Annotated in this window: 101 protein-coding genes, 1 tRNA gene and 5 pseudogenes (1 of these 107 only partly in view); 40 read left to right on the top strand and 67 right to left on the bottom strand. The window is 39.2% G+C overall.

Translation table 11 applies throughout. The features are described 5' to 3' along the window. Positions 1 to 287: 287 nt before the first annotated feature. Positions 288 to 1,265, top strand: coding sequence for a DUF1852 domain-containing protein (locus CXF64_RS14455; protein WP_024599076.1), 978 nt, complete (start codon positions 288 to 290; stop codon positions 1,263 to 1,265). A gap of 75 nt (positions 1,266 to 1,340) precedes the next feature. Further along, positions 1,341 to 2,375: a methionine synthase gene (locus tag CXF64_RS14450; RefSeq protein WP_101217347.1), complete on the top strand. Its 1,035-nt coding sequence runs from the start codon at positions 1,341 to 1,343 to the stop codon at positions 2,373 to 2,375. Between the two features lie 113 nt (positions 2,376 to 2,488). Here the strand turns inward: CXF64_RS14450 and CXF64_RS14445 are convergent, their stop codons facing one another. The 7 genes and pseudogenes from CXF64_RS14445 to CXF64_RS14415 form a co-directional block, all read right to left on the bottom strand. Beyond that, positions 2,489 to 2,914, bottom strand: coding sequence for a retropepsin-like aspartic protease (locus CXF64_RS14445; RefSeq protein ID WP_033029637.1), 426 nt, complete (start codon positions 2,912 to 2,914; stop codon positions 2,489 to 2,491). 455 nt (positions 2,915 to 3,369) lie between these two features. Further along, positions 3,370 to 4,344, bottom strand: a complete 975-nt coding sequence (locus CXF64_RS14440; protein ID WP_101217346.1) for a transposase — start codon at positions 4,342 to 4,344, stop codon at positions 3,370 to 3,372. A gap of 95 nt (positions 4,345 to 4,439) precedes the next feature. Further along, on the bottom strand, positions 4,440 to 5,183 hold the full coding sequence (locus CXF64_RS14435; RefSeq protein WP_101217345.1) for a hypothetical protein: 744 nt from the start codon (positions 5,181 to 5,183) through the stop codon (positions 4,440 to 4,442). 218 nt (positions 5,184 to 5,401) lie between these two features. Further along, positions 5,402 to 5,675, bottom strand: a pseudogene (locus tag CXF64_RS21115) (transposase); the annotation flags it as partial. A gap of 146 nt (positions 5,676 to 5,821) precedes the next feature. Further along, positions 5,822 to 6,382: a hypothetical protein gene (locus CXF64_RS14425; RefSeq protein ID WP_101217344.1), complete on the bottom strand. Its 561-nt coding sequence runs from the start codon at positions 6,380 to 6,382 to the stop codon at positions 5,822 to 5,824. Then, on the bottom strand, positions 6,382 to 7,074 hold the full coding sequence (locus tag CXF64_RS14420; protein WP_101217343.1) for a hypothetical protein: 693 nt from the start codon (positions 7,072 to 7,074) through the stop codon (positions 6,382 to 6,384). The genes CXF64_RS14425 and CXF64_RS14420 overlap by 1 nt, the downstream gene beginning before the upstream one ends. A 107-nt stretch (positions 7,075 to 7,181) precedes the next feature. After that, positions 7,182 to 8,291: a toll/interleukin-1 receptor domain-containing protein gene (locus CXF64_RS14415; protein ID WP_101217342.1), complete on the bottom strand. Its 1,110-nt coding sequence runs from the start codon at positions 8,289 to 8,291 to the stop codon at positions 7,182 to 7,184. 678 nt (positions 8,292 to 8,969) lie between these two features. Here CXF64_RS14415 and CXF64_RS20990 point away from each other — a divergent pair. Continuing rightward, a pseudogene (locus tag CXF64_RS20990) lies at positions 8,970 to 9,251 on the top strand (phage integrase N-terminal SAM-like domain-containing protein); the annotation flags it as partial. Positions 9,252 to 9,375: 124 nt separating this feature from the next. Here CXF64_RS20990 and CXF64_RS14405 read toward each other — a convergent pair. The 7 genes from CXF64_RS14405 to CXF64_RS14375 all read right to left on the bottom strand — a co-directional run bounded on the left by CXF64_RS14405 (position 9,376) and on the right by CXF64_RS14375 (position 17,143). Beyond that, positions 9,376 to 10,146 carry an SDR family oxidoreductase gene (locus CXF64_RS14405; RefSeq protein ID WP_101217341.1) on the bottom strand — a complete coding sequence of 257 codons (771 nt, stop codon included), beginning with the start codon at positions 10,144 to 10,146 and terminating at the stop codon, positions 9,376 to 9,378. Between the two features lie 9 nt (positions 10,147 to 10,155). Further along, positions 10,156 to 11,055, bottom strand: coding sequence for a 3-hydroxyisobutyrate dehydrogenase (gene mmsB / locus CXF64_RS14400; RefSeq protein WP_101217340.1), 900 nt, complete (start codon positions 11,053 to 11,055; stop codon positions 10,156 to 10,158). 10 nt (positions 11,056 to 11,065) lie between these two features. Then, positions 11,066 to 12,217 (bottom strand): enoyl-CoA hydratase/isomerase family protein, encoded by a 1,152-nt coding sequence (locus tag CXF64_RS14395; RefSeq protein WP_101217339.1) that lies wholly within the window; start codon positions 12,215 to 12,217, stop codon positions 11,066 to 11,068. Next, positions 12,217 to 13,008, bottom strand: coding sequence for an enoyl-CoA hydratase (locus CXF64_RS14390; RefSeq protein WP_101217338.1), 792 nt, complete (start codon positions 13,006 to 13,008; stop codon positions 12,217 to 12,219). Before CXF64_RS14390 ends, CXF64_RS14395 begins: the two co-directional genes overlap by 1 nt. Positions 13,009 to 13,018: 10 nt before the next feature. Further along, positions 13,019 to 14,176, bottom strand: coding sequence for an acyl-CoA dehydrogenase family protein (locus CXF64_RS14385; protein ID WP_101217337.1), 1,158 nt, complete (start codon positions 14,174 to 14,176; stop codon positions 13,019 to 13,021). 169 nt (positions 14,177 to 14,345) lie between these two features. Then, positions 14,346 to 15,836 (bottom strand): CoA-acylating methylmalonate-semialdehyde dehydrogenase, encoded by a 1,491-nt coding sequence (locus CXF64_RS14380; RefSeq protein WP_007376568.1) that lies wholly within the window; start codon positions 15,834 to 15,836, stop codon positions 14,346 to 14,348. A 125-nt stretch (positions 15,837 to 15,961) separates the two neighbouring features. Next, positions 15,962 to 17,143, bottom strand: coding sequence for a thiolase family protein (locus tag CXF64_RS14375; RefSeq protein WP_024590172.1), 1,182 nt, complete (start codon positions 17,141 to 17,143; stop codon positions 15,962 to 15,964). A gap of 330 nt (positions 17,144 to 17,473) precedes the next feature. Between CXF64_RS14375 and CXF64_RS14370 the strand changes: the two genes are divergently transcribed. The 9 genes from CXF64_RS14370 to CXF64_RS14330 all read left to right on the top strand — a co-directional run bounded on the left by CXF64_RS14370 (position 17,474) and on the right by CXF64_RS14330 (position 27,103). After that, entirely contained in the window at positions 17,474 to 17,908 is a 435-nt protein-coding gene (locus CXF64_RS14370) for a MerR family transcriptional regulator (RefSeq protein WP_007580242.1), read from the top strand. Positions 17,909 to 17,954: 46 nt separating this feature from the next. After that, positions 17,955 to 19,130: an isovaleryl-CoA dehydrogenase gene (locus CXF64_RS14365; protein ID WP_101217336.1), complete on the top strand. Its 1,176-nt coding sequence runs from the start codon at positions 17,955 to 17,957 to the stop codon at positions 19,128 to 19,130. Positions 19,131 to 19,140: 10 nt separating this feature from the next. Beyond that, positions 19,141 to 20,748: a carboxyl transferase domain-containing protein gene (locus CXF64_RS14360; protein ID WP_101217335.1), complete on the top strand. Its 1,608-nt coding sequence runs from the start codon at positions 19,141 to 19,143 to the stop codon at positions 20,746 to 20,748. 12 nt (positions 20,749 to 20,760) lie between these two features. Continuing rightward, positions 20,761 to 21,531, top strand: a complete 771-nt coding sequence (locus CXF64_RS14355) for an enoyl-CoA hydratase/isomerase family protein (protein ID WP_024590169.1) — start codon at positions 20,761 to 20,763, stop codon at positions 21,529 to 21,531. Between the two features lie 8 nt (positions 21,532 to 21,539). Then, entirely contained in the window at positions 21,540 to 23,558 is a 2,019-nt protein-coding gene (locus CXF64_RS14350; protein WP_101217334.1) for an acetyl/propionyl/methylcrotonyl-CoA carboxylase subunit alpha, read from the top strand. Continuing rightward, entirely contained in the window at positions 23,558 to 24,454 is an 897-nt protein-coding gene (locus CXF64_RS14345; RefSeq protein ID WP_024607467.1) for a hydroxymethylglutaryl-CoA lyase, read from the top strand. Before CXF64_RS14350 ends, CXF64_RS14345 begins: the two co-directional genes overlap by 1 nt. Positions 24,455 to 24,517: 63 nt before the next feature. Next, a complete protein-coding gene (locus tag CXF64_RS14340; RefSeq protein WP_077537941.1) occupies positions 24,518 to 25,216 on the top strand; it encodes a CoA transferase subunit A in 699 nt (232 codons plus the stop codon). 14 nt (positions 25,217 to 25,230) lie between these two features. Next, entirely contained in the window at positions 25,231 to 25,887 is a 657-nt protein-coding gene (locus tag CXF64_RS14335) for a CoA transferase subunit B (RefSeq protein WP_007580251.1), read from the top strand. A gap of 334 nt (positions 25,888 to 26,221) precedes the next feature. After that, complete coding sequence (locus CXF64_RS14330; RefSeq protein ID WP_101217333.1) at positions 26,222 to 27,103, top strand: LysR family transcriptional regulator; 882 nt, start codon at positions 26,222 to 26,224, stop codon at positions 27,101 to 27,103. A 740-nt stretch (positions 27,104 to 27,843) separates the two neighbouring features. Here CXF64_RS14330 and CXF64_RS14325 read toward each other — a convergent pair. Both CXF64_RS14325 and msrA read right to left on the bottom strand, forming a co-directional pair. Beyond that, positions 27,844 to 28,620, bottom strand: coding sequence for an amino acid ABC transporter substrate-binding protein (locus tag CXF64_RS14325; RefSeq protein WP_101162953.1), 777 nt, complete (start codon positions 28,618 to 28,620; stop codon positions 27,844 to 27,846). A gap of 134 nt (positions 28,621 to 28,754) precedes the next feature. Beyond that, positions 28,755 to 30,044, bottom strand: a complete 1,290-nt coding sequence (gene msrA / locus CXF64_RS14320) for a peptide-methionine (S)-S-oxide reductase MsrA (protein ID WP_007583093.1) — start codon at positions 30,042 to 30,044, stop codon at positions 28,755 to 28,757. Between the two features lie 256 nt (positions 30,045 to 30,300). Here msrA and pxpB point away from each other — a divergent pair, with 256 nt between their 5' ends. The 6 genes and pseudogenes from pxpB (at position 30,301) to CXF64_RS14290 (ending at position 35,374) form a co-directional block, all read left to right on the top strand. After that, entirely contained in the window at positions 30,301 to 30,966 is a 666-nt protein-coding gene (gene pxpB, locus CXF64_RS14315) for a 5-oxoprolinase subunit PxpB (RefSeq protein ID WP_101217332.1), read from the top strand. Beyond that, positions 30,959 to 31,885 carry a biotin-dependent carboxyltransferase family protein gene (locus CXF64_RS14310; RefSeq protein ID WP_101217331.1) on the top strand — a complete coding sequence of 309 codons (927 nt, stop codon included), beginning with the start codon at positions 30,959 to 30,961 and terminating at the stop codon, positions 31,883 to 31,885. The genes pxpB and CXF64_RS14310 overlap by 8 nt, the downstream gene beginning before the upstream one ends. A gap of 19 nt (positions 31,886 to 31,904) precedes the next feature. After that, positions 31,905 to 32,015 (top strand): annotated as a pseudogene (locus CXF64_RS20985) (5-oxoproline transporter, DUF979 family subunit); the annotation flags it as partial. Further along, on the top strand, positions 32,008 to 32,676 hold the full coding sequence (gene pcp, locus CXF64_RS14300) for a pyroglutamyl-peptidase I (protein ID WP_080670012.1): 669 nt from the start codon (positions 32,008 to 32,010) through the stop codon (positions 32,674 to 32,676). The pseudogene CXF64_RS20985 and the gene pcp, both read left to right, overlap by 8 nt. A 153-nt stretch (positions 32,677 to 32,829) precedes the next feature. Continuing rightward, entirely contained in the window at positions 32,830 to 34,503 is a 1,674-nt protein-coding gene (gene asnB / locus CXF64_RS14295) for an asparagine synthase B (protein ID WP_101217330.1), read from the top strand. After that, positions 34,487 to 35,374, top strand: a complete 888-nt coding sequence (locus CXF64_RS14290; protein WP_101217329.1) for a PhzF family phenazine biosynthesis protein — start codon at positions 34,487 to 34,489, stop codon at positions 35,372 to 35,374. Before asnB ends, CXF64_RS14290 begins: the two co-directional genes overlap by 17 nt. A gap of 279 nt (positions 35,375 to 35,653) precedes the next feature. On the opposite strand, the gene egtD is transcribed toward CXF64_RS14290, so the two are convergent. After that, positions 35,654 to 36,628 carry an L-histidine N(alpha)-methyltransferase gene (egtD, locus tag CXF64_RS14285; RefSeq protein WP_101217328.1) on the bottom strand — a complete coding sequence of 325 codons (975 nt, stop codon included), beginning with the start codon at positions 36,626 to 36,628 and terminating at the stop codon, positions 35,654 to 35,656. Beyond that, positions 36,625 to 37,896, bottom strand: coding sequence for an ergothioneine biosynthesis protein EgtB (gene egtB, locus CXF64_RS14280; protein ID WP_101217327.1), 1,272 nt, complete (start codon positions 37,894 to 37,896; stop codon positions 36,625 to 36,627). The genes egtD and egtB overlap by 4 nt, the downstream gene beginning before the upstream one ends. A gap of 895 nt (positions 37,897 to 38,791) precedes the next feature. On the opposite strand from egtB, the gene CXF64_RS14275 reads away from it, so the two are divergent. Then, the gene (locus CXF64_RS14275) at positions 38,792 to 40,372 is read left to right on the top strand and encodes a BCCT family transporter (protein WP_024590156.1); all 1,581 of its coding nucleotides are present in this window, start codon (positions 38,792 to 38,794) and stop codon (positions 40,370 to 40,372) included. A 242-nt stretch (positions 40,373 to 40,614) separates the two neighbouring features. Here CXF64_RS14275 and CXF64_RS14270 read toward each other — a convergent pair whose 3' ends face one another. The 3 genes from CXF64_RS14270 to trhO form a co-directional block, all read right to left on the bottom strand. Next, on the bottom strand, positions 40,615 to 41,325 hold the full coding sequence (locus CXF64_RS14270; RefSeq protein WP_101217326.1) for a 3'-5' exonuclease: 711 nt from the start codon (positions 41,323 to 41,325) through the stop codon (positions 40,615 to 40,617). A 3-nt stretch (positions 41,326 to 41,328) separates the two neighbouring features. After that, positions 41,329 to 43,224 (bottom strand): DUF294 nucleotidyltransferase-like domain-containing protein, encoded by a 1,896-nt coding sequence (locus CXF64_RS14265; RefSeq protein WP_101217325.1) that lies wholly within the window; start codon positions 43,222 to 43,224, stop codon positions 41,329 to 41,331. Positions 43,225 to 43,372: 148 nt separating this feature from the next. Beyond that, on the bottom strand, positions 43,373 to 44,380 hold the full coding sequence (gene trhO, locus CXF64_RS14260; RefSeq protein WP_007583069.1) for an oxygen-dependent tRNA uridine(34) hydroxylase TrhO: 1,008 nt from the start codon (positions 44,378 to 44,380) through the stop codon (positions 43,373 to 43,375). 208 nt (positions 44,381 to 44,588) lie between these two features. Between trhO and CXF64_RS14255 the strand changes: the two genes are divergently transcribed. Both CXF64_RS14255 and CXF64_RS14250 read left to right on the top strand, forming a co-directional pair. Continuing rightward, positions 44,589 to 45,917: a DEAD/DEAH box helicase gene (locus CXF64_RS14255; protein WP_007583068.1), complete on the top strand. Its 1,329-nt coding sequence runs from the start codon at positions 44,589 to 44,591 to the stop codon at positions 45,915 to 45,917. 2 nt (positions 45,918 to 45,919) lie between these two features. Then, positions 45,920 to 46,753 (top strand): CvfB family protein, encoded by an 834-nt coding sequence (locus tag CXF64_RS14250; protein WP_101217324.1) that lies wholly within the window; start codon positions 45,920 to 45,922, stop codon positions 46,751 to 46,753. Between the two features lie 43 nt (positions 46,754 to 46,796). Here the strand turns inward: CXF64_RS14250 and CXF64_RS14245 are convergent, their stop codons facing one another. The 10 genes from CXF64_RS14245 to gyrA form a co-directional block, all read right to left on the bottom strand. Further along, positions 46,797 to 47,171: a hypothetical protein gene (locus tag CXF64_RS14245; RefSeq protein WP_101164055.1), complete on the bottom strand. Its 375-nt coding sequence runs from the start codon at positions 47,169 to 47,171 to the stop codon at positions 46,797 to 46,799. 93 nt (positions 47,172 to 47,264) lie between these two features. Next, entirely contained in the window at positions 47,265 to 47,969 is a 705-nt protein-coding gene (gene pyrF / locus CXF64_RS14240; RefSeq protein WP_101217323.1) for an orotidine-5'-phosphate decarboxylase, read from the bottom strand. Between the two features lie 350 nt (positions 47,970 to 48,319). Continuing rightward, positions 48,320 to 49,456 (bottom strand): lipopolysaccharide assembly protein LapB, encoded by a 1,137-nt coding sequence (gene lapB / locus CXF64_RS14235; RefSeq protein WP_010552858.1) that lies wholly within the window; start codon positions 49,454 to 49,456, stop codon positions 48,320 to 48,322. Between the two features lie 2 nt (positions 49,457 to 49,458). Further along, positions 49,459 to 49,740, bottom strand: a complete 282-nt coding sequence (locus CXF64_RS14230) for a lipopolysaccharide assembly protein LapA domain-containing protein (protein WP_007583056.1) — start codon at positions 49,738 to 49,740, stop codon at positions 49,459 to 49,461. A gap of 21 nt (positions 49,741 to 49,761) precedes the next feature. Then, positions 49,762 to 50,049 carry an integration host factor subunit beta gene (gene ihfB / locus CXF64_RS14225; RefSeq protein WP_007583054.1) on the bottom strand — a complete coding sequence of 96 codons (288 nt, stop codon included), beginning with the start codon at positions 50,047 to 50,049 and terminating at the stop codon, positions 49,762 to 49,764. Positions 50,050 to 50,116: 67 nt separating this feature from the next. Then, complete coding sequence (gene rpsA / locus CXF64_RS14220) at positions 50,117 to 51,784, bottom strand: 30S ribosomal protein S1 (RefSeq protein WP_002961176.1); 1,668 nt, start codon at positions 51,782 to 51,784, stop codon at positions 50,117 to 50,119. Positions 51,785 to 51,879: 95 nt separating this feature from the next. Further along, entirely contained in the window at positions 51,880 to 52,590 is a 711-nt protein-coding gene (cmk, locus tag CXF64_RS14215) for a (d)CMP kinase (protein ID WP_007583052.1), read from the bottom strand. Between the two features lie 106 nt (positions 52,591 to 52,696). Further along, positions 52,697 to 53,974, bottom strand: a complete 1,278-nt coding sequence (gene aroA, locus CXF64_RS14210; RefSeq protein WP_010552859.1) for a 3-phosphoshikimate 1-carboxyvinyltransferase — start codon at positions 53,972 to 53,974, stop codon at positions 52,697 to 52,699. Further along, a complete protein-coding gene (gene serC / locus CXF64_RS14205; protein WP_010552860.1) occupies positions 53,974 to 55,056 on the bottom strand; it encodes a 3-phosphoserine/phosphohydroxythreonine transaminase in 1,083 nt (360 codons plus the stop codon). The genes aroA and serC overlap by 1 nt, the downstream gene beginning before the upstream one ends. 321 nt (positions 55,057 to 55,377) lie before the next feature. Next, the gene (gene gyrA, locus CXF64_RS14200) at positions 55,378 to 58,077 is read right to left on the bottom strand and encodes a DNA topoisomerase (ATP-hydrolyzing) subunit A (protein ID WP_101217322.1); all 2,700 of its coding nucleotides are present in this window, start codon (positions 58,075 to 58,077) and stop codon (positions 55,378 to 55,380) included. Between the two features lie 176 nt (positions 58,078 to 58,253). Between gyrA and ubiG the strand changes: the two genes are divergently transcribed. The 5 genes from ubiG to yfaE all read left to right on the top strand — a co-directional run bounded on the left by ubiG (position 58,254) and on the right by yfaE (position 63,803). After that, entirely contained in the window at positions 58,254 to 58,964 is a 711-nt protein-coding gene (gene ubiG / locus CXF64_RS14195) for a bifunctional 2-polyprenyl-6-hydroxyphenol methylase/3-demethylubiquinol 3-O-methyltransferase UbiG (RefSeq protein WP_008171708.1), read from the top strand. Then, positions 58,964 to 59,644 carry an HAD family hydrolase gene (locus tag CXF64_RS14190; protein WP_101217321.1) on the top strand — a complete coding sequence of 227 codons (681 nt, stop codon included), beginning with the start codon at positions 58,964 to 58,966 and terminating at the stop codon, positions 59,642 to 59,644. The genes ubiG and CXF64_RS14190 overlap by 1 nt, the downstream gene beginning before the upstream one ends. A gap of 408 nt (positions 59,645 to 60,052) precedes the next feature. Then, positions 60,053 to 62,335 (top strand): class 1a ribonucleoside-diphosphate reductase subunit alpha, encoded by a 2,283-nt coding sequence (nrdA, locus tag CXF64_RS14185; protein ID WP_010552863.1) that lies wholly within the window; start codon positions 60,053 to 60,055, stop codon positions 62,333 to 62,335. 65 nt (positions 62,336 to 62,400) lie between these two features. Beyond that, positions 62,401 to 63,531: a class Ia ribonucleoside-diphosphate reductase subunit beta gene (nrdB, locus tag CXF64_RS14180; RefSeq protein WP_007583038.1), complete on the top strand. Its 1,131-nt coding sequence runs from the start codon at positions 62,401 to 62,403 to the stop codon at positions 63,529 to 63,531. Then, entirely contained in the window at positions 63,531 to 63,803 is a 273-nt protein-coding gene (yfaE, locus tag CXF64_RS14175) for a class I ribonucleotide reductase maintenance protein YfaE (protein WP_101217320.1), read from the top strand. The genes nrdB and yfaE overlap by 1 nt, the downstream gene beginning before the upstream one ends. Before the next feature lie 34 nt (positions 63,804 to 63,837). Here yfaE and CXF64_RS14170 read toward each other — a convergent pair whose 3' ends face one another. Together CXF64_RS14170 and CXF64_RS14165 are read right to left on the bottom strand one after the other, a co-directional pair. Next, complete coding sequence (locus tag CXF64_RS14170; RefSeq protein ID WP_423810669.1) at positions 63,838 to 64,392, bottom strand: DUF1287 domain-containing protein; 555 nt, start codon at positions 64,390 to 64,392, stop codon at positions 63,838 to 63,840. A gap of 60 nt (positions 64,393 to 64,452) precedes the next feature. Beyond that, positions 64,453 to 64,925, bottom strand: a pseudogene (locus CXF64_RS14165) (hypothetical protein). A 293-nt stretch (positions 64,926 to 65,218) separates the two neighbouring features. On the opposite strand from CXF64_RS14165, the gene CXF64_RS14160 reads away from it, so the two are divergent. The 3 genes from CXF64_RS14160 (at position 65,219) to CXF64_RS14150 (ending at position 67,190) form a co-directional block, all read left to right on the top strand. After that, positions 65,219 to 65,629 carry a hypothetical protein gene (locus CXF64_RS14160; RefSeq protein WP_101217367.1) on the top strand — a complete coding sequence of 137 codons (411 nt, stop codon included), beginning with the start codon at positions 65,219 to 65,221 and terminating at the stop codon, positions 65,627 to 65,629. 53 nt (positions 65,630 to 65,682) lie between these two features. Next, complete coding sequence (locus CXF64_RS14155) at positions 65,683 to 66,030, top strand: hypothetical protein (protein WP_101217318.1); 348 nt, start codon at positions 65,683 to 65,685, stop codon at positions 66,028 to 66,030. Positions 66,031 to 66,194: 164 nt separating this feature from the next. After that, on the top strand, positions 66,195 to 67,190 hold the full coding sequence (locus CXF64_RS14150; protein WP_101217317.1) for an alpha/beta fold hydrolase: 996 nt from the start codon (positions 66,195 to 66,197) through the stop codon (positions 67,188 to 67,190). A gap of 136 nt (positions 67,191 to 67,326) precedes the next feature. Here CXF64_RS14150 and CXF64_RS14145 read toward each other — a convergent pair whose 3' ends face one another. Together CXF64_RS14145 and CXF64_RS14140 are read right to left on the bottom strand one after the other, a co-directional pair. Next, positions 67,327 to 67,755, bottom strand: coding sequence for a Replicative DNA helicase (locus CXF64_RS14145; protein WP_101217316.1), 429 nt, complete (start codon positions 67,753 to 67,755; stop codon positions 67,327 to 67,329). Positions 67,756 to 67,954: 199 nt separating this feature from the next. Further along, positions 67,955 to 68,134 carry a hypothetical protein gene (locus CXF64_RS14140; protein ID WP_024592379.1) on the bottom strand — a complete coding sequence of 60 codons (180 nt, stop codon included), beginning with the start codon at positions 68,132 to 68,134 and terminating at the stop codon, positions 67,955 to 67,957. Positions 68,135 to 68,418: 284 nt separating this feature from the next. On the opposite strand from CXF64_RS14140, the gene CXF64_RS14135 reads away from it, so the two are divergent. Together CXF64_RS14135 and CXF64_RS14130 are read left to right on the top strand one after the other, a co-directional pair. Continuing rightward, entirely contained in the window at positions 68,419 to 68,808 is a 390-nt protein-coding gene (locus CXF64_RS14135) for a YkgJ family cysteine cluster protein (RefSeq protein WP_024590141.1), read from the top strand. 215 nt (positions 68,809 to 69,023) lie between these two features. Next, positions 69,024 to 71,393 carry a TonB-dependent receptor gene (locus CXF64_RS14130; RefSeq protein WP_101217315.1) on the top strand — a complete coding sequence of 790 codons (2,370 nt, stop codon included), beginning with the start codon at positions 69,024 to 69,026 and terminating at the stop codon, positions 71,391 to 71,393. Between the two features lie 369 nt (positions 71,394 to 71,762). Here the strand turns inward: CXF64_RS14130 and CXF64_RS14125 are convergent, their stop codons facing one another. The 7 genes from CXF64_RS14125 to CXF64_RS14095 form a co-directional block, all read right to left on the bottom strand. Then, complete coding sequence (locus CXF64_RS14125; RefSeq protein WP_007586200.1) at positions 71,763 to 72,383, bottom strand: FKBP-type peptidyl-prolyl cis-trans isomerase; 621 nt, start codon at positions 72,381 to 72,383, stop codon at positions 71,763 to 71,765. A 69-nt stretch (positions 72,384 to 72,452) separates the two neighbouring features. Beyond that, the gene (locus CXF64_RS14120) at positions 72,453 to 72,839 is read right to left on the bottom strand and encodes a hypothetical protein (RefSeq protein ID WP_010554477.1); all 387 of its coding nucleotides are present in this window, start codon (positions 72,837 to 72,839) and stop codon (positions 72,453 to 72,455) included. Positions 72,840 to 72,891: 52 nt separating this feature from the next. After that, a tRNA-Ser gene (locus tag CXF64_RS14115) sits at positions 72,892 to 72,982 on the bottom strand. A gap of 158 nt (positions 72,983 to 73,140) precedes the next feature. After that, positions 73,141 to 73,518, bottom strand: a complete 378-nt coding sequence (locus CXF64_RS14110) for a hypothetical protein (protein WP_007582705.1) — start codon at positions 73,516 to 73,518, stop codon at positions 73,141 to 73,143. Positions 73,519 to 73,721: 203 nt separating this feature from the next. Then, the gene (locus CXF64_RS14105; RefSeq protein ID WP_007582703.1) at positions 73,722 to 74,270 is read right to left on the bottom strand and encodes an NAD(P)H nitroreductase; all 549 of its coding nucleotides are present in this window, start codon (positions 74,268 to 74,270) and stop codon (positions 73,722 to 73,724) included. A 130-nt stretch (positions 74,271 to 74,400) separates the two neighbouring features. After that, entirely contained in the window at positions 74,401 to 75,084 is a 684-nt protein-coding gene (locus CXF64_RS14100) for an HvfX family Cu-binding RiPP maturation protein (protein WP_101217314.1), read from the bottom strand. A gap of 93 nt (positions 75,085 to 75,177) precedes the next feature. Further along, a complete protein-coding gene (locus CXF64_RS14095) occupies positions 75,178 to 77,139 on the bottom strand; it encodes an oxidoreductase (RefSeq protein WP_101217313.1) in 1,962 nt (653 codons plus the stop codon). Between the two features lie 219 nt (positions 77,140 to 77,358). Here CXF64_RS14095 and sppA point away from each other — a divergent pair, with 219 nt between their 5' ends. After that, the gene (gene sppA, locus CXF64_RS14090; protein ID WP_101217312.1) at positions 77,359 to 79,224 is read left to right on the top strand and encodes a signal peptide peptidase SppA; all 1,866 of its coding nucleotides are present in this window, start codon (positions 77,359 to 77,361) and stop codon (positions 79,222 to 79,224) included. Between the two features lie 82 nt (positions 79,225 to 79,306). Continuing rightward, a complete protein-coding gene (gene ansA, locus CXF64_RS14085) occupies positions 79,307 to 80,317 on the top strand; it encodes an asparaginase (protein ID WP_007582693.1) in 1,011 nt (336 codons plus the stop codon). A gap of 69 nt (positions 80,318 to 80,386) precedes the next feature. On the opposite strand, the gene gndA is transcribed toward ansA, so the two are convergent. After that, entirely contained in the window at positions 80,387 to 81,760 is a 1,374-nt protein-coding gene (gene gndA, locus CXF64_RS14080; RefSeq protein ID WP_010554474.1) for an NADP-dependent phosphogluconate dehydrogenase, read from the bottom strand. 377 nt (positions 81,761 to 82,137) lie between these two features. Between gndA and pyk the strand changes: the two genes are divergently transcribed. After that, positions 82,138 to 83,574: a pyruvate kinase gene (gene pyk / locus CXF64_RS14075; protein ID WP_101217311.1), complete on the top strand. Its 1,437-nt coding sequence runs from the start codon at positions 82,138 to 82,140 to the stop codon at positions 83,572 to 83,574. A 68-nt stretch (positions 83,575 to 83,642) separates the two neighbouring features. Here the strand turns inward: pyk and CXF64_RS14070 are convergent, their stop codons facing one another. The 10 genes from CXF64_RS14070 to thrS form a co-directional block, all read right to left on the bottom strand. After that, positions 83,643 to 84,467 carry a LytR/AlgR family response regulator transcription factor gene (locus CXF64_RS14070; protein ID WP_007582688.1) on the bottom strand — a complete coding sequence of 275 codons (825 nt, stop codon included), beginning with the start codon at positions 84,465 to 84,467 and terminating at the stop codon, positions 83,643 to 83,645. Continuing rightward, positions 84,460 to 85,536 (bottom strand): sensor histidine kinase, encoded by a 1,077-nt coding sequence (locus CXF64_RS14065; protein ID WP_007582687.1) that lies wholly within the window; start codon positions 85,534 to 85,536, stop codon positions 84,460 to 84,462. Before CXF64_RS14065 ends, CXF64_RS14070 begins: the two co-directional genes overlap by 8 nt. Before the next feature lie 251 nt (positions 85,537 to 85,787). Next, positions 85,788 to 87,344, bottom strand: a complete 1,557-nt coding sequence (locus CXF64_RS14060; protein ID WP_101217310.1) for a SulP family inorganic anion transporter — start codon at positions 87,342 to 87,344, stop codon at positions 85,788 to 85,790. A 129-nt stretch (positions 87,345 to 87,473) separates the two neighbouring features. Continuing rightward, positions 87,474 to 87,932 (bottom strand): Lrp/AsnC family transcriptional regulator, encoded by a 459-nt coding sequence (locus CXF64_RS14055; protein ID WP_007375323.1) that lies wholly within the window; start codon positions 87,930 to 87,932, stop codon positions 87,474 to 87,476. 107 nt (positions 87,933 to 88,039) lie between these two features. Further along, positions 88,040 to 88,681: an MBL fold metallo-hydrolase gene (locus CXF64_RS14050; protein ID WP_024592375.1), complete on the bottom strand. Its 642-nt coding sequence runs from the start codon at positions 88,679 to 88,681 to the stop codon at positions 88,040 to 88,042. Between the two features lies 1 nt (position 88,682). Further along, on the bottom strand, positions 88,683 to 90,500 hold the full coding sequence (locus tag CXF64_RS14045; protein WP_101217309.1) for a M14 family metallopeptidase: 1,818 nt from the start codon (positions 90,498 to 90,500) through the stop codon (positions 88,683 to 88,685). A gap of 486 nt (positions 90,501 to 90,986) precedes the next feature. Beyond that, positions 90,987 to 91,346 (bottom strand): 50S ribosomal protein L20, encoded by a 360-nt coding sequence (rplT, locus tag CXF64_RS14040; protein ID WP_002960711.1) that lies wholly within the window; start codon positions 91,344 to 91,346, stop codon positions 90,987 to 90,989. 15 nt (positions 91,347 to 91,361) lie between these two features. Then, on the bottom strand, positions 91,362 to 91,562 hold the full coding sequence (rpmI, locus tag CXF64_RS14035; protein ID WP_002960713.1) for a 50S ribosomal protein L35: 201 nt from the start codon (positions 91,560 to 91,562) through the stop codon (positions 91,362 to 91,364). Positions 91,563 to 91,774: 212 nt separating this feature from the next. Beyond that, positions 91,775 to 92,335 (bottom strand): translation initiation factor IF-3, encoded by a 561-nt coding sequence (gene infC, locus CXF64_RS14030; protein ID WP_002960714.1) that lies wholly within the window; start codon positions 92,333 to 92,335, stop codon positions 91,775 to 91,777. 59 nt (positions 92,336 to 92,394) lie between these two features. Continuing rightward, positions 92,395 to 94,305, bottom strand: a complete 1,911-nt coding sequence (gene thrS / locus CXF64_RS14025) for a threonine--tRNA ligase (RefSeq protein WP_007582683.1) — start codon at positions 94,303 to 94,305, stop codon at positions 92,395 to 92,397. 355 nt (positions 94,306 to 94,660) lie between these two features. On the opposite strand from thrS, the gene CXF64_RS14020 reads away from it, so the two are divergent. Both CXF64_RS14020 and CXF64_RS14015 read left to right on the top strand, forming a co-directional pair. Further along, positions 94,661 to 95,107: a DUF3010 family protein gene (locus tag CXF64_RS14020; RefSeq protein WP_007582681.1), complete on the top strand. Its 447-nt coding sequence runs from the start codon at positions 94,661 to 94,663 to the stop codon at positions 95,105 to 95,107. A 184-nt stretch (positions 95,108 to 95,291) separates the two neighbouring features. Next, positions 95,292 to 97,025: an AMP-binding protein gene (locus CXF64_RS14015; RefSeq protein ID WP_101217308.1), complete on the top strand. Its 1,734-nt coding sequence runs from the start codon at positions 95,292 to 95,294 to the stop codon at positions 97,023 to 97,025. Positions 97,026 to 97,197: 172 nt separating this feature from the next. On the opposite strand, the gene hflX is transcribed toward CXF64_RS14015, so the two are convergent. The 8 genes and pseudogenes from hflX to CXF64_RS13975 all read right to left on the bottom strand — a co-directional run bounded on the left by hflX (position 97,198) and on the right by CXF64_RS13975 (position 105,624). Further along, positions 97,198 to 98,547 (bottom strand): GTPase HflX, encoded by a 1,350-nt coding sequence (gene hflX, locus CXF64_RS14010; RefSeq protein WP_101217307.1) that lies wholly within the window; start codon positions 98,545 to 98,547, stop codon positions 97,198 to 97,200. Between the two features lie 198 nt (positions 98,548 to 98,745). Further along, positions 98,746 to 100,097, bottom strand: a pseudogene (gdhA, locus tag CXF64_RS14005) (NADP-specific glutamate dehydrogenase). A gap of 373 nt (positions 100,098 to 100,470) precedes the next feature. Next, entirely contained in the window at positions 100,471 to 100,944 is a 474-nt protein-coding gene (locus CXF64_RS14000) for a DUF1456 family protein (RefSeq protein WP_002960721.1), read from the bottom strand. Between the two features lie 197 nt (positions 100,945 to 101,141). Next, positions 101,142 to 101,447, bottom strand: coding sequence for a hypothetical protein (locus CXF64_RS13995; RefSeq protein WP_101217306.1), 306 nt, complete (start codon positions 101,445 to 101,447; stop codon positions 101,142 to 101,144). Between the two features lie 14 nt (positions 101,448 to 101,461). Continuing rightward, positions 101,462 to 102,706 (bottom strand): lipoprotein-releasing ABC transporter permease subunit, encoded by a 1,245-nt coding sequence (locus CXF64_RS13990; protein ID WP_024590128.1) that lies wholly within the window; start codon positions 102,704 to 102,706, stop codon positions 101,462 to 101,464. Then, positions 102,696 to 103,394 (bottom strand): lipoprotein-releasing ABC transporter ATP-binding protein LolD, encoded by a 699-nt coding sequence (gene lolD / locus CXF64_RS13985; protein WP_007375330.1) that lies wholly within the window; start codon positions 103,392 to 103,394, stop codon positions 102,696 to 102,698. The genes CXF64_RS13990 and lolD overlap by 11 nt, the downstream gene beginning before the upstream one ends. Continuing rightward, complete coding sequence (locus tag CXF64_RS13980) at positions 103,387 to 104,604, bottom strand: lipoprotein-releasing ABC transporter permease subunit (RefSeq protein WP_033029508.1); 1,218 nt, start codon at positions 104,602 to 104,604, stop codon at positions 103,387 to 103,389. The genes lolD and CXF64_RS13980 overlap by 8 nt, the downstream gene beginning before the upstream one ends. 147 nt (positions 104,605 to 104,751) lie before the next feature. Continuing rightward, on the bottom strand, positions 104,752 to 105,624 hold the full coding sequence (locus CXF64_RS13975) for a LysR family transcriptional regulator (protein WP_024607501.1): 873 nt from the start codon (positions 105,622 to 105,624) through the stop codon (positions 104,752 to 104,754). Between the two features lie 134 nt (positions 105,625 to 105,758). Here CXF64_RS13975 and CXF64_RS13970 point away from each other — a divergent pair, with 134 nt between their 5' ends. Next, positions 105,759 to 106,880 carry an S-(hydroxymethyl)glutathione dehydrogenase/class III alcohol dehydrogenase gene (locus CXF64_RS13970; protein ID WP_101217305.1) on the top strand — a complete coding sequence of 374 codons (1,122 nt, stop codon included), beginning with the start codon at positions 105,759 to 105,761 and terminating at the stop codon, positions 106,878 to 106,880. Positions 106,881 to 106,952: 72 nt separating this feature from the next. Then, the gene (gene fghA, locus CXF64_RS13965) at positions 106,953 to 107,795 is read left to right on the top strand and encodes an S-formylglutathione hydrolase (protein ID WP_101217304.1); all 843 of its coding nucleotides are present in this window, start codon (positions 106,953 to 106,955) and stop codon (positions 107,793 to 107,795) included. On the opposite strand, the gene CXF64_RS13960 is transcribed toward fghA, so the two are convergent. Both CXF64_RS13960 and CXF64_RS13955 read right to left on the bottom strand, forming a co-directional pair. Next, positions 107,749 to 108,087, bottom strand: coding sequence for a hypothetical protein (locus CXF64_RS13960; RefSeq protein WP_101217303.1), 339 nt, complete (start codon positions 108,085 to 108,087; stop codon positions 107,749 to 107,751). The two genes, fghA and CXF64_RS13960, sit on opposite strands and share 47 nt — an antisense overlap. A 96-nt stretch (positions 108,088 to 108,183) precedes the next feature. After that, on the bottom strand, positions 108,184 to 109,677 hold the full coding sequence (locus CXF64_RS13955; protein WP_232783804.1) for a BCCT family transporter: 1,494 nt from the start codon (positions 109,675 to 109,677) through the stop codon (positions 108,184 to 108,186). Between the two features lie 213 nt (positions 109,678 to 109,890). Between CXF64_RS13955 and CXF64_RS13950 the strand changes: the two genes are divergently transcribed. Then, positions 109,891 to 110,307, top strand: coding sequence for an MgtC/SapB family protein (locus tag CXF64_RS13950; RefSeq protein ID WP_024590122.1), 417 nt, complete (start codon positions 109,891 to 109,893; stop codon positions 110,305 to 110,307). A 107-nt stretch (positions 110,308 to 110,414) separates the two neighbouring features. Here the strand turns inward: CXF64_RS13950 and CXF64_RS13945 are convergent, their stop codons facing one another. Then, entirely contained in the window at positions 110,415 to 111,440 is a 1,026-nt protein-coding gene (locus CXF64_RS13945) for an energy transducer TonB (RefSeq protein ID WP_101217302.1), read from the bottom strand. A 181-nt stretch (positions 111,441 to 111,621) separates the two neighbouring features. Then, on the bottom strand, positions 111,622 to 113,529 hold the full coding sequence (locus tag CXF64_RS13940; RefSeq protein ID WP_101217301.1) for a beta-ketoacyl synthase: 1,908 nt from the start codon (positions 113,527 to 113,529) through the stop codon (positions 111,622 to 111,624). A gap of 125 nt (positions 113,530 to 113,654) precedes the next feature. On the opposite strand from CXF64_RS13940, the gene CXF64_RS13935 reads away from it, so the two are divergent. Then, a complete protein-coding gene (locus CXF64_RS13935) occupies positions 113,655 to 114,665 on the top strand; it encodes a GlxA family transcriptional regulator (protein ID WP_101217300.1) in 1,011 nt (336 codons plus the stop codon). Between the two features lie 54 nt (positions 114,666 to 114,719). Here the strand turns inward: CXF64_RS13935 and CXF64_RS13930 are convergent, their stop codons facing one another. Both CXF64_RS13930 and CXF64_RS13925 read right to left on the bottom strand, forming a co-directional pair. Next, complete coding sequence (locus tag CXF64_RS13930; RefSeq protein ID WP_007582656.1) at positions 114,720 to 115,232, bottom strand: MgtC/SapB family protein; 513 nt, start codon at positions 115,230 to 115,232, stop codon at positions 114,720 to 114,722. Between the two features lie 8 nt (positions 115,233 to 115,240). Beyond that, on the bottom strand, positions 115,241 to 115,343 hold the end of the coding sequence (locus CXF64_RS13925) for a GNAT family N-acetyltransferase/peptidase C39 family protein (protein WP_101217365.1). 1,010 nt of this gene lie beyond the right edge of the window; the window shows 103 of its 1,113 coding nt (coding positions 1,011-1,113); its start codon lies off the right edge, out of view; the stop codon is at positions 115,241 to 115,243.

Here is a 115,343-nt window from a genome sequence, read left to right as displayed (position 1 = left end):
CGGCTAAACATCCATCCTTTATTTTTATCGATTTGTGCCTTTTTTTCGTCAATTGCTACGTAATCGAATCTAACAATAATGATTAATGAATATGACTCATGTTTTATGTGAAATTAAACCGTTTTTATTCATATACCAATCAACGTATAAATTACTCATCCCTTAGCGCTAAACACTATTACTAACAACTTAAAGCCGCTGAATAACAAACCAGCACGCTAAGTTAAAAGGTTAATAAAGCGCAAAGCATCAATCAGGTTTAAATTATAAAATTGGATATAAACACGATGAAAAAAGATTTTACATTTAATATTAAGAGCGTTTCACTCGACGAAAATTATCATCCATCAACTAATACGCGTATCACAACCAACTTTGCTAATTTAGCCAGAGGTGAATACCGCAAAGCAAATTTGCGTAACGCCTTAAACATGATTAACAACCGTTTTAATGCCCTAGCCCATTGGGATAACACCAAAGGTGAGCGTTATGCTGTTGAGCTTGAAATTGTCTCTGTTGAAATAGGTATTGAAGACGGCGGCGAAAGCTTCCCATCAATCGAAATATTAAAAACAAATATTGTTGACCATAAAACTAATAAGCGCATTGAAGGCATTGTAGGAAACAACTTTTCATCGTATGTGCGCGACTACGACTTTAGCGTACTCCTACAAGAGCACAATAAAGGCAAGCCTCAATTTAGTATTCCTGATGACTTTGGGGTTTTACATGGCAAGCTATTTCAGTCATTCGTAAATTCGGATACATACAAACAAAACTTTAAAAAACCACCGGTTATATGCCTAAGTGTGTCAGATAACAAAACCTACAACCGCACCGAAAACCAACACCCGGTACTTGGCGTAGAATATGAACCAAATGAATCGTCTTTAACTGAGCAATACTTCAAAAAAATGGGCTTGCAGGTACGTTACTTTATGCCGCCAAATAGTGCAGCGCCTTTGGCATTGTTTTTCTTTGGTGATTTACTTAATGATTACAGCAATCTTGAGCTTATAAGCACCATTAGTACGATGGAAACGTTTCAAAAAATCTACAGACCAGAGATTTATAATGCCAACGCAACAGCGGGTAAATCATATAAACCAAACTTAAAAAACTTGGACCACTCACTAACGCAAATTGTGTATGACCGAGAAGAGCGCGGCAAATTAGCAAACGAGCAAGGCAAGTTTGCACAAGAGCATTTTATCAAGCCGTATCAAACGGTTCTTGAGCAATTCTCTACTAGCTATCTGTCATAACAACTAATAGTAACGAGAAATAACGCGCTTAACGCTAAGTTTAATAATTAACTAAAATATACGGCATTATTTATTATGAAAAAATTACTACCTACATCTACCGCTGGCAGTTTACCTAAGCCTTTATGGCTTGCAGAGCCAGAAACACTTTGGTCACCTTGGAAATTACAAGGTGACGAATTAAACCAAGGCAAACACGACGCTCTACGCTTGTCATTATTCGACCAGCAACAAGCAGACATTGATATTGTTAGCGATGGCGAGCAAACAAGGCAACATTTTGTAACTACATTTATAGAGCACCTTAATGGCGTTGACTTTGAAAAACGTAAAACAGTAAAAATTCGTGACCGATACGACGCAAGCGTACCCACTGTTGTGGGCCCTGTTAGCCGTCAAAAGTCTGTGTTTGTTGAAGACGCTAAATTTTTACGCAAGCAAACCAAACAACCTATTAAATGGGCATTGCCAGGCCCAATGACAATGATAGACACGCTTTACGACGATCATTATAAAAGCCGCGAAAAGCTAGCGTGGGAATTTGCCATCATTCTTAATCAAGAAGCAAAAGAATTAGAAGCCGCCGGCGTTGATATCATCCAATTTGATGAGCCCGCGTTTAACGTATTTTTTGATGAAGTGAACGACTGGGGAATTGCCTGTTTAGAGCGAGCAATTGAAGGTCTTAAATGCGAAACCGCCGTGCATATTTGCTATGGCTACGGCATTAAAGCAAATACAGATTGGAAAAAAACACTAGGAAGCGAATGGCGACAGTACGAAGAAGCATTCCCTAAGCTTCAGCAATCTAATATCGATATTATCTCACTAGAGTGCCATAACTCCCATGTACCAATGGATTTACTAGAACTTATTCGCGGTAAAAAAGTAATGGTAGGCGCAATTGATGTAGCAAATCATACTATCGAAACGCCAGAAGAGGTAGCTAATACCCTACGTAAAGCACTGCAATTTGTAGATGCCGACAAACTCTACCCGTGTACCAACTGCGGCATGGCTCCACTACCTCACCATATAGCCAGAGGTAAACTAAATGCCTTGAGCGCTGGGGCTGAAATTATAAGAAAAGAATTATTAGAAAAGAACTAGAAAAGTAGCTTTAAAATACAAATTGTAAACAATAACTACTGTCGCACCATGTCATATTAAAATCCATAAACATGGTGCGTTAGATAAAATTTAAAGCACAAAGTTTAGGTTAGTTATTTAATTTTTTTATTAAAAAGCTCCAACCTATTTTTTGAAAAATCGATAACTGCTTGGTATTGAGTAAAAAAGGGAGAGCCTAACAAGCCATGTACTCCCTTTTCACCACCCGCGACCTGAACATGGTCAAGATTAAGTGACACAAAGCCTGGACTTTCAAACAAGGCATTTCCGAACTCAATTGAATGAACTTCTATATCCCCCATAGCGTGATCCGAAGTGCCCAAGCCTGCTGCATTCTCAACATTGAGTTTTTCTTCAATGCCTAACTCACTTAGGCATCCCCTGTCTAAAACAGATGTCCCAGCGCCAGTATCTAAAATAAAACGTAACAATTTACCGTTAATTTTAGCTTCAACAATTTGGTGGCCTGTTTCTGATATTTCAAACTCAATTACAGTTTTGCCTTCAGATAAATTCATATACGTTCCTTGTTAGATTTTATTTAGGTGTTGGAAAACGAATACATCCTACGATGAATCGACTTATTTAGCGGCTTTAAAGCTCCACTATTAAAAGTTGCAATTAATAGACAAATTTTACTAATTGCCCACCTCAGGACATTTTGTTGTATGTACATTAATTCAAGTCTATTTCAGGGTGTTCTTTAATCCCGTACATTTTTTCCATTATTTTTAAGTATGGACCAAACTAGACAGCCACTTTAATTGAACATATGGACCAAACTAGACAGCCACTTTAATTGAACAAACAAAACTGTGCCACAAAATTAGCCCTTAAGATTCAAAATTTATCTTTTTTACTGGGTCACTTTCATTTCATCTATTAAATAAGTCATTACATTCTTAAACCCAAATTACACGCATGAAAATAACTCCGTAATGGCAGTTTTAACTTTTACTGAATGGTTTTTAATTTATGCTAATAGCTTTTCGCAGTTACTGATATTCGCTCGCCGCTTTCGCTTTAAGTTTTCACAGTAACTTGCTTGTGAGGTCGGCCTGCCTACTGCGCCGTGAAATACGCGCGTAAATTGCGTAGTGAGTTTTAGCCAGTTATCTGGGGATATATTAAGCCTTTCTAGTAAAGGAAGGTTCATATTATCAATATGCCCGGGCTTATCCTCTCGTATTATTCGCCCTGTTAGCTCAACGAGTTCAAGGTACGATTTAAGCTCAAACGGCAGCCCTTTAGGCATAATCTGACGTGGCATGCCTGCAAAACGTAGTAACTGCTTAGGTTGTTTACCTTCTGCCGCGCATGTTAAGCGATTTTGTACACTGGTATGGTCTGACTCTTCTGGTGTGTTAGCCATTTTAGCTCTAATGGGATTTAAATCAACATAGGCCATACAGGCTACAAGTGCTGCTTCATCTAGTAATGCTTGCGATTTGAATCTACCCTCCCAGAACCTCCCTGTGCAGTTATCTTCTTTATTTGCTCTGCGGGCAATGTCTTCATTTAACACCCGCATAAACCAGCTAATACTTGATAGGCGCTCTCGATATTCCTTTACTGTTTGATTAAAAAAGATAAGCTCAACTTTACTTAGCCTTTCACCCTGTATGTACTTTTGCGTTAACAATGTGCCTTTGCACAGCTTGTGCCAGTGAATAACAATCGCTTTATCATTCAGCCTGTTTGCTTTCTTATCATCTACATACAGTACTAAATGGGTGTGATTACTCATTACGGCATAAGCACATACATCAATACAAAATACTTTAGCTAATTCAAGCAGCTTATCTTCAACCCACCCTCGTCGATGCTCATAAGATTGACCAGTAAAACGATCTTCCCCACATAAAAATGCACGACGAACACAGCGTGAAATACAATGGTAGTATTTTGTATCAACCAAACTTACTTGACGCTTTCTTGCGATAGCCATAAGACACCCTGCTTGTTTTTTAGACTAGATAAAACGTAGTCCTTAATTTTAAAAAGAGCAAAATTTAGGATGGGTGTCACTGTTATTGTGCCTTGTTAGGCATTTTGCACTAGCCGTCTAGCTGCTGCCGTTTCACCGTAAGTATTTAAACTTGTAACTGTGATGGCCGCCATGGAGAAGACCAAAATAGAGAAAACAGATACTCCAAGTAAACTTTCAGCTTTAATTGCTAATATCACTAGCTGAATTGAGCCTAAAGTTATAAACGCAAAAAGAAAATATATTGTCACGGATAATCCGCTAATAAGGTTAAGCCTTTTTGGGTGTTTAAATAAAAACTGTCCATTTTCAACAATCAAATGAGATATGGCTTTCTTATAATCAAGAAATTTACTATAAGAGTCACTCATCGTAAGAATAAGCTTGATAGTTGAAACCTTAGTCAGGTATTTAAATTCTTTTTTGAATGCTTTCTCAATAAGGTAGTCGCGATGGTTTTCAATTCCCGACTCGACGATCTTGTCGAAATCAGACTTATCATTTGCGGGCTTGCTAGAAAGCTTTGTTTTCCAAAAAATAGCAATAGAAAAGCCTACGAGAATTGTTCCTAGTAATGTAGGAATTATTTCTGGTCCAGATACAAACTCAAGGACAAAATTGTAGTCTTGGCTTTTTAGCTCGGCTTTTCCCTTCGTTACAAAACCATATACAGATGAGCCAGTAATTAGCATGCTGCCGAGCGCGAATAGAGACCAGGTGAACTTGTTCTCAAACGGACGATTTAATATCGAATCAAACTTTTTAGCGATACTGGCTAAAATACTTTCCCAAAAGCTCAATGCTTTCTCCTAATATGCCTAACGAGCCTGTAGATTAACTCGTTTTTAAATTTGTTTTTATTGATAAACAAACCATAGCTGAGTTCCTATTTTGGTTCAATTGATTACTGTATTTTTACGTAGAATATTGAAGTGTTTGATATTGTTTTAATTGACGTTTTGGAAGGGATTAAGGGTGGTTGAGTGGCTTTTATTTAGGGTAAAAGGGCTTACCCTTCTTAATGCATCGTGTTTTGCAGCTTTTCTATATTATGAACAAGACAATACAGTTGCCATTGCGCATTCACTTTCGTTTGACCCCGTAAGGTCAATTTATTCATGCCTTTATTCACTGTAATGTTCCGCTTTTTATTTAAAGGAAAGCCGGTTCGATACAGCCGAGTCGTTTGCCATTCTTTAATAATCAGCTATCGTCGACCTATGGGGCTGTCTATTGTTACTTTCATTTTTGTCTACATAGCTCAGCTTTTTGCGTGATTCATTATTTATAAAAATGCACTATTCATACTGATTTTGTTGGCTTTTTTCCTAATGATTAGGATGGGTGTCATCCTAATCACTATGAGCGACGCTTGGCTATACTTGAGCGAAGCGAAAACGCCAAGCGTTGCGAATCACTCTTAAATGCTTTTGTTATATCAATTTTTACTATCTCGAGGGGCTATTACATAATAAATAACCTTACCATCACTAGATTTATAGCTGTCATTTTTATCTACAGAAACACACAATTTACCATCACAACTCGTGATGTGACCATACTGATTAAGCTTCTCTATCTGAGCTTGAAGTTGCGCTTTCTCACTTCTTAGCTCGTTAATCTCATTTATAGTGGGAATATCTTTGACAAATAGGAACCAAATACTAATTGCAACACAAATTAATAATATAAGCATAATGAAAGATAGTTTTAACACCGAGTATCTGCTTGCTTTCTCATACCTGGACGCTGCTTGTTCTGCTTTAACATGCGCATGTTCAAGTTTTTTAAATAATTGCTCCGAAACCTTATCCGCTATTTCACTTGATGCATTTTGGGTAGACTCTTTTATTGCTTTTTTAGTCTCTGACTCAACTCTACTAACACTCCGGTTAGTCTTTTCAATTGACGTGATTGCATTTAAAAATCTTTGTTCATTTTTCTCACTTGCAGTAAGCAAATTAGCAGCTGCATCAAATAACTTATCTAACCTCTCCATTATCGACTTATCCCTATATCGAAACCTTTGGCTCTATTAAGACTTTTTTTAGCCTCTATACTTTTATTAAATTGATTCTTTATCTCATTCACATATTCTTTATGTTGTAACCTGAGCTGCATAATGTCCGTAAACTGGAAATATTTAATTCCACTCTCAGAAACTGCGATGATTATACCTCCAGTTCCTACCTCTCCTGTACCTTGGCACCTAGCAACCAAACTCAAATAGTCCTTAAAATCATCATCGCTAAAAGTGGTATCGTTACTAAATACACCGTCTACAATTTTTTCAATAAAAGTTTCTAATGTAAAACTATCGTTAACACTACTATCAAAAGCATCCAGATAAGGTTTGATATTATTTACACAAAGATCATTAAAAGGCTCGGTTTCAACATACCAGTGAATACTCTTAGACAAAGAAGTATTTGCATGGTCTTCTCCCAATGCCGACTTTAATTGAGAGTGTCTTTGCATCTCTTTTTTTAAGCTGCCAGCTTTGTTTTTAAACTCTATGAGTTTTACAACTCCAGGAAATTCTAAAAGTACATCGCCTAACTCTTTGTCTGCTGGCGTTTGTTGAAGCAGGTTTACGACTGACAGAACCTCATTTCCGCCTTTCTTAGTACCAATAGAGTAGCCTAATCCATAAAGAAAGTTTCCAATAACTACATTCTCATATAGTTTCATTATTTTTTGCACCTATCTCTAAATTGATATAACGCTTTGCTCACCGGAAAATTGGGAGCGCAGCGAGCAATCTTTCCGAGTGCAGCAACTTGTTATATTTCTACCCGTCACTTGCGAAGACGTCTCAGTAACTTCTGCAACGAATCTTCATATTTTTCGTGACTGTAGAAATCTGCATACAGCTTACCTTCTAAAAAGCTAGGGAGTTCACATTCTTCCATAACTAGTGGAAGCACAACAACTTCACCGCTCCCTATTTCACGATTCATTGCTATATCTAGTTCCTTCTCAACCCATTTGGATTTTATTGATCTAGGCGACAAAATAACGCCAATGTACTTTGTCATTTTAAGCCCTTCATCAATCTTTTTGATTAGGGAGTCCCCGATCTGGATTTCTGCCTCATCTAGCCAAACCTTGGTTACGCCATGACGTTCAAGGTCACTCTTCAACCGACGAACAAAAGGTTTGTCTTCGCTGGTATGACTTAAGAATATCCCATCATATTTATGATGAATTACGTCATCTTCATTTAGGTCAAGAGCACAGTGAACCAAGGCTGTTATAGCTTCATTTGATCTTGGAGGTGTTAGTAGCCAACCCACGTTTCCACCAAGCTCGATTTCAAGTCCTAAATCGTAGCCCTCAGGCGTTTGAGCTAAGCATTTATTAATTCCTGGTGGGGTATCAATACATATACGCCAACCATCTTTTGCTACCTGTTCGAAATATGGCGTTAATTTATTCCCAGATTCCGTGATGGAAACACGACGTGATTTTTTAGTGTAAACATCGTTATTCTCTACAAGCTTTTCTACCGTTTTATTCAAGTATGATATCCAAACTTTTCTATATCCGAAAAACTGCTCTCTTTTTTCCTCAGCGAGAAGCCAGATCACTCGGCAGCCATTTTTGAGAGCAGCTTTCATTTCTTCCGATCTATCACTGTAATCAAACACAGTATCCAGATCATATGAATTGTTCTCTCTTTTTAGATCATAAAGTTCAGAGCTAGAATCACTATGTTCACCGGCACTTCCAAATATAAAATGGCTATAGCTCTGGGGATTTATGATTATTAGATCGTACTCATATAAAGCGTACGCAGCTCTATCTTCATCAACTTCAGGGCGACACAATCCCAGCGTTTCAATTTCAACATCAATAATATTTGGCCCAGAATATTCCAAACCAACAAGCAACACTTTTTTACTCAATGCTCAATCCTTGTATTTAAAATATAACGCCCAATTAATGGGCTTTTATTGCTGGCTAAAATTGCGAGGAACGAGCACAGCCAGCTGTAAAAGCCCCGTTCAATTGCTTGTTAGCATTACACTACTTATATAAAGCAACATTTTCTTTGCGTAGTATATAAATAATAATTTATTGTAAACAGCAAACCAACCTAATACAGCAAGGATAACACCAAGGTTATACTCACGAACCAGAGGAATATACATTATTGACGTAACCACTACGATTAAATACAGGAAAAAAGTAACCCAAAATAGTTTGGAATTGATTAGCTTTAACCTTACGTTACAATTTGGACATTTAAAGTACAAAGGAAATGCCGAAAGAGAGAAGCTAAAAGGGTTTATATTTTGACTACAATTAGGACAACTACTCATATACTTCCTTGTAATGCTAACAATTTTGTCTACGACATTTGTCGTTTTATAAACCGACAAATGTCCATATATTACAGTGCATTTATCTTAGCCATCAAATAAACACCTGTAAACAATTAGTTAACTAGAAATTATTTTTAATCAATGCACAAATACACCGAAATGGTGGAGATCAGTAATATTGGACAAAACAACAAGTACTGTCTATATATACAGTTAACTTTTGCTAGAGATTCATATCATGAAATCACCTTTTTAACTATGATAGCCGAACAAATGTATCTAAAGCGTTATGCTAAAAGTACCGTTAAAGCGTATTTATACTGGATAGCTTCGTTTATTCGATTTAACTCTATGAGGCACCCAACAACGATGGGAGATAATGAGGTCGAACTTTTTTTAGCTTTTTAAACTCGTTTAGTCAACCAACAAAATGTTGCTCCTAACACTCAAACACAAGCGTTAAATGCGTTGAGCTTTTTATTTAAAGAAGTGATTAAAAAGCCACTCTCATTAGGTTTTATTAAGAGCAAACGAGCAACTAATTTCACAACAAATTTCCAATGCCGTTGTTAGACCTTTTTCAAGTTTATAAATCTCCCCGATTTAAAACAAAAAAGCACAGCCCAAAGAGCTATGCTTTTAATCAACCTTAATCCAGTTCGGTTTACAAACGAATGCCGCCGTCTATTTCAACCACACGACCGGTAAAAAAGTCGTTTTCGATTATGTATTGTGCAGTATGGGCAATTTCGTCGCTTTCGCCTAAGCGCCCTACTGGCGTTACTGCAAGCATACGTTGTTTGGCTTCTGGCTTCATGGCGTCGGTCATGGCGGTACTTATTACACCTGGTGCAATAGCACCTACACGTATACCAAATCGGCCAAGTTCTTTAGCCCATGTGGTGGTAAGTGCCACTACGCCTGCTTTAGATGCCGCGTAATTTGTTTGGCCTATGTTACCTGCTCGCGCTACGCTCGACATATTAACTATAACGCCGCCTTTACCAGATTCAATCATGTGGCTTGCAGCTTCCCGTCCTGCTAAAAACACACCGGTCAGGTTTACATCAATCACAGATTGAAATTGTTCAAGAGACATTTTTTTAACGACCTTGCCATCTTTTGCCTTTATAAACATGCCATCGCGTAAAATACCGGCGTTGTTTATTAGCACACCAATGTGGCCAAAATCGCTGTTAATGGTATTAAATACGTTTTCTACTTCGCTCTCATTTGTTACGTTTGCGGCATAACCTTTAATATTGCTAGTTACACCTTCAAGTTGCATAAGTTGCTCGCATGCCGTGTTTAATAAGTCTTGTGCCATATCTATTAAAGCAATGTTAGCACCCATAAGTGCAAACTTTTGCGCCATTGCAAAGCCTAAACCTTGTGCGCCACCGGTTATTACTACCGTGTTATTTTTAATTTCCACGCGTTGCTCCTACTTAGAAAACAGTTTAAAAATGGCACTAAAGTCATCACTACCCGCACCTTGGTGCTGTAGCATAGTGTATAAATTTTTAGCCATTGAACCCATAGGGGTTGATGAATTACTTTGCTGCGCGGCTTCCATGGCAAGGCCTAAATCTTTAGCCATTAAATCGACCATAAAGCCAGGTTTGTAATCGTTACTAGCAGGGGCTGTATCCATTACACCTGGGCAAGGGTTGTAAAGTTCAAGCGTCCAGTTTCGTCCAGAACTTGCGGTCATGATGTCGCTAAGTACTTTAGGATCGAGACCGTTATTAATACCCATTTGCAGTGCTTCGCTGGTGCCTGCCATTAAAATACTGAGTAACATGTTATTACATATTTTTGCTACTTGCCCTGCACCAATATCGCCTGCATGAAATATGTTTTTACCCATATCACTAAGCACTGTATGTGCTTTATCGAACGCTGCTTTTTCGCCGCCTACAATAAAAGTAAGTGTACCTGCAGTTGCGCCTGCAACGCCGCCCGATACCGGTGCATCTACAAAGCTTATGCCTTGTTTGCCAAGTGCACTGCCTACAGTGCGTGCTGATTCTGCATCTATTGTTGAGCAATCAATTACTAATGTATGATTGCTTAGCACGTTAATTAAACCGCTGTCGTCGTTATTACCCAAATACAGCGATTTAACATGCTTGCCTGCAGGTAACATACTAATAAGTACGTCAGCATTGGTTGCGCACTGCTTTGCATCAACTGCTGCTTTTGCGCCTTTGCTTGCAAGTTCATTTACGACCGACTGGTTTAAATCGAACACACTCACAGTATGTCCAGCTTTAATTAAGTTAGCCGCCATTGGGCCGCCCATATTACCTAAGCCGATAAAACCAATATTGAGTTTAGTCATCGTCTTTCCTTTATTTGTATCTTGGCGTGTCTAAGCCATTGAGTGGGTGGTTTTCGCCAAAGCGGTTAGCAAAAAAGCTGTCTATTATTGTTTGCGGTACATCACTTAGTGTTTTGTATTGCCAATTAGGCGCGCCGTCTTTATCTATTAATAGCGCTCTTACACCTTCTTGAAATTCACCTACTTCGCCAGCGCGAACCGACATACCCAGCTCCATTTTAAAACACGCTAATAAGCTTTTGCCTTTACTTGTTTTTAATTGCTCACTAACGAGTGCACAACTTAATGGGCATCCGTGTTTAAGTGATTTTTGAGCGCGTTGTAGCCATTTATCGTCAGTGGTTAGCCCTAAAATATAATTAACCTGCTCTTGCAAGGTTTTAAACTCACCCAGTTTCTGAATCGTTTTTAGGTTAGCTTTTATATTGCCTTTAGGCATACGCGCCGACTGGTTGTCTAAATCGGTGAGTAAATCGGTTAATCGATCATGATTTAAGCTTGCGGTTTTGCCCCATTTAGCAGTTAAAATTTGCGCAAGCATGGCATCATATTTGTTGCTATCGATAAAGTGATCGGCAAGCGATACAAAACGCGCGTCGTCGCAGTTTATAGAGGCTGACGTTAGCCCTAAAAATAACCCGACGTTTTGTGGCATTTTATGTAAAAAGTAACTGCCGCCTACATCTGGGTATAAACCTATGGTTTGCTCTGGCATGGCAATGCGTGATGTTTCGGTTACAACGCGGTGGCTAGCACCGGCCATTAGCCCTAAACCGCCGCCCATTACTATGCCGTTACCCCAAACAAGGATTGGTTTATCAAAGGTATGAATAAGATAATCAAGTTTGTACTCTAGTGTAAAAAACTCTTCAACTAGGCTTGTTGGTTTACCTTGCGCCATTGCATGATGAAGGCTGACAACATCGCCACCAGCACAAAATGCTTTATCGCCAGCGCCTTTTAACAACACCATTGCAATAGCATCATCGTCTTGCCAAGCTCGCAATTGCGGCTCAAGTAATTTGATCATCTCAAAATTAAGTGCATTTAATGCTTTTGGCGCATTGAGTGTAATAAGCCCTATTAAACTGCCGTTTTCTGCGGCTGCGGTTTCAAATACCACGGGCTCATCGGCGCTATTTAATAATGTTAAAGCACTCATTAGCCGTTTACCCAGTTAGCTCGGCGTTTTTCTAAAAAGGCATTTACGCCCTCTTGTTGATCTTCGGTATCAAATAAACCAACAAATAACTCGCGTTCAAGAGGTAATACACTTGCCATTGGTTGATTGCGCCCTTTTTGAATCAATGTTTTACATGCTGCAACTGAAGTGGGGCTTTGATCGGCCACTTGGTTGGCCAGTTTTAATGCTGCCGCAAAGCTTTCACCCTGTGGTACTACTTCTTCTACTAAGCCAATTTGCAGAGCTTTATCAGCTTTTAGGCGCTCGCCACATAAAATCATGCGTTTTGCCCAGCCTTCGCCAACTAGCCATGCTAAATTTTGTGTGCCACCCGCACACGGTAACAACCCAACTTTAGCTTCAGGGAGCGCCATTTGTGCTTGCTCTTCCGCTATACGTATATCGCACGCAAGGGCGACTTCTAGCCCGCCGCCCATTGCATAGCCGTTTATGGCTGCAACCGACACGCCTCTAAAATTAGTAAGCGCTTCAAATGCTTCACCAAATACACGCGACATATCGGCGGCTACGCCTTTATCGCCACCAGCAAATACGTTTAGGTCGGCACCTGCGCTAAAAAACTTCTCGCCTTCACCAGTCAGTACTAATGCATAAATATTTTTATTATTATTAAGCTCATTAACGGTATTTTTTAAATCAACTAGGGTGTCTTTTGTCCAGGTATTTGCTGGCGGATTAGACATAGTTAAAATAGCAACATGACCTTCGGTTGTAAGTTCAATACTCGGATTAGATTTTGATTCTGACATACATTGCTCCTTATAAAACGTCGCTTGCAGACTGCGCTAAAATACGGCGCGCTATAATCACACGCATAATTTCGTTAGTGCCTTCTAAAATTTGATGAACGCGTACATCACGTACATGGCGCTCAAGCGGGTATTCTTTTATGTAACCGTAACCACCATGAATTTGTAGTGCGTCGTTACACACGGTAAAGCCTACATCAGTAGCAAAGCGTTTAGCCATGGCGCAGTAAGTGGTTTTTTCAACGTCGTTATTATCAAGTTTAAATGCAGCAAGCCTAACCATTTGACGCGCAGCTACAAGCTCGGTGTTCATATCGGCAATTTTAAATTGCAATGCTTGAAACGCAGCCAATGGTTTACCAAATTGTGTACGTTCTTTTAAATATTCACGGGCTGTATTAAGCGCCGCTTGCGCTGTACCAATTGAACATGTGGCAATATTAATCCTGCCGCCATCAAGGCCTTGCATCGCAAATTTAAAGCCTTCGCCCTCTGCGCCTAATAAGTTATGCGCAGGAATGCGTACATCTTCAAAGCTAATTAGGCGTGTTGGTTGTGCGTTCCAACCCATTTTTTCTTCGGCTTTGCCGTATTCAACGCCTTTTGCGTCGGCAGGCACTACAAATGCCGAAATACCCGCAGCGCCTTCGCCGCCTGTACGTGCCATTACAACTAATACTTCGGTTTCGCCAGCGCCCGATATAAACATTTTTGAGCCGTTAATAACATACTCATCGCCCTCAAGCACGGCTTTTGTTTTAAGTGATGCGGCGTCTGAACCCGACCCTGGCTCTGTTAAACAATAAGAGGCAAGTAACTCGCCCATTACTAATTGCTCTACGTATTTGTCTTTAACTGCATCGGTACCAAAACTTGCTACCATCCAGGTGGCCATATTATGAATGGTTAACATGGCCGTTGTTGCGGTACAGCCCATAGCAAGCTGCTCAAAAATAATGCTCGAATCTAAACGTGATAAACCAAGGCCGCCCGCTTCCTCTGGCGTGTATAAACCACAAAAACCAAGCTCGCCTGCTGCTTTAATCGTGTCTTTAGGAAAAATATGTTCGCGATCCCACTTTGCTGCATAGGGGGCAAGTTCTGACTCGGCAAATTGGCGTGCAGTTTGCGCAAAGGCTTGTTGATCTTCAGATAAGTTAAAGTCCATGGTAGACCTCTTTAATTGTGTAAGTTATGTTAGTTGTGTTGTTAGTGTTTCCCGTCACGGGAGTAGTTCGTGACGAGCGGCGAAGGCTTATGTGTGTTGTGTGTGAAGTAGCCTTCGCGCCCATCTTTATTATTAATTATTCTTTTATTTACTCATTTTTTAATTACGATTATTTTAAGTTAATGCTCATATTTGGACCCGACGCAATATCGTCTTCAAACCAACGTGAGGTAATCGTTTTAGTTTCTGTGTAAAAACGAATGCCTTGTTTACCGTACGTGTGTGTATCGCCGTAAAACGAGCCTTTCCAACCAGTGAACGAAAAGAACGGAAGTGGCACAGGAATTGGCACATTAATACCTACTTGGCCTACTTCAATTTCGTGTTGGAATTTACGAGCCACTGCGCCGCTTGAGGTAAATAACGAGGTGCCGTTACCGTAAGGGCTGTCGTTAATAAGTGCAATTGCTTCATCAAGCGTGTCTACAAACATACACGCCAGTACTGGGCCGAATATTTCTTCTTTGTATAAATCCATCTCTTTGGTTACATCGGTAAATAACGTTGGACCAACCCAGTTACCTTGCTCATACCCTTCAACTGTAAAGTCAGAACCATCAATTAAACAGGTAGCGCCTTGCTCTTTACCACCGGCAATGAGTGATAAAATACGTGCTTTTGCTGCTTTTGATGTTTGTGGACCGTATGCTGCATTTGCATCATCCCACACGCCTGGGCGTACATTTTCAAAGCCTGCTTTAATTTCATCTACCCATTGACTTGCTTGACCTACAAATACAGCAACCGAAATACCCATACAACGCTGGCCAGCAGCACCTACCGATGCGCCTACTAAGTTATTTACAACGTGCGATTTACTTGCATCAGGCATAATAACCATGTGGTTTTTAGCACCAACACACGCTTGCACGCGTTTAAGATTTTGTGTGCCTTTAGAATAAATATAAGCACCTACACCACACGAGCCAACAAACGAAATTGCACGCACTGCTTTATCTTCTAGTAACCGGTCTACTTGTGGTTTTGTACCGTGAACAACTTGTAATACGCCTTTTGGTGCGCCGGCTTCAATAAATAGCTCTGCTAAACGCATTGGTGTAAGTGGATCTTGCTCAGACGGTTTTAAAATAAAGGTGTTACCACACACAATAGCCAGCGGGAACATCCAAAGTGGGATCATTGCAGGGAAGTTAAACGGGGTAACACCTGCACACACGCCAAGTGGCTGCATGTAAGAATACGTATCGATTTTACGCGCTACGTTTTCCATTGTTTCACCCATCATTAATGATGGTGCGTTAGCGGCTTGTTCTACTACTTCAATACCGCGCCAAACATCGCCTTTTGCATCTTCAAACGTTTTACCCAATTCATGGCAAATAATGGTAGCAAGCTCATCATGGTGTTCTTTTAATAGCGCAGCGTACTTCATCATAATACGAGCACGTTCAGTAATGGGTACGTCTTTCCATGTTTTAAACGTCTCAGAGGCTGAGGCAATTGCCGCGTCCATTTCTGACTCGGTGGTGCATGGCACTTGTGCAAGTACTTCTTGAGTTGCTGGGTTTATAACATCGATAAGCTCTTTTGATGCTGATTGAATAAATTCGCCATTAATAAGTAGTGGTACTTGGTGCATGATTAAATCCTAGTGTGTGAGTTGTGTGTTCTCTTTTAAAATTGGTAGCGCCGCTTTGTTAGTATTATTGGTGCAGCGCTTTTATAGTTATTCGTATAGCTTTCTTATAACTGCTTAATACCTAGTTAATACGCTTCTACGGCCATAGCAACCGCTTCACCGCCACCAATACATAAAGACGCAATGCCTTTTTTAAGGCCTCGGTTTTTAAGGGCATGAATAAGCGTTACTAAAATACGCGCGCCGCTTGCGCCAATTGGGTGGCCAAGTGCACATGCACCGCCGTTAACGTTTACTTTGCTTTCATCAAGTTTTAACTCGTTAATAGCCAGCATGGTTACCATGGCAAATGCTTCGTTAATTTCCCAAAGGTCAACGTCGTTTACAGCCCAGCCTGCTTTTTCAAGCACGCTGCTTATTGCACCTACTGGCGCTACTGTAAATTCACTTGGTTTTTGAGAGTGAGTACTGTGCGCTACAATTTTACAAAGCGGTGTTAAGCCTTGCTCTTTTGCTTTTGATTCGCTCATTAATATAAGCGCCGCGCCACCGTCTGAAATTGACGATGAATTAGCGGCTGTAATGGTGCCGTCTTTTTTAAAGGCTGCACGCAGACTTGGAATTTTTTCTGGGCGGGCGTTACCTGGTTGCTCGTCAATCGAAACAGTTACATCGCCTTTGCGTGTTTGCATCGTATGCGGGGCAACTTCGTTATCAAAACTGCCATTTTGTATTGCTGCTTTTGCTTTACTTAATGAGCCTAATGCAAATGCATCCATTTGCTCGCGACCAATGCCGTATTCGTCGGCGGTGTCTTGTGCAAAACAACCCATTGCTTTGTTATCGTAAGCATCTTCAAGGCCGTCGCTCATCATGTGATCTTTTATTTCGCCGTGACCCATTCGCATACCGCCACGTGCTTTTGGAATAAAGTACGGTGCGTTTGTCATGCTTTCCATGCCACCGGCAATGGCAGATTGGATAGAGCCTGCTTTAATTAAATCGTTTGCAAGCATGGCGGCTTTTAAACCAGAGCCACATACTTTGTTAATTGTTGTAGCGCCAGTGCTAAGTGCAAGGCCTGCTTTTAACATTGCTTGGCGTGCGGGCGCTTGCCCAAGCCCTGCTGGTAATACACAGCCCATAATTACTTCATCTATTGCATCATTAGCTAAACCAGTTTGTGCAAGTGCACTGGCAATGGCGGTAGCGCCAAGCTCGGTAGACTGCGCATCACTTAACGCTCCCATAAAACCACCCATTGGGGTGCGTTTTGCTGCTACAATTACCACTGATTCTAAAGTCATAACTAACTCCGTTGTAATTTAATGCAAATAATTGTTAGTATATTTGCTCTATTAATTTAGTATTCATTTATTATTTAATACCTACACACAATACTAACGTTTACGCCAACGTCAACTAAAAACAGCTTAATTTTTAGTTTTATAAGTGTAAGCATTATTTTCCAGTAGTAGGCCAACACTGAGCAAGTAAAATTAAGTCATTGAATATTAATGTTATAAATTAAAATTTCACACCAACACTCCTTTATAAATAGTTTCAAAACACACCAAGCTTTACCTTTACGTAAACTTCACTTATATTGGAGTTATTCGAATGAGGTAAATACAATTATGAAACCAGATAATCAAACAAACTTTGCAAGCTCAGCCAAAATGCCGGCTAGTAATGAACAAACATTTAGCATTAGCGAACTCGCTAAAGAATTTGACATTACAACCCGCTCTATTCGCTTTTACGAAGATCAAGGGTTAATAACCCCAGAGCGTAATGGTCAAACACGTATTTATTCAAAACGCGACAAAGTGCGTTTAAAACTAATATTACGTGGTAAACGATTGGGCTTTACGCTTGCTGAAACAGGCCGTTTGTTTGAACTGTACGACGCTGATAAGTCGAGTGCTAAGCAGCTGGTTACCATGCTTGATTTAATAGCCGATAAAAAGTCTGACTTATCTCAACAAATGGACGACATTAAAGTTGTTCTTATGGAGTTGGTGACTGCCGAGCGCCGCTGCAGAGACACACTGAACAAAATAGACGAGTAGCCTATTTTAAGAATAACAACACACTGACGACACACAGGAATGAATCATGAGCACTATTTCACTATATAAAGAAATGAACTTTGGCCTTGGCGAAACCGCCGATATGATCCGCGACCACGTAAACAGTTTTGCGAGTCAGGAAATTGCCCCTCTTGCTGAAAAAACTGACTTAGATAACGCTTTTCCAAATCAACTTTGGGCTCAAATGGGCGAAATGGGCGTACTGGGTATGACCGTATCTGAAGAACTTGGCGGCGCCGGTTTAGGTTACTTAGAACATGTTATTGCTATGGAAGAAATTAGCCGTGCCAGTGCCTCTATAGGTTTAAGCTATGGAGCACATTCTAACCTGTGTGTTAATCAAATTAACCGTAACGGCACACAAGCTCAAAAAGAAAAATACTTACCAAAGCTTATTAGTGGCGAGCACATTGGTGCCCTTGCAATGAGCGAGCCTAATGCGGGCTCTGACGTTGTATCGATGAAACTTAAAGCCGAGAAAAAAGGCGATAAGTACATTTTAAACGGCAACAAAATGTGGATCACCAATGGCCCCGACGCACACACACTCGTTATTTACGCTAAAACAGATTTAAACGCCGGCGCTAAAGGCATTACCGCGTTTATTGTTGAGAGCAACTTTCCTGGTTTTTCTACGGCGCAAAAGCTCGACAAACTGGGCATGCGCGGCTCAAACACCTGTGAGCTGGTATTTGAAAACTGCGAAGTGCCCCAGGAAAACATTTTAGGTAACTTAAACGAAGGCGTCAAAGTACTTATGAGTGGCCTTGATTACGAACGCGTAGTACTTGCAGCAGGCCCGCTTGGCATAATGCAAGCGTGTATGGACATAGTGGTACCGTATATTCACGAGCGTAAACAGTTTGACACCCCTATTGGTCAATTTCAGTTAATTCAGGGCAAAGTAGCCGACATGTATACACAAATGAATGCTGCCCGTTCATATGTGTATACGGTAGCTCGCTCTTGTGACCGTGGCGAAACAACCCGTAAAGATGCTGCCGGTGCCATTTTATATGCAGCAGAACTTGCGACTAAAATGGCGCTTGACGCGATTCAAATTTTAGGTGGCAATGGCTACATAAACGAATACGCAACGGGTCGCCTGCTTCGTGATGCTAAATTATACGAAATTGGTGCAGGTACATCAGAAATACGCCGTATGCTTATTGGTCGCGAACTTTTCACTGAAAGCCGTTAAGGATTAAACCATGACGATTTTAAAATCGAGCGTTAACCCTCACGATCCAACGTTTGTGCAAAACCATAAAAACATGTCGGCGCTGGTGGATGATTTACGCAGTAAAGTAGCAACAATTAGCCAAGGCGGAGGCGCGGCATTAAAGGAGCGCCACGAAGGCCGTGGTAAATTATTTGTACGCGACCGTATAAGTACGTTAATTGACGAAGGCTCACCGTTTTTAGAAATTTCGCAATTTGCTGCCTTTGGTGTGTACGAACAAGCAATACCGTGCGCCGGTGTTGTAGCCGGTATAGGCCGTGTTAAAGGCATTGAATGCATGATTATTGCAAACGATGCCACGGTTAAAGGCGGTACGTATTTTCCGCTTACTGTTAAAAAGCATTTACGCGCACAAGACATAGCAGAGCGCTGCCACTTACCGTGTATTTATCTTGTAGATTCGGGCGGTGCAAACCTGCCTGAGCAAGACGATGTATTTCCGGACAAACTGCATTTTGGTCGTATTTTTTACAATCAAGCCCGTATGTCGGGTAAAGGTATTCCACAAATTGCCGTGGTAATGGGATTATGTACCGCAGGTGGTGCGTACGTACCTGCTATGGCCGATGAAAGCATTATTGTAAAAGATCAAGGCACTATATTTTTAGCAGGCCCGCCGCTTGTAAAAGCAGCAACAGGCGAAGAAGTAACAGCCGAAGAACTAGGCGGTGCCGATGTGCACTGTAAAGTGTCGGGTGTCGCCGATCACTACGCTGAAAACGATGCTCATGCGCTGTCTATTGCGCGCCAATGTATTGAGCGCATTAACTACACACGTCCGACCGCCCCTCTTCTAGAGGATGTAAAACCACCTCGTTATGATATTAACGAGCTTTACGGCATTGTAGGCACCGACCTTAAAAAGCCGTTTGATGTACGCGAAGTAATAGCCCGCACTGTAGATGACTCATCATTTGATGAATTTAAACGCTATTTTGGTGAAACGTTAGTCACCGGTTTTGCCAGCATTTATGGCAACCCCGTTGGCATAGTGGCTAATAACGGTATTTTATTTAGTGAGTCGGCGCAAAAAGGCGCGCACTTTATTCAGCTGTGTGCTCAGCGCAATATTCCTTTAGTGTTTTTACAAAATATTACCGGCTTTATGGTGGGTAAAAAATACGAAGCCGAAGGCATTGCAAAGCACGGCGCTAAAATGGTGATGGCGGTTTCGTGTGCTGATGTGCCTAAATTTACAGTACTTATTGGCGGCTCTTACGGCGCAGGTAACTACGGAATGTGTGGCCGTGCATTTGAACCAACCATGATGTGGATGTGGCCTAATGCCCGAATTTCGGTCATGGGCGGCGAACAAGCAGCGGGTGTAATGGCGCAAGTTAAACAAGATGGTTTAGCACGCAAAGGTCAAAGCATGAGCGAGCAAGAAATCAGTGACTTTAAAAAGCCAATTATTGACCAGTACGAAGAGCAAGGTCATCCGTATTACGCCAGCGCACGCTTGTGGGATGACGGTATTATAGACCCTGCCGATACGCGTAATGTATTAGGGCTTGCGTTAACGGCTGCGAACAACGCACCAAAACGTGATTCGAAATTTGGCGTATTTAGAATGTAACCGGAGCGCAAAATGTCAGTAACACTACAAATAACAAAATCTAATGTGGCTGTACTTGTATTAAGCCGCCCAGAAAAAAGAAACGCATTTAACAGCGAAGTAATACATGAGCTGATTCAGTGTATTGAACATGCAAATACGCTTGATATTCGCGCTTTGGTTTTAAAAACAGAAGGTAAGCATTTTTCAGCCGGTGCCGATTTAGCCTGGATGAAGTCGATGGCTGATAACAGCTACGCAGATAACTTGGCTGATTCGATGCAATTGGCTAAATTAATGCAGGTGCTGGCAAACTCGCCCCACCCTACAATTTGCGCTGTGCAAGGTGCTGCTTTTGGTGGTGCACTGGGCTTAATTGCCTGTTGCGACATAGCCCTTAGTAAAGACGATGCGCAATTTTGTTTAAGCGAAGTAAAGCTTGGCCTTATTCCGGCTGTTATTAGCCCGTATGTCATTAAAGCGATTGGTGAACGCGCTGCTCGCAGGTACTTTTTAACGGCTGAAGTGTTTGATGCACATACTGCTAAGCAACTTGGTTTAATTCATCAAGTAACCGGTAATTTAGACTGTGCGCTCGATAATATGCTGCAAACACTGATTGATAACGGACCTGTTGCAGTAAAAGCCGCAAAAGCATTAATTAACGATGTAGCAAATAAACCAATAACCGATGAACTCATTGAGCTTACCGCAGAGCGTATTGCAAAAATTCGCGTATCTGAGGAAGGCCAAGAAGGGCTAACTGCTTTTTTTGATAAACGCCCACCCGCTTGGCAACTGTAGGATTGATTATGAACACACAACGATTACAAAAAATACTGATTGCCAATCGTGGAGAAATTGCGTGCCGTGTAATGCGCAGCGCAAAACAAATGGGCTTAACCACGGTCGCGGTTTATTCTGATGCAGACAAACATGCCCGGCACGTAAAAATGGCCGACGAGGCTTACCATATTGGTGCTGCGCCAAGTAAAGATTCGTATTTAGTAGCAGACAAAATTTTGCAAGTTGCCAAAGACTGCGGCGCTGATTGTATTCACCCGGGGTATGGTTTTTTATCTGAAAACAGCGAATTTGCTAAAGCCTGCGAAGCTAACAACATTGCTTTTGTAGGGCCACCAGCAAGTAGCATTGAAGCAATGGGGTCTAAAACCCGCGCTAAAGAAATAATGGCAGCTGCTAATGTGCCATTAGTACCTGGTTATTACGGCGATAAACAAGACCCTGCTTTTTTACAAAGTGAAGCTGAAAAAATTGGCTACCCTGTACTAATTAAAGCCGCCTTTGGCGGCGGCGGTAAGGGCATGCGTGTGGTTGAAAAAGCAAAAGACTTTATGAGCGCACTACAAGGTGCGCAACGTGAAGCTATTGCCGGTTTTGGTAACGATTTAGTATTGCTTGAGCGCTACGTAAACCAACCTCGCCATGTTGAAGTGCAAGTATTTGCAGATAACTACGGTAACTGTGTTTATTTAGGCGATCGTGATTGTTCTTTGCAACGTCGTCATCAAAAAGTAATTGAAGAAGCCCCTGCTCCCGGTTTATCTGACGAACTACGTAAAGAAATGGGCGAAGCGGCTGTACGTTGTGCACTGGCTATAAATTATAGAGGCGCAGGTACGGTTGAGTTTTTACTGTGTGGCGATGAATTTTTCTTTATGGAAATGAATACGCGCCTTCAAGTAGAACACCCAGTAACCGAAATGGTAACCGGTGTAGATTTAGTCAATTGGCAAATTAATATTGCGGGTGGGCAAACACTGCCACTGACACAAAGTGATATTCAATTGCAGGGTCATAGCTTTGAAGCGCGTATATACGCAGAAGATCCAGCTAACGACTTTATCCCGTGTTCGGGTACTATTGAAGCGTTACATACACCGCTTAACAGCGAATTTGTACGCATTGATACAGGCATTGCACAAGGCGACGAAATTAGCCCGTTTTACGACCCGATGATTGCTAAACTTATTGTGCACGACGACAATCGCGAACAAGCACTGAGCCGTTTACAACACGCTCTTGAGCAATTTCATTTAGCAGGTTTTAGCACTAACATTGGCTTTTTACATAACTTAGCAAGCCACCCTACCTTTAAACAAGGTGCGCCAAGTACACACTTTATTGCAGAGCAAGGCGACTCGTTAGTTGCGGTTGATAAATCGTTATTACAAGCAAGCCAACTTATTGGTGCTTTTGCATATTTAGAATCGTTAACTAACACCCAAAATGCGCCAAACAGTGCAAGCCCGTGGCAACAACTAAGCGGTTTTACACTCAATGCACCACAAGCAATTAAAGTTCCTTTTGCTGATTTACAGCTAAGCGCTATAAAAACGTCAGCGGGCTATAGTATTACGCATAACGAGCACGTATTTAACCTACAAGGCACATTAAATAACAATCTTTGCAGTGTATTTATTAACGGCGAAAAACATACCGCGCACGTAACTACGGTAAGTAATAATACTGTTGGCAATAATACCGTGAGCAATATTGTCACTGTGATGAATAAAGCACTGCAAACTAAGCTTGAACTAGTTGATAAACATTATATTAGTTCGCACGAAAGCGAAGCTCTGCCACTTGCCGCGCCACTTAATGGCACGGTAGTTAAGCACTTAATCGAAATTGGTAGCACAATCACCAAAGGCGATGCGGTTGTTATTATCGAAGCCATGAAAATGGAATACACGCTTAACGCACCACACGACGGCATTTTAAAAAGCTATTGTTTTGGTGAAGGCGAATTAGTAACGCATGGTGCTCTGCTTGCTATAGTAGAAGATACAACAGAGGAAGGTGCATAATGAGTGCCTTTGCAAGTAAAGTACGTATTGTTGAAGTTGGCGCGCGAGACGGCCTACAAAACGAAAAAACAGTAAGCACAGCCGATAAAGTAGCGCTTATTAACGCCCTAAGTGCCGCAGGTTTAAAAGATATTGAAGCTGGCGCGTTTGTCTCCCCTAAATGGGTACCACAAATGGCAGACTCAGCGGATGTAATATCAGCGCTAGATTTACCCGATGTAAATTTAAGTGCCCTTACACCTAACTTAAAAGGTGCACAAGCAGCGCACACTGTTGGCATTAAAGAGTTTGCTATATTTACCGCTGCGAGTGAGTCGTTTTGTCAAAAAAACATAAACTGCTCAATAGATAAGAGTATTGAACGCTTTAGTGAAGTAATGGCGTTTGCTAAAGCGAATAATATCCGCGTACGTGGTTATGTAAGCTGTGTGCTAGGTTGCCCCTATGAGGGTGAGATTGACCCACAAGCAGTACTAAGTGTATCGCAAAAGCTATTAGATTTAGGGTGTTACGAAGTAAGCCTTGGCGATACCATTGGTGTTGGCACCGCTAAAAAAGTAACGCAATTAATCGAGTTACTCTTAACACGCATTGATAAAACCAAGCTGGCCGTGCATTTTCATGATACTTACGGGCAAGCGCTCACAAATATTTACGCAGCCTTAAGCCTAGGTATAGCAACGGTTGACGCGGCAGTTGCAGGCCTTGGTGGCTGTCCTTATGCTAAAGGAGCGTCAGGAAATGTTGCCACCGAAGATGTAGTTTACTTACTGCAAGGGCTTGGCATTGAACACGGAATTGATTTACAAAGGTTAAGTGACGCTGGCTGGGAGATAACCAAAGCACTTGGTAAGCAACCTGTGAGCAAAGTATCTGTGGCACTGCACACTAAATAGCTATCTTATAAAATGATGATTCAAGATAGTTAACAACAAATAGCACACAATGAGGAGAGACTCATGGCCGGTTTTGATAAGGTAGTTTCTAGTTACGAAGCTGCAATGGAAGGATTAAAAGACGGCGATACCATTATTGCCGGAGGTTTTGGTTTATGTGGTATTCCAGAGGGCTTAATTAAACAAATTAAGCACATGCAAACAAAAGACTTAACCGTGGTATCTAATAACTGTGGTGTTGATGACTTTGGTTTAGGTATTTTATTACAAGACAAACAAATTAAAAAAGTGATTGCGTCATACGTTGGCGAAAACGCCCTATTCGAACAACAGTTATTAAGTGGCGAAATTGATGTAGAGCTTACACCTCAAGGTACACTTGCTGAAAAAATGCGTGCTGGTGGCGCGGGTATACCCGCATTTTACACGGCAACCGGTTACGGTACTCCTGTGGCAGAAGGCAAAGACGTAAAAGAATTTAATGGTCGCCCATATATTTTAGAAGAGTCTATAACGGGTGAATTTGCTATTGTTAAAGCGTGGAAAGCCGATCGTTACGGTAATTTAGTGTTTAGACACACCGCCATGAACTTTAATCCAATGGCAGCAACGGCTGGTAAAATTACCGTTGCCGAAGTAGAAGAAATTGTAGAGCCGGGTGAGCTTGAACCAAGCCAAATTCATACCCCGGGTATTTTTGTAAATCGCGTTATTAAAGGCAGCTTTGAAAAACGCATTGAACGTGTAACAACACGAGATTAAGCAGGAGCATAATTATGGCATTATCACGTGAACAAGTTGCAATGCGCGTTGCGCAAGAACTTCAAGACGGTTACTACGTAAATTTGGGCATAGGAATTCCGACACTCGTCGCAAACTATGTACCGGATGATATTGAAGTTATGTTACAGTCCGAAAATGGTCTTTTAGGCATGGGTCCGTACCCGACTAAAGCAGAGCTAGATGCCGATATGATAAACGCGGGTAAAGAAACCGTGACAGCAGCTAAAGGTGCAGCCATATTTAATAGTGCAGATAGTTTTGCCATGATACGGGGTGGTCATGTAGACTTAACTGTTCTGGGTGCATTTGAAGTTGACCAGAACGGCAACATCGCATCGTGGATGATCCCTAAAAAGCTGATTAAAGGCATGGGTGGCGCGATGGATTTAGTCGCTGGCGCGAAAAACATTATTGTTACTATGACCCATGCAAGTAAGCATGGTGATTCTAAACTATTAGAAGCCTGCTCTTTACCGCTTACTGGCGTTAATTGCGTTAAAAAAATAGTAACAGATTTAGCCGTATTAGAAGTTAAAGACGGCGCATTTCATCTATTAGAACGCGCTCCGGGCGTAACTGTTGATGAAATCATTAGTAAAACAGCAGGTAAATTACTTGTTGACGGTGAAGTACCAGAAATGGTTTTTTAGGCTTTAGCTTAAAAATAACGCTTTACCCTGTACCGACCTCATTCCCAGTGCCAATGGCGCTGAGTTACCCAAAATCCCTCTTACGAGGGATTTTTTTTATCTTTTGCCATTATTTTTACCGTCATTCATACATCTGTAGTAAATTTTATCTATAATACAAATATAAATTAAATGTAAGCGCTTAGATTCTTTGCACTATTTTGTGGATAGTCTGCACCCTTTTTGTGAACTAGCGCTAAATTTATTTTTAACCTACTGATATTTAAACATTAAATAGTTGGTTCAAATTTTGCCTAAGTAAGGCGTCTCAATAAATTAAATAATTCTGGAAAACATGCAAACTCCTATTCGTGGCCTTCGCTCTTTTTGCTTTGCCGCAAGAAGCCTAAGTTTTAAGCATGCAGCTAATGAGCTGTACTTAACGCCATCTGCGGTAAGCCATCAAATAAAACAACTTGAAGAACAACTTGGTATTGAACTTTTTCAACGTAAAACGCGTTCAATCAGCTTAACCACAGCGGGTAAAAACTTTTTTGATGCAGTGTCTCCTATCATCACAATGTTAGAGGGCACCATTAACGAGTTTAGCCAGATGCAGCAAAATACAAATTTGACGATTACGTTACCTGAGTTTTTTGCAAGCGAACTACTCATGCCTAAATTAAGTGAGTGGACGTCAGAGCACCCTAATATAAACCTGCAAATGGACACGCTTAAAACACGCAAAGAGTTAACGCGTCATAGCGATTTATCTATTGTATTGTCCTCTGGTAAACCTACTGAAGGATTAGCGACAGAGTTGTTTAACCTTGAATATATTCCTGCATGTAATAAAAAATTGCTCGATCAATGGAGGGACGATCATCGTCAAGCGCTTAACCAAGTCCCGCTGATCCTCCACAAAGCTCGCCCTTGGGCATGGCACCAATGGGCTGAAAAAGCGGGTATTGATGACTTTTCTCCCTCGCAGATTATTCAAATAGATAGCATGTTTGGTGTAGCCCGTGCAGCGCAGCAAGGTATGGGTATTGCCCTTATTCCACTGCCAATTAGCCAAAGCTGGTTAGATGAGCAATGGTTGTATAAATTATTTGAACAGCCTTTAACCACTAAAGATAAATACTATTTAGTGCAGCACGAATCAAACACCCCTAATCACCCGCTTGATTTATTTGCAAAGTGGGTTGTAAGTACATTTAGAAAAATCCAAGAATAATCCTTTATTAGGCGGGTTTATTAATACACCTAATTACGGGTTGTATTAATGGTTCGCTTAAATCTAATTTCAATTTTTTAATAATATTTTTACTTAAATACATAAGCTTAACGTTACGTATTAGACTAAAGTCTATAGTTTAATTTTTTTCACTCATTGGTTTCATTTTTATCGTTTGTCGAAAATAAAGTTAAATATTAAAGTTACTCCATCAACTCAAAACAACTTACATTAAATTGTTTTTAAGAGTAACAAATGCAACCTTTTGAGTTTTAGTAACTCATAAGTAGCAGTAAAAAATCTTTATATTGTGTGTGAAGATGTTGTCAGTGTGAAAAGCGGTTCAAGTTAGGTGGTGACTTAGCTTGAACTGTTTTTATTCTAGGCTCAAACCACATGATATGTAATACAAAGCTACTTAAGCGTAGCAAACAGAATCTTTATATTGTGTGTGAAGATGTTGTCAGTGTGAAAAATGGTTCAAGTTAGGTGGTGACTTAGCTTGAACTGTTTTTATTCTTGGCTCAAACCACATGATATGCATTACAAGGCTACGTAAGCGTAGTAAACAGAATCTTTATATTGTGTGTGAAGATGTTGTCAGTGTGAAAAAGCGGTTCAAGTTAGGTGGTGACTTGGCTTGAACTGTTTTTATTATTAAGCGCATACATAATATAGTTATATACAGGTTAATACCTTTTAAAAAGCCCCGTAAGTTATAACTTACGGGGCTTTTTTAGTTAATTTTTTATTTGATACTCTTTTTTTAATTTACTTATTTGCACTTTATGTGAAAGCAAAAATGTATCAAATTGCTTAACTACCTCAGGATAGTCAATCGACGATAATAAAAAGGCTTGTAAATCTGTCGGCAATTCGTTTTGAAAATAAACGGGTCGGGTTAATTTGAAATATTTAACAATATTATAGTTTAATACATCGTTAGATATGTAAATACACTCAACTCGCTCTTTTAAAAGCATCTCTATTAATTCCATTACATTAGCGGTTTCAATTAGCTCAACGTTTTCGTTATTCATTAAAGGTTTAAAGCTTTGAGACGTAAACCCTCTCACCGTTGCAAAACTAACGCATTCATCAATGGTGATATTTTTATTTAAACTCGCAATACCCGTTTTAGTCACAACGGTTGGCTGCGAATAAATAATTTCATTTAAATCACCAAAGGAAGCTTTATAACTTGGTTTCCATTGAGGGTTATCTGGATATTTAAAATCAACATGATGGTGATCAATAAATTCTTTATAAAGACGATTAATTGGCAGCGTGTAAAACTCAAATTCAAAATCGTGCTGCTGGGCGAACAAAGTAAGTAATTTTTGACTGAAGCCATAATAATCTGCACCATTTGTTCCACTACCATCAAAGTAAGGTAGATACTCTATATTCTCTACGCCGACGACATAGTGCGTTGCCGACTTAGCATCGGTAATAAAAATTAATAAAGCTAAAGGCAAATACATTAACTGCGTTGTTATTTTTATAAATTGATTCATTTACAACCTAAGTAATATTATTGATGTGTAGCTCAACGCTTTAATTTTAACAAATTTGCAAAGATTATGATAAATCTATTTTATTTTATGCAAAAAAAAGCCTGATTAAAATCAGGCTTTACAAAGTAAAAGGTTTAGCTTTTATCTCTTGGTACAAAATCGAGTACTGTTGCGTTTATACAGTAGCGGTCTGTGCCTCTAGGGCCTTCTCCTGGGAATAAATGACCAAGATGAATACCTGTACTTTTAGAACGTAGCTCAATACGTGTTATTCCCCAGCTGCTATCGTCATGCTGCGTTACACTACTTTTTACTGGGTGCTTAAACGACAACCAACCAGTACCGGAGTTAAACCTATCGCTTGTATCAAATAGTGGCTCTCCACTTAATTTATCAACAAAAGTACCATCAGGTGTATTTTTAAACTCTTTGTACTCTTTACAATAAGGTCTATCTGTTCGTGCATCGAATGCAACTTTATAAGCATCACTGTTACCTAATTTAAAAGCGCCTAATGCTTTATAAAACTCTTCAGGTGTTGCATAGCCTTGACGGCCATATACCTCAACGCCATTTTCTAAAAACAAAATAGTCGGCGTTGCCCACGTGGCTGACTTAATAGTTAAATCATTAAGTTGGTCAGCATGGCGAAATGTCATAGGTATTGTGCCTTTGTAATCATTTGCGACTGCTTTTTTAAATTTTTCACAGTACGGGCAGTAATCACGAGAATCAAGTACCACTATTTGCTTACCTGCGAGTAGAGCACTGTTGTCTGCTTTTTCTACCGGTGTTTTATTAAAAACTACGCCTGTAGAATGATCGGGGCAATAGCCATTAGGGTTCTTTTCTAGATAATTTTGATGATATTCTTCTGCCGATACAAAACCTGTAAGCGGTTTAATTACCGTTTCGATTTTGCCGTAGCTCGCATCAGTTAAAAGCTGCTGATATTGCGATTTAACTTGCTCAGCTACTTTAGCTTGTGCATCAGTAGTCGTTAATACAATTGAACGATATTGCGTACCGATATCGTTACCTTGGCGATTTTTTTGCGTAGGATCGTGACTTTCAAAATAGTTTTTTAAGAGATCTTCTGCTGAAATTATATTGCTGTTATACATAACTTGCACAACTTCAGCATAATTGTTCTCGTCAAAACGACGAGACTGATCAGTAATATTTCTGTACGTTGCTTTAAACCCATTACCGTCAGCATAACCCGACTCAGCATCAATAACGCCATTAAGCGCTTCGTAGCGTTTTTCTGCTCCCCAAAAACAACCAGACCCCAGTACAATGGTTTCTACATGCATGGTGGCTTCTACATTACTGTGTTCTACCTTTTCCATAGATAAAGCAAAGCTGCCTGCGCTAAATATAATAGCAGCGCCTGATAAATATAATAAATGCTGGTGTTTCATAAAGTACCTCATAAACAAGTGCGTGCTAATTAAGACCTCCTTATCTTAATTTTCATTTCAACCTAATTACTTATTTAGTACGAAATGTATTAAGTTTTAGTCCTCAATAAGTTAAATACGATTAATTGAATATAAAAACACTCTTAAAGTAAGCTGGGTAAATAAACACTAAACATAACGACTTAGTCGCAATGGTGTAAATAAATTAATAAAACTGTGTTACGTTTAAATTATGTTGTACAAATAGGTTTATTTAATGAAGCCAGCTCCCCATATTTATGCATTAACAAACAGTAGTTTACTACTTGATGCATCGCATTTAGATGCTACAGATAGACTCTCTATTCAAAAGAAAATTTGGGCTTTAACCAGCCACTGTAAATGCACTGCTGAATTTACCGATTTGGTGCCAGCCATGAACTCGCTCACTCTCTATTTAAAATCAGATAAACACTTAAATAAGTGGTTACAAGTGCTACCTTCGCTGTGGAATGATATTAAAACGAGTACTTTTAAAGGGCAACATCACTTAATCGAAACCATATACAAGGGTGAGGATATTAATTACGTGGCTCGTTATCACAATTTAAGCGCTGATGAGGTTATTAATATTCATAGTAAAACCAAATACCACGTTTTATTTTTAGGCTTTCAGCCCGGTTTTGCTTACCTACACGGCTTAGATAGGCAATTACATACACCAAGGCGTGATGAGCCACGCATTAAAGTTCCTAAAGGCTCTGTTGCGATAGGTGCTGCACAAACCGGAATTTACCCTGCGGATACGCCTGGTGGTTGGCACATAATAGGTCATACAGATACTGCTTTGTTTGATTCGACCTCGGAGCAACCTTGTTTAATTCAACCAGGCGATACGCTTGAATTTGTTCCGCTAGTTAATAAAGGAGCAACTCATGATTAAAGTACTTAAAAGTGGTGTATTACTTACCATTCAAGATTTTGGCCGTAATGGCTACCGTCATTTAGGTGTAAGCAAAGCGGGCAGCTTAGACCCTTATGCGCAAATAATTGCTAATAGATTACTTAACAATAACGACAATGATGCCGTTTTAGAAATAACCGTTGGTTTGTGCGAGCTGGAATTCACCTGCGACACAGTAATTGCGCTTCATGGTGCAGATTTGCAAGCAACCCTTGATGGACAAGCAATTTACCCTGGTTGGACATACGCAGTAAAAAACAAACAAGTACTGAGCTTTGCGACTGGTAGAGCTGGATTAAGAGCTTATTTAGCAGTGAAAGGCGGTATACAAAATACTGAAGTTATGGGCTCTAAATCTACAGATTTAAACGCATGTTTTGGTGGTATTGAAGGTAGAGCTCTCGCCACTGGTGATGAAATACCTATTACTCCTTATTATGGAGAGTTTATAAAAGTAGGCGCAATTGCTCCCGCCCAGCGCAAGCTTATAAGACTGCACCCAAGCCCTCATGCTAATTTGTTAGGCGAGCCTTTACTTAACAGCTTTGTATCTACCCCATTTAAAGTTAGTAGTAACAGCAACCGAATGGGCGTAAGGCTTGAGCATAAAAATAATTTGGCACATTCGCACTCTTTGCCATCACTAGGGGTGAGTCCTGGGAGTATTCAACTGCCACCGAATGGTGAGCCTATTGTGCTACTTAACGATGGTCAAACAACCGGGGGTTACCCTCTTTTAGGGACTGTAATTGAAGCCGACTTACATCAATTTGCACAATTTAGACCTTTAGATACTGTTGAATTTAAATATGTAACGTTTGAAGAAGCAGCAAAGGCGAAGCAGAAACTTGACGGGCACCTACATCAATTGAGCCTTGCACTTAAAAATAACCTATAAAATATTCTAGAATCAACACGTCCTAGATTTAAAAAATAGGTACCATGTAATAAAGGTTCAAATTCCGACGGCCGTTACCTTACTCGCCGTTAATATTATTTTAATGTATAGCTTGGTGTTTAATGACTAAATCAACTTCTACTATGCCGTGTGTATTAATAACTGGCTTTGCTCCTTTTGGTGGCGAAGCTATAAACCCTTCTTGGCAAGCAGTGCAAAAACTTGATGAAACTATCATCATGAAACACAAAATATGCACACTAGAACTTGCCTGTGAATTTAATACGTCTATCAGTCAGCTTATAAACGCCATTGAGTCGCACAATCCGGCGGTTGTTTTATGTATAGGCCAAGCTGGTGGGCGCAGCGAAATATCAATTGAGCGTATTGCAATAAACGTTGACGATGCACGCATTAAAGACAATGCAGGTAAGCAGCCTATCGATACACCAATAGAAAAAAATGGCCCTGATGCCTATTTCACAAACTTACCAATAAAGCGCATGTTACAAGCATTGCACAACAGCAATATACCTGCTGCCATTTCCAATACAGCAGGTACGTATGTGTGTAATCACGTTATGTATGGTCTTATGCATTACATAAATGATCACTGCGCTGTAATGAAAGGTGGCTTTGTGCATATTCCTTATTTACCAAGCCAAGCTGTGCACCATAATGGCGCACCAAGCATGAGCGAAGAAACCGTTATTAATGCCCTGAGAGTTATGATTGCACAAGCTTTAAACAATAATAGCGACGTAAAAATAGCAGCAGGAACTACGCATTAACCACTTTGGTGCAATTACATCTAGCTTGGTGCATAAATTATTCTTAATTAATTGTAAAAGCTATGTGACTTGAGTAATTTTTTCTGATAAAACAAGGTTTCGCAGCACAGCAAATTGGCTCTGCTGCACACATAATAGGAATGAGGAGTTACTATGTGTTCAATTTTTGGGGTATTAGATATTAAATCTGATCCCACTCAATTGCGTACCCAAGCAATTGAAATGTCAAAGCTGCTTAGACACCGTGGCCCAGATTGGTCTGGTGTATATGCATCTGAAAAAGCTATTTTAGTGCATGAGCGTTTAGCTATTGTTGGCGTATCAAGCGGTGCACAGCCTTTATACAATCCTGAAAAAACAAATATTTTAGCGGTTAACGGCGAGATTTATAATCATAAAGAACTTGCAGCAGAGTTAGACGTTGATTTTACTTTTCAAACTCAATCAGACTGTGAAGTTATTTTAGCGCTGTATAAACAAAAAGGGCCTGACTTTTTAGATGATCTAAATGGCATTTTTGCATTTTGTTTATACGACGAAGAAAATGACGCTTACTTAATTGGCCGTGACCATATTGGTATTATCCCGCTTTACACCGGTCACGACGAGCACGGTAACTTTTACGTTGCTTCTGAGCTAAAAGCACTTTCTCCAATTTGTAAGCATATTGAAGAATTTCCACCAGGGCATTACCTGTATAGCAAAGATGGCAAAATGACGCCTTATTACAAACGTGATTGGGAAACATTTGATGCAGTTAAAGATAACAGCGCAGAAGCGCAAGACGTTAAAGATGCATTAGAAGCGGCCGTTAAACGCCAATTAATGTGTGACGTGCCTTACGGTGTATTACTGTCTGGTGGTTTAGACTCATCGGTTATCTCTGCTATTACCCAGCGCTTTGCTGCAAAACGTATTGAAGATAACGACGAAAGCGATGCATGGTGGCCTAAGCTGCATTCTTTTTCAGTAGGTCTTGATGGCTCACCTGATTTAGCGGCTGCACAAAAAGTAGCTGACATGATTGGTACTATTCACCACCCTATCATTTTTACCATTCAAGAAGGTATTGATGCATTACGTGAAGTGATTTACCACATAGAAACCTATGACGTAACAACTATTCGTGCCTCTACACCTATGTACCTAATGGCTCGCCAAATTAAAGCAATGGGCATTAAAATGGTGTTATCTGGCGAAGGTGCTGATGAGCTATTTGGTGGTTACTTATACTTCCATAAAGCCCCTAACGCACAAGAGTTTCATGAAGAGCTAAACCGTAAAGTATCAAAACTGCATATGTTTGACTGTTTACGTGCTAATAAATCAATGGCGGCATGGGGCGTAGAAGCACGTGTACCGTTTCTTGATAAAGAATTTGTTGATGTTGCTATGCGTATCAACCCTGAAGCTAAAATGTGTAAAGATGGAAAAATTGAAAAACACATTTTACGTGAAGGCTTTGAAGGTTACTTACCTGATGAAGTGCTGTGGCGTCAAAAAGAGCAGTTTTCAGATGGTGTTGGTTACAGCTGGATTGATACCTTAAAAGAGTTTGTAAATGAGCAAGTGAGCGATCAAGAGCTTGAAAATGCGAAATTTAAATACCCTATTAATACGCCAGATTCAAAAGAAGCTTACTACTACCGTACTATTTTTGAATCGCATTTCCCTGGTGATGCATCAGCTAAATGTGTACCTCATGGTAAATCGGTAGCGTGTTCGACTCCTGAAGCACTTGCATGGGACGCATCGTTCCAAAACAACGCTGATCCATCAGGTCGTGCTGCCGGCGTTCATAACGACGCATATGCAAGCAAAGGTTAATACTCTTTGTTTAGCGAAGCGTAAGCCTAAATGGCTTACGCTTCGCTTTATAGAGCTCACTTCCACCGAATCTGTTTTTTATAGCCCTGTACATAACTTAAAAGGCTCAAGTGCTTTAATTGTTATTTTTAAAAATGGGTTAACATCAAAAACAATGCAATATATTGCATCACAATCAACTTACCCTGCTACCGTATTTTTAAATCAAAATGAGATAACTAAACGCCATTGTAAAATTCGCTGGTTTAATCAAACGAGTGAAATTAAACGCTGTGGGCATGGTACTTTAGCAGCCGCTAATTTTTTAATAGACCATTTGGGTTATTGCCCTGAAGTATTTACTTCAATGAGTAATGAGCGCTTTACTATAAGAGTAAAAAAACAACGCGCTCAGCTGTTACTAAAAAGCATAGAGCCTAAAAAAAGCGAGTTAGCTGAAGGTGAGTTACAAAGTGTGTTTTCAGTAGCAATAAAAGCAGCCTACAGTACCGGCGACAAAAACGGTTATACGGTTGTGGTATTTAGTAAAGAATTTAATAAGGAATTTAGTAAAGAATTCGATAAATCAGTTAAAAAAGACGATTTAAAAAGCGTACACGTTGATTTTAAAGCTTTGTGTGCACTCCACAAAAATGCAGTAATCGCCCTTAGTATAAAAAATAAAGACAAAAAAAATGCCATAGCGCATTTTAGATACTTTGCACCCCAGTTTGGTGTAAATGAAGACAGTGCTACAGGCTCTGCGGTATCTGTTATTGCCCCCCTGCTATTTAGACTATACGGTTTAAATAAAGCTATGCTTGTACAGCAATCAAATAATGGCGCATTGCTAAACTATGAGTTTAACAATGCCCAAGTTGTCATTTACTAGGGCGTGTTGATCTTTGCGAATTGAAATTTGTTCAATCTAGGGGCGATTAAATCGCGGCGCGAGGTTTGTAACCTAGTGGGCTAAGTAAAAATCGAGCAACAAAGAGTTTATCGCCCCTAGGCAGAACCCGAAGGGCAGCACATGTTTGGCATTTATGCTGCGTTATTGCCTATTTATGTGGAATAACCACACTTCATAGGCTCTGCCTTGCCTAAAAACCAAACATATTGCTGCAAATTCAACTATCAAAGATCAACACGCCCTAAACTTAAGTAACGTTTAAAGCGGCCTTAATAAACACAGGGCAAAATAGTTACTATCGTCTTGCCATGTTTGCACTAACTTTAAATTAGCTTGCGCTGCAAGCTGCTTAAACGACTCGAGCGTGTACTTGTGAGAGTTTTCTGTATGGATACTTTCGCCTTCTATAAAGTCTATTTGCTGATCATTTATAATCACGCTTTGAGTACAATTACTTACTAAATGCATTTCGATACGGCTATGTTGCTCGTTAAAGCGTGACTCGTGGCTAAAGTTATCCAAATTAAATGTGCCGTTTAGCTCATTATTAATACGTTGTAGTAAATTTTTATTAAAAGCAGCGGTAACTCCCGCTTTATCGTTATATGCATCAAGTAACACTTGGCGCTCTTTTACTAAATCAACCCCAATTAATACATAACCATTTACACCGCATAAGCGATGGAAATTATTCATAATTTCTATGGCTTTAACTGGGGCAAAATTACCAAGAGTAGAGCCCGGAAAGTACACCAAATTAGTTTGACTGTCTAAAGCGGTGTCTTTGGTTAGCTGTTTGACCATTTGGCTATGTGTAAAGTCTCCTAATAATGGCGAAATTGCCAAATCTGGAAATAACGGCGACAAATGTGCAAGTGAATAACTGAGCATCTCCTCAGATATTTCAAACGGTACAAAGGTTTTAACGTTTGCCATATGCGCTAATAAATAGGCTACCTTTTTACCCGAGCCACAGCCGGGCTCTATAATAGAGAGGTTTTCAGGTAGCATTTGAGCAATCGACTTTGAGTGTTGCTCTAATATAGAAAGCTCCGTACGTGTTACGTAATACTCTTGTAAGGTTGTTATTTGCTCAAATAATGCAGCACCTTTATCATCATAAAAATATTTACACGGAAGCGTTTTTTGTTGTTGAGTTAATCCGCTTATCACGTCGTTTAGAAATTCAGTGTCGGTTATGTTGCTTTGCTTAATCGCTGTTACTTGGCTCATACTATATCCTTAGCTAGTCTTATCCCGCTGCACATCCACGCTTGATGCGGGTAATAAAAATTACGGTATGTTTGTCGTAAATGGTTTTGAGGGGTAAACACACACCCACCACGTAACACCATTTGGTTATTCATAAATTTACCATTGTATTCCCCTGCTATTCCTTCAATAGGCTTAAAACCGGGGTATGGTAAATATGCACTGTTCGTCCATTGCCAACACGAATCAGTTAACTGATTTATTTCAGCATCACCTTTTGCTTGCTGTGGTGTTAGGTAGTGATTATTAGTGTCTGCTGAAGGTGTATTTTTAGCTGCATATTCCCATTCGAACTCTGTAGGCAAGCGAGCCTTTACAAAATTAGCATAGGCACTGGCCTCAAAATAACTAACATGACAGATCGGGGCATTTAAATTGAGAGGCTCTAATCCATAGTGTGTAAACTCAAACCACTCGTTATCTATACAATGCCAATATAATGGTTGCGTTAGAGCGTTGTTTTGTATATTTGCCCAACCGTCACTTAACCAATACTGTGGATTGCTGTATCCACCTGCATTTATAAAGTCTAAATATTCACCATTGGTGACCAACCTATTAGCAAAGTTAAATGAATGAATTAATACTTGGTGTTTGGGGCGCTCGTTATCATATGCAAATTCATCGTCGGCATTTGTACCTATATTAATAATGCCTTGCTCAAAATTTATAAAATTGAGAGGCTTAATATCTGCTGATTTGTTTTGGCTGTTTAAAGGCGATGTTTTATATTGCGGAAATAATGGATTTACTGAAAAGTTATATTTGATGTCCATAAGCATTAGTTCTTGATGCTGTTGCTCGTGGTGTAACCCAAGTTCAATAATATCTTTAATTTGTGGACTAACTTCAGTTTTAAGTAATTCAACCACACAGCTATCTACATGCTCTCTATAAGCTAAAACTTCATCCAAACTAGGTCTAGATAAACTACCTCGGTTTGCCCGTTTAAATTGCTCTCCAATCCCATTGTAGTAAGAATTAAAAAGCATTCGGTAGTGAGAGTTAAACACAGTGTACTGTTTACAGTAAACACTAAGTAAAAACGTTTCAAAAAACCACGTGGTGTGCGCTAAATGCCATTTGCCAGGGCTGGCATCTGCCATAGCTTGTAATTGGCAATCTTCTACAGTGAGTGGTTCAATAATAGCCAGGCTTTCGCCTCTAACGCTGCAAAAGCGTTTAACAAGTTCGTTTTGATTGGTATTGTTTAAAGCGCATTCACTCATAATAGTATTAATCCTTTGCCTATCTATTTATAAAATATAGCTTAGGGCATGCTGAGCTTTTTGGATTGAAATTTGTTCAATCTAGGGGCGATTAAATCGCGGCACGAGGTTTGTAACCTAGTGGGCTAAGTAAAAACCGAGTAACAAAGAGTTAATCGTCCCTAGAAAGAACCCAAAGGGCAGTGTATGTTTGGTATTTATGCTGCGTTATCGCCTATTTATGGGGAATGACCACACTACATAGGCTCTGCCTTGCCTAAAAACCAAACATACTACTGTAAATTCAATCGCCAAAATTCAACATGCCCTAATGTTGTGTTAAATCATATTCATATTACAACTTGATTAAAGATGCTTATCAGCTTATAAATTTATACTAGCCCTAAAGGGAAATTTGCTCTTTGCAGCTCGTTTTTTAATTATTCTTACGTGCATGTAAGCATGCAGAATAACGCAGGAGCAGTTATCGAACCGTTAGGTTACAAACCTAGGATCGATTAAACAGCTCCTAAATTGAACAAATTTTAATCCTAAAAGATCAACAAGCCCTAGTATTTAAGCATTAATTAAGTTGCTTAAAAGTGATCTTTTTTTACTTAACTAAGTAAATTAATACTTTTAATAGCAAACTAAATTTTAACGTTCACTGAATTTATAATTTTAGGGCTTTTTAAATAAAAGAATCATTAATTTGGCTATATAAACAGCGTTTTAAATACAAATTCATTTACATTTAATATTTAACTCATACACTACTAGCTGTATGATCACTCTTCAAATTAGTTAGTCTTCAAATAATTACGGTATTACTTTTTACTTAATATTTAAAGGCTAATGTAATTCGATATGACGCCAAATTTATTTTGGCTTGTTAGGACAACTAAAGAGGTATTGCATGAAGGAAAATCATGACAAATATAGTATTGACAATACGGACTACACCGTAGGTCAGGACAACGTACAAAAGTGGGGGTTTGATATACACAACCCTGTTTTTGGAACTAGTGCGGGCCTGATTGTCATCTTTTTAATCGCCATACTTGTTACCGACCCACAAACTGCAAAAACAGCGCTTGATAGTATCAAGACCGATATTATTAATAATTTTGATGCCCTATTTATGTGGGCTGCTAACTTCTTTGTACTCTTTTGTTTAGCACTTATTGTTTCTCCTTACGGGAATATTCGCCTTGGTGGTGATGATGCTAAACCTTCTCACTCTCGAGTTTCATGGCTTGCTATGTTATTTGCTGCAGGTATGGGTATCGGCCTTATGTTTTGGGGCGTTGCTGAACCGGTTGCTTACTTTACTGGTTGGTACGAAACACCACTTAATGTAGCCGCTAATACACCAGAAGCTGCAAAATTAGCAATGGGCGCAACTATGTTCCATTGGGGTCTTCATCCTTGGGCTATTTACGCTGTTGTTGGTTTATCTCTTGCATTTTTTACGTATAACAAAGGTTTACCGCTTTCTATTCGTTCTATTTTTTATCCTATATTAGGTGATAGAGCATGGGGTTGGCCTGGTCATATCATTGATATCTTAGCTGTACTTGCTACGTTATTTGGCCTTGCAACATCTTTAGGTTTAGGTGCTCAACAAGCCTCTGCAGGTATTAACCATGTATTTGGTACAGAAGGTGGCATTGGCTCTCAAATTCTAGTTATTGCGGGTGTAACACTTTTAGCCATTGTTTCTGTGGTTCGCGGTATTGACGGTGGTGTGAAACTGCTAAGTAATGTAAACATGTTAATTGCTTTCTCATTATTATTGTTTGTTTGTTTAGTGGGCTTTGCTGTAGCAATGGGTAATGTACCGACTACCGTGATGGGCTATGTAGAAAACATTATTCCATTGAGTAATCCTCACGGCCGTGAAGACGAAACATGGATGCATGGCTGGACTGTATTTTACTGGGCTTGGTGGATTTCTTGGTCACCGTTCGTAGGTATGTTTATCGCGCGTGTATCACGTGGTCGTACAATTCGTGAGTTCTTAATTGCGGTATTACTCGTCCCTACTGCTGTCACTATTTTATGGATGTCTATATACGGCGGTATTGCTATTGATCAAGTAGTTAATGGTGTTGGTGCACTAGGCACTAATGGTTTAACTGATGTCCCTTTAGCTATGTTCCAGATGTTTGATGCATTACCTCTATCTAATATCTTATCATTTATTGCGATTATATTAGTGTTAGTATTTTTTATTACGTCATCTGACTCAGGCTCATTAGTCATTGATTCAATTACAGCTGGCGGTAAAATTGACGCACCGGTGCCACAACGTATATTTTGGGCAACGGTAGAGGGCGCAATTGCAGCGGCCTTACTTTGGATTGGTGGTACACAAGCAATCGAAGCACTACAAGCAGGTGCTGTTTCTACAGGCTTGCCATTTACTATTGTATTGTTGTTTATGTGTTTAAGCTTAGTTTTAGGTTTACGAACTGAGCCTCGCCCAGTTAAATAATACTTTTAGTAAGCAATACTTTTAATTAGTAACGAAAGCGCCGCAATTTTTGCGGCGCTTTTTTATTTAACTATTTAAGGTTATATCCATTCGCTTAATAAAGTGATCTATTTTGTGGCAGGAAAAACTTCTCGATAGTAAGGCAAAATTTCTTTATTTAATTGATCTAAATGAGAAATTTTTAACGCAGCTAGCGTCAGGTTTAACCCTCAATATGATTAAAGTATTATTGCGTATTAGTATTATACCCACAACTCTGAGATTGGAGTATCTACACGGTAATGATGACTCAGTTGCGCTTGTAAAAGCTCAGCTGTGGCAAGTGCATCCGTTAACGCATTATGATTTTGGTACGCAGGTAGGGAATAACGCGCACGGCAATCTGTTAATCTGAGCGAGCCTAGTTTTGTATTAAATAATCGGCCTAATAAACCTTGCCTCTCTTTTAGTGCTCTTTTTTCTAGCTCCATTGTGTCAACAAGAGCAAACTCAACACCTTCTTTAAGCCTTAGTAATAACGCATTATTTAAAAAATGGCGTTCTATTGCGGCGTAATGTACCACGACAACTTTACCACTTAGCGCTTCAAGTAAAGGCTCAATAATTCGATTAAAGTCTGGGGCGTCATCCACCTCAGAGTGCGTTATTCTATGGATTAAAATAGACTCTTCATGCAGGTTACGTCTTGGTTGAACAACCCAATGCCGGCTGTGTTTGCAATAAATACGCTTTAAATTAAACGGCACTAAGCCAACACTCACAATATCGTCGTTTTGGCTATTTAAACCTGTTGTTTCAAAGTCCATTGCTACGAAAGGCACATCTTCTACAGCGGCTTTATCTTGATTATAAGCACCTGCATAAAAGTGTTTTAGAAGTTTATTTTCGGTGCTGTTGGCAAGCTCGTTATATCTAGCTTGCCAATCAACTGCTTTGTAATTACGCGGGTTCATAGGCTACTTCACACCTGAGTTTGCTGTGTAGCTAAATTTCAAATAGCTTTGTGCTTTTTCTAAAATAGCGAATGCCTCTTTCAAGTTTCGCTGTTCAAAAGGAGACAGTAAATGTGGGTCTAAGTCGTTATCAGGCTCTTCGCCCTTCTCTATTTGCCACGCTTGATGGCGAATTCGCATCATGGCAATATACTCAAGTGAATCACGTAAATCTTGCGCTTTACCCTGCGGTAATAGCTTAGCTTCAATAATATCTTCTAATCGCTCAAACGAGTTTTGTTTACGCGAACCAATAGCTAATGCGTGTACGCGTATAACATCAGAAAGTGGTGCAGTACCTCTTCGTTTTAAGTTCATTGAACGCTTATGTTGGCCGTTATGCTCCATAACAAAGCCTTTAAAAAAGCCAAGCGGTGGTGTCCTATTTCGAGCATTTGCAGCCATATTTGCTAGAAATATACGATTCACTTTACTTTGTTTCGCTATAAATATTTTAAGCTCGTCGGCCCACTTGGTTTTGCCCCACACACCGTCTAAATCAAAAAATATAGAGCTATTAAGCAGTGCTTGTGGTTTTGGCTGGGCTATCCAATCAGCAAATTGATCGAACCACTCTGAGCGAGTTTTACGCCATTTTTTAAACGACGCCATTATTTCGCCATCACAATAAGTGTAACCACACTGCGCTAAGCCATCACACACAAAATCGGCAATATTTTGAAAGTACGCGTTATATTTTTCATCGTCGTAACTGTCATCTAAAATTAGTGCGTTATCTTGATCAGTTACAATAAGTTGCTCGTCGCGAGCCATGGAGCCCAGTGCAATAAAACAATAAGGAACGGGAGGTGGACCAAACTTTTCTTCAGCTAATACCAGTAATCTTTGTTTAAATGTACGCCCAATAACGGCCATGGCAGTGCCAATCATGTGTGAATTTGCATCTTCATTAACCATACGGACAAATACATTGGGTAATTGGCGTGCATAATGCGCTAAATCCTCAATTGTTTGTTGAGCAAGTATGCCGCGTACAAGTAATAAGCTGCTTTGCGATTCGTAACGTAAAATATCAGAGAGGGAGATAACTCCTATAGGACGTCTTTTTTGTACTACGGGTAAATGATGAAGATTATCTCTGAGCATGGCCAGTACTGCTTCAAAAATATAGTCATTAGCGTCTAAAAGCACTAAGTTAGTAGACATAATCTCTTTTGCTTGTGTGTTAAAAGCAAGCCCTTTAGCCACTACTTTTGAGCGTAAATCCCTATCGGTTATTATGCCAACGACTTGTCCATCATCTTCCTCAGGATCGTCGTTTATTGGTTTATTTACATCGGTTACCAAAACTGACGATACCGCCTCTTCGGTCATTAATTTAGCGATATCTTGTATTGTAGATGTTGCATCTACGGTGACTACATCTCTGTGAATTAATGATTTTACTTTAGCGGTTGTAAGGTCATTGCCATCGGCTTGTTCAACAATAGCTTGATGTAAACGCACGTTACCATCTGTTTCAAAGTAATCAGCAAACGCATCAAACTCATCACAGTAACGATTAAATAGCTCGACATTTATACAATAAACTAACGTATCTTCAAGGGCAGTTGCAGGAAAACGCACCTTACGGTTCATCAATAAACCCATTTGACCAAATATTCCTGCGATGGCCAAACGATTGTATAGCTCACCATTTCGGCGATACATTTCTACAGAACCACTTCTAATCACATACAAATCAGATATGTCTTGTCCAAAACTTAAAATGTCTGTTTTTGCTCTAAAATAAGCAACTTCTACTTGTTGAGCTAGCTCATTAAGCGCTTTTTGAGGTAAGTCATCAAAAGGAGGATGTTGTGCTAAAAATTGTGCGATTTCAACTTGTTCGGCTTGCATAAATCCCTTCCTGTATGCGCATTAAAATGACTAAATATGTTTTGCAGATTAACACTATCATCGGAGTGTGAAAACAATTACTACACAATTTTGGGCACAAAAAAAGAGCCTAAATAGACTCTTTAAATATAATACTTATTGTAAAAATTTATTTACCGCGCTGAGCGTCTTTTTGGGCTTTTTTGGCTTCTTTACGTTGCTGTAAAACAGCTTGTGCCTCATTACCAATATGGCCTTCACCACGCGCTTGCGCTAATTCTATTTGCTTTTGGCGCTCCGCAAAACGTGTCCGCTGCTCGTCTGTCACTTCTTCAATACAATGGTGACAAGATACACCTTCCATGTATTCAGGCTTTAACTTTTCGTCTTCTGTAATTGGCATACGGCACGCGTGGCATTGATCATAAGAGCCCTTTTGTAAGTCGTGATCAACCGCAACGCGATTATCAAATACAAAACATTCGCCTTCCCACATGGTTTCTTCTTTTGGCACTTCTTCTAGATATTTTAAAATGCCGCCTTCAAGATGATAAACTTCATCAAAACCTTGCTCTTTCATGTAGGCCGTCGATTTTTCGCAGCGGATACCACCTGTACAAAACATCGCTACTTTTTTATGTTTTTCAGGGTCTAAGTTTTCTTTAGCCCACTGTGGAAATTCGCGAAAGGTTTTAGTATTTGGATCGACTGCATTTTGAAATGTACCAATTTCAATTTCGTAATCATTACGTGTATCAATTAAAATTACTTCTGGATCAGATATAAGTGCGTTCCACTCATTTGGCTTTACATAGCTACCCACAACTTTAAGCGGATCTACGCCTTCAACGCCCATCGTTACAATTTCTTTTTTTAGTTTTACTTTAGTGCGGTAAAACGGGCATTCATCATCGTAAGATTCTTTTGTTACGATGTTTTTTAAATTTGGTTGCTCATCAAGCCAGGCTAATAAGTTGTCTATCCCTTCACGTTTTGCAGAAACAGTGCCGTTTATACCTTCGGCAGCGAGTAGTAAAGTACCGCGTACTTCATTTGCTTCCATCACTTCAAGCAACGGCTTACGGATAGCTTCAAATTCAGGTAAACCAACAAATTTATACAGCGCACATACTACAAAGTGATCGCCCGTTACATTATCTTTATGAACAACAGTCATTATATTTCCTATTTTGCCTTATTAGCCAGTATTGGCGTTTACCGAATCGTAAATCCGGCGCATATGGGGCGCGTATTTTACGCTTTTTTAGTTTAATTGCAAAAAATAGCGCTATAGATTGGTTTTTACTGTTAGCGACCTATCTGTGTAAGCTATAATGCGCTGATAAATTTATAGACTTAATTTGCTCATTTTGGAGAAACACACATTGCAGTTTACTGATCTTGGGATTGATACACGCCTTGAAACACAGTTAGCACATCAAGGGATCACCCAGCCCACCGATATTCAAGCGCATGCAGTGCCTACCGCACTTGCAGGGCATGACATTTTCGCTCAGTCTAAAACTGGGTCGGGCAAAACCTTGGCGTTTTTATTACCTGCTGTACAAAGGGTTATGAAACAAAAAGCACTCAGTAAACGCGATCCTCGTGTACTTATTGTTGCTCCTACTCGTGAGCTTGCTACGCAAGTATTTACTCAGCTGCGTTTATTAATTGCAGGCACAGCCATTAAGGCCGTAAAAATACTTGGTGGCGAAAACTTTAATGACCAAATAAAAGCACTTAGAAACGATCCACAATTCGTAGTTGCTACACCAGGGCGTTTAGCTGATCACATTACAAAACGTTCATTACAATTGAGTGGACTAGAACTGCTTATTTTTGATGAAGCCGATCGTATTTTAGATTTAGGCTTTACCGAGCAGTTAAAAATGATTAACGAGCAAGCTAATCACCGTTTACGTCAAACGTTATTGTTTTCTGCAACACTTGACCATGCACAAGTAGATGCTCTATCACGTAACCTATTAAAAAAACCAAAGCAAATTACGCTAAGTGCAGCGAATGAGCAACATAGCGATATTAAACAAACTTTATATCTAGCCGATCACCTTGATCATAAAGAAGCGCTATTAGAGCACTTTTTGAATCAAGATGATGTTGGTCAATGCATTATCTTCACAGCAACACGTTCTGACACTAGTCGCTTGAGTGAAGCGCTTAATGCTAAAGGCTTCAAGTCTGTAGCGCTTGCTGGTGATTTAACACAAAATAAACGTTTAGATATAATGGATTCGTTTAGTCGCGAAAACTTTAAAATATTAATCACAACTGATGTTGCATCTCGTGGTTTAGATTTACTAAGTGTAACGCATGTTATTAACTTTGATTTACCAAAACACGCTGAAGAATATGTACACCGCATAGGTCGTACAGGACGAGCAGGCTTTAAAGGTAACGCAATTTCATTAGTTGGCCCAAAAGATTGGGCAAGTTATTTAGCTATTAAAGCATTTTTAAATGATGAGTTAAAATTTGCGAGCGTAGAGGGCTTAAAAGCTAAATTTAAAGGTTTAAAAGAGAAAAAGCCTGAGGCAACGTGGGATAAATCTAAAGAAAAATCCGCCGCTGTTAAAAAGCCTGTATTTAAACGCAAAGCCAAACCTAAAAAGCCAACAGCACCAATTAAAGCACCAATGAACATTGATGGCGATACACCAATGCGCCGTAAAAAAAAGACTGAGCAGGAATAATTATGAGTTACCTAGGAACCACACAAACATTATTTGTAAAAGAAGTGAGTAACGAAGGTGCTTACTTAGATGGTCATGATTTAGGTGAAGTGTTTTTACCAAAACAAGAAATTAAACATGAGCTTGAAGCGGGCGATAGCATTAGTGTATTTATCTTTTTAGACAACGCTAACTTAGCAACTGCCACAACTAAAAAGCCACACGCACAAGTAGGTGAATATGCCCTGCTTCGCGTTAAAGAAATTAATAGTATTGGTGCATTTTTAGATTGGGGTCTTGAGAAAGATGTACTAACCCCGTTTAACGAACAAAAACCACGCATGCAAGAAGGTCACTCATATTTAGTTCGTCTGTACCTTGATAATGCAAGCCAACGTATTTGTGCATCAAACAACTTTAATCGCTTCCTATCTAAAGATGAGCCACAATATACTCACTTACAAGAAGTAGATTTAATTGTTGCTGGTAAAACAGATATTGGCTACAAGGTATTAATTGAAGAATCGCATTTCGGTGTTGTTTTTTACAATATGGTATTTAAAAGCTTATTTGTGGGTCAAAAGCTTAAAGGCTTCATTCAGAAAGTACGTGAAGATGGAAAAATTGATGTTGTATTAGAAAAACCAGGTATGGGAAAAGTAAGTGACCTTGGTGAAACTATTATGCAAAAACTTAAAAACGAAGGTGGAGTTATCCCATTAGGTGATAAATCTGAACCTGAAGCAATAAAAAAGATGTTTTCTACTAGTAAAGCTAACTATAAAAAAGCAATTGGTGGATTATTCAAAAAAGAGTTGATAGATATTGAAGCGAAATCCATTCGCTTAAGATCTTAATTATAAATAATAGGCTGTAATTACTAATATTATCTGTTTGTAATTAACCTAAAATATACTTATAAGGCAATGTACATTGCGTATATTGCCTTGAATAATCAAGCACTTCACCTTTTGACTCTAGGTTAAGCGGTGCCAAACGAAAAACCTTCTTTTCGCATTCTATTTTTTTATCATCAAGCTTAGATATGCAATCAGTTACTGTTATATGCTGAGATATGAGTGTATCCTCATTTTTGTAACATAGGTGGTGTGCATAATCTTGCATTGTTTGTTTAAAATCGAACATATTGACAGGGTAACTCGTGATTATATCTGTTACTGATGTAACATCATCATATGCTTTATTAGAAAAAAGATTTTTATTTACTGAAAAACCCGCAACAATAATAATTATAAAACCTAATAATAACTTCAAAACAAACCCCTACTACATTTCAATCCTAATAATGTAACATAAAATATACATGAGGTAAGGGCTTTTAGCACTATATTGCTGCTTTTTGTTAAATTATGCTATAGATCTATTAACATCACTAAGCACTTTTACGGGATCATCTGCCTGAGTAATAGGTCGGCCTATAACTAAATAATCACTTCCTGCATCTATTGCTTGCTTAGGAGTCATAATACGCTTTTGATCGCCAGCATCACTGCCTTCAGGACGTATACCTGGTGTTACAAGTTTAAAGTTCTCACCTAACTCTGCTTTTAAAGCTTTTGCTTCTTGTGCAGAACACACAACGCCATCAAGCCCTGCTTCCTTTGCAAGCTTAGCTAAATATATAACTTGCTCTTGAGCAGATTTATCAACGCCTAAACGCTTTAGTTCTGTTTCATCCATGCTTGTTAATACAGTAACCGCGATAAGTAATGGCGCTTTATCGCCAAATTGTTCTAGAGCCGATTTAGCTTTGCTCATCATTTCAAAACCACCAGAAGCATGAACGTTTACCATCCACACACCCATTTTCGCAGCTGCAGTAACAGCTTTAGCTACTGTATTAGGGATGTCATGAAATTTTAAATCTAGAAAAACATCAAAACCTAAATCAATTAACTCTTTAACAAATGCAGGTCCAAAATAAGTAAACATCTCTTTGCCTACTTTAAGACGACATGTATCAGGAGAAAGTTGTTTAACAAAGTTTAAAGCAACCTCTTGATCATCGTAATCTAATGCTATAAGAATTTTTTTTGACTGTTCGAAAGACATGACTATCCTAATGTATGGCTATAATACCAATCCGCAATAATACTTAATCAATTTGAGGACCAAATCTGACGCTAACTGCGTTAAAAATTTCTTATATAGAACAATAATATTACGAAATTTTTGCCTTGTTATCGACACAATTTTCTTACCTCAAAACAGACCACTTAATTAAGCGAATTGATATAAAGTAATTGTATAAGTAGATTTAATGCAATAGTGCTAGCTGGTAATTTGAGAGAAGGTGTAGAGAAATTTATATAGACACAACATCAAAAAATTCCAACCCAGTAAACTCTCAGTTTAATTTGCTAAAATTATCATAGTTAAATCCGATATTATTTAAGGGGTTATTAAAATCCGTCTAAGCCTCGACTTGGAACAATGGTTTCCCAATGCTTACAAGAAGGGCAATTCCAATATATGGTGTAGCTTGTAAAACCGCAATGCTGACATTGGAAATCAGGTTTTGTAGCAATATAAGAGGTTACAAGCTTATCAATTTCATTAAGTACTTCTTTAGTATTTTTATTTTGGTCACCCATTAATTGCAGTAAAAAACTGAAACCACGAATAGTAGGTTGACGTTTTAAGCTATCAGTTAGAAATTCAAAGGCTTGTTTAGTGTGTCCTTGCTCAAGCAATGCTTGGCAATGTTTTATTTTAATTAATACACCGCCCTTTTCTAACAAGTCACTGACTAATTCATGAAATTGATGCGTTAAATTTAATTGTTTATAGCTGTGAGCTAGCTCATCAATAAACAACGGCGCAAACAAAGTGAATTGTGATACAAGCTCACGCCAGTAATAAATAGCTTTAACGTAATCTTCTTTCGCGTAAGCAACTAATCCTAACTCGTAAAGCGGACGTACGGCTTTATAATTTAAGCTAATCGCTTTTCTCATTAGTTGGGGTGTGTTATCACTTAAAGCTGATTCACAATAAAAATTAGCAATCGCTTTAAATTGTTGTTCTTTTGAAAATAGTTCGCTGTGGGCTTCAAACATGTTGATGCCTTTTTCCCATTCACGGGTTTGCGAATATAAAGTAATAATAGGGTCTAGCGCTTCTACATGGCCAGCCTTAACTAACCAAACTAAGTGCTCTTCTGCACTATCTAGTAGACCAGCCATTATATAATCTTCGGCAAGTTCTAAACGGCTAGTTGCAGCTTGTTGTTCATTTAAGCCTGGGTGTTTTAATAGAAGTTCATGAATTTTAATTGCGCGGTCTAATTCACCTCTACGGCGAAACATGGTGGCAAGTGTAGAATAGTGTTCAACAGAGTCAGCTGAAACTTCAAGCAAATTAATCAAGTGCTCTAAGCCTTGGTCTTCTTCTCTGTCGAGTAGAAACTTTAAGCCTTTGCTGTATTCAGAAGTGATCTGACGGTTTAGTTGATGAGCTTGGTTTTTAGCACTGTTTTTACCCATAATCCAGCCGTAACCGGCGGCAACAGGTAATAGTAAAAACAAAAGCTCAATCATAGTTAGGTGTCTTTATTCGCGGCAAGCTTTTTTTTATCTTTTTCAGGCGCTAATTGCTTTTTTAAGCGGTAGTTTTGCCACTTTAATTGTGAAAACAATTTAAAGCTAATAAAACAACCCACTAAAACACCTAATAAAAAGCAGATACTTATTATTACAGCTAAAGGTAGTGTATTACTGGCTATAATATAATTTATTTGTACTAACTGTGGGTTTTGTGACCCTAATACAAATGCACTGATAAGGCATAGCGCAACCAGAATAATTTTTAATACCTTGAACAAGTAACTACTCCACTAAGTTAACTAGGCAATGCTTTCATTTACGCGGTCGCGTAATTCTTTGCCTGGTTTAAAATGAGGTACATGCTTTCCTTCAAGCTCAACTGTATCGCCAGTCTTAGGATTACGACCTGTGCGAGGAGCGCGGAAATGCAAAGAGAAACTACCAAAACCTCTGATCTCAATACGATCTGAAGTAGATAATGAGCCGGCCATTTGTTCAAGAATTTCTTTTACAGCATTCTCAACATCTTTCACTGGAACGTGTGCGTGTTGTTCCGCAAGTGTTTCTATCAGTTCTGACTTAGTCATAGCGTTTCCTTAAAAAGAGATATAGGAAGGGCAAAAAATGCCCTTCCAACTAAAAACTAATTATATATTAGTCTTTTTGTGCATTTGCGAAAGCAGCTGCCATTGCGTTTTCAAACACTGGCTCTTCTTTCTTAAGCTTCTCTAGTACTTCTTTCTCTTCTGCTTCGAAAAGAGCTTTTACAGATAAGCTTAAAGTGCGGTTCTTACGATCAACACCAACGTATTTAACTTCAATCTCGTCGCCTACAGAAACAACAGTAGTTGCATCTTCAACGCGTTCTTGAGCGATATCAGCTACACGGATGTAACCTTCAACGCCTTCGATAAGTTCAACAGTTGCGCCTTTCGCATCAACTTCAGTCACTTTACCTTTAACAATAGCACCTTTTTTGTTTGCATCAAGGTAGTTATTGAATGGGTCAGCTTCGATTTGCTTAACACCTAGAGAGATACGTTCACGCTCTGGGTCAACTTGCAATACGATAGCAGTGATTTCGTCGCCTTTCTTGAATTCACGTACAGCTTCTTCGCCAGGTGTATTCCAAGAAATGTCTGAAAGGTGTACAAGACCGTCAATACCACCGTCAAGACCGATAAAGATACCGAAGTCAGTGATTGATTTGATCTTACCAGTAACTTGATCGCCTTTGTTTTGTAGACGAGCAAATTCCTGCCAAGGATTAGCAATACATTGCTTAAGACCAAGAGAAATACGACGACGTTCTTCGTCAATTTCTAAAACCATAACTTCAACAGTGTCGCCTAAGCTAACAACTTTTGAAGGATGGATGTTTTTGTTAGTCCAATCCATTTCAGAAACGTGTACTAAACCTTCAACGCCTTCTTCGATTTCCACGAAACAGCCGTAATCTGTAAGGTTAGTAACACGACCAGAAAGTTTAGAACCTTCTGGGTAACGACCAGCGATAGCTGCCCATGGATCTTCACCAAGCTGTTTAAGGCCTAGAGATACACGAGTTTTATCTTTGTCGAATTTTAGAACTTTAACTGCGATTTCGTCGCCAACATTAACGATTTCTGAAGGGTGCTTAACACGCTTCCAAGCCATATCAGTAATGTGTAGTAGACCATCAACACCACCAAGGTCAACGAATGCACCGTAGTCAGTAAGGTTCTTAACGATACCTTTAACTTCTTGGCCTTCAACAAGGTTAGCAAGAAGCTCTTCACGTTCTTGTGAGTTTTCAGATTCGATAACTGCACGACGTGAAACAACAACGTTGTTACGTTTTTGGTCAAGCTTGATTACTTTAAATTCAAGCTCTTTGCCTTCAAGGTGAGTTGTGTCACGTACTGGACGAACATCAACAAGTGAACCAGGTAGGAAAGCACGGATTGAATCAACTTCAACTGTGAAACCGCCTTTAACTTTACCGTTGATAACACCAGTAACAGTCTCTTGCTCTTCACATGCTTTCTCAAGACGGATCCATGCTTCGTGACGCTTAGCTTTCTCACGAGAAAGAATAGTTTCACCGAAACCGTCTTCAATTGCATCTAGTGCAACATCTACTTCGTCGCCTACAGCAACTTCAAGTTCACCAGCAGCATTTTTGAACTGCTCTGCAGGGATAGCACTTTCTGATTTAAGACCAGCATCTACAAGTACAATGTTATTCTCAATAGAGATTACTGTACCTTTAACGATAGAGCCTTGCTCTGCTTCAAAACCCTTTAAGCTTTCTTCAAATAACTGCGCAAAATTTTCTGACATACGAATATACGTCTCATATATTAATACCAATAAGCAACCATGCTGCATGGGGTTGTTAAAATAGCACTGGCATCCTGCTGGCGCATAAAATGTGTTTAGCTTCGTTTAGGAAGCTTACCTTCAGAGATTGCAATATCCAATAAAGTTATTACCTTATCAAACACTTGCTGTGCATTGAGCTCGCTAGTATCAAGCTCAATAGCATCATCTGCAGGTACAAGCGGAGCAACGGCACGATTCATATCGCGCTCGTCACGAGCTTGAATGTCCTGTAATAGACCACTTAGTGTAACATCAAGACCGCGCGTATTCAACTCAACAAAGCGTCTACGAGCACGCTCTTCTGCACTTGCTGTTAAATATATTTTTAACGGCGCATCTTGAAAAACCACAGTGCCCATATCACGGCCATCGGCAATTAAGCCGTTTTCAGTGCGAAATGCACGCTGGCGACGTAATAACGCTTCACGAACGCGAGGTAATGCTGCAACTTTTGATGCTGCAGCGCCTACTTCTTCATTACGAATAGTAGTAGTTACATCTTCGCCTTCTAAAATAACTTTTCCTGCATTAGTTTGGCTATCTACCAAAAACTGCACATCTAAATTTGCAGCAAGAGGGACAAGCCCTTCTTCATTGTCTAATGCAATTTGGTGATGAAGTGCAGCTAAAGATAAAACGCGATAAATCGCACCGCTATCTAATACATCCCACCCTAACTTGTCGGCTAACAAGCGACAAACAGTTCCTTTACCTGAACCACTTGGGCCATCAACGGTGATCACGGGCATTAATAACGCCTGCATTTAAAACCTCCTGCAATGCACACCTAAATAAACCGCGACATTATACGTCAGTTATTAAAATATATCTGCTATTAGTGTGTAACTTTTGTAATTACTTCTAATTAGCTTATTCACTGACTGACGCTAAAACATTGAAAAATGTAGGAAATGTTTTATAGGTACACTTTGGATCATTAATCGTTATTGGCTTTCCACCAACGGCAACCATTGCAAAACACATGGCTATACGGTGATCGTCGTAAGTGTCTATTGCTACATCGTTGAAGTGTTTAGGCGGTGTAATTTCTATAAAGTCATGCCCTTCTACCACTTCTGCACCTACTTTTCTAAGCTCAGTTGCCATCGCATATAAACGGTCTGTTTCTTTTACTCGCCAGTTATAAATGTTACGAATGGCAGTTGGGCCTTTAGCGAAAAGAGCAACAGTTGCAAGGGTCATAGCAGCATCAGGAATTGCATTAGCGTCAATATCTACGCCTTTTAATTCGCCTTTGCGAACAACTAAACGTTCATCATACCAATCGATTTTTGCGCCTACTTGCTCCATTACTTTAGCAAAGCCTATATCACCTTGAACTGATTTAGCACCCACGCCTTTAATTTCAATCTCGCCGCCAGCAATTGCAGCCGCAGCAACAAAGTAAGAAGCAGAAGATGCATCGCCTTCAACCATAATTCGATCGAGTGATTGATACTGTTGACCACCTTTAACTTTAAAAGTTGCATAATCACTGTGTTCAACACTAACACCAAAACGTGCCATTACATCAAGCGTAATATCAATATAAGGTTTAGATACTAAAGTACCTTTAATAGTTATCGTTGTATCACCGCTAAATAATGGCGCTGCCATTAATAGAGCCGTTAAAAATTGACTTGAAATACTACCGTCAATTTCAACCTCACCACCTTTTATTTGACCACCTACAATTTTAAGTGGTGGATAGTCTTTGTGTTTTGTATAAGTAACATCACCACCAAGCGCTTGTAGAGCATCAACTAAGTGCCCTATCGGACGCTCTTCCATACGTGGCTCGCCTATTAGCTCATACTCACCAGCAACGGCAGCAAGTACAGCCGTTAAAGGTCTGTAAGCAGTACCCGCATTACCTAAAAACAAGGGCTCAGTAGGTGTATTAAACACACCACCAACTCCCTCTACGGTCGCTACAGTGTGTTCATCATTTAAAGTTACATTTACACCCAATAACTTTAAAGCACCCAGCATATGGCGTATATCGTCACTATCAAGTAAGTTCTCTACAACGGTGGTACCGTTTGCCAGTGCTGCTAATAATAAAATTCTGTTCGATAGACTCTTTGAACCTGGTAGGGTTACCGTGCCATTTACTTTAGAAATAGGTTCTAAACGGAGCTGCTCCATTAGCTGTGCTCCTTTGCAAATGCAGCCATAAAATCTACAAGTGCTTGAACACCTTCAAGAGGCATAGCGTTATAAATACTTGCGCGCATACCGCCCACAATTCTGTGACCTTCAAGTGCAAGTAAACCGGCCTCGTTTGATTGAGCAACAAATTTGCTATTTAAGCTTTCATCGTTTAACCAAAATGGAACATTCATGCGTGAGCGGCAATGTTTAGCGACTATATTTGAATAAAAATCTGAGTTATCGATAAAATCATACAGTAAATTTGCTTTAGCAATATTTTGTGCTTCCATGGCTTTTACCCCACCATTGCTTTCAAGCCATTCAAATACTTCAGCCGCTAAATACCAAGCAAAGGTAGGTGGGGTATTAAACATACTGCCCTGCTTTGCTTCAAGTGCGTAATCTAAAATACCGGGCTTTGGCAAACCTTCGCGCTCAAGTAATGTTTTACGAACAATAACAATTGATATGCCCGATGGACCGATATTTTTTTGCGCACCAGCGTAAATCAAATCAAATTTATTAACGTCTATCTCACGCGATAAAATAGTTGAAGACATATCAGCAATAATCGGAGCTGTTGGGTGGCTTGGTACATCAAAAATCTCTAAGCCATCGACAGTTTCATTAGGGCAATAGTGGATGTACGCAGCGTCTTCTGGTAATTCCCAGTCAGCAACGTCTTTAATTGAAAACTCACCATCAGCATCATTACGGACATCCGTAAAAGACGTTTGAGTAAACTTATTCGCTTCATCTCTGGCGCTTTTCGACCAAACGCCATTCTCACAATAAAACGCTGTTTTGCCTTCTTGGTGTAAGTTTAATGGCACAGCACTAAACTGGCCACGACCACCACCATGCATAAACAGCACTTCAAATTCATCACTAATATTCATTAGGCGACGAAGGCTAGCTTCACATTTAGCTGTAAGCGCTAAAAACTCTTTACTGCGATGGCTAATCTCCATCACAGACACACCTAGGTCTTGCCAATCTAGAAACTCTTTTTGCGCTTTTTTCATAACCGCTTGCGGAAGCATAGCTGGCCCCGCACAAAAATTATATTTACTCATTACCTTTGCCTCATTCCAGTAATTTAACTACTAAGCATGAACATTTAATACCAATCCGCTAAACCTTTAAAATTTAATGAATAATACCAATCCGCAATAATACTTAATCATTTTGCGGGGCTAAACGTGTCGCTACTTGCGTTAAAAAATTCTCATTTAGAACAACTAAATAGCGAATTTTTTGCCTAGCTATCAACACGTTTTTCCACCCTCAAAATAGATCTCTTAATTAAGCGAATTGGTATGAGTATAATTTCACACCCTATTAATTTTTTTCAACAACATTAAAAAAAGCGGCCAAGGCCGCTTTTTCAATATCAATTATTCTGAAGGAGGATTATCATCCGCTACTTCATCAATAACCGTATCTACTGTTTCAACGTCTTCAATATCAATTAAGTCACTTTCTGTAACTTCAATCTCTTCTATACGTTGTAAACCAACTACTTGCTCTCCGTCAATAGTTCTGATCAAAATAACACCTTGTGTGTTACGTCCAACCGTTGAAACTTCATTAACGCGAGTTCGTACTAAGGTACCACGATTCGAAATAATCATTATTTCATCGTTGTCATCAACTTGCACAGCACCAACAACAGCACCGTTACGTTCACTCACCTTAATTGATACAACACCTTGTGTTGCGCGGCTCTTAGATGGGTAATCTTCAAGTTGTGTACGCTTACCGTAACCATTTTCAGTTACCGTTAGAATGGCACCGTCAGTTTTTGGTACAATTAACGATACTACGCGTTGCTCGTCTCGCATTTTAATACCACGAACACCTGTAGCAGTACGACCCATTGGGCGAACACCTTTGAAGCGAATCTCAGGGTTACCTTCTTCGTCTAATACTGGGTTGCCGTTTTCATCAACAACTGTTGTTTCTTCAGCTTCTTTGAAGCGTACAACTTTACCTGCATCAGTGAACAACATAATTTCGTTGCTACCATCGGTAATATCAACACCAATCAAGCTATCGCCATCATTTAAGTTAACAGCAATGATACCGCTTGCACGTTGACGACTGTAAGCCGTTAATGGTGTTTTCTTAACTGTACCGAATGCAGTTGCCATAAAGATATATTTATCTTCTGCGTACTCGCGTACTGGCAATATAGCAGTAATACGTTCATCAGCTTCAAGTGGTAACAAGTTAACAATTGGCTTACCGCGCGCTGCACGACTTGCTAGTGGTAACTGATACACTTTAAGCCAATATAAACGACCGGCCGTAGAGAAACATAAAATAGTATCGTGTGTATTTGCAACTAACAGACGTTCAATGAAATCTTCATCTTTCATCTTCGTTGCTGACTTACCTTTACCACCACGACGTTGTGCTTCGTAATCAGACAATGCCTGATACTTCACATACCCTTCGTGAGAAAGCGTTACAACAACGTTTTCTTCAGTAATTAAGTCTTCAAGGCTGATATCGTGAGCCGCTGCATTAATCTCAGTACGACGTTCGTCGCCATACTGCGCTTTAATTTCAACTAGTTCGTCACGAATAACTTCCATTAAACGCTCAGGTGTTGCCAAAATATAAAGTAGCTCAGCAATTAACTCTAATAACGCTTGATATTCAGTTAAGATTTTTTCGTGTTCAAGACCAGTAAGCTTGTGTAAACGCAAATCTAGAATTGCTTGAGCTTGTTGCTCAGAAATATAGTATTGACCGTCGCGAATACCTAAATCATCAGCAAGCCAATCTGGACGGGCTACATTATCTTCGCCTGCTTTTTCAAGCATACCTTGTACATGACCTAATTCCCACGGACGTGCAGTTAAAGCAACTTTAGCTTCAGCAGGTGTAGGTGATTTACGAATAAGCTCGATAATTGGGTCAATGTTTGCAAGCGCAATTGCTAAACCTTCAAGCGTATGAGCACGGTCACGCGCTTTGCGTAAATCAAACACGGTACGACGAGTTACTACTTCACGGCGGTGAATAATAAACTCTTCAAGCATTTCTTTTAGATTAAAACACTTAGGTTGGTTGTTAATTAATGCAACCATATTCATACCAAACACAGTTTGTAACTGAGTTTGTGAATACAAGTTATTTAAAATAACTTCGCCTACGTCACCACGTTTAATTTCAATAACGATACGCATACCGTCTTTATCTGATTCATCACGTAGTGCACTAATACCTTCAATTTTCTTATCTTTAACAAGCTCTGCAATTTTTTCAATTAAACGGGCTTTATTAACTTGATAAGGAATTTCGTGAACGATGATTGTTTCACGGCCTGTTTTTTCATCGGTTTCGACGTCGGCGCGTGCACGCATGTACACTTTACCACGGCCAGTTAAATAGGCTTGTTCAATGCCTTTTTTACCGTTGATAATTGCAGCCGTTGGGAAATCAGGACCAGGAATATAATCCATTAACTCTAAAATAGTTAAATCAGGATTTTGAATAAGTGCCAAACAACCGTTCACAACTTCAGTTAAGTTATGTGGTGGTATATTTGTAGCCATACCTACTGCAATACCCGACGAACCATTCACTAATAAATTAGGGACTTTCGTAGGTAACACGTCAGGGATGAACTCAGTGCCGTCGTAGTTAGGAACGAAATCAACCGTTTCTTTTTCAAGATCGGCTAATAACTCATGCGACATTTTTGCCATACGTACTTCTGTATAACGCATTGCCGCTGCTGAATCACCATCAACCGAACCGAAGTTACCTTGGCCATCTACAAGCATATAACGTAGTGAGAATGGCTGAGCCATACGAACTATCGTGTCATAAACTGCACTGTCGCCGTGTGGATGGTATTTACCGATTACGTCACCGACCACACGGGCCGATTTTTTGTAAGGCTTGTTCCAGTCATTACTAAGCTCGTTCATTGCAAACAAAACGCGGCGATGAACAGGTTTTAAGCCGTCACGTACGTCTGGTAATGCACGTCCTACTATTACGCTCATTGCGTAATCTAAGTAGGAGTTTTTTAACTCGTCTTCAATATTGACTGGCAGAATTTCATTGGCGAGATCAGTCATTTGATATCACATTCCTTCAGTATCAGCTCTCAACAACCCGGTATTGGGTATTAAGAGTATTGTTATTATTTCTAACAGCCATGCTATCACAATTAATTTTAATTTACAGGCGCAAAACTTTGCGATTTATCAATTTAGCCCTATATAATGGCCTCAGATTGACGAGGAAGTATTTTATGACCGAACATCAAAATGTAGATCACGCAGAAATAGCAAAATTTGAAGCCATCGCTGAGCGTTGGTGGGACCTAGACGGAGAATTCAAACCTCTTCACGAAATTAACCCGTTACGTTTAGACTTTATAGCAAACAAAACGCAAGGCTTATTCGATAAAGAAACACTCGACGTTGGCTGTGGCGGCGGTATTTTAAGCCAAAGCATGGCGCGTATGGGTGCAAAAGTAACTGGCATCGATATGGGCCAAGAACCTTTAACTGTTGCTAAGTTGCACAGTTTAGAAACTGGCGTAAATGTAGATTATATAAAAGTGCCTGCAGAAGAGTTTGCAACACAGTACCCTGAGCGCTTTGATGTAATAACGTGTATGGAAATGCTTGAACACGTTCCCGACCCAGCATCTATCATTCATGCCGTAGCCGCACTTGCCAAACCAGGCGCAGACGTGTTTTTTTCAACCCTGAACAAAACACCTAAAGCATACTTATACGCTATTGTTGGCGCTGAAAAACTCTTAAAAATGGTGCCTGAAGGTACACACGACCATAAAAAGTTTATAAAGCCTGCACAGCTTATTGCATGGGCAGAGCAAGCCGGTTTAAAAGTTCGTGCAAGTACAGGGCTTTCTTATAACCCACTATCAAAGCAATATACGCTCAATAGTGACGTTAGCGTAAATTACATACTTTATTTTGAGAAGTTAGCTTAATGGCTAACTCTCAAGCCCCCCTACCCCTTATTGAGTACGATGCATTTTTATTTGATTTAGACGGCACCCTACTCGACACCGCTGATGATTTAGGTGCCGCTTTAAACACAGTCCTTATTAGCAATAAAATAGAACCTGTTAGTAGTGATATATACCGTCCTGCCGCATCTAACGGCGCAGGCGCATTATTAGAGGCTGGTTTTAAAGAATTATGGGCTAAACAACCCCAAAGCGAGCTTATAAAGCAATTAGTTGACGAGTACGCCACAAACATAGCAAATCACACACATTGCTTCAGCGGAGTTGAATCGTTACTTATCGCCCTTGATCAGAAAAAGATCAAATGGGGGATCATGACTAATAAACCAGGGTTTTTAACCGATCCTTTAGTGGCAGCTATTCCCGCATTAAAAAATGCCAGTGTAGTAATAAGTGGCGACACATTAGCTGAAGCTAAGCCATCACCTTTACCACTGCTACATTGTGCAAAGCTTATGCAGGTAGAACCAAGCCGTTGTTTATACATTGGTGATGCACAGCGTGACATACAAGCAGGCAAAGCGGCAGGTATGCATACCGCAACGGCACTTTGGGGTTACATCCCAAGTATTGATGAAGCCAACAGCTGGAATGCTGATTTTAACTGGCAAAGCCCAATTGATGGTTTTAACCATATATAGTGCTATGTTAATTATTAAACACTATATATTGTGATTGTGTTAGTTTTCACACAAAGCTTGCTGATAAAAAAAGCAGTCAAAATTTATTTTTAAAATGAGTAAATTTAGCAGATCATTAGTTGATTTTTGCATATTTCAACTTAAATGATTGTTCGAAGGTGAGTGTCTACTAACACAAATGCGTTATCCCAAAGTTATCCACAAACAGGGGCAATTATGTCCCTTGCAAAACAACTCAGACCACACTATCTTGTGATCTCTAAATTGAACAACACCAGATATTGTGGCCAAATGTTATTCAATTAAATTCGCCAATACGGTGAAACCTATAATAAATGAGTATGTACCTTGCTTCGGCGAGGCATAAAGCATTGGTCAAAATACATAATTCCCAAGGAATACAGGCAAATGAACCAACAGTTATCTGTAAGCAAACGTGACGGGCGCAAAGAGCCTCTTGATCTGGATAAGATCCATCGCGTCATTGAATGGGCCGCCGAAGGTTTAAGCAACGTTTCGGTTTCGCAAGTTGAATTAAAATCGCACATTCAGTTTTACGACGGTATTCGTACTAAAGACATTCACGAAACCATCATTAAAGCAGCAGCGGATCAGATTTCAAAAGAATCGCCTGATTATCAATACTTAGCGGCACGTTTAGCTGTATTCCATTTACGTAAAAAAGCGTACGGTCAATTTGAGCCACCACGTTTATTTGACCACGTAACAAAAATGGTTGGCGATAAACGCTACGATGCTCACTTATTAGTAGATTACACAGAGCAAGAATTAGACGAGCTTGATGCATATCTTGATCATTCTCGCGATCTTAACTTTAGCTACGCGGCTGTAAAACAGCTTGAAGGTAAGTATCTCGTTCAAAACCGTGTATCGGGTGAAATCTACGAAAGTGCACAGTTTTTATATATTTTAGTAGCAGCGAGCTTATTCTCTGACTACCCACGTGAAACACGCGTTTCTTACATTAAGCGCTTTTACGACGCAGTATCGTTATTTAAAATATCTCTACCAACGCCAATTATGTCGGGTGTACGTACACCTACTCGCCAGTTTAGCTCGTGTGTATTAATTGAATGTGGCGATAGCCTTGATTCAATCAATGCAACGTCGTCAGCTATTGTTAAATACGTTTCACAACGCGCAGGTATTGGTATTAATGCTGGTCGAATTCGTGCGCTAGGTAGCCATATTCGTAACGGCGAAGCGTACCACACAGGTTGTATTCCTTTTTATAAGCACTTTCAAACAGCTGTTAAAAGTTGTTCGCAAGGTGGTGTACGTGGCGGCGCTGCAACATTGTTCTACCCGCTTTGGCATTTAGAAGTAGAGAACCTACTTGTACTTAAAAATAACCGTGGTGTGGACGACAACCGCGTTCGTCACCTAGATTACGGCGTACAATTTAATAAACTAATGTACTCTCGTTTAATTAAAGACGACTACATTACGTTATTTAGCCCATCAGATGTGCCTGGTCTTTACGATGCATTTTTTGAAGACCAAGCTGAGTTTGACGCGCTTTACGTAAAATACGAACAAGACGAATCGATTCGTAAAAAACGCATTAAAGCGATTGAGCTTTTCTCTATGTTTGCGCAAGAGCGTGCAAGTACAGGTCGTATTTATTTACAAAATGTGGACCACTGTAATACACACAGCCCGTTCATTGCTAAAGTTGCGCCTATTCGCCAATCTAACTTATGTTTAGAAATTGCATTGCCAACTAAGCCACTTAATAACGTAAATGACGAAGAAGGCGAAATTGCCCTTTGTACACTGTCTGCGTTTAACTTAGGTGCAATAGAATCACTAGACGAGCTTGAAGAGCTAGCTGAACTTGCAGTACGCGCCCTTGATAACTTACTTGATTTCCAAGACTACCCAGTACCGGCTGCTAAAAATGCAACTATGGGTCGTCGAACGTTAGGTATAGGCGTGATTAACTACGCATACTACCTAGCTAAAAACGGTAAGCGTTATTCAGATGGCAGCGCAAATGCACTGACTCATAAAACATTTGAAGCGATTCAATACTACTTGATGAAAGCATCAAACGAGCTTGCTAAAGAGCGTGGCGCCTGTCCTAAGTTTAACGAAACAACGTATTCACAAGGCATTATGCCAACAGATACGTACAAACGTGATTTAGATAAAATTTGTGATGAGCCACTTCATCTTGATTGGGATACACTACGTGCAAATATTAAAGAGCACGGTATGCGTAACTCAACACTAAGTGCGTTAATGCCATCAGAAACATCGTCGCAAATCTCTAATGCAACAAATGGTATTGAACCACCACGTGGACATATTAGCGTTAAAGCAAGTAAAGACGGTATTTTAAAGCAAGTTGTTCCTGAGTATGAGCGTTTAAAAGATCAATACGAGCTACTGTGGGACATTCCATCAAACGATGGTTACTTGCAGCTTGTTGGTATAATGCAAAAATTTGTAGACCAAACAATTTCTGCAAATACAAATTATGATCCAAACAAGTTCGAAGGCGGTAAAGTACCTATGCAAGTCTTATTAAAAGACTTACTAAGCGCGTACAAACTAGGTGTTAAAACCTTGTACTACCACAATACTCGTGATGGTGCCTCAGATATGCAAGAAGATACTCCAGAAGTGGAAGATGATGATTGTGAAGGCGGCGCGTGTAAAATATAACTGCTGATTTTTATTTTAAGCGGGCATTTAGCCCGCTTTTTCTGATAGTTTTTTGAGTGATAAACATGTCTTATACTACTTTTAGCCGAAACCATAATAACCAAATGCAAGAGCCAATGTTTTTTGGCCAAACTGTAAACGTATCTCGTTACGACCAACAAAAATACCCAATTTTTGAAAAATTAATCGAGAAGCAACTGTCTTTCTTTTGGCGTCCTGAGGAAGTAGATGTAAGTAAAGACCGTTTAGACTTTCAAGCGTTACCCGATCACGAAAAGCATATATTTTTAAGTAACTTAAAATACCAAACTTTGCTTGATAGCGTACAAGGCCGTTCGCCAAACGTTGCCCTACTCCCTATTGTATCGCTACCAGAGCTTGAAACATGGATAGAAACGTGGGCGTTCAGTGAAACAATTCACAGCCGTTCATACACACATATTATCCGTAACGTAACACAAGCACCTGAACTTATTTTTGATGATATTGTTAGCAACGATAAAATTAGCGAACGTGCCGATGCCGTAACTAAATACTACGACGACTTAATCAACTCTGTATCGCTTTACAATTTATATGGTGAAGGCAAACACGAGATTAACGGTAAAACTGTTATCGTGAATTTGTTTGAGCTTAAAAAGAAACTTTACCTGGCTATGATGTCGGTAAATATTCTTGAAGCGATTCGCTTTTACGTAAGCTTTGCATGTTCGTTTGCGTTTGCTGAGCGTGAACTAATGGAAGGTAACGCTAAAATAATTAAACTTATTGCACGCGATGAAGCACTTCACCTTTCGGGTACTCAGCATATTTTAAACATTATGCAAGACGGTAAAGATGACCCCGAAATGGCGATTGTTGCAGCTCAGTGCCGCGACGAAGCGATTAAAATGTTTGTTGATGCTGCAGAGCAAGAAAAAGAGTGGGCTGAGTATTTATTTAAAGATGGTTCAATGATTGGCTTAAATAAGCATATTTTATGTCAGTACGTTGAATACATTACTAATGCACGTATGACTGCCATTGGCTTGCCAGCACAGTTTGAAAACAACAGTAACCCTATCCCATGGATAAACTCGTGGTTAGTGTCTGATAACGTGCAAGTAGCGCCTCAAGAAGCAGAAATTAGCTCATACCTTGTTGGTCAAATAGACTCTCAAGTTGATGCATCAGAATTTGGTGATTTTGATTTATAATGAGTGACAAGTCTACTGCAAGCATAACGCTTGCAGAAAACAGCCAGTGTATAGAATTTACCGCTGGCTGCCCTTCTCTTTTACACTGCTTAGAATCCATGAAAATAGACGTTGCATTCCAATGCCGCGAAGGCTACTGCGGCGCTTGTAGGGCAACGTTAGTATCAGGTAACGTTGAGTACAACGAAGAGCCACTTGCGTTTGTGCGCGAAGGCGAAATATTGTTGTGCTGCTGTAAACCCAATGGCAATGTAAGTATTAATCTGAAATAAAATTAATACTTACATATACCGTTTATTAAGCGCATCAATACTGTGGAACAAACCGGTAATGCCCTGTAATTTTGTAATCAAAAAGCATGTCACTTTTTTGCGGCCCACGCCCAATATTATGCACAATAAGCGGATTACCTGTATCTTGAGATGATTCATTAATCACCATGCCTATATGAGGTAAATTACCTGGTAACATCCACGTTACTATATCGCCGGTTTTATAATCACTCACTTTGTTGGATTTACTTAATACGTTTGCATGGCGCTCAAAGTAAGCTTGTAAATTTGGAACACGTCGGTGGTCTATATTTTTATCAGGCTTAGCTAAACCCCAAATACGTTTAGATGGATACAGTGTAAAGTTATTTTGCATGTCTTCATGCACGAGTTTCTGTAAATCGATGCCTAACTTTCTGTAACTTCTGATTATAACGTCGGTACATACCCCAATATTTTTAGGCACATCACCACCTGGGTAAGCAATTGAGTGATAAGCCCCATCGTAGGTAATATTGTGTTTTGTTCGCTCGAGTAAGGCTGATACTATACCTTCTTCAAACGTCACAGCTTGTGCATCAATACACATTAAAGTAAAAAAGCATCCTAACGTTTTGTTCATATAAATTCCTTTAAAATTCTGCGCTAATTACAGAGTATGAGTTACATATTTTGGCACATCTATTTTTTACCACGACTAGCAAATTGATCATCAAGCGGGTATGCCATCTTTTCGAGCGGAGCATGGTGATATCCCTCTCGTTGAATTTCACTAATGTAACGAAGCATAAATGCGTTAGCGCCAAGCTCAAGCCACTGCGCAACATGAACAAGTTCATGAAAATGGACCCTTAAATTAGTAGCGACGTGGGGAAGTATATAATAAGTATATTTATACGTTATACCCGCCGCGTCCATATCGACAAAATCACCTAGGCCCATTTCTCGCAGACCCGCAAAGTCTGGCTTTGGTATTTGGTCTACAACAACGTAATACGCGTTTTTTAAAAGCTCGGTAGGATAAAACCCATAAAATTCATTACTGAATTTATCACAACTCACTTTTTGACTACTGTATTTTAAATTTGTAGCGTCAATCCAATTTTCTATTTGTTCTAGCACAGCTCCTCTCCTAAAGTACAAATGCAACACACCATGTGTAAACCTTAATCTAATATTGTAGTAAGTTTTTTAACCAGCACTTTTAGTATTAACACCTCGCAACTAGCGAAGAAAATAGAACGCATAGAGTATCTAAACAAAAAGCTCTAAATCAAAATTATCATATAAGCATAACCAGTCTATAAACAGTAAAAACCTTTTTTATACTTTTTAAAGTGTTATTATTTGTAACTAAAACAGTAACACTTAAAATCATATATAATTTTACTAATACACTCTTTCGCATGAAAATAATGCGTTTCAGTCCCATTGTCTTACTTGTCATATTAAGTAATACAGCAAATGCTGAAAATATAAAACCGTTCACATCAGATGGCTGTAGTGCTTTTCCGGACGGCACGACAAAAGATAAAAAGTTGTGGCTTGCATTTTGTAAAGCGCATGACTACGCCTACTGGCAAGGTGGCACTTATTGGCAACGTTTAGAAGCAGATAAAGCCTTGCAACAGTGTGTTATTGAAGCCGGCGAAACGAGTATAGCGAACCTTATGCTTGCTGGAGTTCGATTTGGTGGCAGCCCTTATATACCATCGACTTTCAGATGGGGCTATAGTTGGCCCTATCCTAGGTTATATAAAGCATTAACAGCTGATGAAATTAAGCAAATTGTTGCTTTAAAAACGGTATTAACTCAAACCAATTAACACATTGTGAAAAACTGGGTTATGCAAATAATATCAAAAGGAATTGAATCACTATGCTTATACTGCTAAGTATCATTTTAACTTTGTTTCCAACGGTAATATCTTATTTTGTTTCACGTAATTACGCTAAAAAGGCTAAAGCGACTAATAAAGGTGCTTACATCAGAGCAGTGCTTCGGCCTAGTGTTTTCTCGTGGACACTATTTGCTGCTGTTGGGCACGGCGCAATCATCTTCCCCTTACCTTCAACGTTTGCGGTCGTGTTATATGTGTTTCTATATGACGAACGTGGTATCTATTTTCATCCTCACATATTTTTAAGCCCAACGATTCCAATAGCCGTTTATTTAATAAGCTATTTCAAATACAAAAAAGCGGCCAATAAAGAGCTAACGCCCTAGCCCACTGTTGGCTCATAAGTATCTTGTAAGGTCCAAAGCTGCACTTACTCCTGCTGTACACTTCTTTGCTGTGAAACTACAACGTTATTATCTGAATACAATTGTGTAAATAACGGGTCTGGTAAATTAATAAAGCGTCATTACCAAAAATAACGAGTTTACTTATGCACCCAGATATACAAAAAAATCTTAAAGTAAAACCTGCTCACATCGTCTCTTTTATTGTGTTTTTACTAGTTTCAATGTCTACGCTTACCGCTCAGGTATATGCCGCTGATGCTGTATGGCCTTCAAAAACCGCTTACAAATATGCAAATGTAAACGGTAAAAAGATATTTTACCGAGAAGCTGGCATCCAGCATAAGCAAACCATTGTGCTTTTACATGGCTATCCGTCGTCTTCACACAGCTACCGAGAATTGATCCCGCTTTTATCAGGTCGTTATCATGTAATTGCACCCGATTATTTAGGCTCAGGATACAGCGAACGCCCAAACCCAGAAACTCAAAAATATACTTTTGAATTACTAGCTCAATACGTTGAAGGGTTACTAACAACGCTTAAAGTAAAGCGCTACAGCCTATATATACAAGACTTTGGAGCACCTGTAGGCTTTAGAATGTTGTTAAATAATCCTAATAAACTTGATGCACTTATTGTACAAAATGGTAATGCGTACTTAGAGGGGCTAACCCTACCGAGGCAAGCATTTTTTAAAGCCGCGAATGAAGATAGTTCGAAAGCTCAGCAAGATAAAATTTATTCGTTCACGTCTGAACAAGCCATTATTAATAAGCAGTATTTACGAGACGTACAAAGTAACCCAGAAGTGATGAGCCCAGATAGCTGGACGCATGATCTTCACTTTTTACAAACCAAAGCCGATAGAGTAATTCAAGTGCAATTGCTACAAGATTACTACAACAACCTTCTCGACTATCCAAAGTGGCAAGCTTATTTACGCAAGTACCAACCACCAACGTTAATTGTATGGGGTAAAAACGACCCTGCGTTTATAGCCGAAGGCGCTAAAGCATACTTAAAAGATGTACCGAACGCTGAACTGTATTTACTCGATTCAGGGCACTTTAGCGTTGAAGAAAAACCAGTAGAAATTGCAAAGTACATTGTCGATTTTATGAATAAGCTAGCTCAATAGTAAGCCTTTTCTTTTGGTTTAGTATTTATAGCAAACATAAAAAAGCGCTGAGGGTATAAACCATCAGCGCTTTATTAAGCTCAAGCTAAATCCACAAAAATCATATTTAATATGGATAAGTTATGCTTTTATGTATTTAACCTTCTTCTTCAATAAGCGACTCTAGTAGGTCGTGTATTTCAGCTTTAAGCTCTTTGTCTTCAATTTTATTGGCGCTGACTTTAGCATTTTGAAGGTTTTTAATAGCTTCATCTTTTTGTCCAAGCTCAAGCTGTAATGTAGCCATTGAAAAAGAAACCGACGACATGTGATCTTTGTTATTAATCGCAATCGACTTTTCTAATGCTTTTTCGTAAGTAGTAATTGCCTCTTCTAACTCTTCGGTAAAATCAGCTAAGGTTTCCCATTGTACAGGGTGATCTTTTGAGGTGTTTTCGTTTTCAATACAAATAGCTTTTAACTCTGCAAATAACGACTCAAACTTTTCACGGTTATTTTTGTTAGCCGCCGCCATTAAATCTTCTGCTAGATCATGTACCGCTTTGTATATTTTTGTATTCATCATCACTGGTTATCCTTTAATGCAGCTAAACTCATTTACTCACTCAATTTAGCTAAAATGTATCATTACAGTCATTATAAAACGTATTTAAACAACTGATTTATTTAATTTGGTGTATAGCGTAATAATACATTAATAATGAACATCGCGTAGGCGTTAAACACCCTGTGATTAAACTTTATCGCAATTACTCTTGGTAAACTTACACGCTGAATAAACTTGCAACCCAATCCAACGTAAAGATGGTCGTAAACACTTTAAGTGCAATGACAACTAAAAATAATAGGATGATTGCCGCTTTAGCTTTGCTACTTTTAAGATTGTTCCAATACAATAACTTTGCATTAAATTCTGTTTTTAACTTAGTGACAGCCTCTTTCATAATAACGCCCTGCTTAGGTATCCGCGCTCAGCAACATTTAACAATCACACAGTTGCTCAAGCGGGGTTTGTAACATTTTTCGCTACCTTTAGAGTAAACCATTAAATAAAGCCTGTACTATATAAAATGTAACAAGGGGTTTTAACAATAGTTATTGTATCTAACTATTGTTTACACACCCAAAAATTAAAGGATGGGTAAATTCAGTAGAGCGTTAATAATAAATTTGGTGCTACACTAATAACTAACTTAAATTCGTTAACAGCCAACTAAATTAGCCAATTATGAAAGAATGCAACCAGTGTGGTAAATGCTGTATTAAATATGGCGGCGGCGATTTAAGCGCAACAAAAGAAGAAATAGATTTATGGGAGCTTTTTAACCCCGAAATTTATGAATACGTTAAAAACAACGAAATTTGGTTTGACCCAAAAACAGGCTTAAGACTTCAAGTGTGCCCATTTTTAGAAATTGCGCCTAAAAAAGATCCTCTCGCTAAAAACATGTATACCTGCAGTATTTACCTCGACCGCCCAGAAGACTGCCGCCACTACCCTAGTCTTATTTCAGAGATGATCCGCGACGAATGCGAAATGATTGAATCTGTAGATATAACAAATCAGACAAGAGCGCAGCATAAACTAGATGCGATAATGATAGATAGCCGCTATTAAATACATAGATTTACCGGCTAGCGCTATGAGTTCTTCGGTCAAATAGATAAGTTTCCTATTCACAAACCTATTATTTGAATTTTTATAATATTGGCTTAATCGTCATTTTTTGATTATTCATCGCAAAACACAAAGTTATACTATAACATTGTTGATTCGTTAATTTTGCGGTGTTATATTATATCACAACATAATAACCACGAACCAATATATCCATGACAAAGTTAACATTAATCTCCTCTGCTATTTTTTCTGTTTTATGTTCTCAATCAGCTTTGGCTGCAACCGTTACTGGTAAAGTAATGGATGATAAAAATCAACCAATTAAAAATGCCTCTATCCATGTCCATGGCAAAAAACAAAGCGTTAAAAGTAATGATTTAGGCGAGTTTGCTATCGATATAGATGCAAACAGCCAATTACATATTAGTAAAGACAACTACATAGACTCTCGTATTACTGTTACCGAATCTTCAAATAATCTGTCTGTGTCACTTAAACCAACATCGGTTGAAACAGTGGTTGTTTATGCCTCTGCACTTCATAAGAACAGCCTAGAAATGATATCGCCAGTAAGCGTGCTCTCAGGTGATGAATTAAGAAATAAATCTAAACCAACACTTGGCGAAACTCTTAAAGGTTTACCAGGCGTAAATGCAAGTTACTTTGGCCCTGTATCATCAAGCCCAATTATTCGTGGTTTAGATGGCCCTCGCGTTAAAATCACACAAAATGGATTAGATGCCAGCGATGCGTCGCGAATTGGCCCAGACCACGCGACATCAAGCGACAGCCTAGCGGCAGAGCAAATTGAAGTGTTGCGCGGTCCAAGTACCCTACTTTATGGCTCTGGTGCAATTGGTGGCGTTGTAAACGTGGTTGATAACCGTATTCCTACTAGCAATATCGACGAGCTTACAGGCGCTGCTGAATACAGCCACGATACGGTGTCAAATTCAAACACCGTAGCTGCAAAACTTGAAACAGGTAATGAAGGCTTTAACTTTCATTTTGATGGTACTAAGCGCAGCGGCGATGATTACCAAACACCGACCTTTACTATTGCCGACGATGATGGCGATGTTGAAACCGAAAGCTCGGTAGAAAATACTTTTATTGATAGCGAAACACTCAACTTTGGTACCAGCTATGTTGGCGATCATTTAACGATTGGTTTTTCTTACGGTAGTATTGATACTGATTACGGTATTCCTGGGCATGAGCATCATCACGATCACGAAGGTGAAACTGAAGAAGAGCATGCAGAACATGAAGATGAAGCTGCTGAAGAGCCTGTTTACGCACATTTAGAGCAAGACCGCTGGCAAGGGCTTGTAAGTTACGCTCTTCATAATAACTGGATTGAAACCATCAACCTACGTGTTGGCTATACAGATTATTCACACAGCGAAATTGAAGATGGCGAAATTGGTACTACTTTTAAAAATAAAACGACTGAAGCACGTCTAAATGTAGAGCATAAGTTTGCTGATTGGCACGGAATGATGGGCTATCACTACAGCGATTCTGACTACGATGCAATTGGTGAAGAAGCATTTACACCCGCGAGTGTAACTACAACTAACGCATTATATTTACTAGAAGAGCGTGAATTTGGCGACGTGACAATAGAGCTTGGTGCACGTGTAGAAGATTACAAAATTGAAAGCAAAATCACGGCACACGAACATAGCCACGATGAAGTAGAAATAGATCATAGCGACGAAGAAACTATTGGATACAATAAAAGCTTTACCAATTTAAGCGCCTCTGCCGGTGCCATTTGGCAATACAAGCCGGGTCATAGTATTGCGACAAGTATTTCTCACTCAGAGCGAGCACCACTTTCGGCAGAGCTTTTATCAAACGGTTTACACATTGCAACCGGCACTTATGAGCTAGGTCTTGGTTACAACATTGAAGATAATGAAGCGCATTTTGAGCCAGAGAATATCAAGCAAGAAACCTCAACAAACCTAGATTTAAGCTTTAGACGTTTTAGCGGTGATTTTGGTTACACCGTTAACTTTTTCTATAACGATATTAAAAACTTTTATTTCCAAGAAAATACGGGTTTAGTTTACGATGAAGAAGATGGTTTAGAATCAGCTATTGGTGCACATGACGATGCTGTTGCGGTTTATCAGTTTACAAGTAAAGACGCAGAGCTTTATGGAATTGAGTTTGACGCACATTACCAAGTAACCCCAAGCGCTATGGTTAAAGTATTTGGTGACTCAACTCGTGCAAAACTAAAAGACGACGAAGGCAATTTACCGCGCATCCCTGCCAATAAATTAGGCTCTGAGTTACAGTACGATTTAGGTGACTTACAACTAACACTGACGGGTACTCATTACTTTGATCAAAACGATGTAACTGCATTTGAAACAAAAACGGACGGCTATACGTTATTTGATGCACAAGCTAATTACCAATTAGGTTTAGGCAGTGTAGATGCACAGCTTTATATAAACGTGGATAACATTACTGATGAGTTAGGCTTTGTGCATAGCTCATTTATTAAAGATAAAGCCCCACTACCTGGCAGAAACTTCCGCTTTGGTGTTCGTGGTTATTTTTAATAATTAAAAATAGTTTTTAGTTTATATATTTACAAACCGCATTTTATTAATGCGGTTTTTTATTTTTAGAATATATAATATCAACACGCAGTTATACTTAATCGATTTGAAGGATTAAACCTGATGCTAACTGCGTTAAGAATTTCTGATATACGACTGCATGGATGCAGGAGGTAGAGCAATGCAAGAGCAATTAGTGGTAACAACTAAACAACGAAATTTTTGCCTTGTTACCGACACAACTTTCTTAGCGAAAAATAGATCACTTAATTAAGCTAATTGGTATAAAACTCTTAAATTACAAACACAAAAAAGCCGTATTCAAATTGAATACGGCTTTTTAAATTCTTAAATTAAAATTTATTTAATTTAAGAAATGATTTCGTGTAGCTCAACATCAAATACAAGCGTTGAGAAAGGTGCGATTGCAGCACCTGCGCCACGTTCACCATAAGCAAGCTCATGAGGAACGTAGATACGCCATTTAGTACCTACAGGCATCATTTGTAATGCTTCAGTCCAGCCTTTGATCACGCCACCAACTGGAAATTCAGCTGGTTGACCGCGCTCGTATGAGCTATCAAACACAGTACCGTTAATAAGTGTACCGTGGTAATCAACACGTACTGTAGACTCAGCTGTTGGCTTTTCGCCTTCGCCAGTTGCTAGTACTTCGTATTGAAGACCAGACTCAGTTACTGTGATTTCAGGACGTTTTGCGTTTTCTTCTAAGAATGAAATACCTTCTGCAGAAAGTACTTTAGACTCTTCTTCACGACGAGCTTGAATCTCTTCGTTTATTTTTTCAAATGCAGCTTGGATCTCTGGGATCTCAACTTGAAATGCGCTACCAGCGTACGCATCTTTCATGCCTTCAAATACTGAATTTAGGTTTAAGCCTTCAAAAGGATTAGACTTAAGTTGCTCACCCATTTGTAAGCCAATACCGTAACTTGCTTTTTCAGCATCTGTAGTAAAATTATCTGACATAATGTGTTTTTCACGTTTTGTTAGTTAAAAGACGCGACTATGCTATCACAAAATAAACCGCGTTTGGGGCTAGTTTTTGCTGAGTTTTAGCTTAATTAGGCCAACAATATAACTACAAAGCGGCAAACTGAATAAAATTCCAACAAGTAGAGGCATTGTTAGTAATCCTGATTCGCCAAACAGTAAAAATGGCACTACAAGCAGCCCTATACAACCAATAAAAACAGAGCCAATAACTGGCCAATGCTTATCGTATTTGGTAATAAGATGGGCAGCTAAAACATTAAAACCAACACCATAAATTAAAGCGGTAATTAATGGATACTCTGGTTGAGCATCTATAGCCATTTTTACTAATAAGCTAATAGCACTTTGATAGCAGTAACCAAATACCGTCCATAATAAAAGATGTTTTATTAATTTCTGCGAGGTTGGTAGGTTTGTTGCTTTAGTCATTTAGAAACTCCACAAAGCAAAAAACCGCCCATAAGGCGGCTTTTTTAAATAATGGTGGAGAGATAGGGATTTGAACCCTAGATGGGCTATAAACCCATGCCGGTTTTCAAGACCGGTGCATTCGACCACTCTGCCATCTCTCCGCACGGCGCGAATAATATGGCTAAATACATAACTTGTAAAGAGCTAAATAGAAATTAATATAAAATATTAACATATTGGATAAAATAGACCCACTTTGTTCTTTTGTTAAGCTCTTCACTTTAATAAAAGTGTAGTTAATAGACTAAAGTTAAACACATTAATAATATTGTTTAGGTCTACGTGCAATCCAAGAGCAAATTAAACAAGCCAATATACTCAGTGCGGTAAAGGTAACGCCTTGAAAAATTAAATCGAATCGATTTAAATCATCACTTGGTACTACAACAAACATAAAAGCTGGTAGCACACTAAGCGATAAAACGTAGCAACATACTTTAAATGCACGCCCAAAATCGAAACGTTTGGACTGGTGCATCCACCATGTTAACAACACAAGCATACCCATTGCTGAACCGGCTATAAAGTGTGATGCATTTGTGCTCATTGCAACATACAGTGTTACAAAAGCACCAATGATTCCCCAAATTGACCATGCTAGCCAATTCTCTTTTTCACGTAAAAATAAATTTCCCATAGTTTTCGTCTTCTTTATCGTTATTTTTATTAAGACTTTCCATAATGTATCAAAAAACAACCGATTAAAAAACAAACTGAAGAAGATTTAGTAAATTTAGTGCTTCCAAGCGCTTCTTACAGCCAAGTCATTAACTTTTAAATAATACTCTTTGTAACCTTAATGAATTATGACTATGTAAGTTGCGCAAAGTTCATACTATTTCACAAATTACTAAAATAGTTTTCTGGCTTATGGCGAGGCGACTTTTTACAATCGACTTCGGGTGTACCTATATATAAATACCCTACTATTTCATCTTGCTCATGTAAGTTAAGCGCTTTTTTAACCGCGCTACTTTGTGCAAAGTAGCCTGTGCGCCAAACACCGCCTAACCCTTGGGCAAATGCAGCTTGTTGCATCGCTAATACACTACAGCCTGCGCTTTGTACTTGTTCTATTCGAGGAACTTTTGGGTGTTCTTGATATTTAGCAATTGCTATTACAATCATAGGCGCACGAAGGGGAAGCTCTTTAGCACGGTTAATTACTTTTTCTTCTTGTTGCTCTGCCACTGCACTTTGATGGTAAATTTCACCCAGTTTATTGCGTGCATCACCTTGAGCAACAATGAACTGCCACGGTGCTATACAGCCATGATCAGGAACACGTAATGCTGCTTGCTTAATTATGTCGAGCTGCTCAGGCGTAGGGCCCGGCTCTGTTAGTTTAGAGTCTGATTGGCGGGTAAGTAAAAGCTCGATAGCGTTCATAACGATTCCTCAAAATTCAAAACGCTAGAGTAACATTTAAACCCTTAAAAAATAAATACCGAGAAATTAAAATGCAAAACGGCCGCAAAGGGTTAAGCTATGCGGCCGTTAGTAAAGTAGATTAAATACGTTATTCTTTTACAATATTTCGCCTTAACCAGTAATCTATACTAACAAAACGCCCACCGCCCATAAAAAACAAGCTAAGAAGCATAGCAAAATAAATTGCCGAAAATTCTATACCGTTGTTTAAAATAGACGGCTTGCCCTTTTCGTATAGATAATCAGGAAAACCGTGTTCTTCAACTAAGTCACGAATTTTACCTATTCGGTCTTGTACTTCTAGTGAGTTTTCAAGGCTTTCTTTAGCGCCCGGAATTGATAACCAATCGAGCACTTGCGCAGCACTTGTTTCTGGATTAGTTGGTGCTATTGCAAACCAACCATTATGCCAATGTACTGAGGTTGCAGCGACAACCATTGTAAACATAAGTGGGATACTGACCAAGCGAGTTAAAAGGCCAAGTAATAAAAACCAACCTCCTAAAAATTCACTCCAGCCAGCTAAAAAAGCTAGTAAGTCAGGAAACGGTAATCCTAAACCCCATTCATTATTACCAAACCATTGAACTACATCTGGAGATGCTAAAAAGTTATCAAAGAAACCTTCTGTCTCACCGCTTATAGCAAGTTTGTTATAACCTGCAATGACCATAACAGGGGCTAAAATCAAGCGAAATAGCAATGCAGGTAAACCATCTAAAAATGATAGTTTACCCAATATTGCATCATAAAGATTGGTTAGTTTGTTCATGCGTATCCTGTGTGTTCACTGTTTATTAAGTTATAGACTATAAACAGCAAAGACCGCATGAATTGATAAACTATTTCAATTTATTTACAAAGGTTAAATACTTCTAGCGACCTGAAGAGCTTCAAAAATAGCGCGTTTAGCATCAATAGCAGCAGCTAGTTTAGCTCCGCCTATAACATGTACCTTTGCGTTATCTGTGTAATTTTCTAGCACTTCGTTGTTAGAAACCTGACCAATACAGGCAATAACCGTGTCTACTGGCAGCACTTGAGTTTCACCAGCAACATTAATAGTTAGTCCGCTTTTATCAAAGCTTTGGTATTGGCAATCAGCAATTTGCTTAACGCCATGCTGCTTAGCAACTTGGCGATGTATCCAACCCGTTGTTTTACCAAGCTCGCTACCAAAACGACCCGCACTGCGTTTTAACATATACAATTGACGTTCATCTTTATGAGGTTGGGCTTCACACTCAATCCCCCATTGCGTTTTAAACTCGCTAATAGTTTGCGATTTATGTTCGCTTAAAAACGCAACCATATCAAAACCTATACCACCGGCACCTAAAATAGCAATTGATTTACCCAGCTCTACTTCGCCGCGTATAACTTCGTCATAAGCAAATACACGCTTATCATCGCTACACTTAATAGAGGCTTCACGCGGCCTAACGCCAGTTGCAAATACGATGTCATCATAGCTTTTAAGCATTGAATCGTCATAAGCTTTACCAAGCTCTACAGTTACTTTTAATCGCTCAAGCTCATTAGTGAAGTAAGTAAGAGTATGGTTAAAGTCTTCTTTGCCCGGTATTTGCATGGCTAAATTAAATTGGCCACCCATTTGCGGTTTTTGGTCAATTAGCGTGACGTTATGCCCTTTTTGAGCCAAGTAACAACTTGCCGATAAACCAGCAGGGCCTGCGCCGACTACTAATACGTTTTTAGCTTTGGTTGCTTGTTCTAACGGGTAATCTAGCTCAAATGCAGCTTGTGGATTAACTAAACATGTAGCACGTTTATTTTTAAATACGTGATCTAGACAACCTTGGTTACACCCTATACAAATATTAATTTGCTTAGATTGATTATTTGCGTATTTATTAAAAAACTCTGGATCGGCAAGTAGCGGCCTTGCCATCGAAATTAAATCAGCCTCGCCTGCCTTTAAAATATCGTTAGCTATTTCTGGAGTATTAATTCGGTTAACAGCAATCACTGGCACGCTCACCACGTCTTTTAAACGTTTTGATGCTTCTTTAAATGCACCTGGCGGCACCATACTCGCAATAGTCGGTACACGCGCTTCGTGCCAACCAATACCTGTGTTAAATATATCAACACCCGCTTTTTCAAGCTCGGTAGCTTGTATGACAACTTCCTCTGGTGTTGAACCGTTTGGGATTAAATCAATAACCGACAATCTAAAAATGATTAAGAATTGCTCAGATACTTTTGCTCTTACAGCTTTAACTATTTCAAGCGCAAGTCGCATTCTATTTTCTAGGCTGCCACCAAATTCATCTTCACGTTTATTGGTGTGCGGCGCCATAAACTCATTAATCAAATACCCTTCAGAACCCATAACTTCAACGCCATCGTAGCCAGCTTTTTCAGCCATATAGGCAGAGTGCGCAAAGTCTTTAATTGTTTTTTTAATCGAGCCAAGCGTCATAGCTTTAGGTTTATAAGGATTAATAGGTGCTTTTATTGCACTTGGTGCCTGATTGAATGGATGGTACGCATAACGTCCAGCATGTAATAATTGCAAACAAATTTTTCCGCCGTGTTTATGCACAGCATCTGTATAAGCGCGGTGCTTAAATACATCGTAATAACTATTAAATGAAGATGAAATAGGTGTTAATTTGCCACGTAAATTAGGGCTGTATCCGCCCGTAATTAACATTGCAGTGCCGCCTTTTGCACGTGCTTCGTAAAATGCACGTAAGCGTTTGCGGTTATGCCATCCCTCTTCAAGGCCTGTATGCATTGAGCCCATCACTAAGCGGTTACGTAATTGTGTGTGTTTTAATTGTAATTGTTGTTCTAACATCTTGTGCCCCGTTAACTGGTCTAACCTGTATACATTAGCTAATTCTGCTTTAATGGCAAGTAATAAGCAATATGTGCCTTCATTTAATTAAAAAAAGCTATAAAAACATGTATTAATAGCACCTCATAAACACTTCGTTACGATTTAGCAGTTAAATTTATTTTTATTCTAGGCTAAGATGGAACTAATGTATTAACTGTACCAAATTAAGGAGCTATTTTGATAGCAAAGGTATTTAAAGGTATTTGGGCTGGAATTAACTTTTCTCGTCGTTTAATACTCAACATTCTGTTTTTATTACTGGTAATTGTTTTCTTAGTGTCACTCTCAAGTGACGACGATAAAATAATAGTTGAAAATGGCTCTGTGCTTAGGCTTAACCTAAATGGCCCTATTGTTGAAGAAAAAACATACATAGATCCGGTCGAAGCTGCAATTAGTGATGCTACTTCTGGTTCTGAAGCGCCAAGCGAAATATTACTCGACGATATTGTTGAAGTAATAAACGAAGCGACTAAAGACGATCGCATTACGGTGATGCTGCTTGATTTACAAGAAATGCCTAAAGCGCATTTAAACAAACTTAAGCAAATTACCAATGCTATTGATGCATTTAAACAAGCTGGCAAAAAAGTGATTGCATCGGGTTATTACTATACCCAAGCACAATACTATATTGCATCACATGCTGATGAAATAGCTATGCACCCATACGGTAGCGTAGGTATTGAAGGTTACGGCATGTATCCGCTTTACTTTAAAGATGCACTTGAAAAGCTTGAAGTAACGCAGCATATTTTCCGTGTTGGTACATTTAAGTCAGCAGTAGAACCTTTCATTCGGAACGACATGTCTGACGCAGCCAAAGAAGCTAGCCGTGTTTGGTTAGGCGCTCTTTGGAGTGAATACAAACAAGATGTTGCTGCGGTTCGCCCATTTGATGAGTCAAATTTCGACGAGACAATGGACGTATATCTTGAAAAAATGAAAGCTGCAGATGGCGATGCAGGTAAATATGCACTTGACCACCAGTGGGTTGATTCTTTAAAAACAAATCAACAAGTTCGCAAACAATTAATTGATTTAGTTGGCGCACAAGAAGATGGCAAAACATTTAAGCAAGTTTCATTTCGTGAATACTTAAGCTTGGTTAAACCACCGATTGAATTTGATAACCCTATTACCGAAAAAGTCGCCGTTGTAGTTGCTAAAGGTACAATTGTTGATGGTGAGCGTAAAGCTGGCGAAATTGGTGGCGACTCTACAGCAGCCCTACTTCGTAAAGCACGCCTTGATGACAAAGTTAAAGCGGTTGTACTGCGCATTGATTCAGGTGGCGGTAGTATGTTTGCCTCTGAAGTTATTCGTGCAGAAGTATTAGCGCTTAAAGCTGCTGGTAAGCCTGTTATTGCCTCTATGAGCTCTGTAGCTGCATCAGGTGGTTATTGGATTGCCTCTGCTGCAAACGAAATCTGGGCAGCACCGAGTACTATTACAGGTTCAATTGGTGTATTTGGTACGTTTATGACATTTGAAAAAACCTTATCTAAAATTGGTGTTTATTCAGATGGCGTTGCAACAACCGAAATGGCTGGTTTTTCTATCACTCGTCCCCTAAACGAAAAAATGGGTCAAGTAATTCAGATGAGCGTTGAAGAAGCATACGGTCGCTTTTTAAACGTTGTCGCTGATGCCCGTAATATGACGCCTGAGCAAGTTGATAAAATTGCCCAAGGCCGCGTATGGATTGCATCTCAAGCACTTGAACTGGGTTTAGTAGACAAACTTGGTGATAAACAAGATGCTATAAAAGCAGCCGCAGCACTTGCAAAACTTAATCATTATGAAGTTAAAACCATTAAACAAGATTTAAGCTCGCAAGAAAAAATGATTCAAAACATTTTTGGTAACGCGTCTATTAAATCGATGCTTGGTTTACAAACACAAAAAACATCTGTGTTAGCAACGCAAGCTAACTTGCAAAGCGTTATTAACCAATTAAGTACTGAAGTTGAAAACCTTAAAGATTACAACGATCCACAAGGTGTATATGCACGCTGTTTAGTGTGTAACGTTGCACAATAAAAGTGCATAGCTTTACCTAATCAGCTGTATTTAAAGTTACTTAACGTTATACTAAGCCCAGTTTTTTTACTGGGCTTTTTTTATGAAACGTAAACGCATTTATATCGCTTATACTGGCGGTACTATAGGTATGAAAAAATCGAGTCGAGGTTATATTCCTGCTGAAGGTTTTTTAACAGAAACCGTAGTGAACAACGCAGAGTTTAACCGTGATGAAATGCCTTTGTTTGATATTCACGAATACTGCCCTCTTATAGATTCTTCAGATATGTCTCCTGAGCATTGGCAACTTATTGCTGATGACATTAAAGATAAATACCAAGATTATGATGGTTTTGTTGTGCTTCATGGCACCGATACAATGGCGTATACAGCCTCAGCACTATCGTTTATGTTCGAAAATCTAACTAAACCTGTAATTGTAACTGGCTCACAAATTCCGCTTTCTCAATTACGCTCAGATGGCCAAGTAAACCTTCTGAATGCAATGTATCTAGCGGCAAATTATCCAATTGCAGAAGTAAGTCTATTTTTTAATAACCAACTGTTTAGAGGTAACAGAGCAACTAAAGCCCACGCCGATGGATTTAATGCATTTGCGTCGCCTAATCTTGACCCCTTAGCGTTATCGGGTATTAGTATTCAACTTATTAAAGGCCAACTTAGTCCTTATGTTGAAAATGAGCTGCAAGTTACCCCTATTACACCTCAACCCATTGGTGTGCTTTATTTATACCCTGGTATTAGTCAAGAAGTGGTTAAAAGCTTAGTTAACGGCAATATTAAAGCCCTGGTGTTGCTTAGTTTTGGTGTAGGTAATGCACCGCAAGATCCTAACTTTTTATCAATACTTGAAGAGGCAAGTAAACGTGGCGTCGTTATTGTTAATTTAACCCAGTGCTTAAAAGGCCATGTAAATATGGGCGGCTATGCAACGGGTAATGCACTGTTAAATATTGGTGTTATTAGTGGGTACGATATGACCCTTGAAGCATGTTTAACTAAATTACATTATTTATTTAGCCAAAAGCTAGAAGTAGAGACGATTCGTCATTTAATGCAAGACAATTTACGTGGTGAATTAAGCCGTTAAATCTCACCGCGCCTAAAATACAAAAAGCACGCTAAATAGCGTGCTTTTATCGTTTTAAACAACTGTTTATTACCTAACTTTAGCGTCGATATCTACTAGGTCAGTTAAATGGCATGTTTCACCGCTATGGGTTTTAACACCGTGCTCACCAAAGTAATCACGCTGGGCTTGAACTAAATGCCCATTACTCGGTGTAGTTAATGTTGCTAAATACGTTTGTGTAGCACCCAATACAGGGAATGCTAAACCAGTCATTATTGCTTGGCCGGTAATTTTGCGCAAAGAGTTAGACTCTTTCTCAAGGGTATCAATAAATTCAACACCTTGTGCAACGCTATCAAGGTAGTCAGCACGAATAATACAACCAGCACGCCACGTTTGAAGCGTTTTAGATAAATCAACTTTCCACTGATGAGTACGTGATGCACCTTTAATTAGCGCTAAACCTTGGCGATACGCAAGTAAGCTTGCAAGTAAGAACGCTTCTTTTAGCTCTTCTAAATCAATTTCAACATTGTTAGTTGATTTAGATGCATACGTCATCTCTTGTGCAGCCGTTGTATTACATGCATTAGTTAAATGACGAGCTTGTACAGCAGCAACAAGTGAAGGAACTGCAATACCAAGTTCTAGTGCATTTTGCGCAGTCCAAAGACCAGTACCTTTAGCGCCAACTTTATTATCAATTAAGTCCGCAAGCGGTACATTATTATGATTTTCAAGTGACAATATGTGGCTAGAAATAGACAGTAAGTAGCTATTTAATTGACCTTCTGACCAGTCATTAAATATCTCAGCCACTTCTTTTGGAGAACGATTAGTGCCTAAACGAAGTAATTGGTACACTTCTGCAATAAGTTGCATAAGTGCGTATTCAATACCGTTGTGAACCATTTTTACAAAATGACCACTTGCTGATTGACCAACACGTGCAAAACACGAGTCGCCATTATAGCTAGCAGCTACTTTTTCAAACCATGGCTCAATACGTTCCCAACCACCCTCAGAACCACTTGCCATCATTGCAGGACCATGGCGAGCGCCTTCTGCACCGCCAGAAATTCCCATAGTGGCAAATTCAAATTTATTTTGGTATTTAAGTTTACGCGTTATACCGTCTTTATAATTACTATTACCGCAATCGACAATCATATCGTCACAGTTAACGCCGGCCTCTACAAGTTCATTACAAACTGTATCAACTAACTCACCAGCAGGAACAAGTAATAAAATAGAACGAGGTGCCTCTAAACGCCTTACCATGTCTCTTAAATCAGAGACAATGTGAAGCCTATCAGCCATGCCTTGAGATTTAGCACAACTTAGTAACTCTTCACCCGCATGTGGGTTTTTGTCATAAGCGACTAGCGTTATCCCTTTTTCAATCAAGTTTAGGGCAAGATTTTTTCCCATAACGCCTAACCCTACTAATGCAACTTGCATCTAGTGTCCTCCTCGGTAACAACTATTTGGTTAGAAAATTCAGTGTATAAATTAAATAATACCGCGTGCATTATACTCATACAGTCATAAAATACTAATTATGAGTCAATACAACATGCTTTTTTATTACAGATAAATAAGCTACGTAATTATATCAAACATCAATGGTCTCGGGGTGACTAAAAGCAAAGCTAATTGAAATTAAGATCATTGACGCATTCTGACACCGGTGTCATAATGATGACACAATAGTTTTGTATAAAATAGTGGCAAACCTTTGAAGTTTGCACATAACTAAAATATTTTATTCTAATATAGATATTTTAAGTCAACAAAATAACGTCAACATGCTTTCACCAAGCAAACAGGAGAAATTGATGCTAAGACGCACGAAAATAGTCGCTACCCTTGGACCTGCTACCGATAGAGATAACAACTTAGAAAAAATTATTATCGCTGGGGCTAATGTAGTACGTTTAAACTTCTCACATGGTGTTGCCCAAGATCATAAAGACCGTGCACAAGCTGTACGCGATATTGCAAAAAGATTAGGCAAGCATATTGCTATCCTTGCTGACCTTCAAGGCCCTAAAATCCGCGTTTCTACTTTTAAAGAAGGTAAAGTAACGCTTGCTGTGGGTGCAAAATTTACCCTTGATGCAAAAATGGAAAAAGGCGAAGGCGACATAAACTCTGTAGGTATTGATTATAAAGAATTACCTAACGATGTAAGCCCTAACGATTTACTACTTCTAAATGACGGCCTTATTCAATTAAGTGTTGATGAAGTAGCCGGGCATTTAGTGCATTGTACAGTCACTGTTGGCGGTGTTTTATCTAACAATAAAGGTATTAACCGTTTAGGTGGTGGCTTAACTGCTCCAGCATTTACTGAAAAAGACAAAAAAGATTTAATAACTGCCGCTGAAATTGACGTAGATTACATTGCCGTATCATTCCCACGTAGTGGCGACGATATGCGCTACGTACGCTCACTTGCTGAAGCTGCTGGTTCAAAAGCACAGTTACTTGCTAAAATTGAACGTGCTGAAGCCGTTGAAACCCAAGAAGCTGTTGATGACATCATTTTGGCGTCTGACGCTGTAATGGTTGCTCGTGGTGATTTAGGTGTTGAAATTGGTGATGCTGCTCTTATGGGCAAGCAAAAACTAATTATTCGTCGTGCTCGTTCATTAAACCGTACTGTAGTAACAGCAACGCAAATGATGGAATCGATGATTGATAACCCTATGCCTACACGTGCAGAAGTTATGGATGTTGCAAATGCTGTTCTTGATGGAACAGATGCTGTAATGCTTTCAGCTGAAACAGCTGCAGGTGATTATCCTGAAGAAACAGTTGCGACTATGGCACGCGTTTGTTTAGGTGCTGAATCGCAAAAAGAAACGCACGTTTCTAAACACCGTTTAGATAGTCGCTTTTCTAACAATGCTGAATCAATTGCGCTTTCTGCTATGTATGCAGCTAATCACTTAGATTCTGTTAAAGCAATTATCACACTTACTGAATCTGGTAGTACGGCTAAATTAATGTCGCGTATCAGCTCAGGCTTACCAATCTACTCGCTTTCACGTCATGCGAGTACATTAGGTCAAACAGCACTTTATCGTGGTGTTTACCCAGTATTTTTTGATTCTACAAAAACTGAAAAAGACGGTATGGTAAAAGCCGCGCTTGATACTTTAGTTTCTCAAGGGTCTTTACAGTCTGGCGATACAGTAATTATTACTCACGGTGACTCAATGGAAACTGTGGGCGCAACTAACACAATGAAAATTGTAACTGTTGCGTAATTAAACGCCGAATATAAAAAATGCGAGCTTAGCTCGCATTTTTTGTGTCTGTAATAAAAGCGTTGGCTTTAACTTGCTAATGCCGCTTTAACCTTATCTCGGTAGCTACGGCTCACTTTTAATTCTTGGCCATTTTCAAGTACTAATAAATACTCACCACTTACTTGTGTAACCAGTTTACTAATTTGTTTTGTATTTACTATTGCGCTGCGGTGCACACGCACAAATAACTGAGGGTCGAGCTCTTGCTCAAGCTCTTTCATTGTTTTACGTAGAATATGCGTTTGTCCGTCTTCACAGTGTAAACACATATAGTCACCTGCTGCATCAACCCATTGGATAGTCGCTACAGGTACCCGTATAATTTCACCCTGCTCTTTTACAGCAAGCGATTCTGGGTAACGTCTGTCTGTTAGCATATCGCCAGTGGCTAATTTTTTAAGTATTTCTTCGCAATTGTTACCAGTAATACCGGCTACAAAACTCGCTAGTTTTTTCTTATGGGCGTTGTCTTGCTGCGTTTTTAAGTAGGTATGCACTTTTTCTACCGCCTGTTTTAGTCTGTTATCATCAACGGGTTTTAAAATGTAATCGAGAGCATGAATTTCAAACGCTTTTACAGCAAACTGGTCAAAGGCCGTTACAAATACAATCGCTGGTAATGCTTTTGAGCTTTCGCTAAGGGCTCTTGCTACTTCAAAGCCATTCATACCTGGCATTTGAATATCTAAAAAAACCAAATCAATTTTCTCGCTTTGACACATTTCAATTGCATCAGCGCCTGAACTACACAATTTAATTACTTCAATATCAGAGTATTCTTCGAGCCTTACCGCTAAACCTTTTCGTGCTAACGGTTCATCATCAACAATGAGTGTTTTTATTTTAGTCATTTTTCACAGCCTTCTCAAAAGGTACTCGCAGATTAACTTTTAATCCACTTGGCGTATTATGTGATAATACAAACGAATAATTATTTTCATACAACGTTTTTAATCTATCTTTGGTATTAGCGACACCTACGCCTTGAGCGTTAACTAATTGGCCATCGAGTATGTCAGTACCTGGGCCGTTGTCGCCCACTTCTAGTAATAACTCATTCGCAAATACCTGTGCTTTTATATCAATTACTCCACCTTCTGTTAGATGGGCAATAGCATATTTAATCGCGTTTTCTATAATAGGTTGCAAGATTAAGCTCGGTACTAAAGCCTCTTTAGCTTGCTCGCTTATATCTACATTTACCTTTAATCGCTCATCAAAACGTACACGTTCTATTTCTAAGTAAAGCATGAGCGCATGCAACTCTTGCTCTAGCGGTACTTTCTTTATTGGATCGGTATTTAATGTATAACGTAGAAAGTCACTTAACCTTGCTACCATTAAGTTAGCATCTTTGTTTTCTTTAACCAAAATTAAAGTAGAAATAGCGTTAAGTGTATTGAATAAAAAATGGGGGTTAAGCTGATACCTAAGCATTTTTAATTGCGCTTCGTGTGCCATAGTTGTGGCTTTTAGTGCTTTTTGTCGCTCACTTTGTAATAACTGATAATATTTAACGCCAAAGTACAAACCACTCCAACATAAAATAATATATACAGAATCTAAGCCTTGCTGCAGGTAATAAAACCACTCCTCTGGTCTATAACCATGGCGGTATATTTCCCACAAATTAAATTTTTGAACGACAGCCCATAAAGTACCTGTTACATAAGAGGCACCAAATACCACAATCATTAATACCCAAGGCGAGGCATTCCAAATTTTACGGTAAATATACCTAAGCGGCACTGTCATCAAACAACCAGCGTAAGCATTTAATAAAATAACAAATACGTATATATCACGCATTTCAAATACTTTAGAGCCAATATAATTTACTAACGCATAACCAATCCAGCCTGCAATTTGCAAAAGCCAAAAAAAGCGTTGTCTGTTATCGACTAAAGATTGCCAGTTCAAAATAGATATTTACTCCGTATAGTTAAAGACTAATTCCATAAAATAGGCGCTTGTTATTCTTTATTATTTTTACCTATGTAGGGCTAATTTTAATAAAATTAGATAGTCTTATTATATAGATTTATGAGTTTGCATAGCACTACAGCCTACCTTGCTTTTTAATAGTCTTACCGCAAACAAATAGTAGATACACTAAAAAAGCGAAAGGTTATTCACCTTTCGCTTTTTAAATATAAATAGCTTTGTGTAAATTAAGCTAGTTTGTCTGATGCTACTTTGTATGTTGGATCTTCAATCACATTCACTTCAACCAAATCACGTGCTTTATGCAACAACTGCGTACAGTCTTTACTTAAGTGACGTAAGTGAAGTTGTTTACCTGCTTTTGTGTACTTATCAGCAAGTGTGTCAATTGCTTCTATTGCACTGTGATCAGATACGCGGCTATGCTTAAATTCAACAATTACATTTTTAGGATCATTTTTAACATCAAATAACTCTGCAAAGTTTTTAACTGAACCAAAGAAAAGCGGGCCATGTAACTCATATACTTTAGCGCCGTCTTCATCAATATAGTTAGTTGTGTATATGTGCTTAGCATGCTGCCAAGCAAATACTAATGCAGATACAATAACACCTACACATACTGCAATCGCTAAATCGGTAATAACCGTCACACCCGATACAAGTACTATTACGAACGCGTCTGATAGAGGCACACGCTTCATCATTTTAAAGCTGGCCCATTCAAACGTACCTAATACAACCATAAACATAACACCAACAAGTGCAGCTAGTGGGATCATCTCAATTAAGCTTGAAGCGAATATGATGAACGCAAGCAACATCAATGCAGCACTTATACCCGATAAGCGAGAACGACCACCTGAGTTAATGTTGATCATTGATTGACCAATCATTGCACAACCACCCATAGCACCAAACATACCACAAGTAATATTTGCAGCGCCTTGGCCTATACACTCTTTATTACTATGACCGCGAGTTTCTGTAATCTCGTCAATTAAGCTAAGCGTTAATAATGATTCAATTAAACCAATAGCCGCTAAAATAAGTGCATAAGGAAAAATAATTTGTAGCGTTTCAAAAGTAAACGGCACCATAGGAATATGAAACTGAGGTAAACCGCCTGCAATTGTTGCAGCTTCGTCGCCTGTCATTCCTTTTAAGAAATCAACTACAGTATGCGCTTCTAAATCCAAACCAATGACTAAAGCGGTCACTGTAATAATAGCGACTAATGTAGAGGGTACAGCCGTTGTTAGTTTAGGTAAAAACTGAATAATAGCCATGGTTAAAGCCACTAAACCAAGCATAATATATAACGGGTTACCCGTCATCCATTCTTGTCCGCCCATACCATCAGGCACTTTAAATTGTCCTAACTGAGCAAGAAAAATAACAATAGCTAAGCCGTTTACAAAACCAAGCATTACCGGATGAGGAACCATGCGGATAAACTTACCGAGTTTAAATACACCCGCGAGTATCTGCAGTATGCCCATGAGCAATACGGTCGCAAATAAATACTCAACACCATGATCAAGCACTAAACTTACCATAACAACAGCTAGTGCACCGGTTGCACCTGAAATCATACCAGGGCGGCCACCAAATATAGCCGTAATTAAACCAACGATAAACGCGGCATATAGACCAACTAAAGGTTCTACATTTGCAACAAAGGCAAACGCAACAGCTTCTGGCACCAAGGCTAGCGCCACAGTTAATCCAGATAGAATATCGTTTTTAGCAGAGCTAGGCGCCCTACTGAGTAAGTTAAACATTGAGTTCCTCAAATGGTGTAATGGGTATCAAAAAAAGCGCTAAATTCTACCAAATTAGCGCTCAGTTAACAATTGTCATTATGTGGTTAAACTAAACTAAAAGAGGTTTAGCTTTTAAAAGAAGTGCTTTTATAAAGGGAGGGAAGTACTACGTTTTACACATGTCATTGTTACATTAGAATGTACTTCTTGTACATATTCTAAGCTTAGTAAATTATCGCGTACAAAGTGCTCATAACCTTCTATGCCTTGTGAAATTATGCGTAGCATAAAGTCCATTGTTCCAGCCATGGTATAGCACTCTGTTACTTGATCATAACTCATTATAAGTTTTTCAAATTCAGCAAGGTTCTTTTTACCGTGATTTGATAAACGCACATGTGCATATACAAGCATATCAAAGCCAAGTTTTTTCTCATCTAAAAGAGCCACTTTGCTTTTTATATAACCATCTTGCTCTAGCTTGGCAATTCGACGCCAGCATGGAGACTGAGACAAGCCTACTTTATCAGCAATTTCTGCGGTTGATAAACTAGCATCTTGTTGTAAAAGTGCCAATATTTGGCGATCTACGTGATTTAGAGACATTTTATTTCTTATTTATCAAATAAACTGGTTAAATTATACAACCATTTTAAAACTCAGTCTGCTTATTTTTAATTTTTATGCAGTTTGCCAAACTTCAAATAAGTAACTTAACCAAACTTACCACTCACAAAAGGATTTGTTTGTTTTTCAAATCCAACCGTAGTGTCGCTCCCATGCCCTGCCAATATTTTAGTATTATCAGGTAAGGTTAGAATATGCGTCTTAATCGACTCTATAAGTTGTTCGCTGTTCCCCTTAGGGAAATCAGTTCGCCCTACTGAGCCTTTAAAAATAACATCACCTACAATAACGCATTCATTGTCTTGTTGATAAAACACAATATGACCAGGTGTATGCCCTGGGCAATGCTTCACTAAAAAGCTAAGTTTACCTACGCTCACGGTGTCGTTATGGTTTAGCCAAATATCCGGATAAAAAGGCTCAATGGGTTTAAACCCGAACATTTGTGCTTGCATAGGTAAGTTTTCAAACCAGAAGTACTCATCTTTTTGTGGGCCAATAATTTGTACGTTAAATTGATTACGTAAAATATCAGCCCCACCCACATGATCTAAATGCCCGTGCGTTAACCAAATAGCACTTAATTCTAGTTTATGCTCATTAAGGGCTGCTACTATTTTATCAGGGTCGCCACCTGGGTCTATGACTACGGCTTGTTTAGTTTCACTACACCAAATAATACGACTATTTTGTGCAAATGCAGTGACGGGTATGGTTATAATTTGCATATTAGATTTCTTTACTTTTTTGATCCGGGATAACAACTTCTTCTTCAAATGACATCAATATTGGGTACTTTAAGTACGCTTGATCATAAAATGGACTTTGCTCATATAACCAGTTTAATCTCGCATCAGCGTCGCTTGCGAACGATTTATCTTTAAGCTTTTCATCAAACTTAAGCGCTAGCTTTGGATTGTCTTTTAGCATTTGGCGTGCAAACGGAATTAGTGCATAGTTTTCCATATACTCAGTACGCTGAAAAATAGTATTAAATTCCCCCCATGCAAAAAACGAATCTGGTGCTTCAGGATGCAATAAATGCACAGCAAGCTCACCTGCTTTTTGTTGAGTATTGACTTGATACCAACCATCTAAATCTACATTTATAGCTGGGACATAATCAAAACTTGCTGACACTCTAAAACGGCCTTCAAATGGTGCTTTATCAAACGTGTAGTCTGCCACCTTTGCTACTTTTAAAGGCTGTGTGTTTGCCCCTTCAAGTTTATTAATAGAGACACCATGTAACTTTAGTTTCTTAATAATATTGCGATATACAGGCGGAATAAAAAAAGCTTTAGGTACTTCAACTGTATGTTGTACATCTTTTTGCCAATAAATAGGTAAGTCGGTATATGTATGTACTTTACCCAAATACTTCACTTCATTTTGTCCTGAGAGCGCATTCATGCTTGATGAATACTCAATACCTTTAAACTGCGCAATCGTATCAGCTTGCTTGGAATAGCCACGCTTTACTATTAACTGTTTAGGAACAAATTCCTGTTCTTTTTTTACTGCATTAGCTAATTCATGACTGTGCTTTGATAGCGCAGTAATAGCACCATCTAAAAATACGTAAGTTCCTAATACACGTTGCTTGTAAGGCTTCAATGAATGATTTTCAACTAAAATAGTCGGTAATGACTTTAAATCACCCCAACCATTTGAAAAGCGCGGCGTAGCAACCCATCCCGCTAATCCTTTTTTAAAGTCGCGCTTGTCCATAACAAAAACAAGTGGCCCTGGCATGTGCCCTTGCTTAGCTAGCGTATCGTCAATCAGAGGCTTAAAAAACTGGTTTAGTGCATCAGATACCGCAGGCGACTCGCTTGAAAATACCGGATTGTAGCCATAAGTCACATCATATTGGTAATCTGCGCCGTCGGTTACGTGTACATCAATGTATAAATTTGGGTTGTAGTCGTTAATAACCTTTAAAACACTTCTAACTTCTGGGGTATCTAATTTAGTAAAATCGCGATTTAAATTAAGGTTATTAGCATTTGTTCTAAAGCCCATTTTTGTAGGGCCCCGTTGATTGATGCGATTGAATGCACTACTACGTTCGTGTCCATCTACATTTAATATAGGAATAAATAATATATTTACCTTTTTTAAAATGTCACGGCGCTTACCCGTCGCTATATCTCTGAGTAACATAAACATGGCATCTTTACCGTCTATTTCACCAGAATGTATTCCTGCCTGAATAAAAATAGTTGGCTTAGTGCTATTAGCCATTTGCCTTGCTTCAAAAAAACCTTGTTCACTGGCAATCAACATTTTTATTGCACGCTTGCTATTACTATAGCCAATGGTTTGAGATTGAAACTGAGTAGGGTTTGCAGCAACTAATCTATCTACAAATGCCATTGTATTTGCATAATCTGGCGACGCTTCACCTGCTGACAGCTCAAAATCTGTAGTTAACGGCCCTTGTTTTTGTAAAAGCTCTACGCTTTTCCCCTGCCACTCAATTAATGAAGGTAAGTGTGCGTCATACGCCACACTTGCAGATAAAACTAGTAAACTTGCAAACATAAAATTCTCTAACAAACGCCTTAATTATATAAATTATATCAACTAAATTTTTTATAATGAGGAAACTGCGGTGATTCAACAAAAAAATGCAGCCAACTACATGTCACTCATTCACACCTGTATTTTAAGGCTATATAACATTATTAATGTACAGTAATTCATTACATTACTATTTATACCAACTCGTAAAAATACTTAATCAATTTAAAGGATTACATCTGACGCTAACAGCGTCAAAAATGTCTGATATACGTCTGCATGGATCCAGGAGAGTGAGCAATGATGGAGCAATTGCCAAGAACAACTAAATAGTGAATTTCGCCCTGCTCTAACGTATCTTTTTATCGATAAATAGAGCTCATATAAGCAGATGGGTATTAATTTGAGAAAACTAATTTAGCTCAGCTATAAAAAAGTGTAAGTTATTAAATTACAGGCACAAAAAAAGGAGCCATAGGCTCCTTTTTAATACTTATATGAAAAAGCTTAAGCGGCTAGGCCTTCTTTTGCTTTTTCTACAAGCGCTGCAAATGCAACTTGGTCATAAACAGCGATATCTGCAAGGATCTTACGATCGATTTCTACAGATGTCTTTTTAAGACCATTGATAAAACGGCTGTAAGACAGACCATTTTGACGTGAAGCAGCATTGATACGTGCAATCCATAATTGACGGAAAGTACGTTTCTTCGCACGACGGTCACGGTAAGCGTATTGACCCGCTTTAGTAACAGCCTGGAAAGCTACGCGGTAAACACGTGAACGTGCTCCGTAGTAACCTTTTGCTTGTTTTAAAACTTTTTTGTGACGTGCACGTGCGACAACGCCGCGTTTAACTCTTGCCATTTCTAAAAACCCCTATTAAGCGAACGGTAACATACGTGAAACTAGACCATGGTCATTTTTATGAACCATCATCTTAGGACGTAGGTGTAACTTACGCTTAGAAGTTTTCTTAGTCAGAATATGACGAAGATGCGCTTGTTTACGCTTGAAACCGCCAGAAGCAGTCTTTTTGAAACGCTTAGCAGCGCCACTGTGACTTTTTAGCTTATAAGCCATTGCAATAACTCCAAATTGTATTGCTTTTAAATTAGTAAGCAGGCGTGAGATATATTTCTATAGCTCCACTTTTAGGCCTAACTTACTGCCATGTTCCGGTGAAGACCCAGCATAAATGCCGCAATCTTACTTTAATACCGGTTAACTCAGGTGAATATTCGCATATTACTTGCAGACCTGAGCTAATTTCGGTGCGTATTATCGCTTAAAAATTATTTTTTAGCAACAGGCGCCATCATCATAACCATTTGGCGACCTTCAACACGATTTGGGAAAGACTCAACTACTGCAAGTTCTTCTAAATCGGCTTTGATACGGTTTAATAATTCTATACCAATTTCTTGGTGAGCCATTTCACGACCACGGAAGCGGATAGTAATCTTAGCTTTATCGCCAGCTTCTAAGAACTTACGTAAGTTGCGAAGCTTAACCTGATAATCACCTTCATCCGTACCAGGACGGAATTTGATTTCTTTTATCTGGATTTGCTTTTGCTTCTTCTTCTGCTCTTTTAGTTCTTTGCTTTTTTCAAAGATGAACTTACCGTAATCCATGATTCTACAAACAGGCGGCTCAGCGTTTGGACTGATCTCAACAAGATCAACACCCGCTGCATCGGCCATAGTTTGCGCGTCTTGTAATGACTGAATTCCAGCTTGTTCGCCTTCAATGTCAATTAAACGAACTTCTTGCGCTGTAATTTCTTCGTTAATACGATTTTTTTGAGCTGTTTGTTGCCCTTTCTTGCCGCCTCTAATAGTACGTTCCTCCAAGAATATCAATAATATAAGCGTGTAATTGGCTGTTTGTTAATGCCTTACACGCTCGATTTTTACTGTCGATTTTTAATTTCTTCGCTAATTTTAGCTACAAAATCATCGACATTAAATTTGCCTAGGTCTTCACCTGTGCGAGTACGCACTGCTACTTCTTGTTGTTCAACTTCTTTATCGCCAACAACAAGCAAGTATGGAATACGCTTCAGTGTATGCTCACGGATTTTAAAGCCAATCTTCTCATTTCTCAAGTCAGCAGCGGCTCTAATTCCAAGTTTATTTAATTTTTGTACAACTTCTTTAACATAAGGAGCCTGTTTATCGGTAATATTCATAATTACCACTTGCTTTGGCGCAAGCCACGTCGGGAATAAACCAGCGTACTCTTCAGTTAAAATGCCAATAAAGCGTTCAATAGAACCTAAAATAGCACGATGTATCATTACAGGTGTACGACGTTCGTTATTTTCTGCTACATAAGTAGCGCCTAAACGACCCGGTAATGCAAAGTCTAATTGCACTGTACCACACTGCCACGCTCTGTCTAAACAATCGTATAAAGTAAATTCAATCTTTGGACCATAAAACGCGCCTTCACCCGGAAGATAATCAAATTCAATATCGTTTAGCTTAAGTGCTTCGGCTAAAGCAAGCTCTGCTTTATCCCACATATGGTCTTCACCAATGCGTTGTTCTGGGCGAGTAGATAGCTTAACTACAATCTTCTCAAATCCGAATGTTTCATATGTATCATAAACCATCTTAATACACGCTGAAACTTCGTCCATTATCTGCTCTTCGGTACAGAAAATGTGAGCATCATCTTGTGTAAAGCCACGTACACGCATTAAACCGTGTAGTGCACCTGATGGTTCATTACGATGACAACAACCAAATTCAGCCATACGAAGTGGTAAATCACGGTACGATTTTAAACCCTGGTTAAAGATCTGCACATGTCCTGGGCAGTTCATTGGTTTAATCGCGTATTCACGCTTTTCAGACTCAGTGGTAAACATTGCTTCTGAATATTTTTCCCAGTGACCTGATTTTTCCCAAAGTGAACGGTCCATCATCATTGGACCTTTTACTTCTTCGTACTCATATTCGCGTAACTTTTCACGTACAAATTCTTCAAGCTCGCGGTAAATGCTCCAACCATCGTTGTGCCAAAATACCATGCCTGGCGCTTCTTCTTGCCAATGCCATAAATCAAGCGCTTTACCAATACGGCGGTGATCGCGTTTTTCAGCTTCTTCAAGGCGTTTTAAGTACGCTTTAAGTTGCTTTTTATCGCCCCACGCTGTGCCGTAAATGCGTTGTAGCATTTTATTTTCTGAATCACCACGCCAATATGCACCCGCCACTTTCATTATTTTGAAGTTTTGACAAAATTTCATGTTAGGAACGTGAGGTCCACGACACATGTCTACATATTCTTCGTGATGATATAAACCTGGGCGGTCATCTTTAGCGATGTTTTCGTCCAAAATTTCTATTTTGTATGTTTCGCCACGCGCTTCAAATGTATCGCGTGCTTCTTGCCAGCTTACTGTTTTTTTCACTACGTCGTAGTTGGTTTTTGCAAGTTGCAACATACGCTTTTCAATTGCTTCAAGATCATCTTGTGATAATGAATGTTCCATATCGATATCGTAGTAAAAACCGTTATCAATGGTAGGACCAATTGCCATTTTTGCGTCTGGGAAAAGTTGCTTAACTGCATGACCAATTAAGTGAGCACAAGAGTGACGAATGATTTCAAGGCCGTCATCGTCTTTAGCGGTAATGATCTCAAGACGAGAGTCTTCACTAATTAAATCACATGCATCAACACGGTCGCCATTAACACGACCCGCAATGGTCGCTTTAGCTAAACCAGGGCCAATATCGTTTGCAACATCAAGCGTGCTTACAGGGTTTTCAAAACTACGTTGACTTCCGTCTGGAAGAGTAATAACTGGCATTATAAATCCTTGCTACAGTGGTGACACCTACAATGTATCACGTGTATTTTTAATAAATTAAATGAGAATGACTCGACAACGCTTTTACGAATAAGCATTGACTAATAAATGTAGATGCAGAGTCTATTCAACTACAAAGATATATTGTCGCGTGCTGCGCATTTAATTACAAGTTTTAAGGGGTGAAATCCACCCGTTTTGAGCACAAAATGTAACTTTTAGAGCAAAAAAAATCATTTCATTAAAATATAAAAGCATCAACGCACTAATTACGCACCTACAACTATACCTACACTCGCATTTTAATGTGTGTTGCGTATAATACTGCGTAATTAAGTTATTTTAGAGAATAGACATGAGAACATGTGGTGTAGAAATTACCGGTAGTGATGTACTACTTTGTATTTTAAGTAAAGATAATGACGTATTTGATATTCGCGATGTGCGCCAAACACGCTTTACCTTAGGTAACGGTAACGACACTGAAGTAATGCGTAAATTTCAATTCGATTTTGCAAAATTAATGCAAGATTACCAAATTGATTCTGTTGCAATCCGTGAGCGTCAGCCTAAAGGTAAATTTGCTGGCAGCGCAAAGGGATTCAAAATGGAAACTGCGATTCAATTAATCGACAATTTAGATGTACGTTTATTTACCACAACTGAAATTAAAGAACAGGTAAAGCGTAATCCTATTCCTATTGATTTTGAAGAAACAGGTCTTAAAAAGTACCAAGAAAATGCATTTGTAAACGCTTACGTTTACATAATGAAAAAAACATACCGCAGCGACGAAATGTAAAGTTATTGCTCGTTTAAAAACGCGTACTTACAGTGTAAGACGCGTTTTTTTGTATCTAAAAATATAATTAGATTTTATTAATCTAATAATACATTAGTCTAACTGCACTTCTCTTTGTCGACAATATGTGTTTATTTTAACTTTGTAGTTTACATAACTCACACACATTTTCATGGAGAGAGCAATGCACACACACACTATTGCGGTAAAAGAAGTAGAACAAATAAATCACTTACCGTTATCGCAAAGCTATTTTAAAGGTATACAAAGCACACCTTTAACAAATTCAACTATAGGCGAGTACTTTGACTTTATTGTCGACAAAAATCCAGAGGCGTTAGCTGTTGTAGTTCATCACCAGGGTATTCGCTTAACGTATAAAGAATTTCAAAAAGAAGTTAATCAACTTGCTATGGGGTTGCTGGCACTTGGCGTGAAACCAGGCGAGCGTGTTGGTATTTGGTCTCCTAATAATATTGAGTGGTGCTTAACCCAATTTGCAACCGCAAAAATTGGCGCAATAATGGTTTGCATCAACCCTGCATATCGCCCTAACGAATTACAATACGCCTTAAATAGTGTTGAATGCTCTACTCTAATCACAGCATCAAACTTTAAAGGCAGTGATTATTTAGAAATGCTCAATGGTTTGGCTCCAGAACTTGCAACTTGCGATAAAGACACACTTAATTTAAAAGCACTGCCCACTCTTAAAAATATAATCCGCATCGGCGATGAAGCATCTCCTGGTATGTACTCTTTTAACGATGTTATTAACTTGCCAGCACCGGCACATGAGCTTGAATTAAAAGCAATAGGTGCAAACTTAAATGCTGAGCAAGACATCAATATACAATTTACATCAGGCACAACAGGCAACCCAAAAGGCGCAACGCTCACTCATAAAAATATTTTAAATAATGCGCTATTCGTCGCCGAATCTATGCACTTTACGAGCGATGACAAGTTATGTATCCCTATCCCGTTATATCATTGCTTTGCAATGGTATTGGGTAGCTTATTGTGTGTTAGTAAAGGTGCAGCAGCCATTTACCCAGGCGATTCATTCGATGCAAAAACCACACTAGATGTAGTTCAACAAGAAGGATGTACAGCGCTGCACGGTGTACCTACTATGTTTATTAGTGAGCTTGAGCTAAGTAATTTTAACGATTATGACTTAAGTACTTTACGCACGGGTGTAATGGCAGGCTCTACATGCCCAGAGCAAGTAATGCGCAAAGTACAAACACAAATGAACATGCATCAAGTACTGATTGCTTACGGGCAAACGGAGTGCAGCCCCATAAACAACATTACCGAAACAGACTCTTCAATAGAGCGGCAAGTAACGACGGTTGGCCGCGCACTTGCCCATACTGAGGTTAAAATAATTGACGAGCTGGGTAACATTCAAAAAATTGGTCAACCTGGCGAAGTGTGTAGTAAAGGTGCAGGCATAATGCGCTGCTATTGGAATGACGATGCTAAAACAAAAGCCACAATAGATGACAACGGTTGGCTACACTCTGGCGATTTAGGTGTCATGGATACAGAAGGGTTTGTCACTATTGTTGGCCGTATTAAAGATATGATTATTCGTGGCGGCGAAAACATTTATCCGCGCGAAATAGAAGAAGTGCTTTACACCTACCCGGGCATTCAAGATGCTGCCATATTTGGTATAACAGATGAAAGGTATGGCGAGGAAGTGTGCGCTTGGATCCAACCAAAAGAAGACGCTGTGCTTGATGAGCAAGCAATTCGTGAGTTTTTAAAAGACAAACTAGCCTATTTTAAAATGCCACGACATATCCGTTTTGTAGAAAACTATCCAATGACAGTAACAGGTAAACTGCAAAAATTTAAAATGCGTGAGCAAATGCAAGAAGAGCTAAGCGACAACGCTTTTTCCTAGTTTCGTCTCTAAGTAACTGAGGCTCTGGATAGGGAATTTATCTCAGAGCTATGTTCAGAGCTAACAGCGTTAAATTTACGTATGTTAGGACTAATACTAAAAAGCACAGCCAATTGGCTGTGCTTTTTATGTACTGAATTGTACTGAATTGTACTGAATTGTACTGAATTTATTATAAATTCAGCATTCTCTTTTTTAAACGTTCTAAATCAATCGCACTCGAGCGCACTGTTAATTTAATGTGGCTGTATTCATATTCTTCTTTAACAACACTCATACTCGATCGGATTTCGCCCACGATACCTTTGGCTGTGTACGGTATAACAATCTCTTCTTCAATCATGTCCTCTTGAGCAATGCCAATAATGTATTTGTGCAATTTACTAATATCATCTGGATTACGCGTAGAGGTCATCATCGCATCAGGAAATTCATCCATTAGCGACTGCTGCTGCTCAGTACTTAATTGGTCTGACTTATTCAGTACTAATAATTTTTTGCTACCTTCTACCCCAACTTCTGCCAGTACTTTATGTACTACTTCAAGTTGTGAGCGAAAAGAAGGATCTGAAGCATCTACAACATACAACAATAACGACGCATCATGTGCCTCAGCGAGCGTTGAATGAAATGAAGCAACCAAATCATGAGGTAATTTTTTAATAAAACCAACCGTATCTGAAACCAATATACGAGGCTGCGTAATCGGATACAGCGCACGAACAGTGGTATCTAGCGTTGCAAAAAGTTTGTTTTCGCCTTCTACATCACTACCTGTAATTGCGCGCATCATTGATGACTTGCCCGCATTGGTATAACCAATTAAAGCCACTGAGAATAGCTCAGAGCGCTGCGTACGTCTGTCCATCATTACATCTTGAACACTAACAAGTTCGCGCTTTAATTCTGCTAACTGATCGCGCACCTTACGGCGATTAAGCTCAAGTGTGGTTTCACCCGCACCTTTACCCATTTGGCGTTCTTTATCACCTGTTGATGTTTCACGCAGTCGTGGCGCGACATAATTAAGGCGAGCAATTTCAACTTGTAATTTTGCAGTTTTAGTACGCGCATGACGGCTAAATATTTCAATGATAATACCGGTGCGATCAAATACTTCCACACCCAGCTGGTTCTCAACATTACGTAGTTGAGAAGGCGTTAAATCACAGTCAAATACCACTACATCAGCACATGCAAAATCAAGTTCGTCTGATGGAATTTCTGAGGATATTTCTGTTAAAGGGTCTTCATCAAGTAAATCATCTTCTTGCTCGTTTTCAACCATCCCTTTATTGCCGGTAAGGTGTGCTATTTCAGCTAGTTTTCCTGAGCCCAGTACATTAACTTTTTGGGTAGAACTTTGCTTTTGCGATTGTGTACCTACTACTTTAAAGCCTAACGTAGTTACCAAACGAGCAAGCTCTGCAAGCGATTCTGTTGCTTCGTCACCTTTAAATTGTGGTGTACTAATAGAAATAAGTAACGCATTAGGAAGTGATGGTTTTGCAGTTAGTTGCATAATTTTTTGTCTTAATGCACCTAAAGTGCAAACCTAATTTTCATTCGAAAGTAACTTGATCCTACGCTGTTATAGCCCAGCTTTATAGGGTTATAGTTCACTAATGGCGTTAATATTTAAAACTAACCATAATATACTCAATTTTATGGCTAGTTTTAAAATAACATTATAGTAAAGCCTTATTGTTCAGCTTTAATATTAAACGACGCCATGCTCAATCATTGCATCGGCGACGCGCTTAAAGCCTGCAATGTTAGCGCCTAATAAAAGGTTTCCAGGCTCACCAAATTCTGTAGCAGTGTCGTTGGCGGTAACAAATATATTTTTCATAATTTGTTTTAGCTTTTCGTCAACTTCTTCAAAGGTCCAACTTTGCATACTCGCATTTTGCGCCATTTCTAATTGGCTTGTTGCAACGCCGCCGGCATTGGCGGCCTTACCTGGCCCATACGCAATTTTTGCAGCAATAAAGCAATCAATAGCCTCTTTTGTTGAAGGCATGTTTGCGCCTTCACTTACTAATAAACAACCGCCGGATAATAATGCGTTAGCGTCTGCCTGTGTTAATTCATTTTGTGTGGCGCACGGAAAAGCAGCGGCAGCATTAAAGCGCCAAACAGCATGCCCATCTTTAGGGTAGTCATTTACAGGAATATAAATAGCATCGGGGTGAGTTTGTTTATATACGCTCAAGCAATCACGCAATTGCTCTTTTAAACATTTAATAAGATTTAAATCTATACCCGACTCATGATACACAGTGCCACGAGAGTCGCTGCAACTTACTGGTGTTGCCCCCATTTGATAAAGCTTTTCCATGGCATAAATAGCAACATTACCTGCGCCCGAGACCAAGCAGCGCTTACCTTGTAGGCTATCGCCGCGCGCTTGCAGCATGTAGTCAGCAAAATAAACAGCGCCGTATCCAGTGGCTTCTTTTCGTACAAGCGATCCACCCCACAATAAGCTTTTACCTGTTAAAACACCTTCATAGCGCCCAGTCAAACGCTTATATTGACCAAACAAGTAACCTATTTCTCTCGCCCCGACTCCAATGTCTCCAGCGGGTACGTCGGTTGTAGGGCCAATATGGCGATAGAGCTCGCTCATAAATGATTGGCAAAAACGCATTATTTCAGCATCTGAGCGCCCTTTTGGATCAAAGTTTGCCCCGCCTTTACCACCACCGATCGGTAAACCTGTTAAAGCATTTTTAAATATTTGCTCAAACCCTAAAAATTTAATTATGCTGGCATTCACACTTGGGTGAAAACGTAAGCCACCTTTATAGGGGCCAAGTGCAGAGTTAAACTCAATTCTGTAGCCTTTATTTACCTGAATATTGCCTTCGTCATCAACCCAGGGAACTCTAAACATAATTTGGCGTTCGGGCTCAACTAGCGTTGTATAATGGCATTTTTTTTGTATTTTTCTGAGTTTTCTAAGATAGGTTCGAGTGATTCAAGTACTTCTTCAACAGCTTGATAAAACTCGCATTGTGCAGGACTACTATTTTTTAATTGTGCGATTGTGCTATGGATATAATTCATAATTATTCTTCCGTGTTAATAATAAAAGTATTTATCAGATGTTAAAGTAAACGTGATCAAGTTTATGATTCATGCTTTAAGGTCTTAATTTAATATAATTAACTATTACTTTAGCATGAAAAATTGAGATATTTAACGCGAGCTACGTGAATTATTTTTGATTGGAAGTTTGATTTTTATTTATTAAAGATGAATTTAAATTCACGAATTTAAAATCGGAACAGTGCCAAGTGAGTTTTTATATTTTCAAAAGGGAATTTTAGAAGTATTAGGTTAGGTGTGGGTTTGTTTAAAAATATAACAATTAATGGGTTTCATACTGCATTGCGCTCGCAAAAAACCCATTAACTAAAAGTTAATTAGCTAAAACCAGTTACTCAGCAGACTCTTCTGGACGGTGTTGCTTTTGTACGCCGGTTAAAAACAAACGTAATATTTGATCGTTACAAACACGGTAATGTTTGTTATCTACTTTTCGAGAAAATGCGCTTAACTCATGTTTACTTAAGTCAAAATCAACAAGTGCAAGTGTTGCTATAACATCTTCTGCTTTCATGTTTAACGCAATACGTAGCTTCATAAAGATAATATTGTTGTTTAGCTTTTTCTCTGGCTCTGGTTGCTCACCTTCGCGTTTGCCACGTTGGGTATTAATAAACCCATTTAAAAAGCTAGCAAACTCAGTATCACTTATTGGGGTAAAAGCCTCTTCACCTTCTTTAGTTAACCATGCAATTACTTGCTCTTTAGTGACCGTATGCTCTGCTGATGCAAAAACATTGACCATAGCAGTATCAGTTAAGTTAAAAGTGTAGCGAATGCGGCGTAAAATATCGTTATTAGTCAAAGTAAATCCCAAAGTGAGGTATAGCAACCAAGCAGTTATTGCTTAATTTTAAATAAGCGCCTAGTTTAACAGGTTTCGTTATAGTGCCCTATTGTTTATTACTGTTAACGCTAAGGATAAACAAACCTTAGTGCCAATAAAGGAAACACCAAAATAATAGAGCCAAATAACCAAATTATCATTGCTACAAAGTAGCGTTATTTAGAATTAGCCCTAAAAGCGCGTTTTACATTATTGATATAATTGCTACCGCTTCCTAAATAAAGCCCATTCAACACAGCAATCCCTAACAATAAAACAATGCCAATTAAGCACACCATCACACGAGACACACTGGTTATGTTGTGCAATAAATGCGGGGAAAACACCCCAGCTAGCATGATACAATTTAATAATAAAATAAGCGAAAAGGCAAAAATGCCATCTGCGCCACTTGCTGATTTTGAGCGTTTCTTTAGCCATTGCACATAAACAAAGTGCATTGCACTGTAACTGGCTCGCATGTTAAACCCTTTTACTAATTACCAAGCACTTTAGCAGGATCTACACGCGTTGCTTGCCATGCAGGATAAATAGTGGCAAGTATCGCAAGCACAAACGTAACAATCACTGTAATACCAATGTCTTCAAGTACTAATTTACTTGGTAAAAACTCTATAAAATAAACGCCCTCAAGTGGGTTGGCTCCAAATGATTGGCTTATCCACGTAAAAAGCTCACTTATATTAAGCGCTAATACCACGCCAATTAGTGTTCCTAGTGCCACGCCTACAAATGCTTGCATTAAGCCCTGCATTACAAAGGTGGCTAAAATAGTACTGTCTTTCGCGCCCATGGTTTTTAAAATTGCGATATTGCCTTGTTTTTCGCGTACTTCCATCACCAAGGAGGACACAATATTAAAACTGGCTACCGCTATAATTAAAAACACCACAATATAAACAATGGTACGTACCATTTGAATATCTTGATAAAGGCTGCCTTGGGTTCTAAACCAACTGGAAACATACACGTAGTCGTCAATAGTTTGGCCCACTTTTAGCGCTATTTGGTGCGCCGAAAACACATCATCAACACTTAAGCGCAGCCCTGTTACTTGAGTTTCATCGTAACCCAATGTTTGCTGCGCTTTGTTAAGATGTATAAACGCAGCTGTACTATCAATGGGGCCGCCCATTTCTATAACACCTGCAAGGTTAAGTGTTACGCGTTTAGGCGCTAATAGTGACTGACCTTTTTGACCTATTTGCGGAATAAGTAACGTAATGTTGTCGCCTACTTTGGCATCTAATTGTTTTACTATTTGCTTACCTAAAATTACATCGTCAAGGCCTAACTGGCTCACTAATTTACCACTGGTAAACTGGTTTACCGCCGATACATTACTCTCGAGCGATGGCTCAACACCTCGAATTTCTATCGCTTTTAGCTGGCTTTTATATTGCGCCATCCCATTCACTGCAATAAATGGCGCAGCCCCTGTTACATGCGGTTGTGTTTGTAAATCCTCAACTTTTTGCGACCAATTCGCGATGGGTCTACTTGGTGCTACATATTCAACCTGCGGCACAACACTTAGCAATCTATGTACTAGTTGCTGCTCAAAACCATTAATTACCGACAGCGCCACAATTAAAACCGCGACACCTAATAAAATACCAATAGTCGACGCTTTAGCGATAAAACTAACAAAGCCGTTTTTTTCATCTTTGTGGCCTGAATAGGCTCTAAAACGTTTACTTAAAAATGCACTAAGCAACATGCTGCGACTCTTTAATAGCTAGTTTTCCATCGTCTAAATAAGCTATTTTGCCTAGCTTATCGGCAAGTTCTAAATCGTGTGTAACTACCACAAAACTCGTGTTTAAGCTTTGGTTAAGCTCATTTATTAAATCGTAAATTTTAATCGCATTTTGTTTATCTAAATTACCGGTTGGTTCATCAGCAAGCACAAGCGCCGGTTTTGTAACCAGTGCGCGGGCAATAGCCACGCGTTGGCGCTCTCCACCAGAAAGCGCAGACGGTTTATGCGAGCTGCGATGTGCAAGGCCTACTTTTTCGAGCATATCGAGCGCTTGAGCTTTGGCTTCTTTTGCACTCAAGCCTTTAATTAATAATGGCATAGCCACGTTTTCAACTGCGCTAAACTCCATTAATAAGTGATGAAATTGATAGATGAAGCCCAAATTTTGGTTTCTAAATGCGGCTTGCTCTGTTCGCGAAAGTTTTGCAACTTCTTGGTTTTTAATTTTAGCGCTACCTGAGCTTGCGGTATCTAATGTGCCAAGTATGTGTAAAAGCGTACTTTTACCAGAGCCAGAACTCCCCACAATAGCGAGCATTTCACCTTGCTGAAGCGCTAAATCAACGCCTTTTAATACTTCAACTTGGTTGCTGCCATCTTGATAAACCTTACTTAAATTTTCACAACTAATTACTAAATCATTCATAACGTAATACCTCTGCTGGTTTTACTTTTGCGGCTTTACGCGCAGGATATAAGGTAGCTAAAAAGCTCATAGCAATACTGGCAAACGCTATTATTACTAAACTCAAAATATCAAATTTTACCGGAAGCTCTATACCCGCCAGTAAGTTTAAGCCCACTAATGCAAGTAGCTCATTTATATATAAACTAAATATTACACCTAAAAATGCGCCTATTGCGGTACCAATTACACCGTTATATAAGCCTTGCACCATAAACACTTTTTGCACTTGCGAAGGTGTTAAACCTAACGTTTGTAGTATGGCTACTTCACCTTGTTTTTCGCTTACCATCATGGTTAATGCCGATACAATATTAAATACAGCCACCAATACAATGAGGGCAAGCAACATAGACATAATGCGCTTTTCCATAGCAACGGCTGCAAATAGAGTACCTTGAGTGCTGCGCCAATCACTATAATTATGATCTTGTAAAATACGTTGGCTTGCTTCAATAAATTCATCTAGTTCGAAAGGTTCGTGCAATGAAACACTTAAATTTGGTGCAGTGTTTTTATCCAGCTTTAACACCCGCTGTAGTGAAGCGCCACTCGTAAACGCAAGTGCCATATCTATCTCAGATCCGGTTTCATATATTGCGGCAACTTTAAATAAACGCTGGCTGGGTACTCGCCCAAGAGGTGTATACGTTGAAGCATTAGGCATAATAACACGAAGCTTATCACCCACGCTAACGCCTAATTTACGACTCAAATAACGGCTTATAGCAATGTTGTAATTTTTGTTTAATACAGTTTTCCAATCGCCTTGCACTATTTTATCGGTAATTTTATACAAAGAACCACTATCGTTATAAAGGCCTTGTAGTAAAACACCGTGCAAGTCTTTATTCGTTTGCAAAATAGCTTCGCCGTGGCGATATAAGCTTACATGATCAACATAAGGAGATTGTTCGAGGTCAGTTTTAAGGGTGCCCATTTGGGTGGCAGTATTTTTACCTGCGCTAACTTCAACATGCGGAATAAGTCCAAGCATATTGGTTTTTAGGCTATTTTCAAACCCGTTCATTACACTGCTTACCGTAAATAATGCCATTAAACCAATAGCGATACCGGCAATAGAAAAAAACGAAATAAACGATATAAACGCATTTCCTTTAGAGGAGCGACTATATCTAAGCCCTATAAATAAGCTAACCGGTTGAAACATATTATTTTTAACACTTATCGTAAAAGTATTGAGCAATAGTAGCACGAAAAAAGTGCCTTTGGGTATGGCGTGAAATGTAAGAAATAATTTAAAAATCTGATACTTGGCTATATTTACAGCAATATGTATTTAACCATTAACTCGCGGTTAAGCTTTAAGCCCGTTGACTAAATAATCGAGCAATACCCGTACATTAGTAGCCACAAACTGCCTTGGCGGATACACGCCCCATACTCCTTCTTGCTGTGGTTGATAGGGTGTTAAAATAGGCACCAATTGCCCGGAGTTAATTTCGTTTTCAATGTAGTAGTCTGGGAGCTGTACAATACCGAGCCCCTTTTTTGCGCCATCCACCAGCGCCCAACCACTATTACACTGTAGCCGCCCCGCTATTTTAATGTGTTTATCGCGCCCATTTTCGTTTACGCGCCAGTAGCTACTATTCCCAATTAAACATTCATGGCTGTTTAGCTCGCCTAAAGTATGCGGCTCACCAAATCGCGTTAAATACTGTGGTGCCGCGCACATAATAAAACGCCGCGCACTTAACCTACGCGCTTTTAAGCTCGAATCTTTTAAATGCCCTAGCCTTATGGCTAAATCAAATCCGCCCTCTAATAAGTTTTCTTGTTCGTTACTTAGTGTGGCAACAACTTCGACCTCGGGATGATCCTTCATAAAGTTATGCACTATGGGCATAATAAAGCTCTCTCCGTACATAACAGGGGCTGTGAGCTTTATTTTACCTTTTGGTGTGCTTTGTTGCTGAGCAAGGCCTTGAGTTGCTTCATCCATAGCATGTTGTAAGTGCTTTATTTGATGTAAGTACACTTCGCCTTCTTTGGTTAAAACCACTTTACGGGTTGTACGAGTTAATAGTTGTGTATTTAAACGTTGCTCAAGCGCTGTTACATGGCGGCTAATATGCGCAACCGAAAGCCCAAGCGTTTTTGCAGCCGCAGTAAAGCTGCCCTCCTCCCCTACAGCTATAAACTCATCTATTCCATTCCAACGCGCCATTATTACCATACTGTAAAAGTGTTTTAATAAAATTGAGATTATCATTATTTGAGAAACAAATACAATAAGCACATCACCCAAGCAAATTGGGTCTACAATTATTTTTTAATAGCCAGTTAAAGGAAATAAAACACATGTCTGAATTTATTAAATCAAAAGCTGCCATTGCTTGGGGTCCTAATCAACCACTTAGTGTTGAAGAAGTTGATGTGATGATGCCTAAAAAAGGCGAAGTCATGGTAAAAATTACCGCTACAGGTGTGTGTCATACCGATGCATTTACATTATCAGGCCAAGATCCTGAAGGCATATTTCCTGCTATTTTAGGTCACGAAGGCGCTGGTGTTGTCTATGCTGTTGGCGAAGGCGTAACGAGTGTTGAAGTTGGAGATCATGTTATTCCTTTATACACTGCAGAATGTGGCGTATGTAAAATGTGTACTTCAGGTAAAACTAATCTGTGTTCAGCCGTGCGCGAAACACAAGGTAAAGGCCTAATGCCAGACGGCACTACACGCTTTTTTAAAGACGGCCAACCAATTTATCACTACATGGGTACATCAACATTCTCTGAGTACACTGTATTGCCAGAAATTTCACTCGCTAAGGTAAACAAAGAAGCATCACTAGAAGAGATTTGCTTACTAGGCTGTGGTGTAACAACGGGCATGGGCGCAGTTACAAACACAGCTAAAGTAAAACCTGGCGACACTGTTGCTATATTCGGCTTAGGCGGTATTGGTTTGTCTGCGATTATTGGCGCAAAAATGGCCGGTGCTGGTCGTATTATTGGTGTTGATATAAACACCACTAAATTCGATTTAGCTACAAAACTAGGTGCAACTGATTTAATTAATCCAAAAGAATTCGACAAGCCAATTCAAGAAGTTATTGTTGAAATGACAGACGGCGGCGTTGACTACTCGTTTGAATGTATCGGTAATGTTGACGTTATGCGCTCAGCACTTGAGTGTTGCCATAAAGGTTGGGGAGAATCGGTAATTATTGGTGTGGCGGGTGCAGGCCAAGAAATATCAACCCGTCCGTTTCAACTGGTAACAGGGCGTGTATGGCGTGGTAGCGCATTTGGTGGTGTTAAGGGCCGTTCACAACTTCCTGAAATTGTTGAGCGTTACATGGCGGGTGAGTTTGCTCTTAGCGACTTTATTACTCATACAATGGGCCTTGAAGATATTAATGAAGCGTTTGATTTAATGCACGAAGGCAAAAGTATTCGTACAGTCATTCATTACTAATAAACTGCATTCGTAAAATAGCTTATTAATAAGCCGTAATACTTTTAAGTTTACGGCTTTTAAGGATTAAGTATGTTAGAAAATATCTCAAGTGTAAAAGTGTCTGGCGGTTGGCATAAGCAATACACCCACAGCTCGCAAAGTACACATTGCACTATGCGCTTTGCCGTATTTTTACCACCTGGCGCAAGTGAAGCAAATAAAGTACCGGTACTTTATTGGTTATCAGGTTTAACCTGTACCGACGAAAACTTTATGCAAAAAGCAGGCGCATTTAAAAAAGCCGCCGAGCTAGGTATTGCTATTGTAGCGCCAGACACCAGCCCGCGTGGCGAGAACGTACCCAATGAAGACAGTTACGATTTTGCACAAGGCGCAGGCTTTTACGTAAATGCCACGCAAGCTCCTTACAACACTCATTTTAATATGTACGATTATGTTGTTAGTGAGTTACCAGCATTGATAGAACAACATTTTCCAATAACAAGCACAAAAGCAATTAGTGGTCACTCTATGGGCGGGCACGGTGCATTAATGGTTGCACTTAAAAACCCGACTGCGTTTGTAAGTGCCTCGGCTTTTAGCCCTATTGTAAATCCGATTGAATGCCCTTGGGGTGTAAAAGCATTTACTGGCTATTTAGGAAATGATAAGGCGCTTTGGGCACAATATGATAGCTGCGAGTTGATGAAAAACGCAGAGCAAGCTCATTACTTACCCATGTTAGTGAGTCAAGGTGATGCTGATGGCTTTTTACAAGAGCAACTTAAGCCAGAAAACTTAGTCGCTATTGCTGATAAAAAAGGCTACCCGCTTACACTTGAAATGCAAGCAGGCTACGATCATAGCTACTTTTTTATAAGCAGCTTTATTGACCAACACTTATTATTTCATCATCAGTTTTTAACTGCATAGGCTCATTAGTGTGTAGGGATGACTTTTCTAACTCTACACACTCTTTCAATACTTTACTCACTTGCCTGCATACTTGTACCGTATTGTTATTGCCCTTACCTTTAATAAATTCAACTATAGCCATATCGGCTTCAACACCGAGTTTAGTAAAGCTAAAGCCCTCTTTATCTTTTACAACAGGCCCCGCATTTACTGAGCCAGGTTGAGAGCGCGCTGCCCCATCTAAAATTATACCCGCAGCAGCGCAACCAATTAATACATTTGAAAATAGAATAATCAATAAAGTTCGCATTATTAACCCCACCAATATAATTACCTAAATTATATACAATTTTAAAAATAGCATTGTAAAAAAATGTAAGCCTTAGTGATTAAATTCACGTATGAACTATTTAATAAAACCAATTAATTGCAATATAAATATAATTAAAAAAGGAAGCGCTCCAATAATAGCAACGCTTCTGTTTAATGGTTCATTGTTTTGTACTAACAAAACAAAAGCGCATAAACCTAGTGCAAACGACCAAGCATACAAGCTCCATGTTTGAACTTCACTTGCACCACTTAATTGGCGAATAACCAAAACAGCAGAGTCTGCTGATGTGGCTACAAAAATGAGTAGAAGCAATAAACTTGACCAAATTAATAGACCGCCTTGCCAGCCTAATTGCTCGAAAAATACAAACAGCCCTTGCGTATAATCGACTTTAATAGCCTCTAAAATGCCTGCATTGTGAGTTTGATCCCACGCAATTGCAGAGCCCGAAAACACACTAAACCATATGATAGTCACAAAGGTTGGTACAAATACGACACCTAAAATGTATTGCCAAACCGGCCGTCCTTGGCTAATTTTTGCCAAAAACACACCAACAAACGGGCCCCAAGCTAACCACCAAAAATAGTAATTGTATGTCCAACCTGTTGCCCGTGCGGGGTCATTAAGTACGCTTTCAAACTGCCATGTACCTGTGGTTATGAGCTGAATGTAATCCCATGTACCGCCTATTGCTATATCTATAATTGGCTTTATAGGCACAAAAATTAATAGCCATGCTATAAGTGCAAATGCTAAAAACACATTAAACTTACTAAGAGTTTGAATTCCTTTTTTAAGCCCCAACTTTGCAGAAATGGTATAAAGCAGCGCAATTAAAAAAATTATAATAAACCCCGAAAATAAAGCCGATTCAACCCCTAGCTCAAGCTCGAGCCCTTTACGCAGTAATAAAGTTGAATTAGCAATTGTGCCCACGACACCAAAGAATATTGCAAGTATGGCAATTAATTTAATGCTAAAGCTCAGCTGTAACTGCCAAGCCCGATTAATAACGCCTTTAGTTGCACTGATCACAGGAGCACTAATATCGCCCGCTTTACCACTATTGCGAGTAAGCCCACCTAATAACAAGCCAAATACTGCATAGAGCGCCCATGCATGCGCGCCCCAATTAACTAAGGTAAGCGCCAAACCACTTGTTTGGTGGTTGGGATACAAGCTTTGCTTTAAAGGCGAGTTAACCGTGTGTAGTGCAGGCTCTGCTACTCCCCAAAATATAAGTCCTGAGCCCATCCCTGCTGCAAACAGCATAGAAAGCCAACCAAAGGTACTAAACTCAACAAGTGCTTGCGCTCCTCCTATTTTTCGTTGCCCTAATGGGCTTATAGCAATAGCTATCACAGAAAAAAGTAACAAGTTTACCAATATAAAAAATGGCGACCCTAAATAACCTAAAATTTTATTAATAGCGGGTTGTAAGTGCTCTGTGAGTAATTCAGGAAATAGAAAAGCAATAACAGATAACCCAACGCAAAATAGTAAGGCTGTTTTTTCAAGCTTAGTGGGGGTGCTTAATGTTTTATTTAAAGGCAAGAGATTCACATAGGTGTCTTTTAGTCTGGATAAAAGAATACGGGGCTTTAAAACTCAGATCAAATTAACTATTGCGTAAAATAGTAATAAAAACATGTAAAAGTTTCCTCAATAATTCTTGTTAAATATAGGTATTAACAATAACTCATTGATTAATAGTTATTTATGCCATGGCTTGCTGTTTGCTTATTATTAACAAAGTTAACCAGCACAGGCTCAATAATGGAAATTGATTTACAGTGGAATGAAATCATCGATAACTTAATACACTTAGGTATTGCATACCTACTTGCACTGCCCATGGCTTACGACAGAGAGCGTAGTAATGATGGCGCAGGTCTTCGTACCTTTCCTCTTGTTGCTGTTGCATCGTGTGGGTATGCATTAATTGCTATGTCGGTTTTAGATGGCGCAGAAGCTCAATCAAAAATGTTGCAAGGCATCATTACTGGCATTGGTTTTATTGGCGGTGGCGCAATTTTGAAAAATAACAAATCAACCTCCGGCACAGCAACCGCTGCAAGTATTTGGAATATGGGCTTAATTGGTATAGCTGTAGCCTACAGCCGCTACGAAATAGCAATTTTACTTGCCATTATTAATTTTATAACGCTTAGGTATGTAAAAAAGTTTAAGTAACAGTTTTTTTAATAAGTATTGCAGCAAAATTCCAATGCATTATTTGAATAGCCAAAACTTATTAATGCAATAACTCCCCATAATTTATATGTGGGGAGTTACAATTTTTATAAAAAGCTTTCACCGCTTTGCTTAAGTGTAATTGTTTGTGCTTGAGCGCTTTTTATTAATAATCCACAACGCAAATCATTTTTCGAAATAACAATTTTATCAATTGTATTAGTGTCATAGTCAACGACTTTGTTTTCGCATCTAAGTTGCACTTTGCTCAGTGGTAATTCTGATTCTAATTTAACTTCAGACTTCGACATCATAGGCATTACAGCTTGTTCTGAAGCTAAACTAAATTGTTGCTTAATATCTCCCGAGTTTTTATAAATATCGTTCACTTGAGTTAACAACTGTTCCCTGTTTTGCTCTGTAAAGATTATGGATTCAATATTGCCTAGTGCATCTATTGCATCATAAGCACGTACATAATCTTGTTTTGATATAAACCACTGTAAAGCGTTTTTAATCACACGTTTTTGAATTTGATCTGGTAGATTATCTCTAAATAAAAACGCTTCGTAGATATGCTGATCAAAGCTCTTCCAATCTTGCACAAAATAACTGTGCTGGCTTTTAAGCCATGCAAGCAAAACAATCTCAACCGTATTTTTTGTATGTTCATTTTCTAATTCATCGATACGGCTTTTAGCTTCATCGTATTTCTTTTCGTCGATTAATTTACTAGCTTGCTCATAATCATTAAAAAAGCCGCGAGACGCTTTATCGTTTGAAAAATTAATATGCAAATTTTGCGAACTTACAGTAATGGTTTTTGCTACAGGTATAGTCTCACCATTTAATTTTGCACTTTTGTAGTTGAGCTTAGACACGTAATCCATTACTTCTCTTTGGTACTTTTTTTGCCCAACCGTAGCTACAATTTCTATATCACTAACCTGCCCGCTTTTATCAACCACGTAACTGCTCAAATTAATCCCCTCTAACCTCGAAGCGCGCGAAGAAGTATTAGTGAGCTGATCGTAGTTTTTATTAATCACTTCTGCAGGAACAAAGTCATCTGCAAAAACAGAGAGTTGAGTAAAAGTACAAGTTAAAGAAAGCGCTAATATGAGTTTTTTCATCAGTTTTATCCATCCTAGATAGTGTTTATATAATAGAAACAAACGATCAACATAAAAGCAAGTATAAATACAAAAAATTAGTTTATTTAATGAGCTTCACTTAGAAAAAACTTAATAGATAAATATATTTGAGGCATTAAAAAAGGCGCTTAAAAAGCGCCTTGCTAACAAGTATGTGTGCTTAAAACATATCTTGATAGGAATTTGTTGTGCTAAACGTAATTGCTTTTTCAAAGCCAGGCAACTGAATACTTTGCTCGTCTATTACAATATCGTTGTCATCAATAAGTCCGTCGCCAAAGCGATAAATAAGCTCATACTGGCCTAAATCAGCTTGAGTTTGATATGTTTGTTGCGCGGATTTAACTGCCACGTTTTTCTGTATGTAACTACTCATAACTTCATTGCCATGGCGCTTAGCGAGCATTTGTATTGTTACTTTTGGTGAAAGTAAGGTTGCTGTTGCATTATTACCGCCAAAGCCTTTTGAATTTATAAAAGCAATATCCATTTCACTGCATTCGTAATGGCTATTACGAATATCAAGATGATCGGTGTAAACATCATCAGCCACTTTATCAATTGTGGTAATACCCGGCATAATATTATGGCTAAATACACCTAGAGCTATCGCTAATTGGTCGCCACTTGCAGGAGCTATAGTATGACCAACATAGGCTTTTGGCGCTGTCACTTTCCAATTATCAATAGCGAACGTTTGTGCCACTTTGTGATATATCAGCGACTCTGTTACGCGGTTTAACGGTGTACTTGAGCCATGCGCTAAAATAAAGCTACGTTCTTGCAAGGCTTCTTTGCCTAAAAGGCTCGTTGCTAAAGCAGCCGATTTAGCCATGGTAATATAGTTACCAGGGCCAGGTGACGTGATTGATTTTTTTATGCCATCTGCATTTACAAATACATCTGGTACGCAGCCCATAATGTCAGCGCCTAGTTCAAGGGCTAAGGCATCGTCCATTAAAATAGCAACTTGTGCGCCTTCACCTAATGTAAAGCCGCAGTTGTCGCCAAATGGTCGGCTACTTTTGCGATAATCTGGTTCTTCATCACTTGATAAGTTATCTAAACGGCGCAAACCTTCGACATTTGCAAGTGCGCTCATGTTACCAAAGCCTTCAATCACTTCTGGTGTAATAGCACACTCAACACTTGCGACAACCGCAACGCGTGTACGCCCTGCCTGTATGTCGTTAACCGCTGCACGTAAGTTGTATAAAAACGTAGCACAGGCCCCCGAGGTCGAAAACGTAGTCCCTACATTGCCCGTAACATACGCGTTAATAAAGTCGGTCGACATTGTATTTAAACCCAGTGCTAACTGCTTAGTACTAACACGGTCGCCTTGTTGGCGCGCCTTTACTAAACCGCCTAGGCCTTTGTCGTCCATTTGGCCAATTACCGACGCTGAATAGGTACCAATTTTATCTGGCTCTACGCTATTCATAATATGCTGCCAATCAAGCCCTGTTGATTTAATAGCATCGGTAGCTGCAAAAATAGTAGCTTGCAAACCACGAGGCTGATAGCGGCTGTTATACATAACAGACGGATCAAACCCAGTCGGAAATTGCCCTGCAGATTTAATCGGGTTATCACGTGTTGAGTCATGCTTAACATTTAAGTCGGCTGCAATAGTTACTTTTACTTTTTTGCCTTCAAGTTCTTCAACTTGCCAGCTAGCTGGAACAGGTGTAGGTAAGTCGCGAGCGCGCGTTTCAAACACAATTGCGTTATCGCTTGATGCGTTTAGCGTCATTTTTTGCTGCCACGGTGTGGCATCGGCATCAAAGTGTTCTTTTTCAATTTTACGAATAAGCGTACCAGCAATAATTTGCTCACCAAAGCGTGCTTCTATGTCGCTTTGCTCAACATTATTACCTTGTGTATCTTGTAATTGGCCGTTTACAACGCTTACTAGATTCATCAGTGTGGCGAGGCCTAAAAATGTTTCACTGCGATCTTGAGCATTTAAACTATCTAACACGATACGGCGATAACCTTGATGAAAAGAAGTACGGCCAGCGGCGTTAATGCCACCCATGCCTACTATAACGGGTAATGCAGTCATAATTTACCTTTAAAAACGTGTTATTAGAAGAAGAGGCAGTTTAAATGGATTATGCACTATGCATTGTGCTTTAATAGCCAAATATTCAGCACAAAAGGCCAAAAGGCACTGGTCGGAGCATTTATATGACTGAAAAAAACACTAATCCACCACTAAATATTGCTATAGCGGTATATCCGCATTTATTAGTGACTAGTTTAACGCTGCCTATTGAGATGTTAAGGGCCGGCGAGGCCTTTGCTAAAGGCCATCTTGATAAGCAAAGCTTTAGACCGCTTGCTATAAATTTAGTGGCTAAAAATGCTGAATTTATACCCACTCGCGCAGGCCTTGCGATAATTCCTGATTGCATAACAACTAACGCCCCCTACAGTGATTTAATTATAGTGCCCGGAATTTGGCGAAACCCGCGCCCTGTAGTGCGTACAAATCAAGGCGTAGTTGATTGGCTAAGCGAGAGCTTTAGCGCAGGCAGCCATATAATTGGTGTAGGCACTGGCAACTGCTTAGTAGCTGAGGCTGGCTTACTTGATGGGCACCCTGCTACAACCCATTGGCACTACGCCAATCAATTTAGCCACGACTACCCGTTAGTGCGTTTAAAACCCGACTTTTTTATAACCCAGTCAGAACGCATGTACACCGTAGCAAGCCTTAATGCCCTTGCAGATGTGATCGTACATATTATTAGTCAGTACTATGGAAAAGCCGCCGCTCAACATGTAGAGCGAAACTTTTCGCACGAAATACGTAAACCCTACGAAGATCAACGCTACTTAGAAGGTGCAGTTGACCGTCATCCCGACGAGCTAATTGCGCAAATTCAGTTTTGGCTAAAAACAAATTTAGCCACCGAGTTAAACCTGCAAGAAGTCGCTGCCCAATTTAGCTTGAGCTACCGTACTTTTACCCGCCGTTTTAGAGCCGCAACTAATCAAAGCCCTATTGAGTATTGGCAACAATTACGCGTAGAAGGTGCGAAAGAGTTATTAGCATCATCAAATTTATCAATTCAAGAAGTGGCTTTAGAAGTGGGATATAACGACCAAGGACATTTAACACGCGTGTTTAAAAAAGTATTAAGCCAAACACCCAGTGGTTACAGAAAAGTAGTTAGACGCAAGTTATTTGGATAGTCGATATTTAATAGTACTAGTACTTGTTTCAATAACACTAAAAAAACGCCACTTTTAGTGGCGTTCTGTGTCGTTAAATTCTTTTCGATAATAGCGTTTTTGATAGTTTTTTACTTTAGTGTGTACGCCTTTGCTTAAGCTTTTAAATTTAGCCTCGAGTACGTCTACACCGTATAAAATACCGACCACCAGCACCGAAAGTTTTATTGCAGCGCCAAGGTTTTCGGTCGCTATCATAACGCCTATTGATGCAAGCACCCAGATGGTTGCAGCCGATGTAACGCCAACTACCGCACCATCTTTTGCGAGCATAACGCCTGCCCCTAAAAAGCCAATACCTGTAATTATTTGCCCCACTACACGAGAATGATCTATTACATCCCCTTGTAAATTAAACGCAGTGGATAAAAACAAATACGTACCCAAGGTTATTAACGCAGAGGTACGAATACCTACAGGTTTGCCGCGCAACTGGCGCTCTATTCCAATGATGGCACCGCAAAAAGCCGCTGTACCAATAGCTGCCCACGAATACGGGGCTACATCAATTAAATCTAAAAAAGTCACTGTTAACCTTATATTTTATTAGCTATAGCCACCGCCGTTCTTAAACGTTGGCTACCAAACGCTGACATTTTACTAAAATCACTTCGTGCAATAGGTACATATTGGCAATCT

The sequence above is a fragment of the Pseudoalteromonas sp. GutCa3 genome, from assembly GCF_002836155.1.
GTDB classification, from domain to species: Bacteria; Pseudomonadota; Gammaproteobacteria; order Enterobacterales; family Alteromonadaceae; genus Pseudoalteromonas; species Pseudoalteromonas arctica.
Note: the sequence above shows the minus strand (reverse complement) of the source record. Positions and strands in the feature narration are given on the sequence as shown.

Bases quoted from the DNA above. Each gene is read 5' to 3' on its own strand.
- lapB (WP_010552858.1), bottom strand. From the start codon at position 49,456: ATGATTGAGCTTTTGTTTTTACTATTACCTGTTGCCGCCGGTTACGGC.
- nrdB (WP_007583038.1), top strand. From the start codon at position 62,401: ATGTCTTATACTACTTTTAGCCGAAACCATAATAACCAAATGCAAGAG.
- CXF64_RS14130 (WP_101217315.1), top strand. From the start codon at position 69,024: ATGACAAAGTTAACATTAATCTCCTCTGCTATTTTTTCTGTTTTATGT.
- CXF64_RS14375 (WP_024590172.1), bottom strand. From the start codon at position 17,143: ATGACTTTAGAATCAGTGGTAATTGTAGCAGCAAAACGCACCCCAATG.
- gndA (WP_010554474.1), bottom strand. From the start codon at position 81,760: ATGCAAGTTGCATTAGTAGGGTTAGGCGTTATGGGAAAAAATCTTGCC.
- nrdA (WP_010552863.1), top strand. From the start codon at position 60,053: ATGAACCAACAGTTATCTGTAAGCAAACGTGACGGGCGCAAAGAGCCT.
- CXF64_RS14250 (WP_101217324.1), top strand. From the start codon at position 45,920: ATGAGTTACCTAGGAACCACACAAACATTATTTGTAAAAGAAGTGAGT.
- CXF64_RS13950 (WP_024590122.1), top strand. From the start codon at position 109,891: ATGGAAATTGATTTACAGTGGAATGAAATCATCGATAACTTAATACAC.
- CXF64_RS14170 (WP_423810669.1), bottom strand. From the start codon at position 64,392: ATGTGTATTGATGCACAAGCTGTGACGTTTGAAGAAGGTATAGTATCA.
- CXF64_RS14340 (WP_077537941.1), top strand. From the start codon at position 24,518: ATGGCCGGTTTTGATAAGGTAGTTTCTAGTTACGAAGCTGCAATGGAA.
- CXF64_RS14050 (WP_024592375.1), bottom strand. From the start codon at position 88,681: ATGCAAATTATAACCATACCCGTCACTGCATTTGCACAAAATAGTCGT.
- CXF64_RS14095 (WP_101217313.1), bottom strand. From the start codon at position 77,139: ATGTTAGAACAACAATTACAATTAAAACACACACAATTACGTAACCGC.
- CXF64_RS14420 (WP_101217343.1), bottom strand. From the start codon at position 7,074: ATGAAACTATATGAGAATGTAGTTATTGGAAACTTTCTTTATGGATTA.
- CXF64_RS14060 (WP_101217310.1), bottom strand. From the start codon at position 87,344: ATGTTTAACTTACTCAGTAGGGCGCCTAGCTCTGCTAAAAACGATATT.
- CXF64_RS13960 (WP_101217303.1), bottom strand. From the start codon at position 108,087: ATGCGAACTTTATTGATTATTCTATTTTCAAATGTATTAATTGGTTGC.
- CXF64_RS13990 (WP_024590128.1), bottom strand. From the start codon at position 102,706: ATGTTGCTTAGTGCATTTTTAAGTAAACGTTTTAGAGCCTATTCAGGC.
- CXF64_RS14325 (WP_101162953.1), bottom strand. From the start codon at position 28,620: ATGAATCAATTTATAAAAATAACAACGCAGTTAATGTATTTGCCTTTA.
- egtD (WP_101217328.1), bottom strand. From the start codon at position 36,628: ATGAGCCAAGTAACAGCGATTAAGCAAAGCAACATAACCGACACTGAA.
- mmsB (WP_101217340.1), bottom strand. From the start codon at position 11,055: ATGACTAAACTCAATATTGGTTTTATCGGCTTAGGTAATATGGGCGGC.
- pxpB (WP_101217332.1), top strand. From the start codon at position 30,301: ATGAAGCCAGCTCCCCATATTTATGCATTAACAAACAGTAGTTTACTA.
- CXF64_RS14395 (WP_101217339.1), bottom strand. From the start codon at position 12,217: ATGAGTGCTTTAACATTATTAAATAGCGCCGATGAGCCCGTGGTATTT.
- CXF64_RS14100 (WP_101217314.1), bottom strand. From the start codon at position 75,084: ATGAACAAACTAACCAATCTTTATGATGCAATATTGGGTAAACTATCA.
- trhO (WP_007583069.1), bottom strand. From the start codon at position 44,380: ATGACTGTTGTTCATAAAGATAATGTAACGGGCGATCACTTTGTAGTA.
- CXF64_RS13940 (WP_101217301.1), bottom strand. From the start codon at position 113,529: ATGACTGCATTACCCGTTATAGTAGGCATGGGTGGCATTAACGCCGCT.
- CXF64_RS14190 (WP_101217321.1), top strand. From the start codon at position 58,964: ATGGCTAACTCTCAAGCCCCCCTACCCCTTATTGAGTACGATGCATTT.
- CXF64_RS14015 (WP_101217308.1), top strand. From the start codon at position 95,292: ATGCACACACACACTATTGCGGTAAAAGAAGTAGAACAAATAAATCAC.
- yfaE (WP_101217320.1), top strand. From the start codon at position 63,531: ATGAGTGACAAGTCTACTGCAAGCATAACGCTTGCAGAAAACAGCCAG.
- CXF64_RS13970 (WP_101217305.1), top strand. From the start codon at position 105,759: ATGTCTGAATTTATTAAATCAAAAGCTGCCATTGCTTGGGGTCCTAAT.
- CXF64_RS14380 (WP_007376568.1), bottom strand. From the start codon at position 15,836: ATGCACCAAGTACCACTACTTATTAATGGCGAATTTATTCAATCAGCA.
- CXF64_RS14335 (WP_007580251.1), top strand. From the start codon at position 25,231: ATGGCATTATCACGTGAACAAGTTGCAATGCGCGTTGCGCAAGAACTT.
- ihfB (WP_007583054.1), bottom strand. From the start codon at position 50,049: ATGACTAAGTCAGAACTGATAGAAACACTTGCGGAACAACACGCACAC.
- serC (WP_010552860.1), bottom strand. From the start codon at position 55,056: ATGAGTAAATATAATTTTTGTGCGGGGCCAGCTATGCTTCCGCAAGCG.
- CXF64_RS14070 (WP_007582688.1), bottom strand. From the start codon at position 84,467: ATGACTAAAATAAAAACACTCATTGTTGATGATGAACCGTTAGCACGA.
- CXF64_RS14155 (WP_101217318.1), top strand. From the start codon at position 65,683: ATGCTTATACTGCTAAGTATCATTTTAACTTTGTTTCCAACGGTAATA.
- CXF64_RS14265 (WP_101217325.1), bottom strand. From the start codon at position 43,224: ATGCAAGCCGAACAAGTTGAAATCGCACAATTTTTAGCACAACATCCT.
- CXF64_RS14440 (WP_101217346.1), bottom strand. From the start codon at position 4,344: ATGGCTATCGCAAGAAAGCGTCAAGTAAGTTTGGTTGATACAAAATAC.
- pcp (WP_080670012.1), top strand. From the start codon at position 32,008: ATGACTAAATCAACTTCTACTATGCCGTGTGTATTAATAACTGGCTTT.
- CXF64_RS14270 (WP_101217326.1), bottom strand. From the start codon at position 41,325: ATGAACCCGCGTAATTACAAAGCAGTTGATTGGCAAGCTAGATATAAC.
- CXF64_RS14350 (WP_101217334.1), top strand. From the start codon at position 21,540: ATGAACACACAACGATTACAAAAAATACTGATTGCCAATCGTGGAGAA.
- CXF64_RS13945 (WP_101217302.1), bottom strand. From the start codon at position 111,440: ATGAAAAAACTCATATTAGCGCTTTCTTTAACTTGTACTTTTACTCAA.
- ansA (WP_007582693.1), top strand. From the start codon at position 79,307: ATGAAACGTAAACGCATTTATATCGCTTATACTGGCGGTACTATAGGT.
- CXF64_RS14445 (WP_033029637.1), bottom strand. From the start codon at position 2,914: ATGAATTTATCTGAAGGCAAAACTGTAATTGAGTTTGAAATATCAGAA.
- CXF64_RS14310 (WP_101217331.1), top strand. From the start codon at position 30,959: ATGATTAAAGTACTTAAAAGTGGTGTATTACTTACCATTCAAGATTTT.
- CXF64_RS13980 (WP_033029508.1), bottom strand. From the start codon at position 104,604: ATGTTTCAACCGGTTAGCTTATTTATAGGGCTTAGATATAGTCGCTCC.
- CXF64_RS14345 (WP_024607467.1), top strand. From the start codon at position 23,558: ATGAGTGCCTTTGCAAGTAAAGTACGTATTGTTGAAGTTGGCGCGCGA.
- CXF64_RS13995 (WP_101217306.1), bottom strand. From the start codon at position 101,447: ATGCGAGCCAGTTACAGTGCAATGCACTTTGTTTATGTGCAATGGCTA.
- fghA (WP_101217304.1), top strand. From the start codon at position 106,953: ATGTTAGAAAATATCTCAAGTGTAAAAGTGTCTGGCGGTTGGCATAAG.
- CXF64_RS14385 (WP_101217337.1), bottom strand. From the start codon at position 14,176: ATGGACTTTAACTTATCTGAAGATCAACAAGCCTTTGCGCAAACTGCA.
- CXF64_RS13975 (WP_024607501.1), bottom strand. From the start codon at position 105,624: ATGGCGCGTTGGAATGGAATAGATGAGTTTATAGCTGTAGGGGAGGAG.
- thrS (WP_007582683.1), bottom strand. From the start codon at position 94,305: ATGCCAGTTATTACTCTTCCAGACGGAAGTCAACGTAGTTTTGAAAAC.
- CXF64_RS14160 (WP_101217367.1), top strand. From the start codon at position 65,219: ATGCGTTTCAGTCCCATTGTCTTACTTGTCATATTAAGTAATACAGCA.
- rpmI (WP_002960713.1), bottom strand. From the start codon at position 91,562: ATGGCTTATAAGCTAAAAAGTCACAGTGGCGCTGCTAAGCGTTTCAAA.
- CXF64_RS14370 (WP_007580242.1), top strand. From the start codon at position 17,474: ATGAAACCAGATAATCAAACAAACTTTGCAAGCTCAGCCAAAATGCCG.
- rpsA (WP_002961176.1), bottom strand. From the start codon at position 51,784: ATGTCAGAAAATTTTGCGCAGTTATTTGAAGAAAGCTTAAAGGGTTTT.
- rplT (WP_002960711.1), bottom strand. From the start codon at position 91,346: ATGGCAAGAGTTAAACGCGGCGTTGTCGCACGTGCACGTCACAAAAAA.
- CXF64_RS14425 (WP_101217344.1), bottom strand. From the start codon at position 6,382: ATGGAGAGGTTAGATAAGTTATTTGATGCAGCTGCTAATTTGCTTACT.
- CXF64_RS14390 (WP_101217338.1), bottom strand. From the start codon at position 13,008: ATGTCAGAATCAAAATCTAATCCGAGTATTGAACTTACAACCGAAGGT.
- CXF64_RS14330 (WP_101217333.1), top strand. From the start codon at position 26,222: ATGCAAACTCCTATTCGTGGCCTTCGCTCTTTTTGCTTTGCCGCAAGA.
- CXF64_RS14140 (WP_024592379.1), bottom strand. From the start codon at position 68,134: ATGAAAGAGGCTGTCACTAAGTTAAAAACAGAATTTAATGCAAAGTTA.
- CXF64_RS14045 (WP_101217309.1), bottom strand. From the start codon at position 90,500: ATGTTTGCAAGTTTACTAGTTTTATCTGCAAGTGTGGCGTATGACGCA.
- CXF64_RS14355 (WP_024590169.1), top strand. From the start codon at position 20,761: ATGTCAGTAACACTACAAATAACAAAATCTAATGTGGCTGTACTTGTA.
- CXF64_RS14105 (WP_007582703.1), bottom strand. From the start codon at position 74,270: ATGAACGCTATCGAGCTTTTACTTACCCGCCAATCAGACTCTAAACTA.
- CXF64_RS14110 (WP_007582705.1), bottom strand. From the start codon at position 73,518: ATGGGAAATTTATTTTTACGTGAAAAAGAGAATTGGCTAGCATGGTCA.
- CXF64_RS14275 (WP_024590156.1), top strand. From the start codon at position 38,792: ATGAAGGAAAATCATGACAAATATAGTATTGACAATACGGACTACACC.
- CXF64_RS14365 (WP_101217336.1), top strand. From the start codon at position 17,955: ATGAGCACTATTTCACTATATAAAGAAATGAACTTTGGCCTTGGCGAA.
- hflX (WP_101217307.1), bottom strand. From the start codon at position 98,547: ATGCAACTAACTGCAAAACCATCACTTCCTAATGCGTTACTTATTTCT.
- asnB (WP_101217330.1), top strand. From the start codon at position 32,830: ATGTGTTCAATTTTTGGGGTATTAGATATTAAATCTGATCCCACTCAA.
- pyrF (WP_101217323.1), bottom strand. From the start codon at position 47,969: ATGTCTTTCGAACAGTCAAAAAAAATTCTTATAGCATTAGATTACGAT.
- gyrA (WP_101217322.1), bottom strand. From the start codon at position 58,077: ATGACTGATCTCGCCAATGAAATTCTGCCAGTCAATATTGAAGACGAG.
- egtB (WP_101217327.1), bottom strand. From the start codon at position 37,896: ATGAGTGAATGCGCTTTAAACAATACCAATCAAAACGAACTTGTTAAA.
- CXF64_RS13935 (WP_101217300.1), top strand. From the start codon at position 113,655: ATGACTGAAAAAAACACTAATCCACCACTAAATATTGCTATAGCGGTA.
- CXF64_RS14145 (WP_101217316.1), bottom strand. From the start codon at position 67,755: ATGATGAATACAAAAATATACAAAGCGGTACATGATCTAGCAGAAGAT.
- pyk (WP_101217311.1), top strand. From the start codon at position 82,138: ATGCTAAGACGCACGAAAATAGTCGCTACCCTTGGACCTGCTACCGAT.
- ubiG (WP_008171708.1), top strand. From the start codon at position 58,254: ATGACCGAACATCAAAATGTAGATCACGCAGAAATAGCAAAATTTGAA.
- CXF64_RS14055 (WP_007375323.1), bottom strand. From the start codon at position 87,932: ATGTCTCTAAATCACGTAGATCGCCAAATATTGGCACTTTTACAACAA.
- CXF64_RS14455 (WP_024599076.1), top strand. From the start codon at position 288: ATGAAAAAAGATTTTACATTTAATATTAAGAGCGTTTCACTCGACGAA.
- CXF64_RS14450 (WP_101217347.1), top strand. From the start codon at position 1,341: ATGAAAAAATTACTACCTACATCTACCGCTGGCAGTTTACCTAAGCCT.
- CXF64_RS14290 (WP_101217329.1), top strand. From the start codon at position 34,487: ATGCAAGCAAAGGTTAATACTCTTTGTTTAGCGAAGCGTAAGCCTAAA.
- CXF64_RS14120 (WP_010554477.1), bottom strand. From the start codon at position 72,839: ATGACTAAAGCAACAAACCTACCAACCTCGCAGAAATTAATAAAACAT.
- CXF64_RS14150 (WP_101217317.1), top strand. From the start codon at position 66,195: ATGCACCCAGATATACAAAAAAATCTTAAAGTAAAACCTGCTCACATC.
- cmk (WP_007583052.1), bottom strand. From the start codon at position 52,590: ATGCAGGCGTTATTAATGCCCGTGATCACCGTTGATGGCCCAAGTGGT.
- CXF64_RS14020 (WP_007582681.1), top strand. From the start codon at position 94,661: ATGAGAACATGTGGTGTAGAAATTACCGGTAGTGATGTACTACTTTGT.
- CXF64_RS14125 (WP_007586200.1), bottom strand. From the start codon at position 72,383: ATGTCAGATAATTTTACTACAGATGCTGAAAAAGCAAGTTACGGTATT.
- msrA (WP_007583093.1), bottom strand. From the start codon at position 30,044: ATGAAACACCAGCATTTATTATATTTATCAGGCGCTGCTATTATATTT.
- aroA (WP_010552859.1), bottom strand. From the start codon at position 53,974: ATGGAGCAGCTCCGTTTAGAACCTATTTCTAAAGTAAATGGCACGGTA.
- CXF64_RS14135 (WP_024590141.1), top strand. From the start codon at position 68,419: ATGAAAGAATGCAACCAGTGTGGTAAATGCTGTATTAAATATGGCGGC.
- lolD (WP_007375330.1), bottom strand. From the start codon at position 103,394: ATGAATGATTTAGTAATTAGTTGTGAAAATTTAAGTAAGGTTTATCAA.
- CXF64_RS14360 (WP_101217335.1), top strand. From the start codon at position 19,141: ATGACGATTTTAAAATCGAGCGTTAACCCTCACGATCCAACGTTTGTG.